We start from the raw sequence: 115343 nt of genomic DNA on the forward strand, positions 1-115343 counted from the left end.
CAACCCGGGGCCCACCCGCCGGGCGGTGTGCGCAAGGCCCACCACCCACCGGGGGGGGCACCCCAGGGGCGCCCCGCCCGGGGGGGGGGGGGGGGTCCCCCCGGGGGGGGGGGGGGCCCCCGCCTCTTCAGCCCAGCCTCTTCAGCCCAGCCTCTTCACCCCAGCCGGTGCACCCCGCCAGGCGTCACCGCCAGGTCCACCGCCCGGTCGTGCTCCTCCGCCGGCACCCGCTCCAGCAGCTCCGAGCCGTACAGCAGCACCGCCAGCACCGGCCGCGCCCCCGCCCGCTCCAGCCGTGCCAGCACCCGGTCGTAGCTGCCCCCGCCGCGCCCCAGCCGCAGCCCCCGCCGGTCCACCGCCAGCCCCGGCAGCAGCACCACCGAGGCCCCCGTCACCGCCTCCGGCCCCAGCCTCGGCCCCGACGGCTCCAACAGCCCCCGCCCGGCCGGCTCCAGCGCCTGCGGGCCCGCGTACTCGGCCCAGTCCAGGTCGTTGTCGGGCAAGAGGACCGGCAGCAGCACCCGCACCCCGCGCGAGCGCAGCGCGTCCAGCAGCGGCCGCGTCCCCGGCTCCGCGCCCACCGAGACGTACGCCGCCACCGTGGCCCCCGGCTCCGCCAGCTCCCCGGCGTGCCCGGCCAGCCCCCGGGCCGCCGCCTCCCGCTCCTCGGCCGACAGCGCACGACGGTCGGCCAGGAGCCGTGTCCTCAGGCCGCTCTTCTCGTTGTGCATCAGATCCTCCACGTCACGCACCCTCCACGTCCGCCGAGCCTGTCACGGGAAAGGCCCCCGCGATTGTCCACGCCGCTGCTGGTCCAGGCCCTGGCCGCCCTGTGCGTCCCCTCCCTGGCCGGCACCACCGTGCTCGGGCTCCGGCTGCGCCGCCGCACCGCCGAGGCGTCCGCCCGGGAGGCCCGGCTGAACGAGCGGACCGCCGAACTGGGGGCCCGCTGCGCCGAACTGGAGCGCACCGCCTCCTGCGACCCGCTCACCGGCGTCTGGAACTACCGCCACCTTCAGCTCACCCTGGACCGCGAGATCGAGCGCGCCCGCCGCGCCGAGCACAGCGAACAGGGCGAGGGCCCGCGCCCGCTGGCCGTCCTGCTGCTGGAGATCGCCGGGTTCGACGCCGTCGTCGCCGAGCACGGCCGCGCCCGGGCCGGCGCCGTGCTGCGCGACCTCGCCCAGCGCCTCGCGATGGAGATCCGCCGCGCCGACACCCTCGGCCGCTACAGCGGCGAGGAGTTCCTGGTCGTCCTGCCGGACACCGGGGCCGAGGGCGCCGCCCAGGTCGCCGAGCGGCTCGTCTGGTCCGTGCGCCGCCATCTGCTGCTCGACTGGTCCTCCGGCCCGCGCGAGCCCCGCCCCGCGCACGGCAACGGACTGACCGCCGCCGTCGGCGTCGCCGTGCTGCCCGAGGACGGCACCCACGCCGCCGTCCTGCTGCGCGCCGCCGACCGGGCCCTCGCCGCGGCCCGCGCCGCCGGGGGCGACTGCTGGAGGAGTACGACCGACCGGGCCGCTCCCGCCGCGGGGGGCGGCCCGACTCCCGAACGTGACCGTTCGGGAAAGGCGGGTAGTCTGTCCGCCTGTGCCGGACGGGAGCCCCTCGCCCCGCCCGTCGCCTCCCATTCGCCTGCCACCGTGGCCGGGCCCCGCGACCTGCTGCCCTAGTGGGGCGACCGCGCCCGGCCGGGTGAAAACATGCCTGAGTAAGGTAAACGCATGACGACGACCAGCTCCCGAATTCCGGTCACCAAGGCCGTGGTCCCCGCGGCCGGCCTGGGCACCCGCTTCCTTCCGGCCACCAAAGCGACGCCGAAGGAGATGCTGCCGGTCGTCGACAAGCCGGCCATCCAGTACGTGGTGGAGGAGGCCTCCGCCGCGGGCCTGTCCGACATACTCATGGTCACCGGCCGCAACAAGCGCGCCCTCGAGGACCACTTCGACCGCGCCTACGAGCTGGAGGAGCTGCTCGTCCGCAAGGGCGACGAGGACCGCCTGCGCCGCGTCCGGGAGTCCGTCGAGCTGGCCAACATGCACTACGTCCGCCAGGGCGACCCGAAGGGCCTCGGCCACGCCGTCTCCGTCGCGGAGCAGCACGTCGCCGGCCAGCCCTTCGCCGTCCTGCTCGGCGACGACCTGATCGACCCGCGCGACCCGCTGCTCGCCCGCATGATCGAGGTCCAGCAGGAGTTCGGCGGCTCCGTCGTCGCCCTCATGGAGGTCGAGCCCTCCCAGATCCACCTCTACGGCTGCGCCGCCGTCAAGGCCAACGGCTTCGGCGAGGACGTCTTCGAGGTCACCGACCTGGTCGAGAAGCCCGAGCCGGGTGAGGCCCCCTCCAACTACGCCGTCATCGGCCGCTACGTCCTCGACCCGCTGGTCTTCGACGTGCTGCGTGAGACCAAGCCCGGCCGCGGCGGCGAGATCCAGCTCACCGACGCCCTGCGCGAGCTCACCACCCGCGACGCGGCCGAGGGCGGCAAGGTCCACGGCGTCCTCTTCAAGGGCCGCCGCTACGACACCGGCGACCGCGCCGACTACCTGCGCGCCATCGTCCGCCTCGCCGCCGAGCGCGAGGACCTCGGCCCGGAGTTCCGCTCCTGGCTGCGCGGCTTCGTCGCCACCGAACTGCAGGACTGACCTTTCGTTAGAGAGTGAGCCGCCGATGACCGGGTCCCCGAAGCACCACACCGCGCCTTCCGCCTGCTGTGACGCCTCCGGGGACCGGGCACCGGCGGCTCCTCGCCTGTGGAGCGTCGACGAGCACCTCACCGACGTCCTCGCCGAGATCGGCCCCCTGCCGCCCATCGAGCTCCAGCTCCTGGACGCCCAGGGCTGCCGCCTGGAGGAGGACGTCCGCGCGGGCGGGGACCTGCCGCCCTTCGACAACAGCTCGATGGACGGCTACGCCCTGCGCACCGCCGACACCGCCGGCGCCACCGACACCTACCCCTCGGTGCTCTCGGTGGTCGGCGACATCGCCGCCGGTGCGGGTGAGCTGCCCAAGGTCGGCCCCGGCCAGGCCGCCCGGATCATGACCGGCGCCCCCCTGCCGCCCGGCGCCCAGGCCGTCGCCCCCGTCGAGTGGACGGACGGCGGCACCGGCACCGGCGCGCCCGCCGCCGCGATGGCCGCCCCCGTCGAGGGCGAGGAGGTCCGGGTCCTGCGCCCGGTCGCCGAGGGCGCGCACATCCGCCGCCGCGGCAGCGACGTCGCCGCCGGCGAGACCGTCCTGACCTCCGGCACCCGGCTCGGCCCCGCCCAGCTCGGCCTGCTCGCCGCGATCGGCCGGGCCACCGTCAAGGTCCGCCCGCGCCCGAGGGTCGTCGTGCTGTCCACCGGCAGCGAGCTGGTCCAGCCCGGCGAGCCCGTCGGCCCCGGCCAGATCGCCGACTCCAACAGCTTCACCCTCACCGCGGCCGCCCAGGAGGCCGGCGCCATCGCCTTCCGCGTCGGCGCCGTCCCCGACGACGCCGAGGTGCTGCGCGCCGTCCTGGAGGACCAGCTCGGCCGCGCCGACCTGATCGTCACCAGCGGCGGGGTCAGCGTCGGCGCGTACGACGTGGTCAAGGAGGTCTTCGAGTCCTACGGAGGGGTGGACTTCCGGCGGCTGCGGATGCAGCCCGGCAAGCCGCAGGGCTTCGGCCGCATCGGCGGGCGCACCGGGGTGCCGCTGCTCGCCCTGCCCGGCAACCCGGTGAGCGCGTACATCTCCTTCGAGTTGTTCGTCCGCCCGGTCATCCGCACCATGCTCGGCGCCTCCGACGTCCACCGCCCGGTGGTCCGCGCCCTGTGCCCCGTGGCCCTGCGCTCCCCGGCCGGCCGCCGCCAGTTCCTGCGCGGCGCCTACTCGCCCGCGGACGGCACCGTCCGCCCGGTCGGCGGCGCCGACTCCCACCTGGTCGGGGCCCTCGCCCGGGCCGACTGCCTGATCACCGTCCCCGAGGCCGTCACCGACCTGCCCGCCGGCAGCGAGGTCGACGTGGTGTTGCTCGACTCCTGAGCGCCCGGAGCCGTGAGGGCGGTCACGGCGCTCGCCCCGAGCCGAAGGGCGCGCCGGTGTCGAAAGGGAGAAGCGAGGGAGCGACGAAGGAGCGAGGGAGCGCCGACCGTCGACACCGGATTTCGAGCGCCCGGAGGCGAGCGGGGCGGTCACGGCGCTGTACGGTAGCGCGGTATTCCGCCCGCGCGCCCCTGGAGTTCCCCGTGACGACACCGCCCCCAGGCGACCGCCTGACCCACGTCGACGAGCAGGGCGCGGCCCGGATGGTCGACGTGTCCGAGAAGGCCACCACCGCGCGCACCGCCGTCGCGGCCGGGCGGGTCAGGGTCTCCCCGAAGGTGGTCGAGCTGCTGCGCGGCGAGGGCGTGCCCAAGGGCGACGCCCTCGAAGTGGCCCGCATCGCCGGGATCATGGGCGCCAAGCGCACGCCCGACCTGATCCCGCTCTGCCACCCGATCGCCGTCTCCGGCGTCAAGGTCGACCTCGCCGTCGCCGACGACGCCGTCGAGATCACCGCCACCGTGAAGACGGCCGACCGCACCGGCGTCGAGATGGAGGCCCTGACCTCGGTGACGGTGGCCGCGCTGACCGTCATCGACATGGTCAAGGCCGTGGACAAGGGCGCCGCCATCGAGTCCGTCCGGGTCCTGAGCAAGACCGGCGGCAAGAGCGGCGACTGGTTCGCCCCGGAGGTCGAGCAGTGAGCGAGGTGGGCGCGAAGGCCCTCGCTGTGACCGTCTCCAACCGCGCCTCGGCCGGGGTGTACGAGGACAGGGGCGGCCCGCTGCTGGTCGCCGGCCTGACCGCGATGGGCTTCGCCACCGACGGCCCCCGCGTCGTCCCGGACGGCGAACCGGTGGAGGCCGTGCTGCGCGAGGCCGTCGCGGCCGGGTACGACGTGGTGCTGACCACCGGTGGCACCGGCATCTCGCCGATGGACCTCACCCCCGAGATGACCGCCCGGGTGATCGACCGCGAGGTCCCCGGCATCGCCGAGTCCGTCCGCGCCTACGGCCGCGACCGGGTGCCCACCTCGGCGCTCTCCCGCGGGCTCGCGGGGCTCGCCGGGCGGACCCTTATCGTCAACCTGCCGGGCTCGACCGGCGGAGTCCGGGACGGCCTGGCCGTCCTGGAGCCGCTGCTCGCCCACGCCGTGGACCAGCTGCGCGGCGGGGACCACCCCCGGCCCGACGCCCCGGCCTCCGGCTCGGGCGCTCACTCCGGCTCCGACTCGGGGAGAGCGCACTGAACGCGGGTGCCGGCTGGCCGGTGGAGCTCCAGGAGGGCGAGGTCGTGCTGCGCCCGATCCGGCGCCGCGACCAGGGCGAGTGGCAGGAGATCAGCCGCCGCAACCGCGACTGGCTGCGCCGCTGGGAGGCCACCGTCCCGCCGGGCCCGGCCGGTCAGGCCGCGGGCCCCCGCCCGACGTACCGGCAGATGGTCCGCTTCCTGCGCAACGAGGCGGCGGCCGGCCGGATGCTGCCCTTCGTCGTGGTCCACAAGGGCCAGATGGTGGGGCAGTTGACGGTCGGCGGGATCACCTGGGGCTCGATGTGCGCGGCGAACGTCGGTTACTGGATCGACGAGGCGGTGGCCGGCCGGGGCATCATGCCGACCGCCGTGGCGCTTTCGGTGGACCACTGTTTCCGCACCATGGGCCTGCACCGGATCGAGGTCTGCATCCGCCCGGAGAACGCCCCGAGCCGCCGGGTGGTGGAAAAGCTCGGCTTCCGCTCGGAGGGAATCCGCCCGCGTTATCTCCACATCGACGGCGACTGGCGTGACCACCTGGTGTACGCACTGACCGCCGAGGAGGTTCCGGAGGGGATGCTGGAGCGCTGGCGGGCGCTCAGTTCCGGCCGCGAGCCGAATAATTGAATATATGTTCGAAAGAAATATCGATATGGCATCGGCGCCGCACCGGACCGGCACAAATACCGGCAAAATAGTCGGAGAATCAGCTTGATCACACGACACGCCGCGCCAAATTGCTGCCGCGCCTTCGCCACCGCCCGTACGGTGTGAATCGTGAGCAGTAGCGGCCTTATCTACGCCGTCATCGTAGGGGCCTGGGCCGCCTATCTGGTGCCGATGTGGCTCCGCAGGCAGGACGAACTCAACGAGGCGCGCCCGACGGAACGCTTCAGCACCGCCATCCGCCTGCTGGCCGGGCGTTCGGCGCTGGAGCGGCGGGCAGCCCGGGCCCTGGGCGACGAATCGCGTGACGAGAAGAACACCGACGGCCCCTCCGCGCAGGAGGAGGCCGCCCCCGGCGACCCCGACGTGCGGGAGCCCGAACCCCCGGCCGGGCGGCCCGCTCCGGTGCCCGCTCCGGCGCCCGTTGCGGCCGCGGTTCCGGCGCCCGCCCCGGTGGTCCCCGGCGGTGCGGAGCGCAGGGCGCGGCTGCTGGCCCGCCGGCGCCGGATGGTCACCGTCCTCTTCTTCGCCTTCGCCCTCGGCGCCGTCTTCGCCGCGGTCTTCGGCCTCGCCTTCCTCTGGGTCCCGGCCGTGCCGGCGGCCCTCCTCACCCTGTACATCGGCCACCTGCGCCGGCTGGAGCGCCAGCGGTTCGAGGTGAAGCTGGACCGCGACCGGGCCGTCCAGGCCGCCGAGCGGCTGCGCAAGCGCGAGCAGCAGCGCGCGGCGAGCACGGAGGCCGTCACCGAGCACCGGCCCGTCGAGGAGCCCGCCGCCCCGGCGGCGCCCGTCGGGGAGCGCGCCGCCCGCCGCCAGCACCTGCGGCTGGCCGCCGACCCGTCGCCCGCGACGCCCACCGCCTCCGCCGTCGCGGAGGTCACCGAGCACGAGGAGTGGGTCGACGGCATGCGCGAGCGCGGCGCCGCGGGCCCGGACTCCTGGGAGCCCGTGCCCGTCCCGCTGCCGACCTACGTCACCGCGCCGGTCGCCCCCCGGGTCTCCCGGGGCCTCGACCTCTCCGCCCCCGGCACCTGGACCTCCGGGCGCCCGGCCGAGCCCCGCAACACCCCGCTGTTCGACCAGTACGCCGAGGCCCCCGCCCCGGAGTCCCGCCCCCGCGCCGCCAACGAATGAGGGGGGTGACCGCCCCCGACCAGGGGGGTGGTCACGGACCCCCTCCGAAAGGTGCTAGAGTTTCTTCTCGTTGGGGCTGTGGCGCAGTCCGGTAGCGCACCTCGTTCGCATCGAGGGGGTCAGGGGTTCGAATCCCCTCAGCTCCACCCAACGAAGTCCCGCCGGGAGGTAACTCCCGGCGGGACTTCGCATTTCCGGGCCTTCGCCTGGCCGGGGCCGCGCGGTTCCCGGGCCCCGCGGTGTGTGCGGGGGTGCTGTGGCGGGCGTCACAGCGGCGTCGGGGGAGTGTTTCTGACGCGGTTTGGGGCTCAGGGGGGTCGGTTATGGTGGTTGGGCCCAGACGCTGACGCCGGAACGATCTGGTCTAACTCAACGGGGTGCCATCGCGGTGCGCGAGTTCGGTTCGAGAGCCTGGACCATCGGGGCGGCCGTCCTCGCGGCGGTGTCGATCGCGGTGTTCGCGTACCAGCGGCACCTGCACGGGGCGAGCATGGTCGACATGCTGGTCTACCGGGCGGAGGGCCAGGCCGTCGTGAACGGCGACGACCTCTACGCGATGCGCCTGCCCGGATGGGACCTGCCGGCCACCTACCCGCCCTTCGCGGCGATGCTGTTCGTGCCGAGCACCTGGTTCGACGTGAGCACCCTGCGCGTCCTGGTGATGCTCGGCAACTACGCGCTGCTGGCCCTGGCCGCCCACCTGTCCTTCCGGCTGGCCGGCTGGCCCGCCAAGCGCAACCGCCCGGCCGCCGTGCTGCTGGCCACGGGCGTCGGGGTCTGGCTGGAGCCGGTCTACACCACCTTCCAGTACGGCCAGGTGAACCTGGCCATCCTCTGCCTGGTCCTGTGGGACCTCACCCGCCCGGACCGCTCCCCGCTCAAGGGCGTGGGCATCGGCCTGGCCACCGCGATCAAGATCACCCCCGGGCTGTTCGCCGTCTACCTGCTGCTGACCGGCCGGGTGCGCGCCGCGATGGTCTCCGGCGCGACCTTCCTGGCGGCCGCGCTGATCGGCTGGGCCGCGCTGCCGGACGCCTCGTACGGCTTCTGGACGAAGTACCTGTGGGACCCGAGCCGGGTCGGGGTGACCGTCCTGGTGGACAACCAGTCGCTGCGCGGGGCGGTCTGCCGGCTGCTCGACGTCAACGACCCCGGCACGGTCGGGCTGATCGCCACGGCGCTCGTCGCCTCCCTGGGGATCGGGGTGGCCGTGCTGGCCGGGCGCTCCGTGCGGGTGCTGCGCCGGGCCGACGCCTGGGGCGGGGTGTGCACCGCGCTCACCGCGCTGCTGGTCTCCCCGATCAGCTGGACCCACCACTGGGTCTGGTGCCTGCCCCTGCTCGCCCTGCTGGCCGCCGAGGCCAGGACGACCGCCCGCCGGGTGCTGCTCGGCGTGACGGCGACGGTGTTCCTCTCGCACATCATGTGGCTGGTGCCGCACCGGTGGGGCCGCGAGGTCGGCTGGAACTGGCAGCTGCCCGGCTCGATCTACCCGCCGATCGGCATCGCGGTCCTGGTGGTCATCGGCCTGCGCCTGTACCGGGTGCGCCGCCGGGCCGCCGGGGAGGACGGCTCCTGGGCGTTGCCCGCCTCCGCACTCGACCACGACGACGCACTGACGAAACAGGGCTGACGTGACCACCGAGACCACCAGGACCACCGAGACCCGATCCGAGGCGACGGAGACGGCGGACGCCGCACCGACCGGACGGGCCCGGCGGCTGGAGGCCGCCCTCACCCCGGGCCGGCGGACCCTGCTGCTCACGGCCCTCTGCTTCGTCACGATGCTCGCGGTCGGCATGCAGGGCTGGGTGTCGGTCGGCCTCGGCGGCTTCGACCTCGGCATCTTCGACCAGGGCGTGCGCGGCTACGCCCACTTCGGGCTGCCGGTCTCCACGCTCAAGAGCTTCCACCACGAGTTCCCGCCCGGGTTCTCGCTGCTGGGCGACCACTTCTCGCCCGTCCTGGCGCTGCTCGCGCCGCTGTACTGGATCTGGGACGACCCGCGCTCGCTGATCCTCGGTCAGTCGCTGCTGTTCGCCGCCGGGGTGCCGCTGATCCGGCGGATCACCGCGCACGGCTTCGCCGCCGCCGAGCCGCGCACCGCCCGTCGCGCCGCCGACCTGGCCGGGCTCGTCTACGCGCTCGGCTGGCCGCTGCTCGTCGCCGCCCGGGTCGGCTTCCACGAGGTGGCCTTCGCCGTCCCGCTGATCCTGCTGATGCTGGAGCGGGGCCTCGCCCGGCGCTACGGCACGGTGGTGCTCGCGGCCCTGCTGCTGTGCTGCACCAAGGAGGACCTCGGCCTGATGGTCGGCGCGTACGGGCTGGTGCTGCTGCTGCGCACCCGCCGTACGCAGGACCGCGCGGGCCGCTTCACCGGGCTGGGGCTGCTGATCGGCGGGCCCCTCGCGGCGGCGGTGGCGATCAAGTGGCTGATCCCCGCGATGGGCGGCGAGCCGGGCTACTACTGGAACTACACGGCGCTCGGCGCGGACGGCGGGGACGCGCTGCGGCACCTGCTGCACAACCCGTTCCTGCTGGTGCAGACCGCCTTCGACCAGCCGCTCAAGCCGCTGCTGCTGCTCTGGCTCTTCGGGTCCATGCTGCTGGTGCCGCTGCGCTCGGCCACCGTGCTGTGCCTGGTGCCGCTGCTGGCCGAGCGCATCCTGTCCAGCAACCCCAACCACTGGTCGGTCGCCCGGCACTACGACTCGATGCTGTGGCCGATCCTGCTGGTGTCGGCCGTCGAGGTGCTGGGCCGCCTCAGCGCCGCCGACCGGCCGGAGCCGCTCGTACGGCGGGCCCGGCTGACGGGCCTGGGCGTGGCCGGGATCGCGCTGGTCGCCGCCGTGCCGATCGGGCTGGCGCAGCTGGCCGTGCCCTCCTCCTGGGCGCCCCGGGCGAGCGAGGCCGCGCTGGTGCGGGCCGCCGCGCTGATCCCGGACGGCGCCTCCGTCGAGGCGGACAACCAGATCGCGCCGCGGCTGACGGCCCGTACGGACGTGGTGCTGGTGGACGGCACGCCGCGCGGGCGCGCCTACGTGCTGACCCGCTCGGACAAGCGGTCCTTCCCGTTCAAGACGGACAAGGAGCAGGCCGCCCGGATCGAGCTGCTGCTGGCGCACGGGTACCGGCAGGTGTGGGCCGAGGACGGGGTGGTGCTGCTGCACCGGGAGGGCTCCGAGCCGATCCCGGGCGAGCACGTGCCCGGGCCGGGCGGCAAGCCGGTGCAGGACGAGGTGCCCTCGGACGTGGGGCACGACCTCTTCCGGGGCTGAGCGCGCTCCCGAATACGCGCGAACACGCGCCGAGGGCCCGGCCGGATGACTCCGGCCGGGCCCTCGTTCGCTCGTTGCGCGGGGCTCAGTGGCGCTCGGCGTGGCCCTCGTGGTGGTGGTGCGTGCCCGACTGCGGCGGCACGGAGCCGTAGCGGCCCGGGCGGTGGCCGCGGGGGTGCCGGGTGAGGTTGTAGCCCAGGACGCCCGCCAGCGCGGCCAGGAAGCCGCCGCCGATCGTCCAGTACCAGCGGCTGTTCCAGCCGGAGAACCAGCCGGTGTACCAGTGCTCCTCCTCGGCCACCGGGGCGGCGGCCTTGGCGGTGGAGGCGCCGCCGCCCACCGGCGGGACGAGCGGGGCCTTCAGCTCCCCGCCCTCCGGCTGGGCGTTGTCGGCGTCGCCCTTGGCGGCGACGTGCAGCTGGACGGAGGCGGCCAGGCCCAGGTCGGGCTGCGGGGCGTCGGTGACCGACAGCCGGACGTAGTACGTGCCGGGCAGCGGGTCGCCGGACCACGGCTCGGCCCAGGTGCGGACCTCGCGCAGGGTGCAGCTGAGCTGGAGGCTGGTCGCCTCCTTCGCGCCCGTGGCGTTCTGGGTGCCGGCGGTGCACGCCTGGCGGCGGCGCAGCCCGTCGAAGACCTCGACCGACCAGGTCTGCGGGCCGTGCCGGTCCGCGGTGGGGGCCAGGTCGACGCCGAGGGTGATCGACGGGGTCTGGCCCTCGGCGGCGCCGAAGGCCCAGTACAGGTAGTCGCCGGTGGAGGCGGCCACCTTGGCGTCCTGGCCGGGGGAGAGGTTCACCGCGGTCAGGAAGGTGGTGCCCGCCTTGGTGGCCGGGGCGGGGGCGCCGCCGGTCGCGCTCGCGGAGGGCGAGGGCGAGTCGGCGGAGGCCGCCGGGGCGCCGAGGGCGAGGGCGGGCAGCAGGGCGAGGGCGGCGAGGGCGCCGCGGAAGGTCCTACGCATGATCAGTTCTCCCGCCAGACGGAGATGCGCCAGCGGGCGATCCAGCCGAAGACCAGGCCGAAGAGCAGGCCGGCCAGGGTGAGGGTGAGCAACAGGATCCAGCCGCGGCCGAGGCCCATCGCGGCGCCCTCGGGGGAGGGCGAGGCGGCGGTCAGGTCGACGGTCAGCTCCAGCGGCATGCCGGGGTCGGCCTGGACGCCGGTCGCCGGGGAGGCCGAGTTGCTGACGACCAGGCAGACGGTGGTGTCCGGCTTGTCCTTGTCCTTGTCCTTGGCCGAGGTGCTCGGGCTCGCGGTGACGTAGCCCTTGGAGTCGTCGGTGGACCAGCGCAGGCCCGTGGAGACGACGTCGGTGCGGCTGCTCCCCGCGTCGGTGCCGCGGACCAGCTCCTGGCCGGCGGCGCTGGTGGCCTGCAGCAGGACGCCGTAGTCGCGGTTCACCGCGCGGTCGAGCGAGACGCTGACGGAGGCGCGCAGCTCCTGGCCGGACTTGACCGGCACCTTGTAGACGCGGTGCTCGGAGAACTTCTCGCGGTCGCTGTAGACGCCCGGGGCGAGCACCGGGGCGTTCTCGCACTTGTCGGTGCCCGCGGTCTTGACCGGGGCCACCGTGTAGGTGTCGTTGGTGCGGTCGACCAGCTGCTTCACCTTGTCGGTGAGCTGCTGCGGGGTGCGGACGTCGGTGTAGCTGCCGCCGGTCGCGTTGGCGATGCACTGGAGCTGCTGGCGGGTCTTGTCGTCGTGCGCCAGGCCCAGGGTGTCGACCACCAGGTGGATGCCCTGGGAGGCGAGCTCGCGGGCCACGTCACAGGGGTCGGGCGGGGTGCAGGTGTCCTCGCCGTCGGTGATCAGCACCACGCGGCGGGTGGTCTCGCCCTTGCCGAGGTCCTGCGCGGCGCCGCGCAGCGCCAGGCCCATCGGGGTCCAGCCGGTGGGGCGCAGGGTGGCGACCGCGGTCTTGGCCTCCACCTTGTTGGTCTTGCCGACCGGGAACAGCTGCTTGGTGTCCTGGCAGCCGAGGTTCTTGTCGTTGCCGGGGTAGGTCGCGCCCAGGGTGCGGATGCCGAACTCGGTCTCGGGGGGCAGGGCGTCGATCACCTCGTTCAGCGACTGCTGGGCCACCGAGATGCGGCTCTTGCCCTGGATGTCGGTGGCGGTCATCGAGCCGCTGACATCCAGGACCAGGTCGACCCTGGGAGCCTCCTTGGGGGCGGCGGGGGTGGCGCCGGCTGTCGGTTCGTCGGCATGCGCGGGCACGCCCAGCAGCAGCGAGGCGCCGGTTATCGCCAGGGCGGCCAGCAGGCTGCCGATCCTGGTCTTCGGTCGTCGTCCGGTATTCACGCGGCGATCCTAGGGATCATCAGTTCGCCAAGGCCAAACGAGCCCGCCGCAGGGCGCCGGGTTCACGCCGCTTTCACAGGGGCCCCGCTAGCCTGCGTACGCCACGGGTGGGGAGGCGGTAGCGGATGGAGCTGACGGCGGTCGGCAAGCGGTACGGGCGGGGCGGCCGGTGGATCCTGCGCGGGGTTCATCTGGTGGTCGGCCCCGGGGAGTTGGTGCGGATCGCGGGGACGAACGGGAGCGGCAAGTCGACGCTGCTGCGGCTGGCGGCCGGGATCGAGCGGCCCAGCACCGGCAGGGTCGCGCGGCCGGGCCCGGTGGCGTACGTGCCCGAACGCTTCCCGCCGGCACTGCCGTTCGACGCGGCCTCGTACCTGCTGAGGGTGGGCCGGGTGCACGGGCTGTCGGCCGGGGAGGCGCGGCGGCGGGCCGGGCTGTGGCTGGACCGGTTCGGCATCGCGGACCGGGCGGGCACGCCGCTGAGCCGGCTGTCGAAGGGCACCTGCCAGAAGGTGGCGGTGGCGCAGGCGTTGATCGCCGAGCCGAGGGTGCTGCTGCTGGACGAAGCCTGGACGGGGCTGGATCCGGAGGCCCGGGCGGTGCTGGACGAGGCGGCCGCCGAGCGGGCGGCGCAGGGCGGCGCCGTCCTGTTCGTGGACCACGACCCGGCCCGGCTGGCCGGGCGCACCGGCGCCGTGTACCGGGTCGGCGCGGACGGCGCGCTGCGTCAGGAGGCGCTGGAGGCACAGGAGGCGCCGTACGAACCGGGCGGCCCGGTGATGGAGATCGAGGTGGACGTGCCGGACGGCTCCCCGCTGCCCGAGCGGCTGCCCGGTGCGCCGGAGCGCTCCGCCCTCGGCGGGACGGTGGTGCGGCTGGCGGTGGCCTCCGCGCACTCGGACGCGCTGCTGCGCAGTCTGCTGGTGGGCCGTCCGGCGGTGCGGGTGCTGGCGGTGCGGCGGCGGGAGGGGGAGGGGTGACGGGAGGGGGAGCGGTGGGCGCCGTCGGGGCGCTGACGCGGTACCACCTGGAGCTGCTGGTGCGCTCGCACGCCTGGCTGCCGCCGTTCCTGGCGTTCGTGCTGCTGATGGTGATCGGGGTGCAGCAGGGCGATCCGCTGCTGGGCGGTCTGGGGTTCGGCGCGGGGGTGCTGGTGCCGGTGAGCGCCTGGTTCGTCCGGGCCGCGCTGAACGCCGAGCCGCCGGCCTCGCGGGCCTGCCTGGTCGCGGCGGCGGGCGCGGCCCGGGTGCACCTGGGGGCACTGCTGGCGGCGCTGACGGCCGGTCTGCTGCTGGCGGCGGCCGGGGTGGCGGCGCTGTGGGCGGTGAGCGGGCCGGTGGCGAACAAGGGCGCCGGGAACGCCCCGGGCGTGGGTGAGGCGCTGACGGCAGGTCTGGCGGCTGCGGTGGTCTGCGTGCTGACGGGGGTGCTGGCCGGGGCGCTGGGCAACCGTCCGGTGCTGCTCCGCTCGCCGTACGGCATCCTGGCGACGCTGGGGCTCTCGGCCGCCGCGCTGGTGGTGCCGGGCTCCCCGGCGAACGGCGCGGTGAGCGGCCTGGTGACGGCGGCCCGGACGGGGCTGGTCGCGGCGCCGTGGCCGGAACTACTGCTCGCCCTCGCCCTGTCGGCCCTGGTGGGAGCGGTGGTGGCGCCACTGGCGGGGCGTCGGCCCGAGTAGTGCGTGTGAGCAGTCGGTCTGAGTGGCGGTCAATGGCGGACACACCGGGTCGAAGAGCCGATAAACATGGATAGCGCTCGTTAGGGTGCGAAACCGGGGCTGCCCGGCCCCGGCCGGCCTGTCCGACACCCGTCCGACGTCCCTGGAGCGACCCGTGGCGACACCCTCCGCCGTGACGAGGTCCGCCGCCGGGCCCGGCCGGCCGGTGCGGCCGGGGCGCACCACCGAGCTCGTGCTGACGGTGGCCGCCGTCCTGGCCGCCGTGTTCGGCTACGTCGAGGTCGGCGTCAACCTGGACGGTGAGGTGCCCGCCGACGCGGCGCAGTACGGCGGGGCGCTCGGGGTGCTGGCGCTGGCGGCGCACGCCGTCGTCCGGTGGCGGGCCCGGTACGCGGACCCGCTGCTGCTGCCGATCGCCGTCCTGCTCAACGGGATCGGGCTGGTGGTGATCTACCGGCTGGACCGGGCCGGCCCCGGCCGGGCCGCGGCCGCCTCCACCCAGCTGCTCTGGTCGAGCCTGGGGGTGGCGCTGTTCATCGCGGTGGTGCTGCTGGTGCGCGACCACCGGCGGCTGCAGCGCTACGCCTACCTCGGGGCGCTGGTGGCGCTGGTCCTGCTGGTGCTGCCGGTCTTCTTCCCGCCGGTGTACGGCTCCCGGATCTGGATCGTGATCGGGCCGCTGTCCTTCCAGCCGGGGGAGTTCGCCAAGATCCTGCTGGCCGTCTTCTTCGCCGCCTACCTGGCGGTGCACCGGGACGCGCTGGCGCTGACCGGCCGCCGGGTGTGGCGCTGGCAGCTGCCGCGCGGGCGGGTGCTGGGGCCGGTGCTGCTGATCTGGGCGGCGTTCGTCGGGGTGCTGGTGCTGGAGACCGACCTCGGCACCTCGCTGCTGTTCTTCGGCCTGTTCGTGGTGATGCTCTACGTCGCCACCGCCCGTACCGGCTGGATCGCGATCGGGCTGGGCCTGGCCGCGGTCGGGGCGGTGACGGTGGGCTGGCTCTCCCCGCACGTGCACAGCCGGGTGACGGACTGGCTGGACCCGCTGGGCTCGATCGCGGCGGGCCGGGGCGCCAACCAGATCGCCCAGTCGCTGTTCGCCTTCGCCTGGGGCGGGGAGCTGGGCACCGGGCTGGGCAACGGCCACTCGGTGCTGATCGGCTTCGCCGCCAAGTCGGACTTCATCCTCGCCACCATCGGCGAGGAGCTGGGCCTGACCGGGCTGTTCGCCGTCTTCCTGCTGTACGCGCTGCTGATCTCCCGGGGCTTCCGGACGGGCATCGCCCTGCGCGACCCGTTCGGGCGGCTGCTCGCGATCGGGCTGGCCGCGATCGTCGGGCTGCAGGTGTTCGTGGTGGCGGGCGGGGTGCTCGCGCTGATCCCGCTGACCGGGATGACCCTGCCGTTCGTCGCCCAGGGCGGGTCCTCGGTGGTCACCAACTGGATCATCGTGGCGCTGCTGGTGCGGATGAGCGACATCGCGCGGAGGCCCGCGTGAGGAAGACGTCGAAGGGCAACGGCCCGCAGGGCCTGCCGGGGATCTCGATCACCGGGCGCCGGGCCGCGACCTTCTGCCTGCTGCTCGTCGCGGCGCTGTGCGTCCAGGCCACCCGGGTGCAGGTGTTCGAGGCCGAGGGGCTCAACGGCAACAGCGCCAACCAGCGGCCCGTCCTGGAGCGGTACGCCCAGCCGCGCGGCGACATCCTGGTCGGCTCCGACCCCGTCACCACCTCGGTGGCCACCCACGGCCGGTACGCCTACAAGCGCGGCTACACGGACGGCCCCACCTTCGCGGCCGTCACCGGCTACTCCTCCCAGGCGTACGGCAACACCCAGCTGGAGGGCACCGAGGACGCCCTGCTGACCGGCACGGACGGCCTGCTCGCCGGCTGGTCGCCGTGGGACGCGGTCACCCGGAAGCAGAACCCCGGCGGGGACGTGTACACCACGCTCGACCGGGCCGCCCAGGAGGCCGCGATGCGGGGCCTGGGCCGCCAGCAGGGCGCGGTGGCGGCGATCGAGCCCGCCACCGGCCGGATCCTGGCGCTGGCCAGCACGCCCTCCTACGACCCGGGGAGCTTCGCGGGCTACGGCTCCTCCGACCAGGAGGCGTGGAACCGGCTGCGGACCGACGCCGACCAGCCCATGCTCAACCGCGCGCTGCGCCAGACCTACCCGCCGGGCTCGACCTTCAAGGTGGTCACGGCCGCCGCCGCGCTGAGCGCCGGGGTGGTCACCGACCCGGACGCGCCGACCGCCGCGCCCTTCCCGTACGTCCTGCCCGGCACCACCACCCCGCTGGTCAACGACGCCGCCGTCTGCGACCAGCCGGGCCGCTCGCTGGCCGCCGCGATGACGGCGAGCTGCAACAGCGTCTTCGGCTACCTGGGGGTGCGCACGGGGCTGGACCGGATGGCGCGGACGGCCGCGGACTTCGGCTTCAACGACCCGAGGCTGGACATTCCGGTGCGCCCGGCCCGCTCGAACTTCGACACCCGGATGGACGAGTCCCAGCTGGCGCTCTCCTCCATCGGCCAGTTCGACACCGCGGCCACGCCGCTGGTGATGGCGATGGTCGCGGCCGGGATCGCCAACGACGGCACGGTGATGCGTCCACAGCTTGTGGACAGACTGACGAAGGCCGACGGCACCGTGGTCCGGCAGATGAGGCCGGCCCCCTACCGGCGGGCGGTGACCCCGGAGGTGGCCGGGCAGTTGCAGCGGCTGATGACCGGCGTGGTGGAGAACGGCACCGGCGGGAACGCCCGGATCGCGGGCGCCGTGGTGGGCGGCAAGACCGGCACCGCCCAGCACGGGGTGGACAACAGCGGGACGCCGTACGCCTGGTTCATCGCCTGGGCCAAGCCCGCGGGATCGACGGCGGTGCCGCCGGTGGCGGTGGCGGTGGTGGTCGCGGACAGTGATGCGACGGACGTGAGCGGTGGGGCCCTGGCCGCGCCGATCGCCCGCTCGGTGATGCGCGCGGTGCTGGGCGGCTGAGCCCGGGGCCGGACTTGGGGGCTAGAAAGCGTACGAAGTGTCCGGTTCGTGGTGTCTCATGCGACGATTCGTCCAATGCGCCGATCGGTATCGTTTGTTGACGACACTGGCGCTTTCGCGGGGTACTGTCCCATGTTTGTTCGGTTGATCCCCGATGACACCCCCCCGGCGTCACGGGTGACCGACCACTAGGACACCCTCCCCCGCCTAGAAGGACCGTGGTTTTGGCTGGCAACACCCTCGGCTCGCGCCTCCTGCGACGCAAGCCCGTCTCGTCCCTGATCGCGGAGAGTGAGGGCCACGGCCTTCCGGCGGGCGCGCCCGCGGAGGGCGGACGCTCCGGCATCCACCTGCGCCGCACCGTCGGCCTCTGGCAGCTGTCCTCGATCGGCATCGGCGCCACCATCGGCACCGGCATCTTCTTCGTGCTCGGCAGTGCGGTGCCGCAGGCGGGCCCGGCCGTCATCCTGTCCTTCGTGATCGCCGCGGTCACCGCCGGACTCACCGCGCTCTGCTACGCCGAGATGGCCTCCGCGATCCCGGTCTCCGGCTCCTCGTACTCCTACGCCTACGCCACCCTCGGCGAGGGCGTGGCCTTCGGCGTGGGCATCTGCCTGCTGATGGAGTACGGCGTCTCGGCCTCCGCGATCGCGGTCAGCTGGGCCGAGTACCTGAACAAGTTCCTCGACCTGGCCTTCGGGGTCAGGATCCCCGAGCAGCTGTCCGGCGCCCCCGGCGGCGGTCACTGGTTCAACCTGCCCGCGCTGCTGCTGGTCGCGATGATCTGCTTCCTGCTGGTGCGCGGCGTCAGCGAGTCGGTGAAGGTCAACGCGGTCATGGTCGCGACCAAGATCGTGATCCTGGTGCTGTTCGTCTGCGTCGCCCTCACCGGATTCCACTCCGGCAACCTGACCCCGTTCATGCCGCTGGGCATCGGCGGGGTGCAGATGGCCGCGTCCAGCATCTTCTTCTCGTTCATCGGCCTGGACGCGGTGTCCACCGCCGGTGAGGAGGTCAAGAACCCGCGCCGCACGATGCCCCTGGCGATCATCATCTCGCTGGTCGTGGTGACCCTGATCTACATCCTGGTCGCGCTGGCCGGCATCGGCGCCCAGCCCTGGGGCGAGTTCAAGGGCCAGGAGGCGGGCCTCGCCCAGATCATGCAGGACATCACCGGGCAGAGCTGGCCCGCGATGATCTTCGCGGTCGGCGCGATCGTCTCGATCTTCAGCGTCACCCTCGTGGTGATCTACGGCCAGACCCGCATCCTGTACTCGATGGGCCGCGACGGCATGCTGCCCAAGCGGTTCGCCGAGGTCTCCCCGCGCACCGGCACGCCGGTCTGGAACACCATCGTGGTCGGGGTCGGCGTGGGCACGCTGGCCGCCTTCGTCCCCCTGAACGTGCTGGCCGACATCACCTCGCTGGGCACCCTCATCGCGTTCTCCGTCGTGGCCGTCGGCGTGATCATCCTGCGCCGCACCCAGCCCGACCTCCCGCGCGGCTTCAAGGTGCCCGGCTACCCCGTCGTCCCGCTGCTCAGCATCGGCTTCTGCGCCTACCTGATCAAGGGCCTGCACGCCGACACCTTCCGGGCCGGCGGCATCGCCCTCGCCGTCGCCGTGGTCGTCTACTTCGGCTACAGCATCAAGCACTCGCGGCTGGAGCAGGGGACGCCGAAGGAGCCGGTCGAGGTCGACGCGCGTTGACCCGGCCGTTACCCGATCGTGAAGGGCCGCCGAACGTCGCCGAACTGGACGACACCGGGCGGCCCTTCGCGTGTCACGGCACGAACTGTGCCCTGCGCAGTGGCGACAGGGCCCGTCCGGCAGCCCTAACCTTCCACCATGGTGAGCACCCGCACGTCCGGCTACTCCCGCACGCGCGGCCGCTTCACCGGCCGCGCCAGAACGCCGGCCACGTCCCTCCCCTCCGAAGCGCCGACCGGGCCCGGACGCCCCGCGCGCGGCTCCACCGGCCGGCCCTTCCCCCGGCAGCGTGGCGAGAGCACCTTTCCGCCCACGCCCGATCGGCTGAATCCCGCGCGCCTGGCCTCCATGCGCTCCGTCCAACTGCTCGGCTGCCTCGTCGCGGCCGGCTGGGCGGCCGCCTTCCCGCTCGTCTCCGACCTCGAGAACCAGCGGCTGTGGGGCCTGATCGCCGCCCCCTCCTACCTCCTCGCCGGGCTCCTCTGCCTCGCCCTGCCGCGCCGCGTCGCCTCCCGGGCGGCCGCCGCCGCGGCCCTCCTCGGCGCCGTCGTCGCCCCGCTCGCACTGCTCGCCCTGACCGGGCGCCACCAGTCCGAGGTGATGGTCGTCGAGCGCTCCGCGCACCTGCTGCTCACCACCGGTGACGCCTACCTGCCGCACACGGCGGTCGTCACCGACTACAACCCGTACCTGCCGGCGATGTCCCTGTTCGGGATGCCGCGCCAACTGCTCGGCAGCTCCAACGCCTTCACCCAGGTCGCGGGGGACGCCCGGATCTGGTTCGCCCTCGCCTTCGTCGTCTGCCTGCTGGCCGCCTGGCGGCTGCTGCGCCCCTCGCGCCGGAACACGACCGACCTGCGGGCGCCGCTGCTGCCGCTGGCCGTCCTCACCGCCTCGCCGCTGATAGCGCTGGCCCTGGTCGTCGGCGGGGTGGACCTGCCGCTGATCGGCGTCTGCTGCCTGGCCATGGCGCTCGCCGACCGGGACCGTCCGGTCGGCGCGGGCCTGGTGCTCGCCCTCGCCTGCACCCTCAAGTGGACGGCCTGGCCCGCCCTGCCCGTCGCCGTCCTGCTGATCTGGCACCTGTACGGCCGCAGGCCCGCCGCCCGGGCCGCCCTGATCTCGGTGGGCGCCAGCCTCGCCGTGATCGTGCCCGTCTGGCTGCGGCAGTCGGACGCGCTGCGCGACCAGGTCGTCCGCTTCCCGCTCGGGCTGACCGCGATCCGCACTCCGGCCGGCAGCCCGCTGCCGGGCAAGGTGCTGGCGGGCTTCGGGCCCACCGGGCACACCATCTCGCTGGCGCTGGTCACCGTGGGCGCCGTCGGGGTGGCCATCTGGCTGCTGGCCCGTCCGCCGGTCTCCGCGATCGGGGCCGCCGACCTGCTCGCCGCCGGGCTCACGATCGCGTTCATCTTCGCCCCCGCCGGGCGCTTCGGGTACCTGGGGCTGCCCGCGGTGCTGCTGATCTGGCCTCGGCTGGCCGCCCGGCGCTGGAACAGCCGCCGCCCGGTGCCGCCGCCCAGGGCGGCCGCGGAGCCCCCGCTGCCCGCCCTGCCGCTCGGCTGACCGGCCCCGGACACGACGGAGCCCGTCCCGCCTCTCGAAGGCGGGACGGGCTCCGTCATCTGTGCTGTCAGCGGTTCGCCTTGAGGAGCGAGGCCACCGCCGGGCCGGCGGCGTCGACGCCGTGGCCGCCGCCCTGGACCTCGGCCGCGACGGCGAGGTTGCCGCGGAAGGCGGTGAACCAGCTGTTGGTGGTGGACGCGCCCTGGACCTCGGCGGAGCCGGTCTTGGCGCCCGCGTTGTCGGTGATCCCGGCCATGACCTGGCTGGCGGTGCCGCTGACGGCGGTGGCGTTCATCATCGCGCGCAGCTTGCCGGCGACCTCCGGCGAGATCGGCCGGGCCGCCGCCTGCTGGGGCAGGCCCGGCACCAGGATCGGCTGCTTGAACGCGCCGCTCTGGACGGTCGCCGTGATCGAGGCGATGGCCAGCGGGTTCATCTGGACCTTGCCCTGGCCGATGTAGTTCATGGCCTGCTCGTCCTTGCTGCCCGGCGTGGCCGGGATCTTGCCGTCGGCGCTCGCCAGGCCCGTCTTCCAGTCCAGGCCGATGCCGTAGACGTCCTTGGCGGTGCCGGAGAGCGACTCGGGCTTGAGGCTGGTCAGGCCCTGGTTGATGAAGGCGGTGTTGCAGGACACCATGAAGTCCTGCTGGAGGGTGTTGTTCGGGAAGGCGCCCGGGAAGTCGTTGGGGATCGCGACCGGGTTGCTGCTCTTCTCCGGGCAGGCCACCACCGTGTCCGGGTTGATCCCGGCCTCCAGCAGGGCCGTCGAGGTGACGATCTTCATCGTGGAGCCGGGGGCGAGCAGGCCCGTGAAGGCCCGGTTCTGGCCGCTGGAGGGGGAGTTGGCGAAGGCCAGCACGTTGCCCGTGCTCGGCTCGATCGCCACGATCGACCCCGGCTTGCCGCCCAGGTCCGCCATCGCCTTCTCGGCCGCGGCCTGGAGGTTGTTGTCGATGGTCGTCTTGAACGGCTTGGCGGGCTTGGGCTCGACGATGGTGAACAGCTTGTCGGTCGCGCCCTTGCCGGCGGTGTCGGTGATCACCACCGCGCTGCCCGCGTCCTGGTCCTTGGCCGGGTCCGGCGGCAGCAGCTTGTGGGCGTTGTCCTGGAGGGCGCCGAGCAGCGCCGGGGTGAGCGAGGAGCCCTGCAGCTGCTTGCCGTTGCGGTCCACCACGGTGCCCGCCGGGGCGAAGACCGGCTGGACGGCGATGGTCTCGGTGGCGTTCAGGTGCGGGTGGAGCACGGTCGGCGCCCAGTGCACGGCCGGGGTGTCGTCGCTCATCTTCACGACGTTCAGGAAGCCGTTGTAGTCCCACACCCGGCTGGTGCCCGCGAACTCGGCGCGCGCCTTGAAGCCCATCAGCACGCCGGTGGGCCCCGGCGTGGCGGCGGCGGACGGCGAGTCGGTGGCGGCGGGCGTCGCCCCCGCGGACGGCGTCGCGGAGGCGCCGGCGGAGGGCTTGGCGGTGGAGGGGGTGCCGGTGGCCGAGGCGAACGCCTGCGGAGTCGCCGGGCCCGCGGGGGAGAGGGTCAGCGCGCTCGGCTTCACCCCGTCCCGGAAGGCCGTCAGCGCCTTCTCGGCGGAGGCCGGGTCGTCCGTCAGCGAGGCCGCCTTGGCGAGGTCCCCGGCCGCCCAGGCCGCCAGGAAGTCCTTGGTGCCGCTGGCCGCCTGCTCGGCCGAGGGCGGCTCGGCGACCACCGTACGGGCCTTCTTGCCGCCGGAGGTGGAGTCCGAGCCGCCCATCAGGCTGTAGGCGCCGTAGCCTCCGCCCGCCAGAACGGCGACGGAAACGCCGGTGATGATGCCGATCTTGGCGCCTTTGCGCATGGTGCAGCTCCCCCAGGGGTCTCGCGGCCGGGCGCCGCCGGCGGCGCCGGAAACGCGGGTGATCCCCCCACCCTAGGCAGCGCCCGTCGGTGCGCCGACGAAATGCCGGGGACTTGTGACGGATCTGGTACGTGTCGTGCACCGCATACGGACGATCCGCGGGTGCGGGATTCCGGTCAGACCCAGCTGTTGAACCACATCCGGGCGCGCCAGTCGTCCAGCGGGATCGTCTGGCCGGTGAAGAGCGGATAGAAATACAGGAAGTTCCAGACGATCAGCAGCACCAGCAGCCCGGCCGCCGCCGAGCCGATGGCCCGCCTGTCCCGGGAGGCCGTCGCCGGGCCGATGAGCGCACCGACCAGCATCGTCACCGCGAGGGCCAGGAAGGGGACGAACACCACCGCGTAGAAGAGGAAGATCGTCCGCTCCTGGTACAGGAACCAGGGCAGGTAGCCGGCGCCCAGGCCGCACAGCAGCGCCCCGGCCCGCCAGTCCCGGCGGAAGATCCAGCGCCACAGGCAGTACACCAGCGCCACCACGGCCGCCCACCACAGCAGCGGGGTGCCGATGCCCAGCACCTCGCGGGCGCAGTTGGCGGCGGTGCAGCCGTCCTCGCCCAGCTTGGGGGAGCTGTAGTAGAAGGACACCGGCCGGCCCAGGACCAGCCAGGACCACGGGTTGGACTGGTAGGTGTGCGGGTCGTGCAGGTTGGTGTGGAACTGGTACACCGTCGTGTGGTAGTTCCACAGGGCCCGCAGGCCCTCGGGTATCCACGGGTAGTCGGTGGAGCGGCCGACCGCCCAGTCCCGGCCCCAGCCGCCCTGGCCGGGGGCGTTGCTGCTGGCGAACCAGCCCCACCACGAGGTGATGTACACGGCCAGCGCGACCAGGACGATCGAGACGAAGGCCGGCAGCACGTCCCGGGTGAGCACGGCCGCGTACGGCCGGGGGGCGCCGGCCAGCCGACGGGCGCCCGCGTCCCAGAGCACCACCATCAGGCCGAGGAACACCGCCACGTACAGGCCGCTCCACTTGGTGGCGCAGGTCAGGCCGATGCAGACGCCGGCGGCGATCCGCCACGGGCGCCAGCCCAGGTTCACCCGCTGCGCCAGGACGGCGTTCTCCACGCCGCCGAGCTTCGCGGCCAGCCTGGCCCGGGTGTGGTCGCGGTCCAGCACCAGGCAGCCGAAGGAGGCCAGCGTCCAGAACATCACCACCAGGTCCAGCAGGGCCGCCCGGCTGAGCACCAGGTGCAGGCCGTCCACCGCGAGCAGCAGGCCCGCCACGCAGCCCAGCAGGGTGGAGCGGAACATCCGGCGGGCGATCCGGGCCAGCATCAGCACCGACAGGGTGCCGAGCAGGGCCACCGAGAAGCGCCAGCCGAACGGGTTCATGCCGAACAGGTGCTCGCCGACGCCGATGATCCACTTGCCCACCGGCGGATGGACCACGTACGAGGCCATCGGGCGGTAGGGCACGGGCTCGCCCGGCGTCATGATCTTGGTGTTGGAGTCCTCGGGCCAGTTGATCTCGTAGCCGCCGTGCCAGAGCGCGTAGGCGTCCTTGGCGTAGTACGTCTCGTCGAAGATGATCGCGTGCGGCTGGCCGAGGTCGGTGAAGCGCAGCAGGGCCGCGAAGAGCGCCACCGCGAGCGGGCCCAGCCAGCCCGCCCAGCGGCACAGGAAGTACCAGAGGCCCTGCGGCAGGCGCAGGCCCAGGCGCAGCAGCAGCGGGGACTGCGCGACGTCGCGCTTGGTGACCCCGGGGCCGTCCGGCATCGGCGGCACCAGGCGCTCGGTCAGGGGCGCCGCCGGGCCCTGCGGTCGGGCCCGGAAGCCGAAGGCGGCCAGCCGTTCGGTCCAGCCCGTACCGGCGCCCGGCGTGGCCTGGAGCGCCGGCCCGCCGTCCGGTGCGCCCTGCGGGGAACGGGGGGCCGGCAGGCCGACGCCGCCCTGCGCGGTGTGGTCTGTACCAGTGGGCGTGCGAGCCGCCGTGTCTCCGTTCATCCGCCACATCGTATGGGCGGGGTTCGCACGTGCGTCCGTTCCCTCGGAAGCTGACCGAATCGTCACCAAAAGCCCCGCCGTCCGGGAACTGGAAGGATGGGGCCCGTGACAGGAGTACTCGTTCTCGCAGGCACCCCCATCGGCGACGTCTCGGACGCCCCGCCCCGGCTGCTCACCGAACTGGCCACGGCCGACGTGATCGCGGCCGAGGACACCCGGCGGCTGCGCCGCCTCACCCAGGCCCTGGGGGTGACCCCGGCCGGGCGGGTGGTCTCCTACTTCGAGGGCAACGAGGTGGGCCGCACCCCGGAACTGGTCGAGGCGCTGCTCGGCGGCGCCCGGGTGCTGCTGGTCACCGACGCCGGGATGCCCTCCGTCTCCGACCCCGGCTACCGGCTGGTCGCGGCCGCCGTCGAGGCCGAGGTCAAGGTCACGGCCGTGCCCGGGCCCTCCGCGGTGCTCACCGCGCTCGCCCTCTCCGGCCTGCCCGTCGACCGCTTCACCTTCGAGGGCTTCCTGCCCCGCAAGACCGGCGACCGGGCCCGGCAGCTCGCCACCGTCGCCGCCGAGCCGCGCACCATGGTCTTCTTCGAGGCCCCGCACCGCATCGCCGAGGCGCTGGCCGCCATGGCCGAAGCCTTCGGGCCCGAGCGCCCCGCCGCCGTCTGCCGGGAACTGACCAAGACCTACGAGGAGGTCAAGCGCGGCCCGATCGGCGAGCTGGCCGCCTGGGCGGCGGACGGCGTCAAGGGCGAGATCACCGTCGTCGTCGCCGGAGCCCCGCCCGCGGCGCCGCAGGAGCACACCCCGGCCGACCTGGCCCGGCTGGTGGCCCTGCGGGAGGAGGCCGGGGAGCGGCGCAAGGAGGCCATCGCGGCCGTCGCGGTGGAGCTGGGGCTGCCCAAGCGGGACGTGTTCGACGCCGTCGTGGCGGCCAAGAAGGACGCCGCGGTAAAGCAGTGAAATCCGGGGGTTGCGTGGCGCGAGGGGAGTCGTACCTTGGAGGGAAGGCCCCGGTAAACGCTCACTGAGTTGAAGTTTCGGTACCGGATTCCGCTTCGGAACGCGCCCTTTGTATAGGGCCTTCCAATCCGCTTCCAAGACTTCACAAGACGGGCGTCCGCCGTGGTGGTCCGGGCATTTCCTGAGAGGGAAAGACCCAGCCGGGCGAGCGTCCGGCGGGCGCTGGGAGACGGCTATGAGCGAGATGGTGGGCAGCCCCCTCGGGGGCAACGCGCTGAGCACCGCCGGCCTGGCCGGCCGACCGCACACCCCCGTCGAGACCGTGCGGGAGGCGTACTCCTTCGCGTGCCTGCGCTGCGGGTACGGGTGGGAGCAGGCGTACGACATCGAGCACCACGTGTCCAAGGAGGGCCACGTCGTGTTCGAGTACCACGCCAACGGCGTCCGGGTGCCGTCCCCGCTGCTCAAGCCGACCTGCCCCGGGTGCGGCGGCCACACCGTCCGCATCATGCGCGAGGGCCGCGTCGCCGTCGCCGACCAGCCCTGGCAGCACGCCCCCGGCTACCCGGCGCACGCCGAGCCGGCCGGGGCGCCCCCGGCGGAGGGGACCGTCAGGCCGACCGGACGCTGGGCCCGGTTCTGGTCGCGGCTGATCGGCTGACGCCGGGGCGCGCGTGCGGGCCGTCCTCCCGTGGGCGAAACGCGGTCGAGGACGGCCCCCGCACGCGACTAAGCTTTCCGACCATGGCGGCCACTGCAGACCACAGCACCACCGGGGCGGACGCCCCGACGTACTACGTTTCCACCCCGATCTACTACGTCAACGATCGCCCGCACCTCGGCCACGCGTACACCACCGTGGCGGGCGACGTCCTCACCCGCTGGCACCGCCAGCGCGGCGAGAAGGTGTGGTACCTGACGGGCACCGACGAGCACGGCCAGAAGATCATGCGTACGGCCGAGGCCAACGGCGTCAGCCCGCAGGAGTGGTGCGACAAGCTGGTCGAGGAGGCGTGGAAGCCGCTCTGGCAGCACCTGGAGATCGCCAACGACGACTTCATCCGCACCACCGAGGAGCGGCACACCGCCCGGGTGCAGGAGTTCGTCCAGGACCTCTTCGACAAGGGCGAGATCTACAAGGGCGGCTACTCCGGCCCGTACTGCGTGGGGTGCGAGGAGTTCAAGCTCCCCTCCGAGCTGCTCGACGGCGCCACCGAGGACGAGAAGCTCTGCTCCGTGCACAAGCGGCCCGTCGAGTGGCTGGAGGAGGAGAACTACTTCTTCCGCCTCTCCGCCTACGCCGAGAAGCTGCTCGAGTTCTACGCGGCCAACCCCGACTTCATCCAGCCCGCCTCGGCCCGCAACGAGGTGCTGCGCTTCGTCGAGCAGGACCTCAAGGACCTCTCGATCTCCCGCTCCACCTTCAACTGGGGCGTCCCGCTGCCCTGGGACGAGAAGCACGTCCTGTACGTGTGGGTCGACGCGCTGCAGAACTACATCACCGCCGCCGGCTACGGCAGCGACCCGGAGCGCTTCGCCGAGCTGTGGCCCGCCTCCGTCCACCTGGTCGGCAAGGACATCCTGCGCTTCCACGCCGTCATCTGGCCCGCCATGCTGATGGCCGCCGGGCTGCCGCTGCCCAAGCGGGTCGTCGCCAACGGCTGGCTGATGGTCGGCGGCGAGAAGATGTCCAAGTCCAACCTGACCGGTATCGCGCCCACCGACCTCACCTCGCACTTCGGCGTGGACGCGTACCGCTACTACTTCCTGCGGGCGATCCCGTTCGGCACCGACGGCTCGTTCTCCTGGGAGGACTTCACCGCCCGGTACACCTCCGAGCTCGCCAACGACTTCGGCAACCTGGCCTCCCGGGTCGCCGCGATGGTCGGCAAGTACTTCGGCGGGAAGCTGCCGGCCGGCGTCTCGGCCGGTGAGGCCGAGCAGGCGATCGCGGACGGGCTGGCGAAGGCCGTCTCGATCGCCGACGTGAAGATCGGCGAGGAGCTGGACTTCGCGGGCGGCATCGCGGCGATCTTCGACTTCGTCAAGCAGGTCAACGGCTACCTCACCGAGCAGGAGCCGTGGAAGGTCGCCAAGGACGAGTCGCCCGAGGGGCAGGCCCGCCTGGCCACCATCCTGTACACCGCCGCCGAGGCGCTGCGCGGCACCGCCGTCCTGCTCAACCCGGTGATGCCCTCCACCGCCGAGAAGCTGTGGGACTCGCTGGGCGCCGCCGAGGGCCTCGGCACGCTCGCCTCGCAGACCATCGCCACCACCGGGGACTGGGGCCGGCTGCCCGCCGGGGCCACCGTCGTCAAGGGCGAGATCCTGTTCCCCCGCCTCGAAGAGAAGCCGGCCGCCTGATCATGGCCAAGAAGGACGACGACCGGTCGACCCCGCCGCCGCTGCCGGAACCCCTGGCCGTGGCGGTGGCCGACTCGCACACCCACCTGGACATGCAGTCCGGCACCCCGGAGGAGGGCCTGGCCCGCGCCGCCTCCGTCGGGGTCACCACCGTCGTCCAGGTGGGGTGCGACGTGCCCGGCTCGCGCTGGGCCGCCGAACTGGCGGCCCGGTTCGAGCAGGTGCACGCGGCCGTCGCCCTCCACCCCAACGAGGCCCCGCGGATCTTCCTCGGGGACCCGGACGGCTGGTCCGGGCAGAAGCGCCCGGGCGGCGGGGCGGCCGCGCTGGACGCCGCCCTCGCCGAGATCGACGCGCTCGCCGCCCTCCCGCACGTCCGCGCCGTGGGCGAGACGGGCCTGGACTACTTCCGCACCGGGCCCGAGGGCGTGGAGATCCAGAAGGAGTCCTTCCGCCGGCACATCGAGATGGCCAAGCGGCACGGCAAGGCCCTGGTCATCCACGACCGCGACGCCCACGAGGACGTCATCGCCCTCCTGCTGGAGGAGGGCGCCCCCGAGCGCACCGTCTTCCACTGCTACTCCGGCGACGCCGAGATGGCCAAGACCTGCGCGGCACACGGCTGGTACCTCTCCTTCGCCGGCCCCGTCACCTTCAAGGCCAACCAGCCCCTGCGCGACGCCCTCACCGCCACCCCTCTCGACCGCGTCCTCGTCGAGACCGACGCCCCCTTCCTCACCCCTCACCCCTACCGGGGGCGGCCGAACGCGCCGTACCTGATCCCGGTGACGGTGCGGTCGATGGCCGCCACCTTGGGGCTGCACGAGGACGAGCTGTCGGCCGCCATCGCCGAGAACACCGCCCGCGCCTTCGACTACTGAATCCGCCTCGGGGGCGAATCGATTCGCCACACATGACCGTCAACTAGGCTTCCTGGTATGTGGCGTGAGTGGATGAGCCCGCCGTCGCGCGGCTGGACGTACGACCAGCTCCAGGACATCGACATTCCGTTCGACTGGGATCTGGTCGATGGGGTGATCACTCCCCGGGTCCGAACCGACTTCTGGCACGACGAGGTGCGCGACTCATTGACGCGTGAGCTTCGTGGCGCCCGGACCGGCCGGTTCACGGCCATCGGCCCGGTCACGGTGTTCCTTGACGATCGCAACGCGATCAGACCGGACGCAGCCGTCTTCGACCGGGTCATCTGCACCCGGACAGCGTCGGAGTTCTTGCCGTTGGAGTCGATCGCGCTGCTGGTAGAGGTCGTTTCGCCTGCAACCGAGGCCAACGACCGGTTTCGCAAGCCGGGCCAGTACGCCGAGAAGGGCATCCCTCACTACTGGCGTGTCGAGCGCGGTCCCGACCACCTGCCGGTCGTCCACGAGTTCCACCGGGACGAGGAGAAGGGCGTCTACCTGCCCGTCGCCCAGCACGAGGGCGTGCTCCGGACCTCGGTGCCGTACCCCGTGGAGATCGACCTCGCCGCGGTCGTCGAACTCTGAGTGCTCTCCGCGCCGATATCCTTGGCGCGTGAGCACCACCGAACCCACCCCTGACAGCCATCTGCTGGGCGCCGCCGACATCCGGGAGCTGGCCGCCGCGTTCGGCGTGAAGCCGACCAAGCAGCGCGGGCAGAACTTCGTCATCGACGGCAACACCGTGCGGCGGATCGTCCGTGCCGCCGGGGTGACGGAACAGGACGCGGTGGTGGAGGTCGGGCCGGGGCTCGGGTCGCTGACGCTGGCGCTGCTGGAGGTCGCGCGGCACGTGACGGCGGTCGAGATCGACCCGGTGCTGGCGCGGCACCTGCCGGACACCGTGGCCGGGCGGATGCCGGGCAAGGTGGACGCCTTCGACCTGGTGTTCAGCGACGCCATGGAGGTCACCGAGCTGCCCGGGCCGGCGCCGACCGCGCTGGTGGCCAACCTGCCGTACAACGTGGCCGTGCCCGTCCTGCTGCACATGCTGGCGACCTTCCCCAGCATCGAGCGGACGCTGGTGATGGTGCAGAGCGAGGTCGCCGACCGGCTCGCCGCCAAGCCGGGCAACAAGGTGTACGGCGTCCCGTCGGTGAAGGCCAACTGGTACGCCGACGTGAAGCGGGCCGGCGCCATCGGGCGCAACGTGTTCTGGCCCGCCCCCAACGTGGACTCCGGGCTGGTCTCGCTGATCCGCCGCGAGCCGCCCAAGACCACCGCCAGCCGTAGGGAGGTGTTCGCGGTGGTCGACGCCGCGTTCGCCCAGCGGCGCAAGACCCTGCGGGCCGCCCTGGCCGGCTGGGCCGGCTCCGCCGCCGGTGCCGAGCAGGCGCTCGCGGCCGCCGGGATCGACCACAAGCTGCGCGGGGAGATGCTGACGGTGGAGCAGTTCGCCGCGATCGCCGAGCACAAGCCCGCTACGTCTGCTGAGGACGCTGAGTGATCACCGTACGGGTGCCCGCCAAGGTCAACGTCCAGCTCGGGGTCGGCGGTCTGCGCGCCGACGGCTTCCACGACCTGGCGAACGTCTTCTTCGCGGTCGCCCTGGGCGACGAGGTCACGGCTCGTGCGGGCGAGGGCGTCACCCTGACCTGCACCGGGCCCGACGCCGCCGCCGTCCCGCTGGACGACAGCAACCTCGCCGCCCGCGCCGCCCGACTGCTCGCCGCCCACCACGGCCTCGCCGACCCCGGCGTGCACCTGCACATCGCCAAGGCCATCCCCGTCGCCGGCGGCATGGCCGGCGGCAGCGCGGACTGCGCCGCCGCGCTCCTCGCCTGCGACGCGCTGTGGCAGCTGGACACCCCCTTCGAGACGCTGCTCGACCTGGCCGCCGAACTCGGCTCCGACGTGCCGTTCGCCCTGCTCGGCGGCGTCGCCCTCGGCCGGGGCCGGGGCGAGATCCTGGAGGCGCTGCCCGTCACCGGCACCTTCCACTGGGTGTTCGCGGTGGCCGAGGGCGGCCTGTCCACCCCCGCCGTCTTCCGCGAGTGCGACCGGCTGCGCGAGGAGGCCGGCACCGGCTCCGGCGAGGCGGACGTCCGCACGCCCGACGCCGACCCGGCGCTGCTCGCCGCCCTCGCCGAGGGCGACGCCGTCGCCCTGGCCGCCGCCCTCACCAACGACCTGCAGCCCGCCGCGCTCTCGCTGCGCCCCTCGCTGGCCGCCACCCTGCGGGCCGGCACCGAGGCCGGTGCGCTGGGCGCGCTGGTCTCCGGCTCCGGGCCGACCTGTGCGTTCCTCGCCAAGGACGCGGACGCGGCCGCCGCCGTCGCCGAGGCGCTGCGGGCCTCCGGCACCTGCCGGACCGCGCACGCCACGTACGGGCCGGTGCCGGGGGCCTCGGTCGTGGCGCGGGGCTGATCGCCGGGCCGACTAGGCTGGGGTGGATCGGGGTGTCCCCGAGACCGGGGAGGGCCGAGCCCGCCCCGGAACGGGGGAGGGCAGAGCCCACCCCACGACCGCCGAACCCAGGAGCGCAGCACACGTGGCCGTCAACCTCGCCACCATCGAGTCCGTCACGAAGGTCTACGGCACCCGCGCCCTGCTGGACGGGGTCAGCCTCGGCGTCAGCGAGGGCGACCGGATCGGCGTGGTCGGGCGCAACGGCGACGGCAAGACCACCCTCATCCGGATGCTCGCCAAGCTGGAGGAGCCGGACGGCGGCCGGATCACCTGGAACGGCGGCCTCGAACCGTCCGTCCTCACCCAGCACGACTCCCTCGACCCGAAGGCCACCATCCGGCACGAGGTCATCGCCGGCCGCGCCGACCACGAGTGGCTCGGCGACGCCCGCATCCGCGACATCATCGAGGGCCTCTTCGGTGGCCTCGACCTGCCCGGTTTCGCGGACGGCCTGGACACCGTCATCGGCCCGCTCTCCGGTGGCGAGCGCCGCCGGATCGCCCTCGCCAAGCTGCTGCTCGGCTCGCCCGAGCTGATCATCCTCGACGAGCCCACCAACCACCTCGACGTCGAGGGCATCAACTGGCTCGCCCAGCACCTCCAGAAGCGCCGCTCCGCGCTCGTCTGCGTCACCCACGACCGCTGGTTCCTCGACCAGGTCTGCACCCGGATGTGGGACGTCCAGCACGGCGAGGTGCACGAGTACGAGGGCGGCTACTCCGACTACGTCTTCGCCCGCGCCGAGCGCTCCCGCATCGAGGCCGTCGAGGAGCAGAAGCGCCAGAACCTGGCCCGCAAGGAGCTCGCCTGGCTGCGGCGCGGCGCCCCCGCCCGTACGTCGAAGCCGCGCTACCGCATCGAGGCCGCCAACGCGCTCATCGCGGACGTGCCGGACCCGCGCGACAAGAGCGAGCTGATGAACTTCGCCAACGCGCGGCTCGGCAAGACGGTCTTCGACCTGGAGAACGTCACCGTCAAGGCCGGGCCGAAGCTGCTGCTGGAGAACCTCACCTGGCAGCTCGGCCCCGGCGACCGGATCGGCCTGCTCGGCGTCAACGGCGCCGGCAAGACCTCGCTGCTGCGGGCGCTGCGGGACGCGTACGCGAGCGAGGGCGACGTCCAGCCGGACTCCGGTGTGGTCAAGGTCGGCAAGACGGTGCGGCTGGCGTACCTGTCCCAGGAGGTCGTGGAGCTGGACCCGGCGACCCGGGTGCTCCAGGCCGTCGAGCAGGTCCGCTCGCGCGTCGACCTCGGCAAGGGCCGGGAGATGAGCGCCGGGCAGCTGTGCGAGCAGTTCGGCTTCGGCAAGGACAAGCAGTGGACGCCCGTCGGCGACCTGTCCGGTGGCGAGCGTCGCCGGCTGCAACTGCTGCGGCTGCTCATGGACGAGCCCAACGTGCTGTTCCTCGACGAGCCGACCAACGACCTGGACATCGAGACGCTCAACCAGCTGGAGGACCTGCTCGACGGGTGGCCCGGCTCGATGATCGTCATCAGCCACGACCGGTTCTTCATCGAGCGGACCACCGACGTGGTGCACGCGCTGCTCGGCGACAAGCGGATGCGGATGCTGCCGGGCGGCGTCGACGAGTACCTGGAGCGCCGGGCGCGGATGGCCGCCGAGGCGGCCTCGGCCGCCGCCGCTGCCGTTCCGGTGCCTGCCGGGGACGCGGCGCCCGAGGCCGGGCTCTCCGGTGGGGACCTGCGGGCGGCGAAGAAGGAGATGCAGAAGCTCGAGCGGCAGATCGCGAAGCTGGACGACAAGGAGTCCAAGCTGCACGCCCAACTCGCCGAGCACGCCGCCGACTTCTCCAAGGTCGCGGAGCTGGACGCCCAGCTGCGGGGCGTGCGGGAGGAGAAGGAGGAGCTCGAGATGAGCTGGCTGGAGCTGGCCGAGCAGGTCTGACGGTCTAGTTGTTCTTGGAGAGGAGCGTTTCGAGCTCCTCGGCGGCCCGGGCCAGCACACTGCGGTCCGGGTCGTGGGGCGCCGTCGGACGGGCCGCGGCGTGCAGCGGCGGGCGGTGCGCGCGGGCGGCCGCCGTCAGCTCGTCCAACGCCCCCCGGACCCGGTCGATCTCGGCCGGGTCCGGCGTACGGCCCCCGTAGCGGACCTGCGCGGTGTACGCCGCCACCGCGCCGCCCAGCCGCTCCAGCGCGGCCGTCGCCGGCAGCCACCGCTCGGCCAGGCGGCCCGTCGGCGGCGGCTCGGACAGGCCCTGGCTCACCTCCTGCCGGGCCTCCGCGAGCGCCCGGTACGCCGTACGGCGCAGCCACACCTGGGCCCCCGCGTCGTCGGTGGCCGCGTCCAGGTAGGCGCGCAGGGCGGTCGCCGCGGCCACCAGTCGGGGCTCGATCCGGTGACGCGGGCGCTCCGGCCACAACAGGTACCCGAAGAGCAGCACGATCGCACTGGCGAGCGCCGTGTCCAGCACCCGGGGCCAGAACTCGGCGGCGCCGCTCTGGCCGCCCAGTTGCAGCAGGACCAGCGCCATCGGGGTCATCACCACGGTGTTCAGCCCGTAGTGCGCGGCCGTCGCGTACGGGAGCAGGGCGACGCACCCGGCGGCGATCACCGTCAGCGCCCACGCGTCGGTGGTGAGGGAGAGCAGCGCGGCCGTCACCGCCACACCGAGCACCGTGCCGATCGAACGGCTCACCGCGCGCAGGAACACCGAACCGAGGTCCGGCTTGAGGACGAAGGCGATCGTCATCGGGACCCAGTAGCTCTTGCTCAACGGGTAGTTGGCCGTCACCGCCTCGCCGACCGCGATGCACAGCGCCACGCGCAGCCCGTACCGGGCGGACACCCCGGACAGCGGGCGCGCCCGCAGCCGCCACGGGTCGGGCGGCGGGACGGGGGCGGTGGACAGGTGCGCCTCGCGGCCGGCCACCGTGTCGGCGGCGGCGCGCAGAGCCGCGTCCAGGGCCTGCCGGGCCGGGGTGTCGGGCTGCCAGTCGGGCACGGCGACGTCGGCGGCGCCTTGGCGTACCGCCTGCGCGAGCCGCGTCGGGACGGCGGCGATCTCGGGCGGGACCGGGCGGGAGGCCCACAGCAGCCCGGTGGCCGCCTCGGTGGCGGCGAGGGCTGCCTCGTACATCCGCTGGAGGCGGCTGTCGCTGTGACTCGGCCGCGGGAGGAGGTCCTGCAACTGGTTCAGACGGGCCGTCAGCACCTGCCGGGAAGCCGCCGCCCGCGGCGTCCCCAGGTCGGAGAGGGTGCGGCCCAGCGCCTCGTACGCCGTGGCCAGTGCGCGCCGCCGCGGATCGGCCTCCGGCCGCTGCCGGGTGCGAGCGGGCAGGCCGAGCACCAGGACCAGGGCGGCGCCCACCGGCATCATCGGCGCCGCCGCCCACCACGGATGCGGCAACGGCATGCCACTGCCCAGCGCCGCCGACACCAGCAGCAGCATCCCCGCCGCGGACCCGCGCGGGCCCGTCGCGCTCAGGGCGCCGGAGACGAAGGCCGTGAGGGTGAGCGCGGCGCCGAGGACGAGAGCGGAGGCGTGGGCGTGCTGGAGCGTGGTGCCGATCAGCATGCCCAGCGCGGAGGCGCCGACGGCCGTGCCGATGCGGGTGATGCGGAGGCGCAGCGGCTCGACCCGGTCGTTCATCGTCGCGTGCATCGCCCCGAGACCCGCGAACACCCCGAGATCCAGCCGGTGGGTCAGTAGACCGACGGCGAGGGGCACCACCATGCCGACGGCCGCCCGCAGCATCAGGGCCAGGGGGAGGGGTGGCCGGGCGGGGCGTGCGGCGCGGGCCCACCAGGGGGAGTGCGGTGGATGCATGGGTCACGTCCGTTCTGCGGCCTCGGGTCGCTGCTGTGCGACATTGCGCGGCAGATGGGGCGTACCCGGCGATTCTAGCCGGGGGCGGGTGGGGCCGGCCGGGGCGGTGTTCGTGTCAAGTTCGTACCGATCGTGCACGGCGGGCCGAGGCCCCTGCCGGGACGACGGGGGTGATGGCTACCATGACGGAGGCGCAATGTGCCTACAGGGCGGGCGGGTTCGGCCGAAGGCGCACGAGCGAGAAGTCGTCGGTGTGAGGTGAGCGGAGCGGTCTCCCGGAGGTCCGGGGGAGCGTCCGTACGGGGGAGGAGTGAACTGCTGTGGCAGATCCGGACAAGGTGCTCGGGGATTGGGAAAGCAAGACGCCGCCCGCACCGGCGGCGCCGTCGGACCCAGGAGGGTCGGCCGAGGACGCGCCATACCTGCTGGACAGTCAGATCGTCATCCCCATGGGCGTGCCCATCTACGGCGGGACCAAGGTCAACGTCGCTCCGGTCGTCAGCACGGGGCAGACGGACACCAGCGCCAAGCAGTTGGTGGACGCCTTCGGGAAGCACGACGTCAAGGTCGAGATCGACACGCTGACGACCTTCGCGAAGAAGATCGAGGCCCTGCTGCTGGCGATGGAGGGATCCGCCGCCGCGCCGTACAAGGTGCAGCAGCAGAAGGTGGAGGGCCCGCACCTCGGAGAGGGCTTCACCGAGGCGACCGTGCTGACCGGGGCGTACGACAAGGTGCACAAGGAACTCGCCAAGCTGCACAAGGACTTCGCCGCACAGATCAAGGCGATGCAGGACTCGGTCTCGAAGTCGGCGAGCAACTACGCGTCCAACGAGGACCACACGACGGCAGCGCAGAAGGCGGTCGCCGCCAATGCGGCTGCGCCGCCCGCGTCGAGCGGTGACAGGAACCAGACGGCTGCCAGCTGACGGCTGGGTGGGTTGAAGAGACACGGGGATACGGGGAGTAGGCAGTGTCGGACGGAACGACGAATTTCGCGGACAAGACCCACCAGCAACTCATCGCGATGGTCACGAGCACCCAGCCTTCGCTCGTGCTGAGCCGGAGTCAGCAGCTACAGGCGGCCGGACGCGTGCTGGGCGAGCTGAGCGCGGCGCTCAAGTCGCATCTCGGCAACGTCAATTGGGAAGGCCAGGCCGGCGAGAACTTCAAGACCTGGGCAGGCAACCTGCAGCAGTCCGCCGAGAAGCTCGGTGCCTATGCGGCGAATGCGGGCACGGCCATGCACCAGGCCGGCGAGATGCTCAGCAGCGTCAAGGCCGGCATGCCGGAGTTTCCGAGGGACGCGCAGCGCCAGGTGCTGAGGCGCGGAACGCAGCAGCCCCTCCCCTCGGTCGTCAACGGCATTCTTCTGTTCAGCACCAACCCGAATGATCCCGGAAATCCGAACACCGCGCAGATCGACGATGCGATGAAGGGCAAGCTGGCGCTCGACGGCAATCCGTGGGTTACCGACGCGATGTTCAAGGCGAGCGAGAGCCAGGTCTACAGGGCGCACCAGGACGCCATCCACCAGATGGAGAAGCTGGGCCAGGCGTACTCGGCGGCGACGACGACGCTGACCGGGCTCGGCGACAATGTGGTGCTGCCGGGGACGCCTGGAGAAGGCAATAAGCAGTACAGCAGCTCTGACTACCCGAACGGTGGCGGCTATGGGGGCGGTTCCGGCGGCTACGTCAGCCGCCCGCGTCGTGGCAGCAGCAGCACCGGAGGGAGCTACCAAGCGTCCACTGCCAACTACGCTGGCAGCTCGGTCTCCTACCGTGAGCCGGGAACGGGTTCCTGGGAATCGACCTCAGGGAGAGCAGGGTCGATCCCTCCGCACGGTGGCGGGCAGGCGCCGCTGCCGCAGGACCCCGGATCGGTGGGATCGCCCTCGTCGCCATCCAGCCCCATCGATCCCACTGGCACAGGCATCGACAGCCTGCCGCCTTCGTCGACCCTGCCGAACCCGACGATTCCCGGAAGTGGGCCGCTGACGCCGGATGGCCCGGGTTCCACTCCTATCTATCAGGGTGGCGGGCTCAATTCCCCTGGCGGCGGGCCGGGGATTCCGGGCGGGTACCCGACGGGTGCTCAGGGCCCGGGCTTCCCTGTCGGGGGCGGGCCCGGGGCCGTCCCGGTGAAGGGCGGTGGTTCGGGCTCCACCCGGCCGGTTCCGTTCGGCGGCGCCAAGGGGCCCGGAAGTCCTGGCGCGCCCGCGCTTCCGGTCGGGAAGGTGTTCGGTCTCAATGAGGCCGGGCCGGCTGGAGGTAATCGAGGTGGAATGCCCATGGGTGGGATGCACCCCATGGGCGGTCACGGTGCCGGAGGCGGCGGCGGTGGATCGAGGGGAAGGGGCTTGACCTCGACCCCGGGCGGTGTGGTCGGCGGCCGTAAGGGGCCTGCCGCCAGTGGTGAGTTCACGCCGGGTGGCACGGGCCTGCGTAACCGTGCGGGAGCTGGAGCTGCCGAGGGCGGTGCACGGGGGCAGAACGGGATGATGGCCCCGGGCATGGCCGGCCACGGCGGTAGGAACGAGCGCGACCGTCGCAAGCGCGCGGACTATCTGCACGAGGACGAGGAGACCTGGACCAGCGGTACTCCGTACAGCAACCCGGACGTGATTGAGTAGGACGGCAATCACTGCCCGGCCGCTGGGCTCGCCCGGCGGCCGGGCAGACCTGTTCAGGGCACGCTTAGTAGGCAAGGGAGTTGTGGTGGGGCGATTGAGCGTGCGACTGCGTTGGCGTGTCGTGACTGCGATGCTTCTGGGGGTCGGAACGGTGGTGTGCCCGGCTGTGGCACCCGCCTTCGCCGGCGATTCGATCCGCGGGGATCAGTGGCACTTGGATTCGATGCATGCCCCCGAGCTGTGGAACACATCGAAGGGGGAGAACATCACTGTCGCGGTCATCGACGGTGGATTCAAACTGGATCACCCGGACCTGGCTGGGCAGTTTCTCCCGGGTAAGGACTTCAGCGGAGGCTCGGGGGGAGTCGGGTCCTATGTCGAGGGGCACGGAACGGGGATCTCGAGCCTCATCGCAGGAACGGGCCGCGCCAATGGGGGAAAGGGGGCCTACGGCCTCGCGCCAGGTGCCAAGATTCTTCCTTTGAAGATTGACACCGGCGCTGGAGGTTCAGTGCCCGATCACGATTTCTTGGACCAGATCGGGCAGGCCGTCACCTACGCAGTCGAGCACGGCGCCAAGGTCATCAATATTTCTCTGGGGACCAGAGCGGCCCCGGTTGATGCCGCCGATGTTGCGAACCTGAACAAGATCTTGGCTTGGGCGCGGGCCAAGGGCTCTCTCGTGGTGGCCAGCGTCGGAAACGATGCTCAGGTGGGGAATCCGGTCGAGTACCCGGGCGCCCTCCCCAATGTGGTCGGGGTCGGCGCCACGGACCGGGAGGGGAAAGCGACCGACGAGTCGGAGTCCGGCCCGCAGGTCACGCTCGTCGCGCCAGGTATGGACATGATTGCGGCGTGCACCGGTTCGACCGGGTACTGCAAGAGCCACGGGACCTCGGATTCGGCTGCCCTGGTCTCGGCGTCGGCAGCGCTGGTGTGGTCGGTGCACCCGGAGTGGACGGCGAATCAGATCCTGCGCGTTCTCATCAATACGGCAGGCAAGCCGAGTGGCGGGTCCGACCGCACGGACTACCTCGGATACGGTGCCGTCCGACCCCGCATCGCCTTGGTGACCCCGGGCGACCCCGGGCCGGCGGACAAGTCCCCGCTGTCAGCCGACTCGGCTCCGCCGACTGCCGTGCCGTCGCCGACCGTCAGTGCATCCGCCACTCCGTCCTCGCGGCCGAGTCCCACCGAGACCGACGTGGCGGTGGGGGCGCCGCCCTCGCAGCCGAAGGCTGACGCGTCGTCGGGTTCGGGCGGGAGCGTGCTGCCGATCGTCGGGGGTGTGGTGGCCGGGCTGGTGGTGGTCGCGGGTGTGGTGTTCGTCGTGGTGCGGCGGCGGAAGGGTGCCGTCTACCCGCCGAACCCGTAGGCCGGGGCGGGGAGTCGTGAAGTGTTGGCGGGCTGCGGTCGGGGCGCTGGTGGTGGCGGCGGTGGTGGTGGCTGGGCCGGTTGCTGCCGCCGACACCATTCGGCAGCAGCAGTGGCATCTGGAGGCGATGCACGCGCAGGAGATGTGGAAGGCGACCAGGGGGCAGGGCATCACCGTCGCCGTGATCGACGGCGGGTTCAACCTGCAACACCCGGACCTGGCAGGCCAGTTCCTCCCCGGCAGGGACTTCAGCGGCAGCTCCGGCGGCGTCGGGTCCGACCCGGACGGGCACGGTACCGGGATGGCCGGTCTCATCGCGGGGACGGGCAAGGGCCTGGGCGGGACGGGAGCCCAGGGTCTGGCGCCCGGCGTGAAGCTGCTTCCCCTCAAGATCAACAATGGGACGGTCGAGTCGCTCGTCCCGTCCGCCTTCACGGGACAGCTCTCGGCGGCCATCACCTACGCGGCCGACCAGGGCGCCGAGGTCGTCAGCATCTCGCAGGCGATGAGTGAGGCGGTGACGTCGCCGGAGGACGTGGCCACCCTGCGAAGCGCCGTCGCCGCCGCGCGGGCGAAGGGCGTTCTCGTGGTCGCGAGTGTCGGCAACGACGCACAGAAGGGCAATCCGGTCGAGATCCCGGCGGCTCTGCCGGGAGTCGTCGGCGTCGGGGCGGCCGATCGGGACGGCACGGCGACGGACGAGTCCGGGTACGGGCCGCAGGTGGCCTTCGTGGCGCCGGGGAAGGATCTGATCGCCGCCTGCACCGCGCCCTCCGGTTACTGCCGGAGTCACGGCACCTCGGACGCGACGGCCCTGGTGTCCGCCTCGGCCGCGCTGGTGTGGTCGGCGCATCCGGAGTGGACGGCGAACCAGGTTCTGCGGGTGCTGATCGACACGGCTGACGGGCCGAAGGGCGGGCCTGCGCGTACGGACCGCCTCGGATACGGCTCCGTACGGCCCTGGATCGCCCTGACGGCTCCGATCGATCCCGGCCCGGCGGATGTTCCGCCGCTTCCGATCGCTCAGGCCACACCCTCCACCACACCCTCCACCACGCCGTCCAGCACGCCGAGTTCGGCGGCGGCGACCCCCAGCGGCATGCCCAAGGTCGATGCGTCGCGAGGCTCCGGCGGGAGTGTCGGCCTGCCGATCGCCGCAGGCGCGGTGGTGACGGCCCTGGCCGTGGCCGCCGGCGTGGTGTTCGCCGTCCGGCGGCGGAGGCGTGGGTCGACCGCCGCGCGGTAGGAGGCGCGGTCGCGCGCGGGGGCGCGAGCCGCACCGGGCGCATCGGGCTCACCCGGCCGGGGGCTGGTGGTGGGCGCGGCGGGGTCGGGAGGGTGGCGGTATGAGTGCGAAGGATGGGCAGGTGCGGCGGGCGGCGGTGGCCGCGTTGGTCGGGACGGCGATCGAGTTCTACGACTTCTTCATCTACGGGACGGCGGCGGCGCTGGTCTTCGGGCCGGTGTTCTTTCCCGGCCTCGGTGCGGTGGGGGCGTTGGTGGCGGCGTTCTCGGTGTACGCGGTGGCGTTCCTGGCGCGGCCGTTGGGGGCGGTGGTGTTCGGGCATTTCGGGGACAGGGTGGGGCGGCGGGCGGTGCTGGTGGTGTCGCTGCTGCTGATGGGGGTGGCGACGGCGCTGGTGGGGGTGTTGCCGGGGTTCGGGGTGTGGGGGTGGTGGGCGCCGGGGGTGCTGGTGGTGTTGCGGGTGTGTCAGGGCGTGGGGTTGGGCGGGGAGTGGGGTGGGGCGGCGCTGTTGGTGGCGGAGAACGCGCCGGCGGGGCGGCGGGGGCGGTACGGGGGGTTCCTGCAGTTGGGGCCGACGCTGGGGTTCGTGTTGGCGAACGGGGTGTTCCTGGCGCTGCAACTCGGGTTGAGCGAGCGGGCGTTCAGGGACTGGGGGTGGCGGGTGCCGTTCGTCGCCTCGCTGGCGCTGGTGGCGGTGGGGCTGTTCGTGCGGCTGCGGCTGGAGGAGTCGCCGGTGTTCCGTGGGGAGGAGTGCGCCCGCAGGGTGCGGTTGCCGCTGGCGGAGGTGCTGCGGGGGCACTGGCGGCGGGTGCTGGCGGGCTGCGGGGTGATCACCGTGGGGTACGCGCTGTTCTACCTGACGACCACCTTCGCCCTGGCGTACGCGTCCACCGGTCTGGGCCTGGGGAGCACGATGGTGCTGTCGGTGCTGCTGGTGGGCGCGCTGGGCATGGGTGGCACGGTGTGGCTGAGCGCCTCGCGCAGTGACGGGTGGGGGCGGCGGCGGACGCTGGGGTGGGCGACGGCGCTGGCGGGGTCGTGGTCGCTGCTGCTGTTCCCGTTGCTGGAGAGCGGGCGCCGGCCGCTGGTGTTCGTGGCGCTGGTCGGGGCGATGCTGGTGCTGGGGGCGATGTTCGGGCCGGTGGCGGCGTTCCTGCCGGAGCTGTTCCCGACGCGGGTGCGCTACACGGGCGCGGCGCTGACGTACAACCTGGGCGGCGTGGTGGGCGGGGCGACGACACCGCTGGTGGCGACCAGGCTGACGGAGGCGTGCGGGACGGCGCAGCCGGTGGGCTGGTACCTGGCGGGGCTGGGCGTGGTGGCGCTCGCCTGTCTGCGGCTGCTGCCGGAGACGGGCGGTACGGAGCTGGCGGCGGCGGGCCGCCGGGCGCCCGCGCTGAACGCGGACCCGGCGGCCTGAAGCACGGATCAGACGGAGAGGGCGGCCCGGCCGGCGAGGAGGACGGCGGTGTGCCGGGCGACGCGCTCGCCGAGGTGCTCGGCGGTGGCGATGTCGGCCTTGTGGACGGCCTCCGGGCCGGCGTCGGTGGGGGAGGAGGCGGCGGCGCCGTTGGAGAAGCCGAGGCGGTTGAGGTCGTCCTCGCTGGCGGTGGTGGCGTTCCAGCCGGGCTTGAGGCCGAGGTTGACCCAGCTCATGCCGTGCTGGGCGGCGAGGGTCTGGAAGTAGCCGAGGGTGCCGGCCTTGTCGCCGCTCTTGGAGGCGGAGTTGGTGAAGCCGGCGGCGACCTTGTCCTTCCAGGCGTCGGTGAACCAGCGCTTGCTGGTGGCCTCGGCGAAGACGTGGAAGGCGCCGGAGGCGGTGCCCATGTAGGTGGGGGAGCCGAAGACGATCGCGTCGGCGGCGTCGAGCTGGGCCCACTGCTCCTCGGTGATGGTGTCGACGGCGATCGACACGACCTCGGCTCCGCCGGCGGCGGCACCGCGGGCGACGGCCTCGGCGAGGACGGCGGTGTGGCCGTAGCCGGAGTGGTAGGCGAGGGCGACGGTCGGACGGACGGCGGTCATGTGGGCACTCCCGGGCGATGAGGAACGGCGGAGGAACGGCGGAGGACGGACGCGGGGAGCGGGCCCCGCCTCGATGGTCTCCAATATAGACCAGGTCTCCATCAGTAACCAAGGGTGGATTGGAGACCGAAGGACTACTCTGGACGGCATGACGACGGCGCAAGCCGCCCGGGTCGCGACGACCGGGCGAGGAGAGACGAGGGAGACCGAGGAGCCGGTGCTCGAACACGACGTGTTCGCCCAGCTCTGCCCCAGCCGCGCGGTGTTCGCCGAGCTGGCCGACAAGTGGTCGATGCTGATCCTGATGAGCCTGGTCACCTGCGGCCCGCAGCGGTTCTCCGAACTGCAGCGCGGGGTCGGCGGGGTCAGCCGCAAGATGCTCACCCAGTCGCTGCGCACCCTGGAGCGCAGTGGCCTGGTGCTGCGCACGGTCTTCCCGGAGACGCCCCCGCGGGTGGTCTACGACCTGCTGCCGCTCGGCCGCGAGCTGGCCGGACTGCTCGAGCCGCTGGGCCGCTGGACGGAGCTGCGCACCGGGCAGATGCTCGCCGCCCGCGAGGAGTTCGACGCGGCGCACGCCCCCGACGGGCCGTAGGGCCGGGATCGATTTCCCTTCCGCCCCGGCGGCCGTGTAATGTCTTCCTTGTTCGACCGGCCCGGCGGAAACGCCCGGCAAGCCCCTATAGCTCAGTCGGTAGAGCGTCTCCATGGTAAGGAGAAGGTCTGCGGTTCGATTCCGCATGGGGGCTCCACATGAAGACCCCCGCCTCACGGCGGGGGTCTTTCGCGTTCCGCCGTGGTGCAGAGGTCTGGCAGGTCGGGTACGGAATGCGCTGTGATGGTGCGTCATCGGCCGCCCGCCCGCCCGAGGGGCGCGGGCTCGGGCCGGGCCCCGACCTGGAGGCGTCATGGGCGTTCGACTCGTGGTGGTCGACGACCACCGGCTGTTGGCGGAGGCGTTGGCGACCGCGCTGCAACTGCGCGGCCACCGGGTGCTGGCGGTCGGCACCCCGGCCGCGACCGCGGCCGACCTGGTGGCGGGGCGCCGGCCCGAGGTGTGCCTGCTGGGCGTGGCGGCGCCGGGGGAGCCGGGGGCCTTCGACGGGCTGCGCCGGATCCGCCGCGAGCGCCCCGAGGTGGCGGTGATCGTGCTCGGCCCGGTGGGTGAACTGCGCGGCGTGGCAGGGGCGTTCGCGGCCGGCGCGGCGGGCTACGTGCCCAGCGACGAGCGGATCGAGGTGGTCGAGCGGGCGATCGGACGGGCCCGCGCGGGCGAGGCCGCCGTCGCCGTGGACGTGCTGCGCGGGGCCTTCGACCAGTTGCTGCGCCCGGTCGTCGAGCCGGACGACGAGGCCGTGCGGCTGCTGCGGCTGCTGACCCGCCGTGAGGTGCAGGTGCTGGGCCGGATCGCGGACGGCGAGGACACCGCGGCGATCGCCGCCGGGATGCGGATCGCCGCGAGCACCGCCCGTACCCATGTGCAGCGGGTGCTGATGAAGCTCGGCGCGCGTACGAGGCTGGAGGCGGCCGCGGTGGCGGCGCGCACCGGCCTGCTGGAGCGGATGTCCGGGAGCTGAGCGGCGGACGGGGCCGGGAGACCCGGAGCCGCACCGGGCCCGCGGATGTGGTCCGGAGCACTCCGACGGACAGGGAGAATGGCCCCAGTCGTTCGCACTTCGTCGACGGCGCCGCCGAAGGGGCGGGTCGTCGTCGCGCGCTGGAGGTCTTGACATGAGTAAGTACCTGGTCACGGGTGGCGCCGGCTACGTCGGCAGTGTGGTGGCCGCCCACCTGCTGGAGGCGGGTCACCAGGTGACCGTCCTGGACGACCTCTCCACCGGGTTCCGCGAGGGCGTCCCGGCGGGTGCCGAGTTCGTCGAGGGGCGCATCCAGGAGGCCGGCAAGGTGCTGGACGGCTCCTTCGACGGCGTGCTGCACTTCGCCGCCTCCTCCCAGGTCGGCGAGTCGGTCGTGGACCCGGAGAAGTACTGGCGCAACAACGTGGCCGGCTCCCTGGAGCTGATCAGCGCGATGCGCGAGGCCGGCGTGCGCAGGCTGGTGTTCTCCTCCACCGCCGCGACCTACGGCGAGCCGGAGGCCGTGCCGATCGCCGAGACGGCCCGCACCGCCCCGACCAACACCTACGGCGCCACCAAGCTGGCCGTCGACCACCTGATCACCGGCGAGGCCGTCGCCCACGGCCTGGCCGCCGTCTCCCTGCGCTACTTCAACGTGGCCGGCGCGTACGGCGCCTACGGCGAGCGGCACGACCCCGAGTCGCACCTGATCCCGCTGGTCTTCCAGGCCGCGCTGGGTCAGCGCCCGCACATCGCGGTCTACGGCGACGACTACCCGACCCCGGACGGCACCTGCATCCGCGACTACATCCACGTCGCCGACCTCGCCGACGCCCACCTGCTGGCGCTGGACGCGGCCAAGCCGGGCGAGCACCTGATCTGCAACCTGGGCAACGGCAGCGGCTTCTCGGTGCGCGAGGTGATCGAGTCGGTCAAGCGCGTCACCGGCCGCGAGATCCCGGTGCAGGTCGCCGCCCGCCGCGCCGGCGACCCGGCCGTGCTGGTCGCCTCCGCCGCCCGCGCCCACGAGGCCCTCGGCTGGACGCCGCGCCGCCCGAACCTGGACGACATCGTGGCCGACGCCTGGAAGTTCACCCTGGAGAAGAACGGCAGCTGATCCGGCCGCCGAGGGCGCCGCTCCCCACCCGGGGGCGGCGCCCTCGGTCTTTCCCGAAACGGTCAACACCGTTCACTTGGGTACCTCCTGACGAAACTTCACCAAACCGCCACGAGCGCCCTTCCCGGCCCGTACGCTGTTGGCGGCACCGGTGGGGGCGGGTGCCCTTCGGCCGGGACGGCCGGCTCGGACGGTCTGAGCAGGGGGGAACTGAGGATGGGGCGGATTCGGGTCCTGGTGGTGGACGACCACCGGATCTTCGCCGAGGCACTGGCCGCGTCACTGGCCGCCGAACCCGACGTGGAGGTGGGCGCGGCCGGCAGTGCCGCCGCCGCCGAGCGGGCCCTGGAGCGGGCCGCCGGTGAGGGGCGGGCCTACGACGTGGTGCTGATCGACGCCGATCTCGGTTCCCAGGGCGCAGCTCCGGCGCTGCCGCCCTCCTCCGGCCCGGCCGTCGCACCGGGCCAGCCCGGCCCGCCGGGCGTACGGCGGCGCCCGGCACCGGCGGTGCCGCAGCCGCGCCGCCCGGCCGCCCCGCCCGGATGCGCCCCGCCGGCCGGCGGACACCCAGGGGACGCGCTGCGCGCCCAGACCTCCCGCCTCGAGACCCATCGGGCCGACCAGCTCAGGCCGGCGCCCCCGGCCTCGGACGGCATCACCCTGCTGGGCCGGCTGCGCCGCGCCCACCCGGGGCTGCGCGCCGTCGTGCTGGCCGCCGCCGACGACCCGCACCGGGCCGCCCGCGCCCTGCACGCCGGGGCCACCGGCTGGGTGGCGAAGGAGAGTTCGCTGGCCCGGCTGCTCGCCGTGGTCCGGGGCGTGCTGCGGGACGAGACGCACCTGCCGCCGGCCCTGCTGACCGGGGTGATCCGCGAGCTGACCACCGCCCGGCGCGACCGCACCGAGAGCGAGCGGCTGGTGGACACCCTGACCCCGCGCGAGAAGCAGATCCTGCGCTGCATGGTCGCGGGCCTGGGCCGCCAGGCCGTCGCCGAGCGGCTCTACCTGTCCCCGCACACCGTCCGCACCCACATGCAGAACGTGCTGGGCAAGCTGGGCGTGCACTCCACGCTGGCCGCCGTCGCGGTCGCCCGCCGGGCCGGGGTCAGTCCGGCCGAGCCGGCCGCGCCCGCGCCGACGCAGCCGGTGGCGAGCAGCTCCGAGCGCGGCTGAGCACGGAAGAGCACGGCTGAGCACGGCTGAACACGGAAGAGCCCGAGGAGGCCGAGGAAGCCGAACGGCCGGGTCAGCCCGGGAAGTTGTCGAACGGCGCGACCAGCAGCCGCAGCAGGGCCGCGAGTTCGCCCTGCTGGCCCGCGGTGAGCTGGGCGAGCAGTTCGCGCTCGTGGACGAGCAGTCCGGCGAGGGCCTGGTCGGCGCGGTCTCGGCCGTCGTCGGTGAGGCGGACGAGGACGCCGCGCCGGTCGTCCGGGTCGGGCAGCCGCTTGACGAGGCCCTTGCCGGTGAGGCGGTCGATCCGGTTGGTCATGGTGCCGGAGGTGACCAGGGTCTGGGTGAGCAGCTGGCCGGGGGAGAGCTGGTACGGGGAGCCGGCCCGCCGCAGGGCGGTCAGGACGTCGAACTCCCAGGGCTCCAGGCCGTGCTCGGCGAAGGCGGTGCGGCGGGCACGGTCGAGGTGCCGGGCGAGCCGGCTGACCCGGCTGAGTACCTCTAGCGGCTCCACGTCGAGGTCGGGGCGCTCCCGGCGCCACGCTGCGACCAGCCTGTCGACCTCGTCCTCCATGACGATCAGTGTATCGGTGGATGTGTCGATGTGAAGTCTCTTGACATCGAGAAATGTGCCAGCAAGGCTACATGTGGATATCTTGATATCGAGATACATGAGAGGTGCGCCATGGCCACCCCCGTCTGGGACCCGGCTCAGTACCTGCGCTTCGCCGACGAACGCAACCGTCCGCTGCGCGACCTGCTCGCTCGCGTCCCCGCTCTTCCGCACCCCGGCGCCGAGGTGCTCCTCGACATCGGCTGCGGCCCCGGCAACTCCACCGCCGCCCTGCGCGAGCGCTGGCCCGACGCCCACCTCACCGGCGTCGACTCCTCCGCCCCCATGCTGGCCACCGCCCGCGCCGAGGGCGAGCCCCGCGCCGAGTACCTGCTCGCCGACGCCCGTGACTACGACCCGGCCCCCGCCGCTCCCGACCTGGTCTTCTCCAACGCCCTCCTCCAGTGGGTGGACGGGCACCTGGCCGTGCTCACGCGCTGGGCCGACGCCCTGCGCCCCGGCGGGGTCGTCGCCTTCCAGGTGCCGGGCAACTTCGACGCCCCCAGCCACACCCTGCTCGCCGACCTGCGCCGCAGCGCCCGCTGGCGCGACGCGCTCGGGGTGGAGGCCGTACGCGCCGGGGTCCACCGGCCCGAGCGCTACCTCGAGGCCCTGGCCGGCGCCGGCTGCCAGGCCGACGTCTGGGAGACCACCTACTGCACCCTGCTCCCGGGGGAGGACCCCGTCCTGGAGTGGGTCAAGGGCACCGCACTGCGCCCCGTCCTCACCCGGCTCGCCGACCCGGCCGACCGGGCCGACTTCCTCGCCGAGTACGGGCGGCTGCTGCGCGATGCGTACCCGGCCGGGGAGTACGGCACGGTGTTCCCGTTCCGGCGGATCTTCGCCGTGGGGACCAAGGGCTGACGCGGGCGGGACCGAGGGCCGACGCCGGCGAGACCGGTAGGGATCGAGGGCCGACGCCGTGGGGGCCGAGGGCCGACGCGGCCCCGGGCTCAGGCCTTGCGGTCGCCGACCAGGTTCGGGTGCCGCTCCAGGCCCTCCAGCCCGTGCCAGGCCAGGTTCACCAGGTGGGCCGCCACCGTCGCCTTGTCCGGCTTGCGGACCTCCAGCCACCACTGGCCGGTCAGGGCGACCATCCCGACGAGCATCTGCGAGTACATCGGGGCCAGCCGCGCGTCGAAGCCCCGGGACTTGAACTCCAGGCCGAGGATGTCCTCGACCTGGGTGGCGATGTCGCTGATCAGCGAGGCGAAGGTGCCGGTCGACTGGGCCACCGGCGAGTCCCGGACGAGGATGCGGAAGCCGTCCGTCGAGGTGTCGATGTAGTCCATCAGCGCGAAGGCCGCCTGCTCCAGCAGCTCCCGGGAGTGCCCGCCGGTCAGCGCCCCGGTGACCATGTCCAGCAGCAGCTGCATCTCGCGGTCCACGACGACGGCGTACAGCCCCTCCTTGCCGCCGAAGTGCTCGTACACCACCGGCTTGGACACCCCGGCGCGCTCGGCGATCTCCTCCACCGAGGTGCCGTCGTAGCCGCGCTCCGCGAAGACCGTCCGGCCGATCTCCAGCAGCTGCTCGCGCCGCTGCTTGCCCGTCATCCGGACCCGCCCGCCGCGCCGGCGCGGGGCCGCGGCCCCGCCCCGCTCCGTACCCCCGTCGACGGCCCCCGTCGGTGCAGCGGCGCGCGGACGGGCGGGCGCCGCATCGGGCGCCGCGTCCGTCCGCGTGCTGTGGTGACCGCCTGTGCTGTCTGCGCTGCTCCCGTTCACCCCTACATCATGCTGGAAGCGCCGCCTCATGCGGCGCGGCGGGCGGCGATCCGCTGCGCGTCCGGCCAGCGGACGTCCCGGACCCAGCCGGCCAGCTCGAACCAGCGGATCAGCCGGGCCGAGGAGTCGATCTGCCCGCGCAGCACCCCGTGCCGGGCGGCGGTCGGGTCGGCGTGGTGCAGGTTGTGCCAGGACTCGCCGCAGGACAGGACCGCGAGCCACCAGACGTTGCCGGAGCGGTCCCGGGAGCGGAAGGGGCGCCGGCCGATGGCGTGGCAGATCGAGTTGATGGACCAGGTGACGTGGTGCAGCAGCGCCACGCGCACCAGCGAGCCCCAGAAGAAGGAGGACAGCGCGCCCTGCCAGGAGAGCGTCACCAGGCCGCCGACCAGCGCGGGCAGCAGCAGGGAGATGAGGGTCCAGAGCCAGAACGTCCGGGAGATCCGCCGCATGGCCGGGTCCTCGACGAGGTCGGGGGCGTACTTGGCCTGAGAGGTCTGCTCCTCGTCGAACATCCAGCCCATGTGGGCCCACCACAGGCCCTTCATCAGGGCCGGGACGGTCTCGCCGTAGCGCCAGGGCGAGTGCGGGTCGCCGTCCTTGTCGCTGAAGCGGTGGTGGCGGCGGTGGTCGGCGACCCAGCGCACCAGCGGGCCCTCGACGGCCAGGCTGCCGGCGATGGCCAGGGCCAGGCGCATCGGGCGGTTCGCCTTGAAGGCGCCGTGGGTGAAGTAGCGGTGGTAGCCGACGGTGACGCCGTGGCAGGTGAGGAAGTACATGACGACGGCGATCGTGACGTCCGTCCAGCCGAGCCCCCAGCCCCAGGCCACCGGGGCGGCGGCCAGCAGGGCGGCGAAGGGCACGAGGATGAACAGCACCAGCGCGAGCCGCTCGGCGAAGCCCTGGCGCTCCCCGCCGCGGGTGGCGGACAGCTGGGCGGCGTCGGCGGCCTCGTCGCTGGAGGGATCGAGGGAGGGGTCGAGGGAGGGGTCGGGGGAGGGGGTGGGGAGCGCGGGGGACCCCGCGCGCGCCTCGCCGGCCTGGATGGTCATGGGCGTCCCTTTGCGGCGTCCCGGAACGGGAGAGGAGCGGAGGCTACGTTCGCGTAACCTACGGCATCGTAGGTTGCGCTCCGTGGTCGTGGGAACACACCGCCGCGCGGCGCTTGAGTGAATTCACCCGACTGGATGGATGAACCGTCGTGTCGGTTCGACGCCGTGAGGTTCGCTCCGGATCGGGCGGGACGGTTGGCGGCGGGTGGTAGATGTGAGGCCCGTCAAGCCGTAGTCTTGGGCGAGCGCGCCGCCGGGAGTGACTGTGGGCGGCTGTGCGGTCCCGGATCGTCTAAGGGCAGGACAGCTGGTTTTGGTCCAGCTTATGGGGGTTCGAATCCTCCTCCGGGAGCACTCCGAACGGCCACGGGCGGGAATCCGCACGTCGAGGGCCCGGCGTTCGAGCCGGCCGCCTCGCACTATCCTCGAATGGCCAGGGCATCTGTGCGGATTCGCACCCCAGGCCGATCCGCCCTCGCTGTGAACCGATTGAGGAGCCTCCCCGCATGGCCAAGTCGCTTGCCGCCGTTGTCGTGCTCGCCGCCGGTGGCGGGACCCGGATGAAGTCCAACAAGCTGCCCAAGGTCCTGCACGAGGTGTGTGGGCGCTCGTTGGTGGGTCATGCCGTCTCGGCCGCCGGAGAGCTGAGCCCCGGTCAGCTGGTCGTCGTCGTCGGGCACCAGCGCGAGCAGGTCGAGGAGCACCTGGCCGCCCATCACCCGCAGGCGCGCGCGGTGGTGCAGGAGGAGCAGAAGGGCACCGGCCACGCCGTCCGTACGGCGCTGGAGGCGCTCGCCGGGGACGGCGTCGTGCTGGACGGCACCGTGATCGTCACCGCCGGGGACTCCCCGCTGCTCACCGTCGACACCCTGCGCCGGCTGGCCCGGGCGCACGAGGCGCAGGACAACGGCGTGACCGTGCTGACCGCCGTCGTCCCCGACCCCTTCGGGTACGGGCGCATCCTGCGGGACGAGGACGGCACGGTCGCCGCGATCGTCGAGGAGCGGGACGCCAGCGACACCCAGCGGGCGATCACCGAGATCAACTCCGGCGTCTTCGCCTTCGACGCCAAGCTGCTCGCCGAGGCGCTGGCCGAGCTCACCACCGACAACTCCCAGGGCGAGGAGTACCTGACCGACACCCTGGAGATCCTGCGCAAGGCCGGCCACCGGGTCGGTGCCGTCGTCGCCGAGGACCACCGGGACATCCTGGGCATCAACGACCGGGTCCAGCTCGCCCAGGCCCGCCGGCTGCTGAACGACCGGCTGCTGGAGCAGGCGATGCGCGCGGGCGTCACCGTCGTGGACCCGGCGAGCACCTGGCTGGACGTGCAGGTGACGTACGAGCCCGACGCCGTCGTCCTGCCCAACACCCAGCTGCAGGGCGCGACCCACCTGGGCGAGGGCTGCGAGGTGGGCCCGAACTCCACCCTGACCGACACCCTCGTCGGCGCCGGTGCCCGTGTGAGCAACACCACGGCGGTGAGCGCCGAGATCGGCGAGCTGGCCGTCACCGGCCCGTACGCCTATCTGCGGCCGGGCGCGAAGCTGGCCCGCAAGGCGAAGGTCGGCACCTACGTCGAGGTGAAGAACTCCGAGCTGGGCGAGGGTTCCAAGGTCCCGCACCTCTCCTACATCGGCGACGCCACCATCGGCGAGGGCACCAACGTCGGCGCGGCCTCGGTGACCGTCAACTACGACGGCATCAACAAGCACCGCACGGTCATCGGCGCTCACTGCCGTACGGGTTCGGACAACATGTTCATCGCCCCGGTCACGATCGGTGACGGCGCCTACACCGCGGCCGGCTCGGTCATCACCAACGACGTGCAGCCGGGCGCACTGGGCGTGAGCCGGGCGCAGCAGCGCAACATCGAGGGCTGGGTGGAGCGCAAGCGCCCCGGGACCGCATCGGCGCAGGCCGCGAAGGCTGCGAAGGACGGGGCGGAGGAAGCCTGACGGGGCGGTCGGTTCGCCGAGGGAAGGTCCCGGGGCGGACGGTTTCCGCACGGGCGCGTAACCTTGGGGACATACGTGCGCCACTGGGCCTCACGGCCCGTGTCCAGGCGTACGAGAATTCCCCCGATCCCCTGTTGCGCGCGGGCCCTCGCCTGCCCGGAGCGGGCTGAGGGGTTCAGCGTCCGCAACGCGAGGAGACGGTGCAGTGAGCGGGATCACGACGTCGGGTGAGAAGAAGCTGAAGCTCTTCTCCGGCCGTGCCCACCCGGAACTGGCGACGGAGGTGGCTGCGGCGCTGGGAACCGAACTGGTCCCGACCAAGGCCCTGGACTTCGCCAACGGCGAGATCTACGTCCGCTTCCTGGAGTCGGCGCGCGGTGCGGACTGCTTCGTGATGCAGAGCCACACGGCTCCCATCAACCAGTGGATCATGGAACAGCTGATCATGATCGATGCTCTGAAGCGGGCCTCCGCCCGGAGCATCACCGCGATCCTGCCGTTCTACGGGTACGCCCGCCAGGACAAGAAGCACCTGGGCCGCGAGCCCATCTCCGCCCGGCTCGTCGCCGACCTGCTGCGCCAGGCCGGCGCCGACCGCCTGATGGCCGTCGACCTGCACACCGCGCAGATCCAGGGCTTCTTCGACGGCCCGGTGGACCACCTGTTCGCGCTGCCGCTGCTGGCCGACTACATCGGCGGGAAGGTCGACCGCGACAAGCTCACCGTCGTCTCCCCGGACGCCGGCCGGGTCAAGGTGGCCGACCAGTGGTGCGACCGCCTGGACGCGCCGCTGGCGATCATCCACAAGCGCCGCGACATGACGCAGGCCAACACCATCCTGTCGGCCGACGTGGTCGGTGACGTCAAGGACCGCGTCTGCGTCCTGGTCGACGACATGATCGACACCGCCGGCACGATCTGCGCCGCGGCCGACGCCCTGTTCGAGAACGGCGCGGCCGACGTCCTCGTGGCGGCCACCCACGGCGTGCTCTCCGGCCCGGCCGCGGACCGTCTGAAGAACTCGCGGGTGAGCGAGTTCGTGTTCACCAACACGCTGCCCACCCCGGCCTCGCTGCAGCTGGACAAGATCACCACCCTCTCCATCGCCCCGTCGATCGCGGCCGCGATCCGCGAGGTGTTCGAGGAGGGCTCGGTCACGAGCCTCTTCGAGGGCGTGCACTGACGAAGCTCCGCCGTGGCGGCCCCGGTCCCCTCGCGGGCCGGGGCCGCCGCCGATTTCGCGTCAGCGCACCGGTGAGGTTAGACTCGTGAAACTGCTCGGCGAGGGATGCCGTGTGCCCGCTCTACGGGCGCCCGCTCCGTGATCGACGCGCTGCCGGTGCCGGATTCCCGTCCGCCGGCAGAGGTCGTTGCCGCCGAGTGACCCCCGAACGTACTGAGGGTGTGGTCCCGGCGGTTTTTCGTTGCCTGCACCCCCGCGCCATTTCACGAGGAGTGCAGTCGTGTCCGAGATCCGCATCGCCGCCGAGACCCGTACCGAGTTCGGCAAGGGTGCCGCCCGTCGCGCCCGTCGCGCCGGCTTCGTCCCCGGTGTCGTCTACGGCCACGGCCACGCCCCGGTTCACCTGAACCTGCCCGGCCACGACCTGATGATGGCGCTGAAGACCCCGAACGCCCTGCTGGTCGTCCCGATCGAGGGCAAGGACGAGTACGTCCTGCCGAAGGCCGTCCAGCGCGAGGCCATCAAGCGCACCATCGAGCACGTCGACCTGCTGCTGGTCAAGCGTGGCGAGAAGGTCACCGTCGAGATCCCGGTCCACACCGAGGGCGAGCTGGCCCCCGGCGGCAACCTGCTGGAGCACGTCCTGCAGGCCCTGCCGGTCGAGGCCGAGGCCACCCACCTGCCCGAGGCCGTCACCGTGTCCGTCGAGGGCCTGGAGGCCGGCGCCTCGGTGCTCGCCAAGGACATCGTCCTGCCGGTCGGCACCACCCTGGCCGTCGAGGCCGACACCGTCGTGCTGCAGGTCATCGCCGCCCAGGCCGCCCCGGCCGAGGAGGCCGCCGAGGCCGAGGGCACCGAGGCCTGAGCTTCGCCCCGTAGCTGAGAACCACAGCTGAGATCCACAGCTGAGATCCACGCTGAGATCCACGCTGAGATCCACAGCTGAGACCGCTGCCCCGGTCGCTCCCGCTGGAGCGGCCGGGGCAGCGGTGCGTCCGGGATGATGGCGACGAGTTCGAAGGAGAGGACCGCAGGCATGGCGGACGAGTACGAGGGCCCCTGGCTGGTGGTGGGGCTGGGCAACCCGGGCGAGCAGTACGCCCGGAACCGGCACAACATCGGCTTCATGGTGGTCGACCTGCTGGCGCAGCGCATGGGCGCGAAGTTCAAGGCGCACAAGAGCCGGGCGCAGGTGGCCGAAGGACGGCTGTCGGGCCGGCGGGTGGTGCTGGCCAAGCCCCTGTCGTTCATGAACCTGTCCGGCGGGCCGGTGACGGCGCTGCGGGACTTCTACAAGGCGCCCGCCTCGGCGCTGATCGCCGTCCACGACGAGCTGGACATCGACTACGCGGCGCTGCGGCTCAAGCTCGGCGGCGGGGACAACGGGCACAACGGGCTCAAGTCGATCACCAAGTCGCTGGGCCCGGACTACTACCGGGTGCGCTGCGGGATCGGCCGCCCGCCGGGGCGGATGGACGTCGCGGACTTCGTGCTCAAGGACTTCTCCTCGACGGAGCGCAAGGAACTGGACTGGTTCGTGGACCGCTCGGCCGACGCCGTGGAGGCGCTGCTGTCCGAGGGCCTGGAGCGGGCTCAGGGGACGTACAACTCCTGACCGAACGGGTGCCTGACGTGTCGTCATGTGCACGGTGTGGCGGGTACGCAACAGTCGTACAACGCTTGCCGGTCCAAACCTGAATCCGTGTGAGAACCCTGTGCGGGATCGGATAGCGTCGCCCTGGTACGCGAACGAGTCCTGGGGAGTTCTCGATGCGGAGATTGCGTCCGGTGCGTCTGCTTCGGCGGCGCCGGGTGGTCCGGCTGGTGAAGCTCGGACGGCGGGTCGGCACGGTCGGCGCGCTGGGGGCGGCGGGGGTGCTGCTGTCGAGCGGTGCGTTGGCGCACGCCGACGCGGCCGCCGAGCCCGAGCCCGCGGCCACCCCCGAGCCGGCGGCGGCGCAGTTCGCCCCGCTCCTGGGCGACTCGGTGGGCCCCGACGCGGGCCTGTTCGCGGTCGGCGGGGGCCTGCTGGTCTCGGCCGGCGGCGCGGCCCTGTGGCTCAAGCGCCGCCGCGCGGGCGAGGTCGGCGAGTAGGCGTACGCGGGTTCTTCGGGGCCGGTGTCCACGGGAAACGTGGGCGCCGGCCCTTTTTTCCTCTTCCATGTCATCCGTTTCCCACGGGCGGGGCGTCCTGGGGTCATGAAGCGCGAATCGGTGCGTCCGGGGGGCGGCGACGGCGGCGACGGAGGCGACCCCTTCGACGAGTTCGTCGCGGCGCGGTACCAGGCCCTGCTGCGCGGGGCCTACCTGATCACGGGCGACGTCCACGACGCCCGCGACCTGCTGCACGACGCCCTCGCCCGGGTGTACCCGAAGCGGTCCACCATCAGGGACCCGCAGGCGGCGGAGGGGTACGTACGGACGACGATGGTCCGCACGCACGTCTCCCGCTGGCGGCGGACCAGGCGGGAGGTGCTGACCTCCGAACCGCCGGACGGCCCGGGTGAGAGCGCGGGCGTCGAGGACGAGCGGCTGGCCGCGGCGTTGCGGGCCCTGCCCAGGCGTCAGCGGGCCGCGGTGGTGCTGCGGTACTACCTGGACCTCCCCGTCATCAAGGTGGCCGAGGAGCTGGGCTGTTCCCTGCCCACGGCCAAGACCCACCTCGCCCGGGCGATGAAGGCGCTTCGCCAGGAACTGTCCGGTGAGAGGGAGTTGATGGGCCATGTCGGCTGAGCGGCCGGACGGGTTCGAGGAGCAGCTGGCCGTCAGGCTCGGTGCGAGGGCGGCCTCGGTGGGCGGCAGCCCGCCGCTGGCGGCGCTGCGGGAGGCCGGGCGGCGGCGGGCGCGGCGGCAGAACGTGGTGCGCGGGGTGGCCTCGGTGGCGCTGCTGGCGGCCGGGGTGGGGGTGCTGGGGCAGATCGGCGGCAGGGGCGGGGAGCCGCCGCCGACGGCGACGCCGACCGCCACGGCGCCCTGGTGGTCGGCCGGCCCGGTCAACGGCTGCCAGGGAGGGCCGAGTTCGATGCGGACCCCGGGGTGGTACCCGCCGACGGACCCCAGGACCGTCCCGTCGGACGCGCCCTTGCTGGGGCAGGAGCGCATGCCGGGCATGGCCCCGCAGCGGCTGATGACGGTCTCGCCGACCGGCAAGTGGCTCCCGTTCGACGAGGCGGTCTCCCGGGCCGGCGCAGCCGTCGCCGAACTGGGGGTCGGCCCGTACCGGGACCAGTTCTTCGGGATGTGCGTCGGGGGGGACGCCCGCCCCGGCACGCTCTACGTCATGCGCACGCCCGGGGCGGCGGACTTCGAGCGGGCCGTGCGGGAGCGGGTGGGCTCCTCGGAGGTCGGGATCGAGTTCCGGGACGCCGCCGCGAGCAGGGTCGCCCTGGACGCGCTGGCCGCCCGGATCGCCGGGGAGGCCGAGACGTACTGGAAGCCCCGGAACGTGACGCTCGTCGGGGTCGCGGTCTGCGCCGACGGCGCCGGGGTGCGGGTGGACGTGGCCCAGCAGGCGGAGGCCGTGCGGGCGGAGATCCTGGCCCGCTACGGCCCCCTGGTCGTCGAGGTCGTCCACCGCGGCGGGTGACCCCGACGGCGAAGGGCCGGTGTCCCACGGGGGTGGACACCGGCCCTTCGTCATGTCGTCATGTCGTCATGTCTTCGGGCGGGCCGTCAGCCGGTGTTGCGCAGGCCGGCGGCGATGCCGTTGACGGTGAGCAGCAGCGCGCGGGCGCGCAGCGGGTCCTCGTGGCGGCCGGTGGCCACCTCCTCGCGCTGGCGGCGCAGGAGGGCGACCTGGAGGTAGGAGATCGGGTCGAGGTAGGCGTCGCGGACGGTGAAGGTCTGCTTCAGCACCGGGTTGTGCTCCAGCAGTTCGCTCTCCCCGGTGAGGCGCAGGACCTCGCGCAGGGTGCGGTCGTGCTCGGCGACGATCTGGTCGAAGACGTGGTGCAGCTCGGCGGGCACCAGCTGCTCGACGTAGTGGCGGGCGATCCGCAGATCGGTCTTGGCCAGCGTCATGGCGACGTTGGACAGGAAGTTCCGGAAGAAGTGCCACTGGCCGTACATCTCGTCCAGCACGGCGCCCAGGCCCGCCTCGCGGGCGGCGGCGAGGCCGGAGCCGACGCCGTACCAGCCGGGGACGATCTGGCGGGACTGCGTCCAGCCGAAGACCCACGGGATGGCCCGCAGGCCGTCCAGCCCGGCGCCGGAGTCGGGGCGGCGGGAGGGGCGCGAGCCCAGGTGCAGGGAGGCGAGCTGGTCGACCGGGGTGGCGGCGAAGAAGTACTTCGGCAGGTCGTCCTGCTCGACGAGGGCGCGGTAGGAGGTGTGGGCGGCCTCGGAGACCTGGTCCATCGCCGCGTCCCAGCGGGCCAGTTCCTCGGGGGCCTGGCGCGGGGCGGTGTGCAGCGCGGAGGCGGAGAGGGTGGCGGAGATGGTCAGCTCCAGGTTCTCCCGGGCGAGGGAGGGGAGCAGGTACTTGTCGGAGATGACCTCGCCCTGCTCGGTGACCTTGATCTCGCCCTCCAAGGTGCCCCAGGGCTGGGCGAGGATCGCCTCGTGCGAGGGGCCTCCGCCGCGGCCGACGGTGCCGCCGCGGCCGTGGAAGAGGCGCAGGCGGATGCCGTAGCGGTGGGCGACGTCGCGCAGGCGGCGCTGGGCGCGGTGGATCTCCCACTGGGAGGTGGTGATGCCGCCGAACTTGGAGGAGTCGGAGTAGCCGAGCATGACCTCCTGGACGTCGCCGCGCAGCGAGACGAGCAGCCGGTAGGAGGGGTCGGAGAGCATCTCGTCGAGGATGCGGTCGGCCTGCTGGAGCTCGTCGGTGGTCTCCAGCAGCGGCACGATGCCGATCTTGGCGATCCCGGCGTGCAGGTCGATCAGGCCGGCCTCGCGGGCCAGGACGGTGGCGGCGAAGACGTCGTCGGCGCCCTGGCACATCGAGATGATGTAGCTCTCGACGATCTCGTCGCCGAAGCGCTCGAAGCCCTCGCGGATGGTGTTGAAGACGCCGAGGGTCTTGGTGCCGGCCTCGTCGAGCGGGGCCGGGGTGGGGGCGAGCGGGCGGCGCGAGCGCAGCTCCTTGGCGAGCAGCCGCTGGCGGTACTCGCGGGGCATGTCGGCGTAGCGCCACGCCTCCTCGCCGAGGCGGTCGAAGAGCTGGCCGAGGGCGTGGTGGTGGGCCTCGGCGTGCTCGCGCACGTCCATGGTGGCGAGCTGGAGGCCGAACGCCTCGATGGTGCGGATGGTGCGGGCCAGGCGGCCGTCGGCGATGAGCTCGCCGCGGTGGGAGCGCAGGGAGTCCTGGACGAGGCGCAGGTCGGTGATCAGCTCGCGGGTGCCGAGGTAGTCGCGGCCCTCGACGTGCGGGGTGCCGCCGGCCAGGCGCTCGCGGGTGTTCTCCAGCTTCAGGCGCACGCAGGTGGCCTTGAGGCGGTAGGGCTCCTCGGCGTTCATCCGCTTGTAGCGGGGGCTGAGTTCGGGGAGCCGGTGCAGGTCGTTGTTGAGCGAGGCGAGCAGTTCGACGGAGGCGCCGGCGAGCCGCTCGGAGGTGGAGAGGGTGTTGCGCAGGTCGTCGATCGCGGCGAGGGCGTCCTTGATGCCGTACTCGTGCTGGAGGTTGAGGACGTCCCAGGTGACCTGCGGGGTGACGTTGGGGTTGCCGTCGCGGTCGCCGCCGATCCAGGTGCCGAAGGTGAGCGGGCGCACGCCGTCGGGCAGGTTCAGGCCGACGCGGGCGAGCTCCTCGTGCAGTTCCTCCAGCACCTCGGGGACGGCCTCGCGGTAGAGCTCGTCCAGGTAGTAGACGGCGTTGCGGGCCTCGTCGGTGGGCTCGGGGCGGGCGATGCGCAGCTCGTCGGTCTGCCAGAGCAGGTCGATGACCTCGGCGAGCCGGCGGTCGGCGGAGCGGCGGGCGCTGCTGACGCGGGCCGGGTCGGCGGCGGCCAGGCCGGAGGAGATCTCCTGACGGTGGATGCGGTCGAGGAGTTCGCCGATCCTGCGCAGCTTGTTGAGGACGCTGCGGCGGGCGGCCTCGGTGGGGTGGGCGGTGAAGACCGGACGGACCGCGAGGTGGGCCAGGGTGTCCTCGAGGTGCTTGGGGTCGGCCTCGGCGAGCTGGTCGGCGGTCTGGGCGAGCAGCGAGCCCTCGCGGGCGCGGCGGGTGGCGAGTTCGCGGCCGCGGTGCACCTGCTCGGTGACGTTGGCGAGGTGGAAGTAGGTGGAGAAGGCGCGCACCAGCTTGGCGGCGGTCTCCAGGTCGATGTCGGAGAGCAGTTCGGCGGTGGCCTCGCCGTCGGTGCGGCTGAGCAGGCGGACCTGTTCGACCAGGCCCAGCAGCTGGGGGCCCTCCTGACGGACCAGGGTCTCGCCGAGGAGGTCGCCGAGGCGGCGGATGTCCGCGCGCAGGGCTGAGTTATCGGCTTCCGGGCCGGGGGCGACGACCGGAGTCGGGCTGTCCGCCGGGCTGGGGACCGGAGCGGTCACGGCTGGCTCCCTGTGGTGGTGGGGTTCGGCAACGGCTCATCGTCACAGGTCCACGCGCAGTGTGGTGGGTGTGACGCGTGCGGACCGCGCTGTCCGACGCGACCAGCATAGGTGTCGGGACGTGTGGTGTCCGAGAGGTGGCCGGATGGCGGACAGAGCTGCCGAAAACCAGCTGTGGTCTGGACCACTTGGCAGTCGGTCGAGGTGTGCCGGGCGAACCGGGTGGGGAGGGGGGAAGGTTGCGCCTTAGGCTGTGAGGCATGAGCAAGTCGCCTGGGGAGCGCGCGCCGGTCATGTCGTTCTTGTGGTGGAAGCGGCCGCGCAGCGCCTTCCTGGACATCGGGCTGGCGGTGCTCGCCGCGCTCGAGTGCGTGGTGAACGGCGTCAACTTCTTCGACAGCCGGATGCACGTGTCCGGCGCGGCCTCGGTCGGGATCGGGCTGGTGGGCGTGCTGGCCGGCGGCACGCTGGTGCTGCGGCGGCGCTGGCCGGCCGTACCGGTGCTGGTGACGCTGCTGCTGATGCCCGTGATGCTGAGCGTGACGCTGCTGGTGGTGGCGCTCTACACGCTGGCGGAGACCTGGGAGTGGCCCTCGACCCGGCGGCGGGTGGTGGGGCTGTCCGCGCTGGCCTTCGCCGAGTGCGTCCTCGTCATGCTGGTCTCGATGCTCAACCCCGGCGACACGCAGGTGGAGCAGCCCCCGCTGTGGGGCCAGGTACTGCTCTCGGTGATGGTGTCGGTCGGGCTGACCGTCCCGCCGGTGGTCACGGGCCTGTACGTGGGGGCGCGGCGGCGCCTGATCGAGTCGCTCCAGGACCGCGCGCACGGCCTGGAGACCGAGCTGGACCTGCTGGCCGAGCAGGCGCGCGAACGCGCCCGCCGGGCCCGGCTGGAGGAGCGCACCCGGATCGCCCGGGAGATGCACGACGTGGTGGCCCACCGGGTGTCGCTGATGGTGGTGCACGCCGGGGCGCTGGAGCGGATCGTGGCCAAGGACCCGGAGAAGGCCGCGCAGAGCGCCAAGTTGATGGGCGAGGTCGGCCGGCAGGCGCTCAACGAGCTGCGCGAGATCCTCGGCGTGCTGCGGATGGACGACGAGCGGGGCCAGCCCGAGCAGGACTCGCTGGCCGGACTGCCGAGGCTGGTGGACCAGTCGCGGGCGGCGGGGATGGCGGTGACGCTGACCGTCAGCGGCAGTCGCCAGGAGTTCACCGGCGAGGCGGAGCAGACCGCGTACCGGGTCGTCCAGGAGGGACTGACCAACGCGCACAAGCACGCGGGCGGCGCCCAGGTGTCCGTGCTGCTCGCGTACGCGCCGAACGGGGTGCGGGTGAGCGTGGTCAACGCCTGCCCGGGCGGGGAGAAGAGCGCGGCGCAGCTGCCCAGCGGCGGCAACGGGCTGGTCGGGATGCGGGAGCGGGTGATCGCACTGGGCGGCACCTTCTCGTCCGGGCCGGAGGCGGACGGCGGGTTCCGGGTGGAGGCGGTGCTGCCGTCCCGGCTGGCCGTGCGGACGGACCGGCTCGGCAGGTGAGAGGCCTCAGTACTCCTCGGCGGTGAGCAGCCGCTGCGGGGCGGTGCCCTGGACCAGGGCGGTGATCGCCTGGTCGATGCCGTGGCCGAGGAACCACTCGCCGGTGTGGTCCAGGCTGTAGACGCGGCCCTCCTCGTCGACGGCCAGCAGCGCCTGCCCGTACGCCTCCTCGCCGAGCGGGGAGAGCTGGGTGCCCAGGGCCCGGCCGAGGTCGAACAGGGTGCGCGGCTGGTGCAGGCCGCACATCGGATCGAGCAGGAACGGGGTGCGGGCGACCTGGCGGCCGGGGCCGCCCAGGTCGAAGGCGAGGCCCCCGAACTCGGCCCAGACCTCCACCGCCGCCGGGAACACCGCGTGCTGCGCGCCCGTCGGGGCTCCGTGCCCCACCAGGGCGTCGGCCCACTCCTCGGCCTGCCGGATCTCCCAGCGCCCGGGGTGCCAGCCGGCCGTCTTCAGCTCGGCGGCGACCTCGGCGGGGAAGCGCGGGCGGGTCCGCCCGAGGGTGTCGGGGGCGAGGGTGGCCGGCGGTGGTGGCGGGCTGGGCGGGTTCAGGACGGGCTCCGGGGCTCGGGGACGGGGGCGCCGTGCGTGATGCTCTGGGCGGGGCGCGGGCGGCGGTCAGTGCGTGGGTGGGCCGACCGCGACGCTCCGTACGGTGAAGTGCTCCAGCATCGGTGTGCAGGAGCGGCAGGGCGGGGCGTGGGTGCCGTGCGCCGGGTCGCCCTCCTCGCGGATGCGCACGGTCGTCATCCGCGCGCCCCTGAGCGCCTTGCGCGCCTCGTGCAGCGTCATCGGCTTGCGGGCGGCGCGCTTGGAGCGCTTCCCGTCGACCGCGGTCAGGTACCGGGAGAGCAGGACGGCCTCCGGGCAGCGGCCGGTGAACCGCTCGCGCGCGTCGACCGGCAGGGCGTCCAGGAACTCGCCGACCAGCGGGTGCAGGGCCGGGCCGCGGGCGTCCTTGTCGCCCGCGAGGGTGTGCACCTCGCCGTCCTTGAGGGAGAGCGCGGCGGCGACGGCGGGCAGCAGGCTGTCGCGGTGGTGGCGCAGCACGGGCACGCCGTCCGGCTCACCGGTGGTCATCCGTCCTCCCCCTCCTCGCTCCTGCTCGTCCCTCGGCGGCCCGGCCCCTTCGGCCCGGCTCCGGCTCTTCCGGTGCAAGCCTGTCAAACGGCACCGACAACCGCACAACCGGGGTTGCGGGGCGCGCGCCGGCCCACCGCGCGCTCACCCGATGCTGCCCGAATCCCCACATTCCCGTCATGACTTGTCCGCTGATTTCCGGAAACCGATCCGGGCCGGGGCACCGGCCGGTAACGTTCCGGCACCGCGCCGGGCGGCGGCCGGCGCCATAGCTGAGGGGGGCTAAACAATGACGTCGCGGCAGTGGGCGGCCGAGGCCGCCAACCAGGCGCCCGGAGGCCATGTGCCCACCCCGGGCGCGCCGCCGGAACCCGTGCCCGAGCGGCCCGTCGGGCTGGCCGTGGTCGGGGCCGGCTACTGGGGGCCCAAGCTGGTGCGCAACGCGCAGCACACCCCGGCGCTGCGGCTGCACTGGCTCTGCGACCTGGACGGAGCCAAGGCCCGCACCGTGCTGGGGGAGTACAGCACCGTCGGCGCGACCGACGACTACCGGCGGGTGCTCGCCGACGAGCGGGTCGACGCCGTCGCGGTGGCCACCCCGGCCGCCGGGCACTACCGGCTGGTGCGGGCCGCGCTGGAGGCCGGCAAGCACGTGCTGGTCGAGAAGCCGATCACCACCTCCGCCGCCGAGGCCTCCGAACTCGTCGAACTGGCCGCGCGTTCGGGGCTGGTGCTGATGTGCGACCACACCTTCTGCTACACCCCGGTGGTGCGCCGCATCCGCGAACTCGTGCACGGCGGCGAGATCGGCGACGTGCAGTTCTTCGACTCGGTGCGGATCAACCTGGGCCTCGTCCAGCCGGACGTGGACGTGCTCTGGGACCTCGCCCCGCACGACCTGTCCATCCTCGACTTCGTGCTGCCGCCCGGCGTCGAGCCCGTCGCCGTCTCCGCCCAGGGCGCCGACCCCATCGGCGCGGGCCGCGCCTGCGTGGCGTACCTGACGCTTCGCCTCAGCAACGGCGCGCTCGCCCACTGCCACGTCAACTGGCTCTCCCCGACGAAGGTGCGCACCACGCTGATCGGCGGCTCCCGGCGCACCCTCGTCTGGGACGACCTCAACCCGCAGGCCCGCCTCGCCGTGCACGACCGGGGCGTGGACCTCACCCCTCCCGAGGAGCTGACCGATGCCATCCGGCACCGGGCGCTGATCTCCTACCGGGTCGGCGACATGGTCGCCCCCGCGCTGGTCGAGCAGGAGGCGCTGCGCAACGTCATGGCCGAGTTCGCCGCCGCCATCCTCGAGGGCCGGCCCCCGCTGACGGACGGCCGGGCGGGGCTGCGGGTGCTGCGGCTGCTGGAGGCCGCCTCGCTCAGCCTCGAACTGGGCGGCGCCACCGTGCCGGTGGGCTCCGGCGAGCGGGAGGCGGTGCGGTGACCGGCCCCGTCCCGCTGGTCGACCTGGCCGCCGCGCACGCCGAGGTCGAGGCCGAGGTCCGGGCCGGTTTCGACCGGGTGCTCGCCAGCGGCGCCTACGTCAAGGGCCCCGAAGTGGCCGCCTTCGAGCGGGAGTTCGCCGCCTTCACCGGCGTACGGCACTGCGTGGGCGCCGCCAACGGCACCGACGCCCTCGAACTCGCCCTGCGCGCCCTCGACCTGCCGCCCGGCGGCGGGGTGGTGCTGCCCGCCAACACCTTCGTCGCCACCGCCGAGGCCGTGCTGCGCGCCGGGCTGCGGCCCGTCCTCGTCGACGCCGACCCCGAGCACCTGCTGATCGACCCCGGGCGGGCCGCCGAGGCCCTGCCCGGAGCGGTGGCGCTGCTGCCCGTCCACCTGTACGGGCAACTCGCGCCGATGGGGGCGCTGCTGGAGATCGCGGACGGCCGGCCGGTGATCGAGGACGCGGCGCAGTCCCAGGGCGCCCGCCAGCACGGGCGCGGCGCGTACGGGCGGATCGCGGCCACCAGCTTCTACCCCGGCAAGAACCTCGGCGCCTACGGCGACGCCGGCGCGGTGCTCACCGACGAGCCCGAACTGGCCGACGCCGTCCGCCGGATCGGCGACCACGGCACCCGCGGCAAGTACGACCACGAGCGGTTCGGCTTCAACTCCCGGATGGACGCCCTGCAGGCCGTCGTCCTGCGGGCCAAACTGCGCCGGCTGCCCGCCTGGAACGCCGCCCGCCGCGCCGCCGCCGACCGCTACCGCGCCCTGCTGGGCCCGCTCGCCCGGTCCGGCGCGCTCACCCTGCCGGGCACCGCCCCCGGCAACGAGCACGTCCGCCACCTCTACCCGGTGCGGATCGCCCCCGGCCGCGACCGGGACACCGTGCTCGCCGCCCTGCACGCCGCGGGCATCGGCGCCGGGGTGCACTACCCCGCCCCCGTCCACCTCCAGCCCGCGCTGCGACACCTCGGCCACCGCGCCGGGGCGTTCCCCGTCGCCGAACGGGCCGCCCGCGAACTGCTCAGCCTGCCCCTGCACCCCCACCTCACCGAGGCCCAGCAGGCACGGGTCGTGGAGGTCTTGAGCCGGGCCCTGGGTGCGAAGGGTGCGCCAGGCGGGTGACCCCCCCAGGGCCTGTCCGCAAGCGCCCGCCTGCCGAGCGACGCCGGGGCACGCACCTCGCCGCGTTGTCGTCGGTCGCCAATACTCCGCAGTGGCTCCCTCCTCCGCCTTGCGATGCACGCACCCCAACGCCGCTCGGCCCGCCCTACGGGCGGACGACGGGCGCTTGCGGACAGGCCCTAGGCTGGTGCCCGGCAAGCGCACCAGAGGACGCAGCAGCAGTGGGGGCTCCCAGATGACGACAGGTCGGCCCGGCGTCGCCGTCGCACCGAACGCGGCGTACGCAGGTCAGGTGGTGCAGTTCCCGGACCCGGTCCGTGCGGAGCGGCACCCTGCCGGGGTCCAGGTGGACGAGTACGGCTACCCGGACTTCGGCCCGTACGCCGCCGCCGCAGCCGAGGTCGCCGACCCGCCGGCGGGCTTCGGCGTGGACGAGCTGCGGCTGACCGACTACGTCTCGGCCAACGCCGCGCTGTTCACCCAGGGCCACCCGCTCTGGGCCGACCAGGAGACCGCCGTCGCCACCCCGGCCGGCTGGACCTGGCACCACGTGGCCGGCCACTCCGCCCCCGGCTGGCGGCGGATGGAGCTAATCCCCGTCGAGGTGAAGGCCCTGCTGCGCCACCACGGCGGCCTGGCCACCTCCGGAGCCGACCACAACCGGCGCGGCACCCGCCCGCTCCAGGAGCGCCGGCCCGTCCACTTCTCGCTGGCCAAGGACGGCGGGGACCCGATCGGCGTCCCCGAGGACCTGGTGCAGCGCGCTGAGGAGCGCCTCGGCTACCGGCTGCCCGGCGCCTACCGCACCTTCCTCAAGGTCGGCGGCGGCCGCACCCCGGTCGGGGTGGCGCTGGACACCGAACTGGGCCTGCTGCTCGACCAGCCGTTCCTCACCCTCACCGAGGAGTACGGCACCGAGGACGTCGTGTACGCCAACAAGTGCCTGCGCGACCACCTCACCAAGGACTTCCTGGGCATCGCCTACGCGCAGGGCGGCCTCGTCGCCCTCAAGGTGCGCGGCGAGGGGGCCGGCTCCGTCTGGTTCCACCTCTACGACGACGCCCGCGACTCCGGCGCGCCGGAGAGCCCGGAGGAGCGCTGCGCCCGGCTGCTGCTGCCCTGCGGGGACGACTTCGACGCGTTCCTGCTGCGGCTGGCCGGCAGCCCGCCGGAGCTGGAGACGGTCGCGGAGCTGATGGTGGACGGCGGGTTCGCCCGGGCCGTCCCGCTGGGCTGAGCGGGATCTGACGGGGACTGACGGGGACTGACGAGGATGCGGACGACAGGGGTGAACCGGGCGTGGTGACGTACGCGCAGGCGCATGAGCTCGCCGAGGAGTGGATCAACGGCGGGGTGCCGCTCCCGCGGCAGCGCGAGGTACGGGTGCGGGAGTTCGACCTGGGCTTCGTCTGCTGGGCCGTGCAGCCCGCGGACGCCGGGCCGGACGCCGACACGGGCGAGGCGCGGCTGGTGATCGCCCGGGACTCGGGCGCCAGCACGCTGTGGCCGGCGCTGCCGGTCAACGAGGTCGTCCGGCAGTACGAGGAGGCGTACGGGCGGCCGGTCGCGGCCAACCCGGCGGGGTCGGCGAAGCCCGCGCCCGGGCCGGTGGAGGCGACCTCCTTCCTGCTCAGCCCGCCGCAGTGGCTGCAGGAGGCGGGGGCCGCGGCGATCGCGGCGGAGGCGGAGAAGCTGGGGGCCCCGGCGGCGGCCACGCCTGCCGTGCCCGTCGCGCCTGCCGCGCCTGCCGCGCCCGCTTCGCCTGCCGAGCCTGCCGCGCCCGCCGTGCTGACCACGCCGCCGGTCTCGGACCGGCCCGCCGGGGACGCGCCGACCATGCTCGCCCCGCCGCCCGGGGCCGACGAACCGCTCTGGGCGCCGCCCGCGCCGCCGAGGGCCGAGGAGTGGGAACCGCCCGCGCCGCCCCGGGCCGAGGACTGGGCGCCGCCCGCACCGCCGAGGGCCGAGGAGTGGGCGCCGCCCGCGCCGCCCGCGCCCGTCCCGCCCGTGCTGATGCCCGAGGGCCTGCGCACCAGCGGCTCCGACCTGCCCGACACGCCCCCGCCGCCCGGCGCCGAGGCCGCGACCGTGCTGATGCCGCCGCCGGCCCCGGCGCCCGCGCCCCAGGCACCGGCTCCCGTGCCCGCCCCGGCCGCCGAGCCGGCGCCGACGCTGCTCGCGCCGCCGGAGGCCATGGCGGGCCTGATGGGCCTGCCCGGTGCACCCGGTGCGCCCGGCACCCCTGCGACCCCCGGCACCCCGCCGGCGGGGACGCCCGCGGCCCCGGTGGAGCAGGCGCCCACCATGCTGGCCACCCCCGGATCCGTGCCCGGTCTGATGGGTCTGCCCGGCGCCCCCGGCACCCCGCCCTCGGGCATCCCGGCCGGCCCGCCGCCGCCTCCGGCGCCCACCGCGCCCTCCCCGCAGGGCGGCCGGGGCCGCGCCGCGGCCTCGGCCCCGCCTCCGCCCCCGCCGGCCGCTCTGCGCGGCGGCTCCTCCGGTCCGGCCGCCTCGGGCGGAGGGATCGGCCGTGCCGCCGCCTCGGCCCCGCCGCCGCCCCCGCCCGCCGAACTGCGGCACACCCCGGGCTCCGGCACGCCCGCCGCCGCTCCGCAGGCGCCCGCCCCGGCGCCCGCGCCGGCGCCGGGTGCGGGCCAGGCGTACGAGGCGACCCAGCTGGCCGGTGCCCTCGACCCGGCTCTGCTCGGCGCCCCGGCCGACCCGGGCACCCCGCCCTCGGGCGGCCCCGCCGTCCCGCCGCCGCCCGGCGGCCCGGCGGTCCCCGCCGCGCCCGTCGCCGGGTACGGCTACCCGGCCGCGGGAGGCACCCAGGGCGTCGTCCCGCCCGCGCCGGTCGCCGGCCAGCCGCCGGCCCCGGTGCCGCCGGGCGTGCCCGCGGTCGGGCCCGGCTACTTCGCCGCGCTCAGCTACCGGGGCCCGGACGGCTCGGAGCAGAAGCTGCTGCACCGCAGTGAGCCCGGCACCCCGCACCCGGAGTGGAAGATCCTCCAGGACCTGCGGCGGCTGAACGTGCCGCCGGAGCAGGTGCTGGAGCTGTACACCGAGCTGGAGTCCTGCGATCTGCCCGGTGGCTACTGCAACCGCATGATCGCCGCGTCCTGGCCGAACGTGCGGCTCACCCACACCGCCCCGTACGGCCAGGACCACGCCTCCCGCCAGGCCGGGATGGCCGAGCTGCTCGACCACCTGGACGAGCTGCACCAGCAGGCCGCCGGCGCCCAGCGGGTCCGCCCGTTCCGGGTGCCGCCGCCCGCGCCCGGCACCGTCCAGGCCCTGCCGCCGCTGCCCCCGCAGCAGCTGGCGCAGGAGGTCGGCGCGGCCTTCGGGCAGAACCTGTTCCGCTACGAGCAGCGCGCCGTCTCCCGCCAGGGCGTGCCGGAGCCGGTCTCGCAGAGCCTGATGTGGGCCGGGCTGCCGCGCGACTTCGGCCCGTTCTTCTGGGCCCAGGCGCAGGAGGGCCGCCCGATCCCGACGCTGGCCGAGCTGGCCGCCGAGCGGGGCCTGCCCGTCGCCCCGGACTTCGGCGGCTACCTGGTGCTCGGCAACGACTACGGACGGCAGCTGTGCGTGCAGTACGGCACCGCGAACGTCGTCGCCGTGGACGTCGACGGAACCGGCCGGCCGCCCCGCTTCGTCAACAGCGGTGTGCCGGAGTTCGTCCGCGCGCTGGCCCTGCTGGGCCGGATGTGGCGGCTGCGGTACGGGCTGACGCCCGACCAGGCCGGTCGCTGGACGACCGACTTCCAGGCGCAGCTCGCCGCGATCGACCCGGCGGCCCTGCAGAACACGGACACGTGGTGGGCCGTGCTGCTGGAGCAGTTCTGGGACGGCCTGCTGTAGCGGGCCGTCGCAGGTCCTCGCAGGTGGGGAGGGGTCGTTCCGGTGTCCGGAGCGGCCCCTCCGGCGTACCGCAGCGGCGGTGCCTCGTTGGGGTTTCGTCCGGATCTGCGCAAAATAGGTCAAGAGGATGGGTCTACTCGTCCATCCTTGTACGCATTCCGGTCCGCGCGACGACCGGATCCGGCCCCGGCGACGGAACCGGTTCCGGATCCGTCCGCTCCGCACGATCATGGGCTCCGCAGCCCGCGAAACGAGGGGAAGAGCCCATGAGCGACGCCGTCCCCCAGTACGGCTTCACACAGGCCCGGCGCGGTTACGCGCCCGATCAGGTCGAGCGCGCCCTGACGGCGCTGACCGCGCAGCGCGACGAGGCGTGGGAACGGCTGAGCGTCCTCGGCGCCGGCATCCGGCAGATGGAGGGCCGGCTGGCCGACATCCGCCGGGCCGCCGAGGACGCGCCCGAGCCCGACTACGAGGTGCTCAGCGAGCAGGCCGCCGGCCTCGCCGCGATGGCGCACAACGAGGCCCGGGCCGTCCGGGAGAAGGCCGAGCGCTTCTCCGAGGACCTGCGCGACGAGACGTACGACGCCGGGCAGGCCCTCGACAAGGCCGCCAAGGAGTACGCCGAGACCACGCGCAAGGAGGCCGACGCGGCCGCCCGCCGCACCGAGGAGCGCACCCGCTCCGAGGCCGAGGGCCTGCGCTCCGCTGCCGACCGGGACGCCCGCACCGCCCGGGACGCCGCCACCGCCTACGCCGCCAAGGTGCGGGTGGCCGCCGCCGAGGCCAGCGAGAGCGCCGAGGCCGAGCTGGCCGCGCGCCGCCGCAAGGCCGACGAGACCTTCGCCGCGGCCCAGGCCAAGGCCGACGGCGAGGACGCCCAGGTGTCCGCCACCGCCGAGCGCCGGGTCAAGGAGGCCGAGCAGCAGCGGGAGACCGTGCTCTCGCAGATCAAGCAGCAGGAGGCCGACGCCCAGGCCAAGGCCGACCAGCTGGTCGAGCAGGCCCGCCGGGAGGCGGAGGGGATCAACGCGCGGATCGAGCGGGAGCAGCGCGAGTTCGACACCCGGCTGGAGACGGTGCAGAAGCACCTCGACCACATCAAGGCCACCCTGGCCTCGCTGACGGGCGCGGCGGTCGGGCAGATCGAGCCCGAGCTGCTCGCGGAGGTCGCCGCTGCCGCTGGTTCCGTGGCCGCTGCCGCTGGTCCCGCCGACGCGGCGCCTGCGGACGCTGGTGCGGCGGACGGTGCGGTGGACGCGGCCGTGGACTCGGAGGCGGACACCGGCGAGATCCCCCGGCCGAGCCTGCGCAAGGTGCCGGTGGGGGAGGCGACGGCGGTGCTCCGGGCACCGGTGCTCGGCGGTACGGGAGCGAAGCCCGCAGCCGAGAAGCCGGTCGCCGAGAAGCCCGTCGCCGACAAGCCGGTCATCGCGAAGCCCGTCGCCGACAAGCCCGTCGCTGACAAGCCCGCCGACAGCGCTCCGGCGGACCGGAAGCCCGCCGCCGAGGGCGAGCCCGGGGTGGTGACCGGCCCGGTCGCGCCGTCCGTGCTGCCGCCCAAGCCCGCGACCCCGCCCGGCGCCCCGCCCGCCGCCCCGCCCGCGCAGCCCGTCGCTCCGCCGACGGCGCAGTCGACGCAGTCGGCGGAGGACGAGACCAAGATCGTCCCGAAGATCATCATCGTCGACGACGGCAGCGACTACGCGACCCCGAACACGGTCTCCTACCGCAAGCGTTAGCTCTGGCTCTTCCCCTCACCGGCGATCAGCTCGGTGAGCTTCTCGCCCTGGGCCCTGACCGCCTCCTTCACGGCGGTCAGGGCCTGGCTGTTGTGGTCGATCAGCTGCCGCTGGTAGCCCTCCACGGCGGCGAACCAGATCCCGGCGAGCCCGCTGGAGTCGGTGCAGTCGGCGTCGGCCCGGGCGGCGGCCAGTTCGGCCTGGGTGATCTCGGGCCCGGTCCCGTACGTCTTCGGCAGGTCCTCCGGGGCCGAGGCCGGGAACCCGGCCTTCTCCATGCAGGAGGCCCACGTCCGGCGCGCCTCGACCACCCGGGAGTCCCGGGCGGCGGCCTTCGTCGACTCGTCGAACAGCCGGCTCACCAGGTCGGCGCCGGAGGCGGGCGGGGAGCCGATCCTCTCCGCGACCTGCCGGTCGCAGTCCACCCGGGCCGCGTCGTAGGCTTCGCCGCCGTACCCGGCCTCGGCGTCGGGGCGGCGCGGGTCCGGCCGCCTGGGCGGGTGGAAGCCCAGTTCGAGCGCGGTCGGGCCGCCGAGGTAGCCCCAGGCCCCGGCGGGCATCGCGGTCGCGTCGTCCGGCGGGTGCGGCGGCTGCAGAGCGTCCCCGGTGAAGGCCGCGTACCCGGCCCTGTGCATGCACGAGACGGTCAGGGAATTGCGCGCCTGAATCTCTTTGACCGATGTCCTGTCGTCCGCGCGATAAGCGGAAAGGGGGAGTCCGGTCAATCCGCTGCGTCCGAAGGCCGGGGCCTTCGGGGAGGAGAAACTCGGAGGTGACATGGAGAAATCCCCCGGCGCCTTTGCGGGTTCCCCCGAGCAACTCGCGGAGAGGGTGGCCAGAACGGCCGTCAGGGCGGCGGTGGAGAATCGCCCGAATTGAGTGGGACGTGGCAAAGCGTCTGCCCCTATCCTCTTGTGCGGCAAGTGTGTTGGGACCCTAGCGCATTCGCCCGTGATGCGTTCCCGGGCAATGGTCTTGGCCGGAAAACAGCTGTCCGCCCACGGTGCGTCATGCGAATCTCGGGAGTCTCGCACGCTACCGATGGAGGGGTTTCAATGATTCGCCGCGCCAATCCCCGAACTCGCCTTCGGAAGGGAAATGGAACGGGTCGCAGGATGGCCGTGCTCGCGGCCCTGACGGCCGCCGCCTCGACCCTGCTGCCGGCCGCCGGCGCGAATGCCGTGAACCGCGTCGACTGCGGAAACCGGGATGATTTCGCGAAGGTGTACAACTACGGCTACGGCGGACAGCTGTGCTTCGCGAACGACGGCTGGATGTCCGTGCGCGTCTACAACGTCGACCGGATCGACGCGGGCAACAACAAGGTCGTCACCTACCTGGGCGGCGGCCTGGGCTCCTGGACGGTCTTCACCTGGGAGCGTTACGACTTCAACGCCAACCAGGGGCACCAGGTGATGATGTACGACATCAACCTGTCGCGCTGGTAAGCCCGTGGTCCCGACCAGCCGGGCCGGTGCGGCGGCCCGGAGCGAGGACCGCGTGAAAGCGAAGAGGCCGAGACCCGTGGCGCCCTCCAGGAAAGGGCGCCACGGTTCCCGGCGCTTGGGCGGGCGCCCCCACCCAGGGTCGCCCGGCCTCGCACCCCCGACCCCCATCGGTGGTGCGACAGGTGCCCTCCGCAGCCATCCCCCACGGTTGGGTGCGGCGGGCACATTCACCATGGTGCAGGAACTCCATGGACGGGCAGTGACAGGAGTATGTCCAGTTCGTGGCACCTGGTCGAGCCGGCCTTTAGGTCGCCTCCGGGCTGGTTCGTCCACCGGCGGCTCGGTGTTCCGTCCAGTCGTTCGTCCCCGGTCGTGTCCCTGACAGCGCGGGCGCGTCCGGGACGCGTCGGGGGGTGTGTACGGGAGCGGAGCATCTCGCGCCTCGCTCGACCCCCGGCCCCGCCACGGCCGTACACCGCGTGGGCGTCCGTGGCGCGGCGTAGGCTGGAACCCCCCGGCCGCTCGGCGTGCCGGGCCGTTCGCGTTGCCCCGGCGGGCCTTCGCCGCCCGGAGGCAGCACCAGCCACGGGACGAAGAAGAGACCCCAGATGAGTCTGACCGGACTGCTCGACGTCGTCGCCCGGGACGCGGCGCTCGCCGAGGCGATCGAAGCGGCCACCGCCACCGGGGCCGCGGGCGGCGGCCGCCGCCACCTGGACCTGGTCGGACCGCCCGCCGCCCGGCCCTTCGCCATCGCCGCGCTGGCCCGCGCCCTCGCCGGACAGGCCGCCGGTGACCGGGGCCGGCCGGTGCTCGCCGTCACCGCCACCGGCCGGGAGGCCGAGGACCTCGCCGCCTCGCTGCGCTCGCTGCTGCCGCCGGACGCCGTCGCCGAGTTCCCCGCCTGGGAGACCCTGCCGCACGAGCGGCTCTCGCCCCGCTCCGACACCGTGGGCCGCCGCCTCGCCGTGCTGCGCCGGATCGTGCACCCGCGGGCCGACGACCCGGCGGCCGGGCCGGTACAGGTGGTCGTCGCCCCCGTCCGCTCGGTGCTCCAGCCGCAGGTCAAGGGGCTGGCCGAGCTGGAGCCCGTGGCCCTCCGGCGGAGCGAGTCGCACGACCTGGAGGAGGTCGCCCGCAGACTCGCGGCCGCCGCCTACGCCAGGGTCGAACTGGTCGAGAAGCGCGGCGAGTTCGCCGTCCGCGGCGGCATCCTGGACGTCTTCCCGCCGACGGAGGAACACCCGCTGCGGGTGGAGTTCTGGGGCGACGAGGTCGAGGAGATCCGCTACTTCAAGGTCGCCGACCAGCGCTCGCTGGAGATCGCCGAGCACGGCCTCTGGGCCCCGCCCTGCCGCGAACTGCTGCTCACCGACGAGGTGCGCGCCCGCGCCGCCGAACTCGCCGCCGAGCACCCGGGGCTGGCCGAGATCCTGGACAAGATCGCCGAGGGCATCGCGGTCGAGGGCATGGAGTCGCTGGCGCCCGTCCTGGTCGACGACATGGAACTGCTGGTCGACGTGCTGCCCCTCGGCTCCGTCGCCGTGGTCTGCGACCCCGAGCGGGTCCGCACCCGGGCCGCCGACCTGGTGGCGACCAGCCAGGAGTTCCTGCACGCCTCCTGGGTCGCCGCCGCGGCCGGCGGGGACCGGCCGATCGACCTGGAGGCGATCGACGTCTCCGCCGCCTCGCTGCGCTCCCTCGCCGACGTGCGCGAGCACGCCGCCGAGATCGGACTGCCCTGGTGGTCCGTCAGCCCGTTCGCGACCAGCGAGTCGACGGTGAACGGGATCCTGGAGTTCGACGCCAACACGCTGACGCTGGGCATGCACGCCGTCGAGGCGTACCGCGGCGACACCGCCCGCGCCATCGCCGACGCCAAGGAGCGGCTGGCCGCCGACTGGCGGGTCGTCATGGTCACCGAGGGCCACGGCCCCGCCTCCCGCCTCGCCGAGGTGCTCGGCAACGAGGGCATCCCCGCCCGCCTGGTCGCCGACCTCGCCGAGGCGCCCACCCGGGACGTCGTCTACGTCTCCTGCGGCTCCATCGAACACGGCTTCGTGGACGAGGGGTTGAAGCTCACCGTCATCACCGAGACCGACCTCTCCGGCCAGAAGTCCTCCACCAAGGACATGCGCCGGATGCCCTCCCGGCGTCGCAACGCCATCGACCCGCTGGCGCTCGCGGCCGGGGACTACGTGGTGCACGAGGCCCACGGCGTCGGCCGGTACGTCGAGATGGTGCAGCGCACCGTCCAGGGCGCCACCCGCGAGTACCTGGTGCTGGAGTACGCCCCCGCCAAGCGCGGCCACCCCGGCGACCGGCTCTTCGTGCCCACCGACCAGCTCGACCAGGTCACCAAGTACGTCGGCGGCGAGGCCCCCACCCTGCACCGCCTCGGCGGCGCGGACTGGGCGAAGACCAAGCAGCGCGCCAAGAAGGCCGTCAAGGAGATCGCCGCCGACCTGATCAAGCTCTACTCGGCCCGCATGGCCGCCCCCGGCCACACCTTCGGGCCGGACACCCCGTGGCAGCGCGAACTCGAGGACGCCTTCCCGTACGCGGAGACCCCGGACCAGCTGACCACCATCGCCGAGGTCAAGTCCGACATGGAGAAGTCCGTCCCGATGGACCGGCTGATCTGCGGCGACGTCGGCTACGGCAAGACCGAGATCGCCGTGCGCGCCGCCTTCAAGGCCGTGCAGGACGGCAAGCAGGTGGCGGTGCTGGTGCCCACCACGCTGCTGGTGCAGCAGCACTTCTCCACCTTCGCCGAGCGCTACGCCAACTTCCCGGTCACCGTGAAGGCGCTCTCCCGCTTCCAGACCGACAGCGAGGCCAAGGCCGTCCTGGAGGGCCTGTTCGAGGGGTCGGTGGACGTCGTCATCGGCACGCACCGGCTGTTCTCCTCCGAGACCAGGTTCAAGGACCTCGGCCTGGTCATCGTCGACGAGGAGCAGCGCTTCGGCGTCGAGCACAAGGAGCAGCTGAAGAAGCTGCGCGCCAACGTGGACGTCCTCACCATGTCCGCGACGCCGATCCCGCGCACCCTGGAGATGGCCGTCACCGGCATCCGCGAGATGTCCACCATCACCACCCCGCCGGAGGAGCGGCACCCGGTGCTGACCTTCGTCGGACCGTACGACGAGAAGCAGATCTCGGCCGCGATCCGGCGCGAACTCCTGCGCGAGGGCCAGGTGTTCTACATCCACAACCGGGTCGAGTCGATCGACAAGGCGGCGGCCCGGCTCAAGGACCTGGTGCCCGAGGCCCGGATCGCCACCGCGCACGGGCAGATGGGGGAGACCCAGCTGGAGAAGGTCGTAGTCGACTTCTGGGAGAAGGAGTTCGACGTCCTGGTGTCGACCACCATCGTCGAGTCCGGCATCGACATCTCCAACGCCAACACCCTCATCGTCGAGCGCGGCGACACCTTCGGCCTCTCCCAGCTCCACCAGCTGCGCGGCCGCGTCGGCCGTGGCCGCGAGCGCGGCTACGCCTACATGCTCTACCCGCCGGAGAAGCCCCTCACCGAGACCGCCCACGAGCGCCTCGCCACCATCGCCCAGCACACCGAGATGGGCGCCGGCATGTACGTCGCCATGAAGGACCTGGAGATCCGCGGCGCCGGCAACCTCCTCGGCGGCGAGCAGTCCGGGCACATCGCGGGAGTCGGCTTCGACCTCTACATGCGGATGGTCGGCGAGGCCGTCGCCGAGTTCCGCGAGTCGCTGGCCGGTGGCGGCGAGCCGGAGGAGGAGCCGCTGGAGGTGAAGATCGAGCTGCCCGTGGACGCCCACGTGCCGCACGACTACGCCCCCGGCGAGCGGCTGCGCCTCCAGGCGTACCGCTCCATCGCGGCCGTCAACTCCGAGGAGGACATCCAGCAGGTCCGCGACGAGCTCGTCGACCGCTACGGCAAGCTGCCCGAGCCGGTCGAGAACCTCCTGATGGTCGCCGCGCTGCGCCTGTACGCCCGCCGCTGCGGCATCGCGGACATCACTCTCCAGGGCAACTTCGTCCGCTTCGGCCCGGTGGACCTGCGCGAGTCCCAGGAACTGCGCCTCAACCGCCTCTACCCGCGCAGCCAGGTCAAGGCCGCCTCCCAGCAACTGCTGGTCCCGCGCCCCAGCACCGGCCGCATCGGCGGCAAGCCGCTCGTCGGGCGCGAACTGCTGAGCTGGTGCAGCGAGTTCCTGTCGGCCATGTTCGACGACCTGGCGGGGTCGAAGAAGTAGGTTCCGTGAAGTGACCTCCGCGCCGCTCGCCGGTGCTCACGGCGGTCCCGGGCTCTGCCCGGGGCCGCCTTTTGCACGGGTGCGGGCGGCGGCTGTGAACAGGGCCGTCAGCCGATCTTCCACTGGCCGGTCTGCGGGGCGAAGCCGCTGTCGAGGCCGAACTGGGCCTTGTCGAGCTTGGCGTCCTTGGGCACCTCGAAGGTGACGAAGCCGAGGGCGCTCTCGCCGGGGGCGATGTTGGCGGGCACCTGGAAGCTCGGGCCGGCCTTGGTGTCCGCGATCGTCGAGCCGTACGCCTGGCCCTGGGCGTCCAGCACCTTGGCGCCGTTGCCCGGGGCGTCGCTGTACGCCTTCTTGCCGCTCGCCTTGATCCGGAACTGGATCGCGACGAAGCGCTTTCCGTCCCCCGGGTGGGTGAACTCGTTGTCGGGCTCGGCGCTGTCGACGACCTTCACCAGCGTCACGTCGGCGGTGTCGGCCGGGTCGTTGCCCTTGAGCGAGATGGTGTCGCCGAGCTTCGCCACCTTGGGGGCGTCGGCCGGCTTGCTCTCGGCCGGCTTGCCGGCGGTGTTGCTGGGGGCGCTCGCGGCGGCGCTCTGCTTGGGCTCGGTGGAGACGGAGGAGCCGCCGGTGGAGTTGCAGGCCGTCGCGGAGAGCGTGACCAGGGCGGCGCCCAGCAGCAGGGCGGCGGTGCGGCGGGTGGTCGCGGACATGAGGTTCTCCCGGTGATCGGTGAGGCGTGCCGGGCGGCCTCCGCCTTCCCGGCGCCGCCCCCGTTCGGTGGCGACGGAGAGATCACACCACTCGGCTGTGAATACTGTCAATGCTGATTCACAAAAGCTCTCTGTTCACAGCGTGAACAGGATCGGAGAGGGCGTCGCTATGCTGTGTGGCCACACGCCCCTAAGGAGTCCCCGTGCCGGACCGCCCCGAAGTGACCGCCACCGAGATCGCCCGGCTGGCCGGGGTCGGCCGGGCCGCGGTCAGCAACTGGCGCCGCCGCCACCCCGACTTCCCGCTCCCCGCGGGCGGCACCGACACCAGCCCGACCTTCGCCCTCGACGAGGTCGAGACCTGGCTGCGCGCCCAGGGCAAGATCGGCGAACTGCCCCTGCTGGAACGGGTCTGGCAACTGGTCGACACCCTCCGCGACCCGGCCGGCCACCCCGCCGCCCCGCTGGTCGAGGCCGGCGCGCTGCTGCTCCTGCTGCACCGCACGCCCGCGCGCTGGGCCGAGCTCGCCGACCAGCCCGACACCCGGCTCGCCACCGCCCTGCCCAGGGCCGTCGCCGACACCGCTGTTCACACCCTCGGCCCGGACGCCCCGCGTACCCTCCGGCTGTCCCACCTGCTCGGCAGCACCCAGCTCGACCTCGCCCGCGGGCTCGCCGACCTCGGCGCCCGCTCCGGCGGCCCCGCCGACGCGTACGAGCAACTGCTCACCCGTCACGCCGAGGCCAACGCCCGCCAGCTCAGCCCCACCCCGCCGGAGGCGGCCCGGCTGCTCGCGGCCGTCGCCGGAGTCCCCGCCACGGTGCTCGACCCGGCGGCCGGGCTGGGCGCCGTCCTGCTCGCCCACCCCCCGACCACCGGCCGCTACGGCCAGGACACCGACCCGGTCGCCGCCGCCCTCGCCGGCCTGCGGCTCGCCCTGCACACCCCCGCCGAGGAACCCGGCCCGCTCCCGCTCGACCTGCGCCCCGGCGACGCCCTGCGCGCGGACGCCTACCCCGGCGACACCTTCGAGGCGGTGCTCTGCCAGCCCCCGTACAACGAACGGGACTGGGGCCACGACGAGTTGCAGTTCGACGCCCGCTGGCCCGGCGGCCTCGTCCCACCGCGCGGCGAGTCCGAACTCGCCTGGGTCCTGCACTGCCTCGCCCACACCCGCCCCGGCGGCCTCGCCGCCCTCCTCCTCCCGCCGACCGTCGCCACCCGCCGGGCCGGCCGCCGCATCCGCGCCGAACTGCTCCGCTCCGGCGCCCTGCGGGCCGTCGTCGCCCTGCCCGCGGGCGCCGCCCCGCCGTACGGTGTCCCGCTGCACCTCTGGGTGCTCCGCGCGCCCCGGCCGGGCGACGACTTCCGCCAGGTCCTGCTGGTCGACGCGGCGGCGGGTGCGGCCGGCTCCCCGGGCGCCGCCGCGACGGGCGCCCCCTCTTCAGTGGCCCCCTCGACGGCGGAGGGCGGCCGGGACAAGGTCGACTGGCCCGGGCTGCACCGCACCGTCCTGGACGCCTGGAGCGGCTTCGACCTCGCCGCCCGCGAGGGCCTGCCCGTCCCGGCCGACCGGCCCGGCGTCCACCGCGCCATGGCCGCCATCGACCTGCTGGACGACGAGACCGACCTCTCCCCGGCGCGGCACGTCCCCTCCGCCGCCCCGCTCGGCGGCGCGGCCGAACTCTCGCACCTGGGCGGCCGGTTGGCCGAACTGCTGGCAGGGCTGGCCGACCCGGCCACGCTGCTCCCGCAGGACGGTCCCGGGGCCGTCGCCGCCGCGGGCGTGGTGACCGTCGGGGAACTGGTCCGCAGCGGCGCGCTGGAGGTGTTCTCCTCCGGTACCGGCGCCGCCGTCCGCCCGGCCGGCACCGCCCTTGGCGGCACCCGCGTGGTCACCGACCAGGACCTCGCCGCCGACACCCCGCCCACGGCCGTGCTGGCCGAAGCCGCCGAAGGCACCGGCGCGACCGGCCCCGCCGCTGAGGTCCGCACCCGACCCGGCGACGTCCTCGTCCCCGCCCTCGGAAGCGGCCCCGCGCGCGTCGTCCCCGCCGAAGGCCCGCTGGTCGGCGCCGCCCTGGGCCGCCAGCTCCACCTGCTGCGGCCCGACCCGGCCGTCCTCGACCCGGAGTTCCTGGCCGGCCAGTTCCGCTCCACCGCCGGCACCCGGCGCGCCGCCAGCCACGCCACCACCACCGCCCGCCTGGACATCCGCCGGGTCGAACTGCCCCGCCTCCCGCTCCCCGCCCAGCAGCACCTCGGCGCGGCCTTCGCCCGCCTGGCCGCCTTCGACTCCGCCCTCACCCGGGCCGCCGCCCTCGCCCGCGTCCTCACCCAGGCCGCGACGGACGCCCTGGCGACCGGCGCCCTGACCCCGCCGGAGCACTGATCCGGCGTCGGCTGACGGCCGCTCAGCAGCACCGCGCCACCGGCGAGGTACCGGCCGGACGGAAGCCCTCCGCGGTGGCCCGGCCGGACGGTACCGTGGGCCGGACCGGGCCGTCCCCGGCCGGCATCGGTTCCCACCAGCTCAGGAGCGCACATGTCAGGGCAGTACCCCGGGCCGTTCGGACCACCGCCCGGCGGCACGCCGTACGTTCCGGGGCCGCCCCCGGCGCCGGCCGCGATACCGGGCCGCCTCGGCACGACCGCGCGGGTGCTGTTCGCCCTCGCCCCCGTCCTGACCTTCGGCCTGCTCGGCGCCGTCCCGTCGCTGGTCCTGGCCGTCCGGCGCCGACGGGCCTACGACATCGCCGGTGCCGTCGTGTTCTGCGGGTTGCTGTTCGCACTGATCGTCTCCGCCGGGATCGCGGGCCGCCTGCAGAACCCCACGGCCGACGTCACCGGCCAGATCACCCTGTTCCTGCTGTGGTTCGCCCCGACGCCCCACTTCCTGCTGATGGACCGCCGCGAGGTCTGGGAGGCGGGCCGCCCCGCACCGCAGCCCTCCCCGCCGGCCCCGTCGTACGCGGCGCCGCAGGCCCAGCCCTACACCTCGCCCTACGCCTCGCCGTACGCCCGGACCACGCCCGGGTACGGCACCCCGGCGGCCCCCTACGCCCCGGCCCCGTCGCAGGCCCCCACGACCCCCGCCACTCCCGTCGCCCCCGTCACCGGGGCCACCGACGATCTCAAAGAACTCGGCGAACTGCTGCGCCGCCAGTCCCGCGAGGGCCGGCCGTGACGGCTCCCCGGCTGATCGCCGGCCGCTACCGGCTCACCGAGAAGATCGGCCACGGTGGGATGGGCCAGGTCTGGGCCGGCCGGGACGAACGCCTGCACCGCGCGGTCGCGGTCAAACTGCTGCGCCCCGAGCACCTGCTGCCCGGCACCGGCACGGGCACCGACCCCCGCATCAGCGGCAGCGGCATCGGCACCGGCACGTCCACCGAACGCCGCCGCCACGGCGACGAGTTGCGCCGCCGCTTCCTGCGCGAGTGCCGGGTCACGGCCGCGCTCGACCACCCCGGGCTGGTCACCGTCTTCGACGCCGGGGAGGACGGGGGCGAGCTGTACCTGGTCATGCAGCGCGTCCCCGGCGTCAGCCTCGCCGACCTCATCGCCGAGGACGCGCCGTTCCCGATCGAGCGGGCGGTGGCCGTCGCCGCCCAGTTGTGCGCGGCGCTGGCCGCCGTCCACGCCGTCCCGGTCGTCCACCGCGACCTCAAGCCGAGCAACGTGATGGTCCGGGAGGACGGCCGCACCGTCCTGCTCGACCTCGGCATCGCCACCGCCCTGGACACCGAGACCACCCGCCTGACCCTCACCGGGGTGCCGATCGGCAGCCCCGCGTACATGGCCCCCGAGCAGGCCCTCGCCTCCACCACCGATCCGCGCAGCGACCTGTACGCGCTGGGCTGCCTGCTGCACGAGATGCTCGCGGGCGAGGAGCCGTTCAGGGCGCCCACCGCCCTCGGCATCCTGCGCCGGCACGTCGACGAACCGCCCGTCCCGCTGCGCGACCTGCGCCCGGACGTGCCGCCGGTGCTCGAACGGCTCGTCCTCGACCTGCTCGCCAAGCAGCCCGCCGACCGCCCGGCCGACGCCCAGGCCGTGTACGGGCGGCTGCTCCCGCTGCTGCCCCCGGCCGCCGCGGCCCCGCAGCCCCGCTACACGCCCCTGCCCGACCCCGTACGGCCGTTCCGGTACCCGCACCAGCCGCCGCCCGCCGCCGTGGTGGCCGCCCCGCCGGAACCGCGCCCCTTCCTGATGCCGCCCGCCCCCGCAGTCCCCCCGGCGCCACCCGCCGTCCCGGCCGCCGGCTTCGACCTGGCGGTCCAGTGCGCGCGCCTCTCCGACCTGGTCGACGCCGGGCGCCACGAGGAGGTCCTCGACCTCGCGGCCCGCCTGCTGCCCCACGCCGAGGCCGAGCAGGGCGGACACGCCCCGCTCGTCCGCACCATCCGCACCATCTACGCCCGCACCCTCCTCCACCAGGGGCACCCCGAGCAGGCGCTCCCCGAGTACCAGCGCCTGGCCGTCACCGCCGAGGGCGGACCCCACGGACCCCAGGGCCTCGACCACCGCTACCGCGCCGCCGTCTGCCTCGACCGCCTCGGCCGCGGCCCCGAGGCCCTCGCCGAGTACCGGGCCCTGCTCGACGCCCACGCGGAGGACCCCGACCCCGAGCGCGCCTTCGACCTGCGCGAGCGCATCGGCCTCCACCTCGCGGCCGCCGGCGACCCCCAACAGGCGTGGCAGTGGCTGCTCCAGCTCCTGCTCGAACGCGAACGCCGCGACGGCCCCCACCACCCGTCCGTCCGTCGCCTCCGCCAGTCCCTCGACACCCTCCACCCCCACCAGCCGACCCACTAGGCCCTCTCTTTCGGATCTTGCCGGGCGGTCGCCGCCGGGGCACGCACCTCGACGGCTTTTCGTCAGTCGCCGATGTCCCCCAGCCTTCGGCCGGGAGGTGCCCCCACCGCATGGACTCCCTCCTCGGCGCCGCCGATGCACGCACCCCAACGCCGCCCGCTCACCCGACAACATCCGAAAGAGAGGGCCTGGCCTTCGGTCTCCGGCTGAACCCACGGCGAACCGGCGACCGGTAGGTTCGGAGGGTGACGACGAATGGTGCGGACGCCAAGCTGATCCTGCTCACGACGACCCACCGGGTGGCCCCCGGCCTGCTGTCCTGGCCCGCGTGGGAGGCGCTGCGCTCGGCCGGGAGGGTGCTGGCGGCCGATGCCGGGCACCCGCAGCTGCCCGCGCTGCGCGGGGCCGGGGTGGAGGCGGAGATCGTGGCGGAGCGGTCCGCGCCGGCGCTGGCGCGGCTGCTGACCGGGCAGCCGGCGGGCGGGGGCCCGGTGGTGTGGCTGGGGAGCCCGGACGGGGACCCGGGGCTGACGGACGCGCTGGCCCGCCTCGCCGTCGAGCACGCCGGGGAGGTGCCCGAGATCGAGGTGCTGCCCGGCTCGTACGACCTGCCGGGGGCCCGGCTGCTGGACCTGGTGTCGGTGATGGACCGGCTGCGCTCGCCCGGCGGCTGCCCCTGGGACGCCGAGCAGACGCACGAGAGCCTCGTGAAGTACCTGGTCGAGGAGGCGTACGAGCTGGTCGAGGCCATCGAGGAGGGGGACCGCGACACCCTGCGCGAGGAGCTTGGCGACGTCCTGCTCCAGGTGTTCTTCCACTCCCGCATCGCCGAGGAGGACGAGGGGGAGCCGTTCTCGATCGACGACGTGGCCGGGGACATCGTCGACAAGCTGATGTACCGGCACCCGCACGTGTTCGGGGACGCGAAGGCCGAGGGCGCCGCCGAGGTGGAGGCGAACTGGGAGCAGCTGAAGGCGGCCGAGAAGTCGGACCGCGAGTCCGTCCTGGACGGCGTCCCGGCGGGGCTGCCGGCGCTGGCGTACGCGGCGAAGCTGGTCTCCCGGGTGCGGCGGGCGGGCTTCGGCGGGGTGGCGGACGAGCCGTACGAGCTGCCGGCGGAGCTGACCGCCGAGTCGGCGGGCCGGCTGCTGCTGGCGGTGGCGCAGCGGGCGCACGACGCCGGGGTGGACGTGGACGCGGCGCTGCGCTCGGCCGCGCGGGGCTACCGGGACGCGGTGCGCGCGGCCGAGGGGCTCAAGCCGTAAGAGGGGCCGGAGCCGTAGAGGTTCAGGCCGCGGCCTGGCGGGGCAGCGGGAGGACGACCTCGGCGATGGCGTCGCCGACGAGGGCGACCAGTTCGGCCAGCCGCTCCAGGTCGAGGTGGTCGGGCAGGTCGGCGAGGGAGACGATCCGCTCGCCGTCCGGCCCGGCGACGCAGAAGAGGTCGATCGGGCCGAGGTGCTTCTCGGCGGTGTCGACGACGGCGGCCACGTCGCTGGGGCGGCGCACGTCCCCGTGGACGCCGACGACGGGGCAGCCCGGGCGGTCGAGTTCGGAGGCGAGGTCCTCCGCGACGCCGACGTGCTGGTCGGCGATGAGCATCCCGGCGGCGCCGGCGGCGGTGAACCGGCGGGCGAGGTCGGCCCCCGACCCGCCGTCCAGTACCGCGATGACGACGACTGCCCCGGCGACCCGCATGGCCTGCTCCTCCCTGTGGGCGACACCGCACCGGCGCCCACGCGTACTGCGGAGGATCGTAGGCTCGTCCTGACCCTCCGCAACAGGAATTACCCCGCAGGTGACCAGGCTCACGCCGGGCGCCGGGCCAAGAGCTGTCCAAGAACCGTTCACGGACCGGGCACGAAGCGTCGACACGCGGGCAAGGAGTCGTTCGCGGACCGTTCGCACGCCGTCGACGGGCCGGGCGCGCCGCGTCCACCGGATACCGTCGACCCATGCCAGCTCAGCCCGACGCCACCGCCCCGCAGCTCTTCACCTGGGAGTTCGCCGCCGACCCGTACCCGGCCTACGCCTGGCTGCGCGAGCACTCCCCGGTGCACCGCACCACCCTGCCGAGCGGCGTCGAGGCGTGGCTGGTGACCAGGTACGCGGACGCCCGCCAGGCGCTCGCGGACGGACGGCTGTCGAAGAACCCGGCGCACCACAGCGAACAGGCGCACCGCACCGGCCGGGTGGGCATCCCGGGGGAGCGGCAGGCGGACCTGATGACGCACCTGCTGAACATCGACCCGCCGGACCACACCCGGCTGCGCCGCCTGGTGTCGAAGGCGTTCACCCCGCGCCGGGTGGCCGAGTTCGAGCCGAGGGTGCAGCAGCTCACCGACCGGCTGATCGACGGCTTCGCGCAGCGCGGATCGGCCGACCTCATCCACGAGTTCGCCTTCCCCCTCCCCATCTACGCGATCTGCGACCTGCTGGGCGTCCCGTCCGAGGACCAGGACGACTTCCGCGACTGGGCGGGCATGATGATCCGGCACGGAGGCGGCCGACGCGGCGGCGTGGGACGGGCCGTGAAGCGGATGCGGGCCTACCTGCTGGAGCTGATCCACCGCAAGCGCGCCGACCTCGGGGACGACCTCATCTCCGGCCTGATCCGCGCCAGTGACCACGGTGAGCACCTGACGGAGAACGAGGCCGCCGCGATGGCCTTCATCCTCCTGTTCGCGGGCTTCGAGACGACCGTCAACCTGATCGGCAACGGCACCTACGCGCTGCTGCGCAACCCGGAGCAGCGCCGGCTGCTCCAGGAGTCGGTGGCCCGCGGCGAGAGCGGGCTGCTGGAGACGGGCATCGAGGAACTCCTGCGCTACGACGGGCCGGTGGAGCTGGCGACCTGGCGGTTCGCGACGAAGCCGCTGTCGATCGGCGGGGCGGACATCCCGGTGGGCGATCCGGTGCTGGTGGTGCTGGCGGCGGCGGACCGCGACCCGGCCCGGTTCTCGGACGAGAACACCCTCGACCTGGCCCGGACGGACAACCCCCACCTGGGTTTCGGGCACGGAATCCACTACTGCATCGGCGCCCCGCTGGCCCGGCTGGAGGGCCGCGCCGCGCTGGCCACGCTGCTCGCGCGGCTGCCCGATCTGCGGCTGGCGGAGGAGCCGGAGAACCTGCGCTGGCGCGGCGGTCTGATCATGCGTGGACTGCGGGAACTTCCGGTCGAGTTCAGTCCGGAAATGCACTCTCCGCACGCACTTCCGGCCGACCGGTGAATCCACATGACGTCCACGTGACACCCCGACACGCTGACGCGCCGTCGCCGATAGCCTGCCAATTGGGGTGTGAACACGCATCAAACCGGACAAACCGGCGCCGTGCGTAGGCGAGCGACCACGCGCCGTAATTTCTGTGTGATGTCGGCGAGATGAGCTTGTGATCGAGCTGATGATCTGTCTAGTCTCCGTGGAGTTCGCAGCTGCGGACCCCGTGCGCGGAACGCCGAGTCCTGCCCGTCGCGCCACGGGAAACCGACCAGACCCTGGGCAGGGGCGGGGGACCCAGGTTTGTTGCCGTCCCCACGGCTTGGGGTGAAGCCGCCCGCGCGGAGCCGATTCCGCGTCACGGCGGCCGGGCCACCTCCCGGTCCGAACCCGACAGCTCACCTCGCAGGCGTGCGGAGAGGGACCTCTTCATGCTGCTCGTTGGATCTGGCCGTCACCGTCGTCGCACCCAGACCGAGAAGGTCATCGCCGTCGCCGGCGTGGCCGGCGTCGGACTCGCACTGCCGCTCCTCACCGCCACCGGCGCCTCCGCGGCCCCCGCCTCCACCTGGGACGCCGTCGCCCAGTGCGAGAGCGGCGGCAACTGGAGCATCAACACCGGCAACGGCTTCTACGGGGGCCTGCAGTTCACCCCCAGCACCTGGAAGGCGTACGGCGGCACCGCCTTCGCCGCGCAGGCCAACCAGGCCAGCAAGGGCCAGCAGATCGCCATCGCCGAGAAGGTGCTGGCCTCCCAGGGCCCGGGCGCCTGGCCCGTCTGCTCCCAGAAGGCCGGCCTGTCCAAGGGCGGCCCGGCGGCCTCCGTCGACACCTCCTCGGACACCAAGGCCCAGGCGGCGCCCAAGAAGCAGGCCCCGAAGGCCGAGAAGCCCGCGCAGAAGCCGGTGCAGCAGTACGCGCCCAAGCACGCCGCGCCCAAGGCCGAGACGCCCGAGCAGCCGGCGCAGCCGTACGCGCCGAAGCACGCCGCCCCGCAGAGCGCCGCGCCGCAGAGTGCCGCGCCGAAGGCCGGGGACTACACCGTGCGCTCCGGCGACACCCTGTCGACCATCGCCTCGGCCCAGGGCGTCTCCGGCGGCTGGCACTCGCTGTACGACCACAACCGCTCCACCGTCGGCGGCGACCCGGACCTCATCCTCCCGGGCCAGGTGCTGCACCTCGGCTGAGCCGTAAGGCCCGACGAGGGCCCGACGAGGGCCTGACGAGGGGGCCGGCCGCGGGGCCGGTCCCCTTCGTCCGCATTCGCCCCGGCCCGTGCGGACGTTCCGGGGCGGGAAGGTGAACTACCGGTGGGTAGCCGGGCCACACGCTGAGACGGGACCGAGGCCGACGTGGCCCCGGAGGTCCGGGCGGTTAGGCTCTGGTCGTAACGACTCCGCAATCGCCCCGCCGCTGATCACCACCCCTGTCGGCGGGACCTGCTTCCGCAAGGAGATGCCTCGTGCCGTCCATCGATGTCGTCGTAGCCCGTGAGATCCTCGACAGCCGCGGCAACCCCACGGTCGAGGTCGAGGTCGGCCTCGACGACGGCAGCACCGGCCGTGCCGCCGTTCCGTCCGGTGCCTCCACCGGCGCCTTCGAGGCGCTCGAGCTGCGCGACGGTGACAAGAACCGCTACTTCGGCAAGGGCGTGGAGAAGGCCGTCCTGGCCGTCATCGAGCAGATCGGCCCGGAGCTGGTCGGCTACGACGCCACCGAGCAGCGCCTGATCGACCAGGCCATGCTCGACCTGGACGCCACCCCGGACAAGTCCTCGCTCGGCGCCAACGCCATCCTCGGCGTCTCCCTGGCCGTCGCCCACGCCGCCTCCGAGGCCAGCGACCTGCCGCTGTTCCGCTACCTGGGCGGTCCGAACGCGCACGTCCTGCCCGTCCCGATGATGAACATCCTCAACGGCGGCTCGCACGCGGACTCCAACGTCGACATCCAGGAGTTCATGATCGCCCCGATCGGCGCGGAGTCCTTCTCCGAGGCCGTCCGCTGGGGCGTCGAGGTCTACCACACCCTCAAGGGCGTCCTGAAGGAGCGCGGCCTGTCCACGGGCCTCGGCGACGAGGGCGGCTTCGCCCCCGACCTGGACAGCAACCGCGAGGCCCTGGACCTCATCGTCGAGGCCATCCAGAAGGCCGGCTACGAGCCCGGCCGCGACGTGGCCCTGGCCCTGGACGTCGCCGCCTCCGAGTTCTTCGAGGACGGCGCCTACCAGTTCGAGGGCAAGGCCCTCACCTCGGCCGAGCTCATCGAGTACTACGCCGAGCTGGTCGACGCCTACCCGCTGGTCTCCATCGAGGACCCGCTGGACGAGTCGGATTGGGACGGCTGGAAGGCCATGACCGTCAAGCTGGGCGACAAGGTCCAGCTGGTCGGCGACGACCTGTTCGTCACCAACCCGCAGCGCCTGGCCCGCGGCATCGAGACCGGCACCGCCAACGCCCTGCTGGTCAAGGTCAACCAGATCGGCTCGCTGACCGAGACCCTGGACGCCGTCGAGCTGGCCCAGCGCAACGGCTACCGCTGCATGATGTCGCACCGCTCCGGCGAGACCGAGGACGTCACCATCGCCGACCTCGCCGTCGCCACCAACTGCGGCCAGATCAAGACCGGCGCCCCGGCCCGCTCCGAGCGCGTGGCCAAGTACAACCAGCTGCTGCGCATCGAGGAGATCCTCGACGACGCCGCCGAGTACGCCGGCCGCGGCGCGTTCCCGCGGTTCCGCTCTGCGGAGTAGTGAGCACAGCCGCTCTGCGGAGTAGTGCGCACAGCCGCTCCGCGGACCAGTGAGCACAGCCGCTCGGAGCGCTGAGCCGCACGCCTGACCGGTGCCCCGCCGTTCACCCCGTAGGGTGGTCGGCGGGGCACCGTCGCGACCAGGAGGGGACACCGCAGATGGCAGGCTGGAGGATTCCGGGCTTGGCGGCCCGTCCTCGGTTCACGAGCCGGGCGACCGTCCTCGTCCTGGTGCTCTGCTCACTGGTGGCGATCCTCGCGTACCCGACACGGCAGTTCATCTCCCAGCGGGCCGAGATCTCCGCCCAGCGGGCGAAGGCCGACCACGCCCGCCAGCAGGTCGAGCAGCTGCGCCGGGACAAGGCCCGCTGGCAGGACCCGGAGTACGTGAAGGCGCAGGCCCGCGCCCGACTGCACTACGCGGTGCCGGGGGAGACCCCGTACATCGCCGTGGACCCGGCCGGCCGTGACGCCGCCCGGGCCTCCGCGCCCGCCTCGCCCTCGGGGGGCACGGCGGCCGGCCCGGTGAAGGCGGCCAAGCCCTGGTACGCCGGCATCTGGGACTCGGTGGACGCGGCCGACACCGCCGCTGCCGCCCCCGCCGCTCCTGCCGCCCCCCGTCCGACCCCACCGCCATCCGCTGGAGACACCTCCCCCCATGACCACTGAGAACCACCCCGCCGTCTCCGACGCCGACGTCGCGGCCATCGCCGCCCAGCTCGGCCGGGTGCCGCGCGGCCTGCGCGGTGTGGCGCACCGCTGCCCCTGCGGCAACCCGGACGTCGTCGAGACGGCCCCGCGCCTGCCGGACGGCACGCCGTTCCCCACGCTGTACTACCTGACCTGCCCCAAGGCCGCCTCGCTGATCGGCACCCTGGAGGCCGAGGGCGTGATGAAGGACCAGACCGCGCGCCTCGCCGAGGACCCGGAGCTGGCCGCCGCCTACCAGAAGGCGCACGAGGACTACATCGCCCGGCGCGACGCGATCGAGGTGCTGGAGGGCTTCCCGAGCGCCGGCGGCATGCCGGACCGGGTGAAGTGCCTGCACGTGCTGGTCGGCCACTCGCTGGCGGCCGGAGAGGGCGTCAACCCGCTCGGCGACGAGGCGATCGGCATGCTGGAGGACTGGTGGGCCAAGGGCCCCTGCGTCTCCCCGGCCGAGGTCGAGGCCGCCGGCGGGCGCGTCCTGCGCAACCGCGCCAAGGCGCAGGACCACGAGGCCGTCATCGCGGCCAAGCAGCAGAAGACCGCCGAGCGGGCCGCGAAGAAGGCCGCCGAGGAAGCCTCGCAGGAGCAGGAGTCCGAGTGAGCACGACCCGCGTGGCCGCGATCGACTGCGGCACCAACTCCATCCGCCTGCTGGTCGCCGACCTCGACGCGGAGACGGGCGGGATCACCGACCTGGACCGCCGGATGATCATCAACCGGCTGGGCCAGGGCGTGGACCGCACCGGCCGGCTGCACCCGGACGCGCTGGAGCGCACCTTCGCGGCCTGCCGCGAGTACCTGGAGATCATCCGGGGCTTCGGCGTCGGCCCGGAGCGCACCCGCTTCGTCGCCACCAGCGCCTCGCGGGACGCCGAGAACAGCGACGAGTACGTCAAGGGCGTGCGGGAGATCCTGGGCGTCGAGCCCGAGGTGGTGAGCGGCGAGGAGGAGGCGCACCTGTCCTTCGTCGGCGCCACCAAGGAGCTGACCGGCGGTCGGTTCCCGGCCCCCTACCTGGTCTTCGACCTCGGCGGCGGCTCCACCGAGTTCGTCCTCGGCGGGGCGGACGTGCAGGCGGCGCGCTCGGTGGACATCGGCTGCGTCCGGCTGACCGAGCGGCACTTCGAGGGCGCCGAACTGCCCTCCGAGGAGCAGATCGCGGCCGCCAGGGCGCACGTGCGGGCCGAGCTGGACAAGGCCGAGGAGGTCGTCCCGCTGACCGGCGCCGCCACCCTGGTGGGCCTGGCGGGGACGGTCACCACGGTCTCCGCGATCGCCCAGGACCTGCCGGCCTACGACTCGGAGCGCATCCACCACTCCCGGATCGGCCGCGAGCGCGTCGCGGAGATCGCCCGCGAGCTGCTGGCCGCCACCCACGCCGAGCGCGCGGCCATCCCGTCGATGCACCCGGGCCGGGTGGACGTGATCGCCGCCGGGGCGCTGGAGCTGCTGGAGATCATGGAGCGGACGGGCGCGGCCGAGGTGGTCGTCAGCGAGCACGACATCCTGGACGGCATCGCCTGGAGCATGGCCGGCTGACCGGCCGGCACCGCCCAGCAGGACGCCTGTAGACCGGCCCCGGTACCCCCGTGAGGGGGCCGGGGCCGGGGCGCGCGCGGGCCCGTGCGGGAAAGTTCGTGAATTTCTTCACATGGCGATCCAGTCATTCGTCGCACTCCGTCGCCCGAGACGTCCGAATTGTGGGACCGAAGGTCCGATGACGGTGAAGCCCACTGGTTCGCAGGCCAGCGCTCGACTGAGGTTTGAAAATCGAAATCGCGCGCGGGAACGCAGGCCCGGTGCGGATCGTTGCTGCTCAACGGGGTGGTGCTCCGGCGCGTGTTCTCACGCGCCTGCGCGGGGTGGTGGACCCTCGCGCCGGGCCCGGTTTTGCGGCCGCGCAGTGTATCACAGGGTGTCCAGCAACTTGTGACCGGGCTCACGAAGGCTGCTCCGGACGGTGCTGGATACTTTCCGATATGAGCACCACGGAGCGTCCTCGCATCCTCATTGTCGGCGGTGGTTACGTCGGCCTGTATGCCGCGATGCGCATCCTCAAGAAGATGCGCTACGGCGAAGCGACCGTCACGGTCGTCGACCCGCGGTCGTACATGACGTACCTGCCCTTCCTTCCCGAGGCGGCCGGCGGCAGCGTCGCGCCTCGCAACCTCGTCGCCCCGCTGCGCGGCGTCCTCAAGCAGGCGGAGGTGCTGACCGGGTCCGTCACCGGCATCGACCACGCCCGTAAGGTCGCCACCGTCCAGCCCGCGGCCGGCGACAGCTACGAGCTGCCGTTCGAGTACCTGGTCGTCGCGACCGGCTCGGTCTCCCGCACCTTCCCGATCCCGGGTCTGGCGGAGAACGGCATCGGCATGAAGACGGTCGAGGAGGCCATCGGCCTCCGCAACCACGTCATGGCGCAGCTGGACAAGGCCGAGTCCACCACGGACCCGGAGATCCGGCGCAAGGCCCTGACCTTCGTCTGCATCGGCGGCGGCTTCGCCGGCGTCGAGACGCTGGCCGAGATCGAAGACATGGCCCGCGACGCGGCCAAGCTGTACAAGACCTTCACCCGTGACGACATGCGCTTCGTCATGGTCGAGGCCGCCAACCGCATCCTCCCCGAGGTCGGCCCGGAGCTGGGCCTGTGGACCAAGGAGAAGCTCGAGGAGCGGAAGATCGAGGTCTACATCGAGACCTCGATGGACTCCTGCATCGACGGCCACGTCATGCTGAAGAACGGCATGGAGATGGACGCCGCCACCATCGTGTGGACGGCCGGCGTGAAGCCGAACCCGGTCCTCGCCAACTTCGGCCTGCCGCTGGGCCCGCGCGGCCACGTGGACACCGCCCCGACCCTCCAGGTCCAGGGCTTCGAGTACGTGTGGTCCGCCGGCGACAACGCCCAGGTGCCCGACCTCGCCGCCGGCGAGGGCGCCTGGTGCCCGCCGAACGCCCAGCACGCCTGCCGCCAGGCCGTCGTCCTCGGCGACAACGTGATCTCCGGCATGCGGGGCTTCCCGCAGAAGGAGTACAAGCACAAGAACCTCGGCGCCGTCGCGGGCCTCGGCCTGCACAAGGGCGTCGCGATCCTCTTCGGCAAGGTCAAGCTCAAGGGCCGCCCCGCCTGGTGGTTCCACCGCCTGTACCACGGCGCGATGGTGCCGACCTTCAACCGCAAGGTCCGCGTCTTCATGGACTGGACGCTCGCGATGTTCTTCAAGCGCGAGATGGTCGGCCTCTCCCAGATGGAGCAGCCGCAGCTGCCCATCCAGGAGGTCACGCCGCCCACCAAGCCGGTCGAGGCCGCCAAGCCCGCCGCCGAGAAGGAACTCGCCGCCAAGTAAGCGACTGAGACCCCGGTGTGGGAGCGCCGGGGTATGAGTCGGAGGCCCTCCGCCCGGCAGTGTCGCCGGACCACGACCTCCGTGGTGCTCAGCCGGCCTTGCGACCGGGCGGAGTACAGCAGTAGAGAGCCCCTGCCGAAACCCTCCGGCAGGGGCTCTTCTGTGTGCCGGCCCCGCCCGCACCTTCCGGTGCGGGCGGGGCCGTCGCTCCGTCGGTCGGTCAGTCCGTCTTGATGCTCTCCAGGATGTCCAGCCTGGAGGCCCGGCGGGCGGGCCAGAGGGCGGCCACCAGGCCGACCAGACCGGCCAGGCCCAGGAAGAGCGCCAGCTGGCCCCACGGCAGGACGGTGGTCAGCCCGGACAGGCTGTTCTTGAGGGTGCCGTTGATCGCCCAGGCGATGAAGCAGCCGAGCACCAGGCCGATGCCCGCGCCGAACACCGAGATCACCACGGACTCCAGACGGACCATCCGCTTGATGCCCCGGCGGTCCAGGCCGATCGCGCGCAGCATCCCGATCTCGCGCTTGCGCTCGAAGACCGACATCGCCAGCGTGTTGATCACGCCCAGGATCGCGACCAGCACGGACATCGCCAGCAGGCCGTACATCATGTTCAGCGCGAAGGTGATCGCCTGGCTGAAGTTCTTGCGCACGTCCTCCATGGACTTGACCTCGATCACCGGGTTGGCGCCGGTGGCGTCCGTCAGGGACTGCTTGAGCGCCTCGGTGGCCCCGTTCTGGCCCTTGACCAGGACGGCGGAGGCGTGCGCCTTGGGCTCGTGCTTGACGAGCTCGGCGTTGGCCATGACGGCCGAGCCGAGCACGCCGCCCTTCTCGTACACGCCGCCGACGGTGACCGGGGCGGAGGTGCGGTCGGGGAAGGCGGAGGTCACCGTGGAGCCGGCGGTGACGTTCAGCTTCTTCGCGAGGTCCGAGTCGACGAGGAGCTGGCCCTTGCCGAGGGCGTCCGCCGAACCGCTGGTCAGCTTCATCCGGACGAGCTGCTCGTAGGACTTCGGGTCCAGGCCCGTGATCTTCACGGAGGTGTCGGCCAGCGACCAGCGGGACTCCACCAGCGGCGAGGAGGCGGCGACCCCGGGGGCCTTGGCGATCTGCTCGGTCAGCGAGCCGGTCAGCGGCATCCCGTTGGCGGCGTCGACCAGGTAGTCGGCCTTCACCGAGCTGGTCAGCGTGCGGTCCAGGGCGTCGGTGACCGAGGAGCCGATCACGGTGAGGCCGCTGACCAGGGTCAGGCCGATGGTGAGCGCGGCGGCCGTGGCGGCGGTGCGGCGCGGGTTGCGCACCGCGTTCTGCTGGGCGAGCTTGCCGGGCGTGCCGCCGAGGCCGCGCAGCAGCGGGCCGACCAGCGCGACCACCGGGCGGGACAGCAGCGGCAGCAGGACGAAGACGCCGATCAGCGAGAGGAAGGCGCCGATGCCGACCGGCATCCGGCCGGAGTCGTCGCCGGTGGAGGCGCCGTAGGCGATCAGGGCCAGGCCCGAGGCGGCCAGCAGCGCGCCGATGGTGTTGCGGATGAGCAGGCTCTTCTGGGTGGCGGGCTGGTCCCCGCCGCTCATCGCGGCCACGGGGGCGATCCGGGCGGCGCGGCGGGCCGGCAGCAGGGCCGACAGGACGGTGACCAGGACGCCGACCACGATGGTCACCAGGATCGTCACCGGCTTGATGACCAGCGAGCCGCTGGGCATGTTCTCGTCCAGGCTGCCCATCAGCGACTGCAGCCCGGCGCCGATCCCGACCCCGGCGGCCAGACCGGCCACGGCGGAGATCGTGCCGATCAGGAGCGCCTCGACGAGCACCGAGCGGGTCACCTGCTTGCGGCTGGCGCCGATGGCGCGCAGCAGGGCCAGCTCCTTGGTGCGCTGGGCGACGAGCATGGTGAAGGTGTTGGCGATGATGAAGATGCCGACGAACAGCGAGATGCCCGCGAAGACCAGCAGCATGGTGCGCAGGCTGTCGGTGCCCTGGGTGATCATGGCCTCGTCGTCGGCCTTGAGCTGGGCGCCGGTCTGGATGTCGAACTGCTTGTCGGTGCCGATCTTGCCCCGGACGTCGCCGAGCAGCGCGTCCTGGCTGGTGCCGGGCTTGGCGGTCAGCACGATGCTGCTGTAGCGGCCGGGCTCCAGGAGCACCTGCTGGGCGGTGGCGCGGTCGAACAGGGTGAGGGTGCCGCCGGTGTTGACCACCGGGTCGTCGGTGGTGAAGACACCGGTGAGCTTGGCCGAGACGACCGGCCCGGTGGAGGCGACGCGGACGGTGTCGCCGACCTTGTAGCCCGCCTTGTCGGCGGTCTTACGGTCGAGGGCGACCTCGGTGGCGTCCTTCGGGCCCCGGCCCTCGGCCATCGGGTAGCGCGGGTCGGCGCCGTCCGGGCCCGGGGCGAAGTTGGCGCCCTTGGCGGACCAGGTCTGGCCGATCAGGTTGCCCTTCTTGTCGGCCACCCCGGTGAAGCCGCTGACCACGCCCCGGGCGTTGGCCGTGCCCGGGAGGGCGGCCAGCGTCTTCACGGAGGAGTCGTCGAGCGTGCCGGTGCCGCTCTCGCTCTTGTGCCGGCCGGAGGACCCGGAGTCGGCCGCGCGGTCCACGACCTGGACGGAGACGTCCGAGTAGCTCTTGGAGTTGCTGTCCCGCATGGCCTTGCCGAAGGTGTCGGAGAAGACCATGGTGCCCGCGACGAAGGCGGTGCCGAGCATGACGGCGAGCGCCGTCATCAGCAGCCGGCCCTTGTGGGCCAGCACGTTGCGCAAAGCGGTGCGATACATGAGGTGTCCTGGATGTCGGTGAAGCGGTCGGCCGGGCTGCCGGGCTGTCAGCTGGTGCGGCCCTTGGCGTCGAAGCGGCGCATGCGGTCCAGGACGGTGTCGGCGGTGGGCTGGTGGAGTTCGTCGACGATGCGGCCGTCGGCGAGGAAGACGACGCGGTCGGCGTAGGCGGCGGCGACGGGGTCGTGGGTGACCATGACGACGGTCTGGCCGAGTTCGCGCACGGAGTTGCGCAGGAAGGAGAGGATCTCGGCGCCGGAGCGGGAGTCGAGGTTGCCGGTGGGCTCGTCGGCGAAGATGATGTCGGGCTTGCTCGCGAGGGCGCGGGCGCAGGCGACGCGCTGCTGCTGGCCGCCGGAGAGCTGGGAGGGGCGGTGGCTCAGGCGCCCGGACAGGCCGACGGTGTCGACGACGCGGTCGAGCCAGGCCTTGTCGGCCTTGCGGCCGGCGATGTCCATGGGGAGGGTGATGTTCTCCAGGGCGGTGAGGGTGGGCAGGAGGTTGAACGCCTGGAAGATGAAGCCGATGTGGTCGCGGCGCAGCTGGGTCAGCTGCTTGTCCTTGAGGCCGACGAGTTCGGTGTCGCCGATGGTGGTGGAGCCGGAGGAGACGGTGTCGAGGCCGGCCATGCAGTGCATGAGGGTGGACTTGCCGGAGCCGGAGGGGCCCATGATGGCGGTGTACTCGCCCTGGGGGAAGGTGACGCTGACGTCGTCGAGCGCGACCACGCGGGTCTCCCCCTCCCCGTAGACCTTGTTCAGGCCGGTCGCGCGGGCGGCCGCCCGACCGGTGAGGACGGCGGTTGCGGTCGACGTGGTCACGGGGTGCTCCTCGATGGCTCGCGGTTATTGCTTCCATCCTCCGTGGACGATCATGGAATCTCGTCGCTCCGCCGAACGGTTGGAGCGACCACCGCTGGGCGTAGACCGGCTCGGAGGTCTCCTCCTGCGGTATGACCTCACCCCTGAGGCGGCGGTCGTGGCCGGAATGGACACTCTCGGTGGCCGAATCGCCGGACAGTTCGTCAGATGGCAAGGAAACATGACAACTTCCCTGGCTGGGAACATGCGAAAGGGCGATCCGGGCGACTAGGCTCTGGGGGTGGTTCGCAGGACGCCCGGATGGTGGAACGCAGACACGGGCAGCTTAAAACTGCTTGGCCGCGAGGCCGTGCCGGTTCGAGTCCGGCTCCGGGCACCACCCGCGCCACGGCCGTTGACCAGGGGAAACGGCCTGAGGTGCGCGAAAGAGCGATCCCGTCGTGGGAACACGACGGGATCGTCGGCGTATGCGGGCCCCGCACGGGCCCTACGCACGGGCCCTACGCGCGGCCGGCTGCGCGCTGGGTGCGGCGGGCGAGGGAGTCGACGACGACGGCGGCGAGCAGCACCGCGCCGGTGATCATGAACTGGATCGCGTTGCTCAGGCCCTCGATGTTCATCCCGGACTGGATCGAGCCGATCACCAGCGCGCCGAGCAGTGCCGACCAGGTCTTGCCGCGCCCGCCGAACAGGCTGGTTCCGCCGATGACGGCGGCCGCGATGGAGTTCATCAGCAGGTTGCCGCCGCCGGAGGTCTGGCTGGCGGACTGGATCTGCGCGGCCAGGAAGAGGCCGCCCACCGCCGCCATGGTGGAGCAGATGCTGAAGACGCTGATCCTGATCCAGGCCACGTCGATGCCGGCCCGGCGGGCGCCCTCGATGTTGCCGCCGAGCGCGAACACCTTGCGGCCGTAGGCGGTGCGGCGCAGCACGAAGTCCAGCACCACGATGAAGATCAGGAAGATCAGCAGCGCCAGCGGCAGCCCCTTGTACTGGTTGAGCGTGTAGGCGGCGAGGAAGGCGATGACCGCCAGGACGACCGTGCGCACCACGAGGTCGGTCATCGGCCGGTACGGAACGCCGGCGGCCCGGCGCCGGCGGGCGTCGACGAGCGAGGCGAGCACGAACAGCGCGACGCCGATCAGCGCCGCGCCGTAGGCGGCGATCTGCTGGCCGTAGATGGTGGTGTAGAGCCTGGAGACGATGTCCTTGCCGGAGAGGTTGACGGTTCCGGTGGCGCCGAGCACCTGCAGCATCAGGCCGTTCCAGCCGAGGTTGCCGGCGAGGGTGACGACGAAGGCCGGGACGCCGACCTTGGCGAAGAACAGGCCGTGGATCACGCCGACGGCGGCGCCGCTCGCCAGGGCGACGAGGAGCGCGACCCACTGGTCGACCCCGTTGTTGACGTTCAGGACGGCGAACAGGGCCGCGCACAGGCCGCTGACGTAGGCGACGGACAGGTCGATCTCGCCGAGCAGCAGCACGAACACGACGCCGAGCGCGATCATGCCGGTGCCGACGATCTGCTGCGAGAGGTTGGACAGGTTCTGGGCGGACAGGAAGCTGCTGTTGAGGCTGCCGAACACCACCCAGATGACGATCAGGGCCACCACCACCGGCAGCGAGCCGAGTTCACCGCTGCCGACGCGGCGGCGGAACTCGGCCAGGTAGCCCTTGATGCCCTCCTGGCGGACGATCAGCCGGGGGTCGACCGCGGGGGTGGCCTCGGGGGCGACCGGGACGGGGGCGTTGACGCCGCCGGTGGGCATGGAGTCCTCGGGCAGCGGGATGTGGTGGCGCTCGGGTTCGCCGCCGGGGGCGCTCCCCGGGATGTGGTCGCTCACTGGGAACCCTCCTGGCCCCTGGCCCTGCGGCGGGTCACGGCGTTGTCCGTGGCGCCGGTGATGGCGGAGATGATCTCTTCCTGGCTGGTGTGGCGCTTGTCGAAGACCCCGTTGTTGCGGCCGAGCCGCAGCACCGCGACGGTGTCGGCGACGGCCATCACGTCCGCCATGTTGTGGCTGATGAGGATCACGCCGTGGTCCTGCTCGCGCAGCCGCTCGACCAGGTCGAGCACCTGGGCGGTCTGCTCGACGCCGAGGGCGGCGGTCGGCTCGTCCAGCATCACGACCCGGGGCGAGCCGATGAGCGCGCGGGCGATCGCGACCACCTGGCGCTGGCCGCCGGAGAGCGAGGCGACCGGGATCCGTACGCTGGGGATGCGGATGGATAGGGTGTCCAGCAGCCCCCGGGAGCGCTTCTCCATGGCGACCTCGTCGAGGATGCCCAGGCGGCGGATCTCGCGGCCGAGGAAGAGGTTCCCGACCACGTCGAGGTTGTCGCAGAGCGCGAGGTCCTGGTAGACGGTGGCGATGCCCAACTGCTGGGCGTCCTGCGGGCGGTGGATGGCCACCGGCCTGCCCTGCCACTCGATGACGCCGTCGTCGGGCTGGTGCACTCCGGCGATCGCCTTGACGAGGGTGGACTTTCCGGCGCCGTTGTCGCCGACCAGGGCCACCACCTCGCCGGCGCGCACCTCCAGTTCGATGTCGGTGAGCGCCTGGACGGCGCCGAACCGTTTGGAGACCCCGCGCAGGGCGAGTACGGTCTCACCTGCCACAGTGACCAACTCCCTTGCCCCGCCTCCCTCGTGGGGGCGGGGCGTGTTCGGCTTCGGAGGTACCGCCTGCTACTGGAGGCCGGCGGTCTTGCAGGCGTCGGCGTAGTCCGCCGTGCAGATCTGCGCGACGGTGTAGAAGCCGTCGGCGACCACGGTGTCCTTGACCTTGTCCTTGGTGACGACGATCGGGGTGAGCAGGTTGGCGGGCACCGTGTTGCCGCTGCCGTTGGTCACCGTGGTCGGCACGAGGGCGGAGTCCAGCGCCTTCCCGGAGGCGAGGCCGACCGCGATCTGGGCGGCCGCGTCGGTCTCCGGCTTGAGCGGCTTGTAGACGGTCATGGTCTGGGTGCCCGCGACGATCCGCTGGATCCCGTCGAGCTGGGCGTCCTGGCCGGTGAGCGGGACGCCGAGGCCGGCCGCCTTCAGCGCCGTCGCGACACCGGCGGCCATGCCGTCGTTGGCCGAGTAGGCGCCGACCACGTTGGCCGCACCGATCGCGGTGATCGCGGCGGCGGCCTCCTGGTTGGCCGTGTTCGGGTCCCACTGAGGGGTGTCGAACTCCTTGCCGATCTTCAGCTTGCCGTCGATCGCGCTGTGCGCGCCGGCCTTGAAGTCCGCCGCGTTGGGGTCGGTGGGCGAGCCGTTGATCATGAAGATCTCGCCCGCGCCCGCCTTGTCCCCGACCGCCGCCACCAGGGCCTGGCCCTGCAACTCGCCGACCTTGTGGTTGTCGAAGGACACGTACGCGTCCACCGGGCCCTGGGCGAGCCGGTCGTAGGCGAGCACCTTGACGCCGGCGTCGTGGGCCTTCTGGACGGAGGACTGGATCGCCTTGGAGTCCACCGCGTCCAGGACCAGCACCTTGTCGCCCTTGGTCAGCGCGGTGTCCACCTGGGTCTGCTGCAGCGTCGCGTCCTGGTTGGCGTTGTAGTAGTCGATCTGCGCCTGCGGCGCCAGCTCCTTGATCTTCTTCTCGATCAGCGGGCGGTCGAACTGCTCGTAGCGGGTGGTCTTGGTCTCCGGCAGCAGCAGGCCGATCCGGACGGCACCCACCGCGGCACCGCCGCTCGCGTTCGCGCTGCCGGAGGAACCGCCGCCGGAGGACTGCTTGGCGCTGCCGCAGGACGCTGCGCCCAGGCCGAGGGACACGACGGCGGTGACCGCGAGGACGCGGCGGAGCCCGATGCTCATGGAAGATGCCTCTCCGGTTGAGTCCGCCCCCTCGCCTCCGAGTCTGGGAAGCTCCGGCCGCCGCGACGATCCCGGTGCGCCGAACGGGTTGCGGATTCGCTCGGGCGTCACCCGGCCGGTCCCGCGCAACGCGGCGCCCGGGGAGCCGGGTGACATCCGCCGGGAGCCGTTCACCGAATCCTCCTCGCGGAGTATCCCGGTATTTTTGCCAAGCCATTACCCTGATACACGGGCGGTGCAGTGCCGCCACGGAGGGAATGAGCAATGAGAAGCAGTAACCCGGTCTTCTCGCGGGAGGGGTCCTTCACCCGCGACTCCGGCTACGCGGGGTTCGGTGCGAACCAGCAGGCCGGGGCGCCGTACGGCCAGAACCCCTACGCGGGCACGCAGTACGCCCAGCCGGCGCCGGGCCAGGGCCCGATGACGGACGAGCAGCTCTACCAGATGTACAACGGCCCGGCGGCCGGCCCGGGTGCCACCGGGCGGATGACGATCGACGACGTGGTCGCCCGGACCACGATGTCGCTGCTGGTCCTCGTCGCCAGCGGCGCGGCGGCCTGGCTGCTGCTGCCGTACAAGAACTTCGGCTTCGCGGTCGGCGCCTCGCTGGTCGCGTTCATCGTCGGCCTGGTCCTCCAGTTCAAGTCGAAGATCAGCCCCACCCTGGTGCTGGTCTACGCGGCGCTGGAGGGCGTGTTCCTCGGGGCCCTGACGCACTTCCTGAACACGCTGTACCCGGGCATCGCCGTCCAGGCGGTGCTGGGCACGGCGCTGGTGTTCGGCTCGATGCTGGCCGCCTTCAAGAGCGGCAGGTTCCGGGTCAGTGCGAAGGCCGCCCGGATCGGCGTGGCCATCGGCCTCGCCTTCTCCGTGCTGCTGCTGATCAACTGCTTCGCCTGGGCGTTCGGCGGCGGCCTCAACACCTGGGGCGGCCCGCTGGGCGTCGGCATCGGCCTGGTCGGCATCGGCCTCGGCGCGTTCTTCCTCGCGATGGACTTCACCGAGATCGAGCACGCCATCGCCCGGGGCGTCCCGCAGGAGGAGTCCTGGCGCGCGGCCTTCGGGCTCACCGTCTCGCTGGTCTGGATCTACTTCGAGATGCTGCGCCTGATCGCCTCCCTGCGCGGCGACGACTAGTCGCACCCGCACCTCGCACTGCCGCCGGGCCCCGGAGCACACCGCTCCGGGGCCCGGCGGCGTTCCGGGCTCCGGTTAGGCTCTCGGCATGCATGACGTACAGCCGTTGGTCGAAGCCGTCGAGGCGCTGTCGGACCGTTTCCGCTCGCTGCCGCAGAGCAAGCTGCTGGGCGCGGTGCCCGGGTACGCCTCGCGGGCGGCGGCCGGGCTGGCGCTGGCACGGGAGTTGGCCGGGGCGGCGCTGGCGGCGGAGGGGGAGCCGGCGCGGGAGGTGCCGGACGTCGGGGTGTTCGCGGTGGGGGACCAACTGGCCGTCGCCGGGCACGATCTGGCGGCCGCGCTGGCGGCCCTGCCCGAAGGGCCGGAAGCCGCCGGGGTGTTGGAGGGGGCGCTGGCCTCCGTGCGCGCGACGGCGGCGCTCTGCGGCTGAGCGGGCCCGGGAACGCCGAAGGCCGGTCGAGTCGGTAACCCCGAGGACTCGGCCGGCCTTCGTTCGTCGGTTGCCGTCAGATGCTGGCGACCACCCGGTCCGCCAGGACGTAGACGGCCTCCTCGTCGGTGGAGAAGGTCAGCGAGTACGAGCCGGAGAAGCGCGAGCCGCCGAGCAGCCGGACGTGCTCACCGGCGCGGACGGCGTCGATCAGCCGGTACGCGGCCTCGCGGTCGCCGGGGGCGACGCACAGGGTGGTGCCGTCCGCGAAGGCGTAGACGTCGAGGGTGCCGAGCGGGCCCGGGCGGACGTCGACCAGGGCGACGGCCTCCTCGGCGAGGGTGGCGAGGCGGGTGTCGGTCCACTCGCGCGAGGGCGCCTGGCTCGGGACGAAGTCGGGGTGCGAGGGGTGGCGGCGCGGGTCGGGAGCGGCGACCGGGGCCTCCTCGACGACCGGGTCGGTGTCCAGCAGCCCGGCCTCCAGGCCCGTGGCCAGCAGGTCGGCCTCGCGGCGGGCGCGGGCGTCCTTGGCGCTCTCCGCGGCCGGGGGGCCGGGGCGCAGCGGCACGCCGCCCTCGGGGCCGGGGTCGACGGGGCCGGTGACGCCGTCGCTGATCAGGTCCTCCAGCGCGGAGCGCAGGGCCTCGCCGAACTCCGGGTCCATCGTCCCGGCGTTGTCGGCGGCCTCCTGCGGGCCGGTGGGGCGGGGGAAGAAGAGGGGCCACTCGTCGGTGCCGGTGAAGGCGCCGCCGGTGTAGGGGGAGTCGAACAGCGGGGCGTCCTCGGCCGCGCGGGCCTCCTGCTCGGCCCAGAAAGCCCGGGCCTCGGTGATCTCCCGCTCACGGTCGGCGGCGAGCGCCTCGGCGACGGCCCGGCGTATCGCGGTCTCGTCGACGGGTGAGGGCGCGGCGGGGGCCGCGGCGTGCGCGTCCAGCCGGCGGGAGAGGCCCCGGAGGTGGAGCAGCACGGCGGTCGACACGGCGATCAGGATCAGCAGGAGGATGGCGTAGACGGCGCTCACGGAACGTACTCCTAGCGAGGAGTGGATCGGGGTTACGTCTCCACACTGCCGCATGTGGGGCTGTTACCGCAGTGGCGAATGTCTACTTTGTCCGTGACTTTCGCTCTTGTCCCCAAATTGTTAGGTACTGCCGTTCTACGCAGTGCAGTTGATCCGCTCCGCAGTGTCGATTTCCGGGCCCGTTTCGAGCGGAAAGAGGGCCGGATCGACCTCTCGGTGTGATCCGGCCCTCAATTACGCTGCGTCACTCCAAACGGGTGGTCCAGACCTCCTGGAGTTGCGGAACGCCCGCATGTGTGGTGTCAGCTCAGGCGCTCGATGACCATCGCCATGCCCTGGCCGCCGCCGACGCACATGGTCTCCAGGCCGAACTGCTTGTCATGCCACTGCAGGGAGTTGATCAGCGTGGTGGTGATGCGGGCACCGGTCATGCCGAAGGGGTGGCCGACGGCGATGCCGCCGCCGTTCACGTTCAGGCGGTCCAGGTCGATGCCGAGGTCGCGGTAGGAGGGGATCACCTGGGCGGCGAACGCCTCGTTGATCTCGACCAGGTCGATGTCGCCGATGGACAGGCCGGCCCGACGCAGCGCCTGCTTGGACGCCTCGACCGGGCCGTAGCCCATGATCTCGGGGGAGAGGGCGCTGACACCGGTGGAGACCACCCGGGCGAGCGGGGTGATGCCCAGCTCGCGGGCCTTGGTGTCGGACATGACGACCAGCGCCGCGGCGCCGTCGTTCAGCGGGCAGCAGTTACCGGCGGTCACGGTGCCGTCGGGGCGGAAGACCGGCTTGAGGCCCGAGACGCCCTCCAGGGTGACGCCCGCGCGCGGCCCGTCGTCCGTGCTGACGACGGTGCCGTCCGGGGTCGTGACCGGGGTGATCTCGCGCTCCCAGAAGCCCGCCTTGATGGCCGCCTCGGCGAGGTTCTGCGAGCGCACGCCGAACTCGTCCTGCTCGGCGCGGGTGATGCCCTTGAGCGCGGCCAGGTTCTCGGCGGTCTGGCCCATCGCGATGTAGGCGTCCGGCAGCAGGCCGTCCTCGCGCGGGTCGTGCCATTCCCCGCCGCCCTCCTCGGCGCGCTTCTTCGTACGGGCCTGGGCCTCGTCGAAGAGCGGGTTCATGGTGCCCGGCATGCCGTCCGAGGTGCCGTGGATGCTGCGCGAGACGGTCTCGACGCCGGCCGAGATGAAGACGTCGCCCTCGCCGGCCTTGATCGCGTGCATCGCCATGCGCGTGGTCTGCAGCGAGGAGGAGCAGTAGCGGGTGACGGTGGCGCCGGGCAGGTAGTCCATGCCCATCTGGACGGCCACGATGCGGGCCAGGTTGTGGCCCTGCTCGCCGCCGGGAAGGCCGCAGCCGAGCATCAGGTCGTCGATCTCGCGCGGGTCCAGCTGCGGGACCTTGGCGAGGGCGGCCTGGATGATGTGGGCGGTCAGGTCGTCGGGGCGGACGTCCTTGAGCGAGCCCTTGAAGGCCCGGCCGATCGGCGAACGGGTGGCGCTGACGATGACGGCTTCGGGCATGGCGGGCTCCTCGCTGGGTGACGGCGGACCTGACGTCCGGGAGGAAAGTTACCGCCTGGTAGATCAGGCGTCACCCGTACCGGCGTGTGAGCTGGCCGACGTGTTGCCGGGCAGGTCCGGAACCCCCTGCGGGGCGGCCCCGGGCGCCGGTGCGCCGATCCGCAGCCGGTGGCGCAGCAGGGCCCAGCGCCGGCCCGCGCCCTCCGCCTCCACGCCGGCGACCTCTGTGCCCGAGCGCCCCGCGGCCGCCGCGGCCGCCACCTCCACCGGCAGCACCGCCCCGACCGGGGCGGGCGCGGCCGGGGGCTCCTCCTCCGGCCACAGGCCCAGGGCCGCGCAGACCGAGGGCAGCACGGCCATCGCGGCGGTCGCGTAGCCCTGGGCGGAGGGGTGGTAGCGGTCGGCCGCGAACATCTCCGGCCGGGCGGCGAACTCCGGGCCGAGCAGCGAGCCGAGCGAGACGGTCCGCCCGCCCGCCTCGACCACGGCGATGGTCTGGGCGGCGGCCAGCTGCCGGCTCAGCCGCCGGGCCACCCAGCGCAGCGGCGGGTGCACCGGCTTGATCGTCCCGAGGTCCGGGCAGGTGCCGACCACCACCTGGCAGCCGTTGGCGCGCAGCGCCGCGACGGCCTCGCCGAGGTGGCGCACGGCCAGCTGCGCCGGGCTGTGCCGGGTGACGTCGTTGGCGCCGATCATGATCACCGCGACGTCCGGGTGGTGCGGCAGGGCCTGCTCCAGCTGGCCGGACAGGTCGGCGGAGCGGCCGCCGGAGCGGGCCACGTTGACCAGCCGTACGGGCCGCTCGGCCACCGAGGCCAGGCCCGCGGCCAGCAGGGCGCCCGGGGTCTCGCGGCCGCGCAGGACGCCCAGGCCCGCGCCGGTGGAGTCCCCGAGGACGGCCAGGACGAGCGGCCCGTCCTGTCCCCGGGCCGGGCCGTCGGCGAACGCCTCGCCGTAGACGCCGTCGGCCTTGGGCGGGGTCGTCTCCAGGACGCCGATGGCCTGGACGGCGAGCCTGCTCTCGGTCAGCAGCACGCCGACCAGGCCCACGCCCAGCAGGCCGAGCCCGCCGCCGCCGTACGCGGCCGCGGTGGCGATCCGGCGGGCCACCCGGGCCCGCGAGTCCTGTGCGCCTGGCATCCGCTGCCCCCTTCACGTCCTCGTGGAGCCCCTCGGGGCCACGGCAGTACCTGTAACAGCGCTCTTACCCGCCCGGGGGTCAGGAGTACCGGTGGGCGTCGGCCATTGGGTGGAGCGACAGTGGAGTGAGGGAGTCGGGCCATAGGCTTTGCCGTACCGAATGCACTCGCATGCCCACACAACGGGAGGACCCTCCGTGCGGTACCACAACTCGATCATCGACCTGGTCGGCAACACGCCGCTGGTCAAGCTGAACAAGGTCACCGAGGGCATCAGCGCGACAGTGCTGGCGAAGGTCGAGTACTTCAACCCCGGCGGCTCGGTGAAGGACCGCATCGCGATGCGCATGATCGAGGCCGCCGAAGCCTCGGGCGCCCTCAAGCCCGGCGGCACGATCGTGGAGCCGACCTCGGGCAACACCGGCGTCGGCCTGGCGATCGTGGCCCAGCAGAAGGGCTACAAGTGCATCTTCGTGTGTCCTGACAAGGTCTCCACCGACAAGATCAACACCCTGCGCGCGTACGGCGCCGAGGTGGTCGTCTGTCCGACCGCCGTCGCCCCGGAGCACCCGGACTCGTACTACAACGTCTCCGACCGGCTCGTCCGGGAGACCCCGAACGCCTGGAAGCCGGACCAGTACTCCAACCCGGACAACCCGGCCTCGCACTACCACTCCACCGGCCCGGAGCTGTGGGAGCAGACCGAGGGGAAGATCACCCACTTCGTCGCGGGCGTGGGCACCGGCGGGACCATCTCCGGCACCGGCAACTACCTGAAGGAGGTGTCCGGCGGCAAGGTCAAGGTCGTCGGCGCCGACCCGGAGGGCTCGGTGTACTCGGGCGGCACCGGCCGTCCGTACCTGGTCGAGGGCGTCGGTGAGGACTTCTGGCCGACCGCCTACGACCGCAGCGTCGCGGACGAGATCGTCGCCGTCTCCGACAAGGACTCCTTCCAGATGACCCGCCGCCTGGCCAAGGAGGAGGGCCTGCTGGTCGGCGGTTCCTGCGGCATGGCCGTGGTGGCCGCGCTGGAGGTCGCCAAGAAGCTCGGGCCGGACGACGTCGTCGTGGTGCTGCTGCCGGACGGCGGCCGCGGCTACCTGTCGAAGATCTTCAACGACGACTGGATGGCCGACTACGGCTTCCTGCCCTCCTCCACCGACGAGGCGCACATCGGCGAGGTGCTGGCCCGCAAGGAGAGCATCGAGCAGGGCGGCGTGCCGCAGTTCGTCCACATGCACCCGGGCGAGACGGTCGCCGAGGCCGTGCGCGTGCTGCGCGAGTACGGCGTCTCGCAGATGCCGGTGGTCTCGCCGGGCGCCGGGCACCCGGACATCATGGCCGGTGAGGTGATCGGCTCGGTGGTGGAGAAGCTGCTGCTGGAGGGCATCTTCGCCAAGGAGATCGAGCTCACCGACACGCTGGACAAGGTGATGTCCAAGCCGCTGCCGGTGGTCGGCTCGGGCGAGACCGTCACCAACCTGATGACGGTGCTGGAGAAGGCCGACGCGGCCGTCGTCCTCGTCGAGGGCAAGCCGCAGGGCATCGTCACCCGCCAGGACCTGCTGGGCTTCCTGACCGGGCGCTCCGCGCACTGAACCCCGCGCTGATCCCCGCCCTGATCCCGGCCCGATCCCCGCGCTGATCCCGCGCTGATGCGGCGTCACCGGGAGGGCCGGCAGCAGGTGGTACACCGGTGTCACGTGTCCGCATCACCGGGTTAACACGGCTGGGGCATCGTGGTGCAGGTCGGCGGCGAGTTCGCCGAGCGAGACGGTGGCGACCGTCCGGGAGCGGCTCCCCGGCGGACGTGCACCGGCTCCGGACACGGCGGGCGGTCCTGACCCGGCCGCCGGGTCCGATGCTGTGGGAGGCGCCGTCGTCCCGCCCCTGTCCGGCCCGTCCGGATCGACAGGGTGCGGTGGCTCCCGCGGCCACCAGCGCGCCGTACGGCGCGTCTCCGCGGCTCCCGGGTGGGGGAGCCCGAGCGGAGAGACGGCAGGGCCGGTCCCTCACCGGGGGGCCGGCCCTTCCCGTACGCTCGCACGCATGACCAGCACTGAAACGACCGACCAGGAAGCCCCGCGCTACGTCCGGGTCAAGATCGAACTCATCGCGGAGATCACCGACGAGGGCGCGCTCAAGGCGGCGGCCCTCCAGCAGGTGGCCGGGGACGAGTACCTCGACGACGAGGAGCGGGAGCAGTCCGTCGAGGCCATCGAGGTGGACCCGTCCGGCTCGCTCGCCCACTTCATCGACCCGGTCGCCCTGCTCGGCGACGTCCCCGGCGTCGAACTCGCCTCGGCGACGTGGGAGTCGGCCCGGACCGAGTTCGACCCGGACGACGAGCAGTGGGACGAGTACCAGGTGGACGAGTCCGCCGAGTAGCGGCGACGCCGTCGTCACCGCCCGTGAACGCCCGGTCTGTTCGTCACAGACCGGGCGTTTTGTCCCTGTTAGGGAGGAAGTTGGGTCATCTCATACGATCGCTTACGCTTCGGTCATGGAACCGTGACCGGACGAATCGCGTTTCTGTATCCGTAAAGGGTCCGATGATCGACAGGAGCGCGACGTGACGGCACGGGACGGCCAGCAGCGGACGGCCGGAGGCAACTGGAGCCGGCGCGGCGTGCTCGCCGGGCTGATCGGTGCCCCCGTCCTGCTCCTCGCGGCCTGCAACGACAACAGCGACTCCGGCAGCGGCTCGGGCGGCGCCAACGGCACCCCCGGGACGGGCGGCGGCGCGAGCGCCACCCCCAGGACCTCGACCGCCGTGATCACCGTCACCCCCGCCGACGGCGCCTCGGCCGCGAGCTTCAGCGAGCCCGTCAAGGTCGCCGTGACCAACGGCACCCTGGGCACCGTCAAGGTCGTCGACACCACCGGCAAGGAACTCGCGGGCCAGCTCTCCGCCGACGGCACCTCCTGGACCTCCGCCACCGCCCCGGCCAGCGGTACCAAGTACACCGTCTCGGCGACGGCCCAGGACAAGGACAAGCTGGAGGCGGACGCCAACGCCGTCTTCACCACGGCCACCCCCGCCAACACCTTCGTCGGCTACTTCACGCCCGAGGACGGCTCGGTCGTCGGCGTCGGCATGCCGGTCTCGATCAACTTCAGCAAGCCGGTCACGGACAAGAAGGCCGTGCAGGAGGCGATCACCGTGACCGCCGAGCCGGGCGTCGAGATCGTCGGGCACTGGTTCTCCAGCACCCGGCTCGACTTCCGCCCGCAGCAGTACTGGGCCAAGGGCACCAAGGTCACCCTCAAGCTGCGGCTCAAGGACGTCCAGGGGGCCAAGGGCGTCTTCGGCACCCAGTCCAAGGATGTGACCTTCACCATCGGCCGTGCCCAGACCAGCGTCGCCGACCTCGCCACCAAGAAGCTCACCGTCACCACGGACGGGGCGGTCAGCGCCGTCTACAAGATCTCCGGCGGGTCCCCCGAGCACACCACCTGGGGCGGCAAGATGGTCATCTCCGAGCAGTACACCCAGACCCGGATGAACTCGCAGACCGTCAACCTCGGCAGCGAGTACGACATCGCCGACGTGCCGCACGCCCAGCGCCTGACCACCTCGGGCACCTTCATCCACGGCAACTACTGGGGCTCGCCGTCGATCTTCGGCGGCCAGAACACCAGCCACGGCTGCGTCGGGCTGCAGGACGCCAAGGGCGCGCAGGACAGCGGCACGGACGGCTACAGGTTCTACAAGTCCTCGATGATCGGGGACGTGGTCGAGGTCGTGAACTCCGGGGACAAGACCGTCGCCCCCGACAACGGCCTGAACGGCTGGAACCTCGGCTGGGCCGACTGGAAGGCCGGCAGCGCGGTCTGAGTCCGCTCAGGCCGTGGTTTCGGGCGCGGCTTCAGGCCTGGCTTCGCGGCTCCCTCGCTCACCGCTTGGCGTAGTCGGCGAAGCCCTGCCAGTCGACGATCACGCAGGCGTCGTCGCCCAGGACCCAGGCGTCGTGCCCGGGCGGGCAGATCATGAAGTCGCCGGGGCCGTAGTCGGCCTGCTGGCCGTCGTCCATGACGACCTTGATCCGGCCGGACACCACGTACCCGGTGTGGGCGGCCTGGCAGCTGTCGGTCTTGGCGATCGGCTTGACGTGCTTGGACCACTGCCAGCCCGGTTCGAACACGGCCCGGCCCACCGGGCCCGCGTCCAGGTTGACCAGGCGCAGCTCCCCCTTGCCGTCCTCGAAGGGACGGACCTCCTCCGGATCGTCGAAGTTCCGCTGGTAGAGACCGGACATGGCGCACTCCTCTCCGCGATCTCCCGTGTTCTCCGGCGAGGACGGCCCGGCCGCCGGGCGGGGCGGACGGGCCGACCTGCAGGCCCTTCCAGTCTGCGCCCGCGGCCGGGGGCCGTCACGTGGAGTGGCGGGAACGGGAGACTCGGGAGGGAGGGAGGGAGGGCCGGGCGGAGGGGGCTCAGCCCTCGGTGCGGGCCACGCCGATCGGGCAGGAGGCACCCGTACCGCCCAGACCGCAGTAGCCGCCCGGGTTCTTGGCGTCCGAGAGGTACTGCTGGTGGTACGGCTCCGCCGGGTAGAACGGGCCGGCCGGGGCGATCTCGGTGGTGATCGCCCCGTGACCGAGCGCGGTCAGGGCGGGCTGGAAGGCATCGCGGGTGGCCTCGGCGGCGGCCGCCTGGGCGGGGGAGTGGGTGTAGACGGCCGAGCGGTACTGGGTGCCGACGTCGTTGCCCTGGCGGTTGCCCTGCGTCGGGTCGTGGGCCTCCCAGAACGTCTTCAGCAGCCGCTCGTACGGGATCACGGCCGGGTCGAAGACCACCCGGACCGCCTCGGTGTGCCCGGTCAGCCCGCTGCACACCTCCTCGTACGTCGGGTTCGGCGTGTGGCCGCCCTGGTAGCCGACCAGCGTCGTCCAGACGCCGGGCAGCCGCCAGAACGTGCGCTCGGCGCCCCAGAAGCAGCCCAGCCCGAAGTCGGCCACCTCCAGGCCCTGCGGGTAGGGGCCGCTCAGCGGGTGGCCCAGGACGGTGTGCGGCTCGGTGAGGGCGAAGGCGGGCGCCTCCCGGCCGGGCAGCGCCTGGTCGGCGGGGACGAGCGAGGTCTTGTGGCGGTTGAACAGCACGGCCTGCTCCAGCGGGTCGGGAAAGGTGGCTCAGGGTGCAACGCGCACGGCCGCCCCCGGATTCCGGGAGCGGCCGCATCCCGCCCGCCGCGGCCTGCGGGTTCACCCCGGTCACCGGTTCGTGCGGGGTTGACGGGATTCGCCCACTAGGCTCGTGTCCATGACCGAGCACCAGCTTCCTCAGGGCTTCGAGACCCTCGCCATCCACGCGGGTCAGGAAGCAGACCCCCAGACCGGGGCCGTCGTCACGCCGATCTACCAGGTGTCCACCTACAAGCAGGACGGGGTGGGCGGACTGCGCGGCGGATACGAGTACAGCCGCAGCGCCAACCCCACCCGCACCGCGCTCGAGGAGTGCCTCGCGGCACTGGAGGGCGGCGCCCGCGGCCTCGCCTTCGCCTCCGGCCTGGCCGCCGAGGACACCCTGCTGCGGACCATCCTCAAGCCGGGCGACCACATCGTGATCCCCAACGACGCCTACGGCGGCACCTTCCGGCTCTTCGCCAAGGTACTGACCCGCTGGGGCGTCGAGTTCTCCGTCGCGAACACCCAGGACCTGGACGACGTCCGCGCCAAGCTGCGCCCCAACACCCGCGCGGTGTGGGTCGAGACCCCGTCCAACCCGCTGCTGGGCATCACCGACCTGACCGCCCTCGCCGAGGTCGCGCACGGGGCCGGCGCGCTGCTGGTCGTCGACAACACCTTCGCCAGCCCGTACCTGCAGCAGCCGATCGCGCTCGGCGCGGACGCCGTCGTGCACTCCACCACCAAGTACATGGGCGGCCACTCGGACGTGGTCGGCGGTGCGCTGGTGCTGGCCGAGGCGGGCCTGGGCGAGGAGGTGGCGTACCACCAGAACGCGATGGGCGCCGTCTCCGGGCCGTTCGACGCCTGGCTGGTGCTGCGCGGCATCAAGACGCTGGGCGTGCGCATGGACCGGCACAGCTCCAACGCCGAGAAGGTCGCCGAGCTGCTGGCGGGCCACCCCAAGGTGAGCCAGGTGCTCTACCCGGGCCTGCCCACGCACCCCGGGCACGACATCGCCGCCAAGCAGATGAAGGCGTTCGGCGGCATGGTGTCCTTCCGCGTCGCCGGCGGCGAGGAGGCGGCCGTCGAGGTCTGCAACCGCGCGCAGCTGTTCACCCTGGGCGAGTCCCTGGGCGGCGTCGAGTCGCTGATCGAGCACCCGGGCCGGATGACGCACGCCTCGGTGGCCGGTTCCGCCCTGGAGGTCCCGGCGGACCTGGTGCGCGTCTCGGTCGGCATCGAGTCGATCGACGACCTGCTCGCCGACCTCACCCAGGCGCTGGGCTGAGCGTCTCGGCTGAAGGTTCCGGCTGAAGGTTCCGGCTACGGGTTCTGACTACGGGTTCTGACCACGGGATCTGACTACGGGTTCTGACCGCCCTGCTGGTCCGCGCTGTACGACTCCATCGCGAGGTTGAAGCGGGCCAGCAGGGAGCAGAACGCGTGCTGCTCCTCGGGCGGCCAGTCCGCCACCAGACGGCGGGCCAACTCGGCCCGGCCGTCGCGGACTTCGGCCAGTCGGCCGCAGCCGCGGGGGGTCAGCGCCAGCCGTACGGCACGGCGGTCGGCCGGGTCCTGCACCCGGCCGACCAGCTCGGAGGCGACCAGCGGGGCCACCTGGCGGGTCACCGTGGAGGAGTCCACGCCGAGGGCGTCCGCCAGGGCTTTGACGTTCGCCGGGCCGTGCCGGTCGAGGCGGTCGAGCAGCAGGTAGGCGGCCCGGTCCAGCGCGGCGACGCCGCCGCCTGAGGTGCGGACCTGTTCCATCCGGCGGGCGAACAGTGCCAGCTGGTACTGGAGTTGGGTGTGCACGGGTTCGGTGCGGTCGGTGGCCTGGGGCGAGGTCGTCGTCATCGCGGCTCACGATCGTCGTGCGGTGAGGGAGGCTCAGGACCAGCAGCGTACGCGGGCCGGGCGGGCCCGGGAACAGGCCCGGCAGCACCGGTCGCGTTCCAGAGCGGCTCCGCGGGCGCGTCCTACGCTTGCGCCATGCACACCTGGCCGATCACCCTCGACGACGTCCGCGGCGCCCAGAAGATGCTCGCCGGGGTCGCCCGGCAGACCCCGATGGAGGGCAGCCGGTACCTGTCCCGGCTGGTCGGCGCGCCCGTCCACCTCAAGTGCGAGAACCTCCAGCGCACCGGCTCCTTCAAGCTGCGCGGCGCCTACGTGCGGATCGCGGGCCTCAGCCCCGTGCAGCGGGCCGGCGGGGTGGTGGCCGCGAGCGCGGGCAACCACGCGCAGGGCGTGGCGCTGGCGGCCTCGCTGCTGGGGGTGCGCTCGACGGTGTTCATGCCCGTCGCGGCCCCGCTGCCCAAGGTCGCGGCCACCCGGGAGTACGGCGCGGAGGTGCGGCTGCACGGCGCCAACGTCGACGAGGCGCTGCAGGCCGCGCGGAGCTACGCGGACGCGACGGGCGCGGTGTTCATCCACCCCTTCGACCACTGGGACGTGGTGACCGGCCAGGCGACGGTGGGCCTGGAGATCCTGGAGCAGTGCCCCGAGGTGCGCACGATCCTGGTCGGGGTGGGCGGCGGCGGGCTGCTCGCCGGGATCGCGGCGGCCGTCAAGCCGCTGCGGCCGGACGTACGGGTGATCGGGGTGCAGGCGGCGGGCGCGGCCGCGTACCCGCCCTCGCTGGCGGCCGGGCGGCCGGTGTCGCTGGAGTCCTTCGCCACGATGGCGGACGGGATCATGGTCGGGCGGCCCGGTGACATCCCGTTCGAGGTGGTCAACACCCTCGCCGACGGCATCCGCACCGTCTCCGAGGACGCACTCTCCCGGGCCCTGCTGCTCGGCCTGGAGCGGCTCAAGCTGGTGGTCGAGCCGGCGGGCGCGGCGCCGATCGCGGCGCTGCTGGAGCAGCCGGAGTCCTTCGAGGGCCCGGTGGTGGCGGTGCTCTCCGGCGGCAACATCGACCCGCAGCTGATGCAGCGGGTGCTGCGGCACGGGCTGGCCGCGGCCGGGCGCTACCTGTCGCTGCGGGTGCGCCTGGCGGACAAGCCCGGCGCCCTGGCGGACCTGCTGGGGGTGCTGACCAGGGTGGACGCCAACGTGCTGGACGTGGCGCACGTGCGGATCGACCCGCGGCTGGGACTGACCGAGGTCGAGGTGGACCTGCACCTGGAGACGAAGGGGCCCGAGCACTGCGCGGCGGTGACCGGGGAGCTGCGGGAGGCCGGGTACGTGGTCTCGAGCTGAGACCCGATCTTATATTCCCTTGACGCGATGTATCGCGAGTTGCCACACTCGCGATACATCGCGTTCTGCGTCCGGCGGGTGAGAACCGAGTCGCCCGCGTGCCCGAAAACGGGGCAGAGTGGGACAGATCGCTCCATATGTCCGATGAGATGAGGCAGGTCATGGCGCCAGCCATCCAAGCCGAGAATCTGGTGAAGACCTTCGGCGACGTACGAGCCCTGGACGGCGTCAGCCTGGACGTCCCCGAGGGCACGGTGCTCGGGCTGCTCGGCCCGAACGGAGCCGGGAAGACCACCACCGTGCGCGTCCTCACCACGCTGCTGCGCCCCGACTCCGGCCGCGCCGTGGTCGCCGGGGTCGACGTCCTCAAGCACCCCAACCAGGTCCGCAGCCTGATCGGCCTCTCCGGCCAGTACGCGGCCGTCGACGAGTACCTGACGGGCTTCGAGAACCTCACCATGGTCGGCGAGCTCTACCAGATGAGCACCCGGGCGGCGAAGGCCCGCGCACTGGAACTGCTGGAGTGGTTCAACCTCACCGAGGCCAAGGACCGCACCGCCAAGACGTACTCCGGCGGCATGCGCCGGCGCCTCGACCTCGCCGCCGCGCTGGTCGTCCGCCCGCCCGTGATGTTCCTCGACGAGCCGACCACGGGCCTCGACCCGCGCAACCGGCTGGCGCTGTGGGAGGTCATCGAGACCCTCGTCGAGCAGGGCACCACGCTGCTGCTCACCACCCAGTACCTGGAGGAGGCCGACCGGCTCGCCCACGACATCGTCGTGGTCGACCACGGCAAGGTGATCGCCCGGGGCACCGCCGACCACCTCAAGGCGCAGATCGGCGGCGAGCGGATCGAGGTCGTGGTGCACGAGCCCGGCATGATCGCCGACGCGGTCGCCGCCCTCGGCGGGTACGCGCTGGGCGAGCCCGCCGTCGAGAAGAACACCCGCCGCATCACCGTCCCGGTCAGCGGCGGCGCCCGGGTGCTGGCCGCCGCCATCCGCGAACTGGACGCGCGCGGCGTCGAGATCGACGACATCGGGCTGCGCCGGCCGACCCTGGACGACGTCTTCCTCACCCTCACCGGCCACCTCGCCGAGACGGCCGAGGAGGAGAACGGCGCCGGGAGCGCCGGGGGCGGCGGCAAGGACGGCAAGGACGGCAAGGACGGCAAGGACGGCAAGGGCCGCCGGGGTCGGCAGGCCCCCGGCGGGGACGGCGTCGGCGGCGACGGCGGACCGGACGAGCAGCAGGCCGTCACGGCCGGAAAGGAGCGCTGAGATGAGCACCGGGACCAGCGCCTCCACCTCGCACGCCATCGGCGAGGCCATGCCCGCCCCGCGCCAGGGCGCGGCCGCCATGGCGCACGACTCCTGGGTCGTGGCGAAGCGCAACCTGCGCCGGATGACCCGCATCCCCGAGATCGTGATCTTCGGGCTGATGCAGCCGGTCATGTTCGTGCTGCTGTTCTCGTACGTGATGGGTGGGGCGATCCGGATTCCCGGGGCGAGCTCCAGCTCCCACACCTACATCCAGTTCCTGATGGCCGGCATCTTCGCCCAGACCGTCACCTTCGCCGTCGCGGGCGCCTCGGCCGGCATCGCCGAGGACATGACCAAGGGCCTGGTCGACCGCTTCCGCTCGCTGCCGATGGCGCGCTCGGCGGTGCTGGCCGGGCGCACCCTGGCCGACCTGTGCCAGACGGCGTTCACCCTCGTCGTGCTGGCGCTGGTGGCCCTGCTGGTCGGCTGGCGCATCCACGACGGGGTGCCCAAGGCGCTCGGCGCCTTCGGGCTGCTGCTCCTGCTCGGCTACGCCTTCTCCTGGATCGGCGCGCTGATCGGGCTGTCGGTGCGCAGCCCCGAGGCGGCCACCTCGGCGGGGCTGATCTGGCTGTTCCCGCTGACCTTCGTGTCCAACGCGTTCGTGCCGGTCAGTTCGATGCCGGGCTGGCTGCAGGCCGTGGCGTACTGGAACCCGTTCAGCGCCACCGTCCAGGCGTGCCGGGAGCTGTTCGGCAACCAGGTCGGGCCGGTGGACAGCGCCTGGCCGATGCAGCACGCGGCGCTGGTGTCGGTGCTGTGGTCGCTGGTGATCACGGCGGTGTTCTCCTGGCTGTCGGTGCGCAAGTACCGCTCGGCCGCGGGCTGAACCGCCGGAGGACGTATGCGTGAGGGCGGCCGCCGAGTCATCGTGACTCGGCGGCCGCCCTCGTGCGTCCTTGGGGGCCGGATCAGCCGGCGTGCGGTACGACCTTGACGATCTTCACCATGGCGGGCTTGCCGTTCGGCAGGTCGTAGGTGGCCTCGTCACCGATCTTCTTGCCGTCGATCGCGCGGCCCAGCGGGGACTGCGGCGAGTAGACGTCGAGCGTGTCGGAGCCGGCGACCTCGCGGGAGGCGAGCAGGAACTCCATCAGGTCGTCCTCGTCACCGTCGAAGGCGACCGTGACGACCATGCCCGGGGCGACGACACCCGAGTCGGCCGGGGCCTCGCCGACCTTCGCGCGCTCCAGGAGCTGGGTCAGCTGGCGGATGCGCAGCTCGGTCTTGCCCTGCTCCTCCTTCGCCGCGTGGTAGCCCGCGTTCTCCTTGAGGTCGCCCTCCTCGCGAGCCGCCTCGATCTTCGCGGCGATCTCGATGCGCCAGGGCCCGGTCAGATGGTCCAGCTCGGCCTTGAGCTGGTCGTAGCCGGCCTGAGTGAGCCAGGTCACGTTCTCACTGGTCTGGGTCACAGGTGCTCCTCGTAGGTGCTGGGGCTGTGCTGAGGGTGTGAGTCGTCAGCAAGGGTCGACGATCGAATTCGGTCGTAACTACAAAGCAACGCCCGCTCCCGTACCATCCGGTGCGGAAGGGGCGAAACCACGAGCCTAACAAGTCCTGCCGACAAGCGGGAGAGCCGTTGGCGCCGCGTTGACGGCGGCGTTACGCCACGGTGTACGGGAGCCGGGTGCGGGACGAAGTACGGATGCCCGCTCCCCGGATCGAATATGCGCCTTACTCGGCGGGCGTGCAGCCCAGCAGCTCGGCCGTGGTGCCCCGGGCGGTGGTGCGCAGGGTCACCGTCGCCTCGTACGTCTTCCCGGCCGCCGGGACGGGGAAGTCGGCCACCCCGACCACCGCGTGGTCGTCGCCCTGGGAGCGCACCGTGCAACTGCCGGCCTGGCCCTCGCCCTTGCGCACGGTCAGGTGCAGCTGCACCTCGGAGTCGGAGAGCACCTGGAACGTCGGCACCGA

General features: G+C 73.1%; 97 protein-coding genes, 4 tRNA genes and 1 riboswitch (1 of these 102 cut by a window edge). Of the genes, 72 read left to right on the top strand and 29 right to left on the bottom strand.

Annotated features, from left to right (window positions below):
- Positions 1–155: 155 nt before the first annotated feature.
- Positions 156–731, bottom strand: a complete 576-nt coding sequence (locus ACIBCA_RS04905) for a 5-formyltetrahydrofolate cyclo-ligase (protein WP_396281400.1) — start codon at positions 729–731, stop codon at positions 156–158.
- A gap of 63 nt (positions 732–794) precedes the next feature.
- On the opposite strand from ACIBCA_RS04905, the gene ACIBCA_RS04910 reads away from it, so the two are divergent.
- From ACIBCA_RS04910 to ACIBCA_RS04955, 10 genes are all read left to right on the top strand, one after another.
- A complete protein-coding gene (locus ACIBCA_RS04910; protein WP_396281401.1) occupies positions 795–1673 on the top strand; it encodes a GGDEF domain-containing protein in 879 nt (292 codons plus the stop codon).
- Between the two features lie 51 nt (positions 1674–1724).
- Complete coding sequence (galU, locus tag ACIBCA_RS04915; protein WP_396281402.1) at positions 1725–2645, top strand: UTP--glucose-1-phosphate uridylyltransferase GalU; 921 nt, start codon at positions 1725–1727, stop codon at positions 2643–2645.
- Positions 2646–2670: 25 nt separating this feature from the next.
- Positions 2671–4008, top strand: a complete 1338-nt coding sequence (gene glp / locus ACIBCA_RS04920) for a gephyrin-like molybdotransferase Glp (protein ID WP_396281403.1) — start codon at positions 2671–2673, stop codon at positions 4006–4008.
- 263 nt (positions 4009–4271) lie between these two features.
- Positions 4272–4712 carry a cyclic pyranopterin monophosphate synthase MoaC gene (moaC, locus tag ACIBCA_RS04925; protein WP_396281799.1) on the top strand — a complete coding sequence of 147 codons (441 nt, stop codon included), beginning with the start codon at positions 4272–4274 and terminating at the stop codon, positions 4710–4712.
- Positions 4709–5257 (top strand): molybdenum cofactor biosynthesis protein B, encoded by a 549-nt coding sequence (locus ACIBCA_RS04930; RefSeq protein WP_396281404.1) that lies wholly within the window; start codon positions 4709–4711, stop codon positions 5255–5257. Before moaC ends, ACIBCA_RS04930 begins: the two co-directional genes overlap by 4 nt.
- Positions 5258–5277: 20 nt before the next feature.
- A complete protein-coding gene (locus ACIBCA_RS04935) occupies positions 5278–5886 on the top strand; it encodes a GNAT family N-acetyltransferase (RefSeq protein WP_396281405.1) in 609 nt (202 codons plus the stop codon).
- Between the two features lie 150 nt (positions 5887–6036).
- A complete protein-coding gene (gene glpR, locus ACIBCA_RS04940) occupies positions 6037–7059 on the top strand; it encodes a gephyrin-like molybdotransferase receptor GlpR (protein WP_396281406.1) in 1023 nt (340 codons plus the stop codon).
- A 72-nt stretch (positions 7060–7131) separates the two neighbouring features.
- A tRNA-Ala gene (locus ACIBCA_RS04945) sits at positions 7132–7205 on the top strand.
- 242 nt (positions 7206–7447) lie between these two features.
- Positions 7448–8692 (top strand): glycosyltransferase 87 family protein, encoded by a 1245-nt coding sequence (locus tag ACIBCA_RS04950; protein WP_396281407.1) that lies wholly within the window; start codon positions 7448–7450, stop codon positions 8690–8692.
- A 1-nt stretch (position 8693) separates the two neighbouring features.
- Entirely contained in the window at positions 8694–10337 is a 1644-nt protein-coding gene (locus ACIBCA_RS04955; protein ID WP_396281408.1) for a DUF2079 domain-containing protein, read from the top strand.
- Between the two features lie 85 nt (positions 10338–10422).
- Here the strand turns inward: ACIBCA_RS04955 and ACIBCA_RS04960 are convergent, their stop codons facing one another.
- A complete protein-coding gene (locus tag ACIBCA_RS04960) occupies positions 10423–11298 on the bottom strand; it encodes a peptidase (protein WP_396281409.1) in 876 nt (291 codons plus the stop codon).
- 2 nt (positions 11299–11300) lie between these two features.
- A complete protein-coding gene (locus ACIBCA_RS04965) occupies positions 11301–12638 on the bottom strand; it encodes a VWA domain-containing protein (protein ID WP_396281410.1) in 1338 nt (445 codons plus the stop codon).
- Positions 12639–12763: 125 nt separating this feature from the next.
- Here ACIBCA_RS04965 and ACIBCA_RS04970 point away from each other — a divergent pair, with 125 nt between their 5' ends.
- The 6 genes from ACIBCA_RS04970 to ACIBCA_RS04995 all read left to right on the top strand — a co-directional run bounded on the left by ACIBCA_RS04970 (position 12764) and on the right by ACIBCA_RS04995 (position 20588).
- On the top strand, positions 12764–13618 hold the full coding sequence (locus ACIBCA_RS04970; protein WP_396281411.1) for an ATP-binding cassette domain-containing protein: 855 nt from the start codon (positions 12764–12766) through the stop codon (positions 13616–13618).
- A complete protein-coding gene (locus tag ACIBCA_RS04975; RefSeq protein WP_396281412.1) occupies positions 13615–14316 on the top strand; it encodes an ABC transporter in 702 nt (233 codons plus the stop codon). Before ACIBCA_RS04970 ends, ACIBCA_RS04975 begins: the two co-directional genes overlap by 4 nt.
- 172 nt (positions 14317–14488) lie before the next feature.
- Positions 14489–15811: an FtsW/RodA/SpoVE family cell cycle protein gene (locus ACIBCA_RS04980; protein WP_396281800.1), complete on the top strand. Its 1323-nt coding sequence runs from the start codon at positions 14489–14491 to the stop codon at positions 15809–15811.
- Positions 15808–17313 carry a penicillin-binding transpeptidase domain-containing protein gene (locus ACIBCA_RS04985; RefSeq protein ID WP_396281413.1) on the top strand — a complete coding sequence of 502 codons (1506 nt, stop codon included), beginning with the start codon at positions 15808–15810 and terminating at the stop codon, positions 17311–17313. Before ACIBCA_RS04980 ends, ACIBCA_RS04985 begins: the two co-directional genes overlap by 4 nt.
- Positions 17314–17531: 218 nt before the next feature.
- Positions 17532–19022, top strand: a complete 1491-nt coding sequence (locus tag ACIBCA_RS04990) for an amino acid permease (RefSeq protein ID WP_396281414.1) — start codon at positions 17532–17534, stop codon at positions 19020–19022.
- 348 nt (positions 19023–19370) lie between these two features.
- Entirely contained in the window at positions 19371–20588 is a 1218-nt protein-coding gene (locus ACIBCA_RS04995; RefSeq protein WP_396281415.1) for a glycosyltransferase 87 family protein, read from the top strand.
- A 67-nt stretch (positions 20589–20655) separates the two neighbouring features.
- On the opposite strand, the gene ACIBCA_RS05000 is transcribed toward ACIBCA_RS04995, so the two are convergent.
- Positions 20656–22416, bottom strand: coding sequence for a penicillin-binding transpeptidase domain-containing protein (locus ACIBCA_RS05000; protein ID WP_396281416.1), 1761 nt, complete (start codon positions 22414–22416; stop codon positions 20656–20658).
- A 176-nt stretch (positions 22417–22592) separates the two neighbouring features.
- Positions 22593–24431: a dolichyl-phosphate-mannose--protein mannosyltransferase gene (locus tag ACIBCA_RS05005; RefSeq protein ID WP_396281417.1), complete on the bottom strand. Its 1839-nt coding sequence runs from the start codon at positions 24429–24431 to the stop codon at positions 22593–22595.
- Positions 24432–24527: 96 nt separating this feature from the next.
- Between ACIBCA_RS05005 and rsmI the strand changes: the two genes are divergently transcribed.
- The 8 genes from rsmI (at position 24528) to ACIBCA_RS05045 (ending at position 33041) form a co-directional block, all read left to right on the top strand.
- A complete protein-coding gene (gene rsmI, locus ACIBCA_RS05010; protein ID WP_396281418.1) occupies positions 24528–25385 on the top strand; it encodes a 16S rRNA (cytidine(1402)-2'-O)-methyltransferase in 858 nt (285 codons plus the stop codon).
- A 235-nt stretch (positions 25386–25620) separates the two neighbouring features.
- A complete protein-coding gene (locus tag ACIBCA_RS05015; RefSeq protein WP_396281419.1) occupies positions 25621–26046 on the top strand; it encodes a hypothetical protein in 426 nt (141 codons plus the stop codon).
- Positions 26047–26129: 83 nt separating this feature from the next.
- A complete protein-coding gene (gene metG, locus ACIBCA_RS05020; protein ID WP_396281420.1) occupies positions 26130–27749 on the top strand; it encodes a methionine--tRNA ligase in 1620 nt (539 codons plus the stop codon).
- A gap of 2 nt (positions 27750–27751) precedes the next feature.
- A complete protein-coding gene (locus ACIBCA_RS05025) occupies positions 27752–28630 on the top strand; it encodes a TatD family hydrolase (RefSeq protein ID WP_396281421.1) in 879 nt (292 codons plus the stop codon).
- Between the two features lie 57 nt (positions 28631–28687).
- The gene (locus ACIBCA_RS05030; protein WP_396281422.1) at positions 28688–29254 is read left to right on the top strand and encodes a Uma2 family endonuclease; all 567 of its coding nucleotides are present in this window, start codon (positions 28688–28690) and stop codon (positions 29252–29254) included.
- A 28-nt stretch (positions 29255–29282) separates the two neighbouring features.
- Complete coding sequence (gene rsmA / locus ACIBCA_RS05035; protein WP_396281423.1) at positions 29283–30173, top strand: 16S rRNA (adenine(1518)-N(6)/adenine(1519)-N(6))-dimethyltransferase RsmA; 891 nt, start codon at positions 29283–29285, stop codon at positions 30171–30173.
- The gene (locus tag ACIBCA_RS05040; protein WP_396281424.1) at positions 30170–31093 is read left to right on the top strand and encodes a 4-(cytidine 5'-diphospho)-2-C-methyl-D-erythritol kinase; all 924 of its coding nucleotides are present in this window, start codon (positions 30170–30172) and stop codon (positions 31091–31093) included. The genes rsmA and ACIBCA_RS05040 overlap by 4 nt, the downstream gene beginning before the upstream one ends.
- Before the next feature lie 124 nt (positions 31094–31217).
- Positions 31218–33041: an ABC-F family ATP-binding cassette domain-containing protein gene (locus ACIBCA_RS05045; RefSeq protein WP_396281425.1), complete on the top strand. Its 1824-nt coding sequence runs from the start codon at positions 31218–31220 to the stop codon at positions 33039–33041.
- Between the two features lie 4 nt (positions 33042–33045).
- On the opposite strand, the gene ACIBCA_RS05050 is transcribed toward ACIBCA_RS05045, so the two are convergent.
- On the bottom strand, positions 33046–34923 hold the full coding sequence (locus ACIBCA_RS05050; protein ID WP_396281426.1) for an FUSC family protein: 1878 nt from the start codon (positions 34921–34923) through the stop codon (positions 33046–33048).
- Between the two features lie 320 nt (positions 34924–35243).
- Here ACIBCA_RS05050 and ACIBCA_RS05055 point away from each other — a divergent pair, with 320 nt between their 5' ends.
- From ACIBCA_RS05055 to ACIBCA_RS05075, 5 genes are all read left to right on the top strand, one after another.
- Complete coding sequence (locus tag ACIBCA_RS05055; protein WP_396281427.1) at positions 35244–35852, top strand: hypothetical protein; 609 nt, start codon at positions 35244–35246, stop codon at positions 35850–35852.
- Positions 35853–35896: 44 nt separating this feature from the next.
- Positions 35897–37558, top strand: coding sequence for a WXG100 family type VII secretion target (locus tag ACIBCA_RS05060; protein WP_396281428.1), 1662 nt, complete (start codon positions 35897–35899; stop codon positions 37556–37558).
- A gap of 130 nt (positions 37559–37688) precedes the next feature.
- On the top strand, positions 37689–38933 hold the full coding sequence (locus ACIBCA_RS05065) for a S8 family serine peptidase (RefSeq protein ID WP_396281429.1): 1245 nt from the start codon (positions 37689–37691) through the stop codon (positions 38931–38933).
- A 16-nt stretch (positions 38934–38949) separates the two neighbouring features.
- The gene (gene mycP / locus ACIBCA_RS05070) at positions 38950–40179 is read left to right on the top strand and encodes a type VII secretion-associated serine protease mycosin (RefSeq protein WP_396281430.1); all 1230 of its coding nucleotides are present in this window, start codon (positions 38950–38952) and stop codon (positions 40177–40179) included.
- A gap of 100 nt (positions 40180–40279) precedes the next feature.
- Positions 40280–41599 carry an MFS transporter gene (locus ACIBCA_RS05075; RefSeq protein WP_396281431.1) on the top strand — a complete coding sequence of 440 codons (1320 nt, stop codon included), beginning with the start codon at positions 40280–40282 and terminating at the stop codon, positions 41597–41599.
- Between the two features lie 8 nt (positions 41600–41607).
- Here the strand turns inward: ACIBCA_RS05075 and ACIBCA_RS05080 are convergent, their stop codons facing one another.
- Positions 41608–42204, bottom strand: a complete 597-nt coding sequence (locus ACIBCA_RS05080) for a flavodoxin family protein (RefSeq protein ID WP_396281432.1) — start codon at positions 42202–42204, stop codon at positions 41608–41610.
- Positions 42205–42352: 148 nt separating this feature from the next.
- Here ACIBCA_RS05080 and ACIBCA_RS05085 point away from each other — a divergent pair, with 148 nt between their 5' ends.
- The 5 genes from ACIBCA_RS05085 to ACIBCA_RS05105 all read left to right on the top strand — a co-directional run bounded on the left by ACIBCA_RS05085 (position 42353) and on the right by ACIBCA_RS05105 (position 46071).
- Positions 42353–42799 carry a winged helix-turn-helix transcriptional regulator gene (locus ACIBCA_RS05085; protein WP_396281433.1) on the top strand — a complete coding sequence of 149 codons (447 nt, stop codon included), beginning with the start codon at positions 42353–42355 and terminating at the stop codon, positions 42797–42799.
- 81 nt (positions 42800–42880) lie between these two features.
- Positions 42881–42956: transfer RNA gene (locus ACIBCA_RS05090), tRNA-Thr, on the top strand.
- 156 nt (positions 42957–43112) lie between these two features.
- Entirely contained in the window at positions 43113–43781 is a 669-nt protein-coding gene (locus ACIBCA_RS05095) for a LuxR C-terminal-related transcriptional regulator (protein WP_396281434.1), read from the top strand.
- A 154-nt stretch (positions 43782–43935) separates the two neighbouring features.
- Positions 43936–44898: a UDP-glucose 4-epimerase GalE gene (galE, locus tag ACIBCA_RS05100; RefSeq protein WP_396281435.1), complete on the top strand. Its 963-nt coding sequence runs from the start codon at positions 43936–43938 to the stop codon at positions 44896–44898.
- A gap of 216 nt (positions 44899–45114) precedes the next feature.
- A complete protein-coding gene (locus ACIBCA_RS05105) occupies positions 45115–46071 on the top strand; it encodes a LuxR C-terminal-related transcriptional regulator (RefSeq protein WP_396281436.1) in 957 nt (318 codons plus the stop codon).
- A 73-nt stretch (positions 46072–46144) separates the two neighbouring features.
- Here the strand turns inward: ACIBCA_RS05105 and ACIBCA_RS05110 are convergent, their stop codons facing one another.
- Positions 46145–46642, bottom strand: a complete 498-nt coding sequence (locus ACIBCA_RS05110) for a MarR family winged helix-turn-helix transcriptional regulator (protein ID WP_396281437.1) — start codon at positions 46640–46642, stop codon at positions 46145–46147.
- Positions 46643–46753: 111 nt separating this feature from the next.
- Here ACIBCA_RS05110 and ACIBCA_RS05115 point away from each other — a divergent pair, with 111 nt between their 5' ends.
- Positions 46754–47545 carry a methyltransferase domain-containing protein gene (locus tag ACIBCA_RS05115; protein WP_396281438.1) on the top strand — a complete coding sequence of 264 codons (792 nt, stop codon included), beginning with the start codon at positions 46754–46756 and terminating at the stop codon, positions 47543–47545.
- 89 nt (positions 47546–47634) lie between these two features.
- Here ACIBCA_RS05115 and ACIBCA_RS05120 read toward each other — a convergent pair whose 3' ends face one another.
- A complete protein-coding gene (locus ACIBCA_RS05120; protein ID WP_396281439.1) occupies positions 47635–48237 on the bottom strand; it encodes a TetR/AcrR family transcriptional regulator in 603 nt (200 codons plus the stop codon).
- A 197-nt stretch (positions 48238–48434) separates the two neighbouring features.
- On the bottom strand, positions 48435–49460 hold the full coding sequence (locus tag ACIBCA_RS05125) for an acyl-CoA desaturase (protein WP_396281440.1): 1026 nt from the start codon (positions 49458–49460) through the stop codon (positions 48435–48437).
- Positions 49461–49741: 281 nt separating this feature from the next.
- Here ACIBCA_RS05125 and ACIBCA_RS05130 point away from each other — a divergent pair.
- The 8 genes from ACIBCA_RS05130 to ACIBCA_RS05165 all read left to right on the top strand — a co-directional run bounded on the left by ACIBCA_RS05130 (position 49742) and on the right by ACIBCA_RS05165 (position 56187).
- Positions 49742–49812, top strand: a tRNA-Gln gene (locus tag ACIBCA_RS05130).
- 154 nt (positions 49813–49966) lie between these two features.
- On the top strand, positions 49967–51418 hold the full coding sequence (glmU, locus tag ACIBCA_RS05135; RefSeq protein ID WP_396281441.1) for a bifunctional UDP-N-acetylglucosamine diphosphorylase/glucosamine-1-phosphate N-acetyltransferase GlmU: 1452 nt from the start codon (positions 49967–49969) through the stop codon (positions 51416–51418).
- A 205-nt stretch (positions 51419–51623) separates the two neighbouring features.
- Entirely contained in the window at positions 51624–52601 is a 978-nt protein-coding gene (locus ACIBCA_RS05140) for a ribose-phosphate diphosphokinase (protein ID WP_396281442.1), read from the top strand.
- Positions 52602–52881: 280 nt separating this feature from the next.
- A complete protein-coding gene (locus tag ACIBCA_RS05145; protein WP_396281443.1) occupies positions 52882–53466 on the top strand; it encodes a 50S ribosomal protein L25/general stress protein Ctc in 585 nt (194 codons plus the stop codon).
- A 171-nt stretch (positions 53467–53637) separates the two neighbouring features.
- Complete coding sequence (gene pth, locus ACIBCA_RS05150; RefSeq protein ID WP_396281444.1) at positions 53638–54216, top strand: aminoacyl-tRNA hydrolase; 579 nt, start codon at positions 53638–53640, stop codon at positions 54214–54216.
- A 173-nt stretch (positions 54217–54389) separates the two neighbouring features.
- On the top strand, positions 54390–54695 hold the full coding sequence (locus tag ACIBCA_RS05155; protein ID WP_396281445.1) for a hypothetical protein: 306 nt from the start codon (positions 54390–54392) through the stop codon (positions 54693–54695).
- 105 nt (positions 54696–54800) lie between these two features.
- Positions 54801–55334: a SigE family RNA polymerase sigma factor gene (locus tag ACIBCA_RS05160; RefSeq protein ID WP_396281446.1), complete on the top strand. Its 534-nt coding sequence runs from the start codon at positions 54801–54803 to the stop codon at positions 55332–55334.
- Positions 55324–56187 carry a hypothetical protein gene (locus ACIBCA_RS05165; protein WP_396281447.1) on the top strand — a complete coding sequence of 288 codons (864 nt, stop codon included), beginning with the start codon at positions 55324–55326 and terminating at the stop codon, positions 56185–56187. The genes ACIBCA_RS05160 and ACIBCA_RS05165 overlap by 11 nt, the downstream gene beginning before the upstream one ends.
- Before the next feature lie 86 nt (positions 56188–56273).
- On the opposite strand, the gene ppc is transcribed toward ACIBCA_RS05165, so the two are convergent.
- Positions 56274–59009, bottom strand: coding sequence for a phosphoenolpyruvate carboxylase (gene ppc, locus ACIBCA_RS05170; protein ID WP_396281801.1), 2736 nt, complete (start codon positions 59007–59009; stop codon positions 56274–56276).
- A 338-nt stretch (positions 59010–59347) separates the two neighbouring features.
- On the opposite strand from ppc, the gene ACIBCA_RS05175 reads away from it, so the two are divergent.
- A complete protein-coding gene (locus tag ACIBCA_RS05175; RefSeq protein ID WP_396281448.1) occupies positions 59348–60622 on the top strand; it encodes a sensor histidine kinase in 1275 nt (424 codons plus the stop codon).
- Between the two features lie 6 nt (positions 60623–60628).
- On the opposite strand, the gene ACIBCA_RS05180 is transcribed toward ACIBCA_RS05175, so the two are convergent.
- Complete coding sequence (locus ACIBCA_RS05180; protein ID WP_396281802.1) at positions 60629–61174, bottom strand: SUKH-3 domain-containing protein; 546 nt, start codon at positions 61172–61174, stop codon at positions 60629–60631.
- 66 nt (positions 61175–61240) lie between these two features.
- Complete coding sequence (locus ACIBCA_RS05185) at positions 61241–61702, bottom strand: YwqJ-related putative deaminase (protein ID WP_396281449.1); 462 nt, start codon at positions 61700–61702, stop codon at positions 61241–61243.
- A gap of 289 nt (positions 61703–61991) precedes the next feature.
- Here ACIBCA_RS05185 and ACIBCA_RS05190 point away from each other — a divergent pair, with 289 nt between their 5' ends.
- From ACIBCA_RS05190 to ACIBCA_RS05210, 5 genes are all read left to right on the top strand, one after another.
- Positions 61992–63140 (top strand): Gfo/Idh/MocA family protein, encoded by a 1149-nt coding sequence (locus tag ACIBCA_RS05190; RefSeq protein ID WP_396281450.1) that lies wholly within the window; start codon positions 61992–61994, stop codon positions 63138–63140.
- Positions 63137–64270, top strand: a complete 1134-nt coding sequence (locus tag ACIBCA_RS05195; RefSeq protein ID WP_396281451.1) for a DegT/DnrJ/EryC1/StrS family aminotransferase — start codon at positions 63137–63139, stop codon at positions 64268–64270. Before ACIBCA_RS05190 ends, ACIBCA_RS05195 begins: the two co-directional genes overlap by 4 nt.
- 235 nt (positions 64271–64505) lie before the next feature.
- Positions 64506–65507 (top strand): SMI1/KNR4 family protein, encoded by a 1002-nt coding sequence (locus tag ACIBCA_RS05200; RefSeq protein WP_396281452.1) that lies wholly within the window; start codon positions 64506–64508, stop codon positions 65505–65507.
- A 62-nt stretch (positions 65508–65569) separates the two neighbouring features.
- Positions 65570–68131, top strand: a complete 2562-nt coding sequence (locus ACIBCA_RS05205) for an SUKH-4 family immunity protein (protein ID WP_396281453.1) — start codon at positions 65570–65572, stop codon at positions 68129–68131.
- A gap of 266 nt (positions 68132–68397) precedes the next feature.
- Positions 68398–69873, top strand: coding sequence for a hypothetical protein (locus ACIBCA_RS05210; protein WP_396281454.1), 1476 nt, complete (start codon positions 68398–68400; stop codon positions 69871–69873).
- On the opposite strand, the gene ACIBCA_RS05215 is transcribed toward ACIBCA_RS05210, so the two are convergent.
- Entirely contained in the window at positions 69870–70508 is a 639-nt protein-coding gene (locus tag ACIBCA_RS05215) for a hypothetical protein (protein WP_396281455.1), read from the bottom strand. The genes ACIBCA_RS05210 and ACIBCA_RS05215 overlap by 4 nt on opposite strands.
- 480 nt (positions 70509–70988) lie before the next feature.
- Between ACIBCA_RS05215 and ACIBCA_RS05220 the strand changes: the two genes are divergently transcribed.
- Together ACIBCA_RS05220 and mfd are read left to right on the top strand one after the other, a co-directional pair.
- Positions 70989–71321: a beta/gamma crystallin domain-containing protein gene (locus ACIBCA_RS05220; RefSeq protein ID WP_396281456.1), complete on the top strand. Its 333-nt coding sequence runs from the start codon at positions 70989–70991 to the stop codon at positions 71319–71321.
- Between the two features lie 608 nt (positions 71322–71929).
- Entirely contained in the window at positions 71930–75559 is a 3630-nt protein-coding gene (mfd, locus tag ACIBCA_RS05225; protein WP_396281457.1) for a transcription-repair coupling factor, read from the top strand.
- Between the two features lie 107 nt (positions 75560–75666).
- Here mfd and ACIBCA_RS05230 read toward each other — a convergent pair whose 3' ends face one another.
- A complete protein-coding gene (locus ACIBCA_RS05230; protein WP_396281458.1) occupies positions 75667–76272 on the bottom strand; it encodes a DUF4352 domain-containing protein in 606 nt (201 codons plus the stop codon).
- Between the two features lie 203 nt (positions 76273–76475).
- On the opposite strand from ACIBCA_RS05230, the gene ACIBCA_RS05235 reads away from it, so the two are divergent.
- From ACIBCA_RS05235 to ACIBCA_RS05250, 4 genes are all read left to right on the top strand, one after another.
- Positions 76476–78665 carry an N-6 DNA methylase gene (locus ACIBCA_RS05235; RefSeq protein ID WP_396281459.1) on the top strand — a complete coding sequence of 730 codons (2190 nt, stop codon included), beginning with the start codon at positions 76476–76478 and terminating at the stop codon, positions 78663–78665.
- 153 nt (positions 78666–78818) lie between these two features.
- Positions 78819–79460 (top strand): hypothetical protein, encoded by a 642-nt coding sequence (locus ACIBCA_RS05240; RefSeq protein ID WP_396281460.1) that lies wholly within the window; start codon positions 78819–78821, stop codon positions 79458–79460.
- Positions 79457–81091 carry a protein kinase gene (locus ACIBCA_RS05245; protein WP_396281461.1) on the top strand — a complete coding sequence of 545 codons (1635 nt, stop codon included), beginning with the start codon at positions 79457–79459 and terminating at the stop codon, positions 81089–81091. The genes ACIBCA_RS05240 and ACIBCA_RS05245 overlap by 4 nt, the downstream gene beginning before the upstream one ends.
- 245 nt (positions 81092–81336) lie before the next feature.
- On the top strand, positions 81337–82356 hold the full coding sequence (locus tag ACIBCA_RS05250; RefSeq protein WP_396281462.1) for a MazG family protein: 1020 nt from the start codon (positions 81337–81339) through the stop codon (positions 82354–82356).
- A 22-nt stretch (positions 82357–82378) separates the two neighbouring features.
- On the opposite strand, the gene ACIBCA_RS05255 is transcribed toward ACIBCA_RS05250, so the two are convergent.
- A complete protein-coding gene (locus ACIBCA_RS05255) occupies positions 82379–82789 on the bottom strand; it encodes an SDR family NAD(P)-dependent oxidoreductase (RefSeq protein WP_396281463.1) in 411 nt (136 codons plus the stop codon).
- 257 nt (positions 82790–83046) lie between these two features.
- Here ACIBCA_RS05255 and ACIBCA_RS05260 point away from each other — a divergent pair, with 257 nt between their 5' ends.
- From ACIBCA_RS05260 to ACIBCA_RS05290, 7 genes are all read left to right on the top strand, one after another.
- Complete coding sequence (locus ACIBCA_RS05260) at positions 83047–84324, top strand: cytochrome P450 (protein WP_396281464.1); 1278 nt, start codon at positions 83047–83049, stop codon at positions 84322–84324.
- A 247-nt stretch (positions 84325–84571) separates the two neighbouring features.
- A riboswitch (cyclic di-AMP (ydaO/yuaA leader) is annotated at positions 84572–84738 on the top strand.
- A gap of 5 nt (positions 84739–84743) precedes the next feature.
- Entirely contained in the window at positions 84744–85499 is a 756-nt protein-coding gene (locus ACIBCA_RS05265) for a transglycosylase family protein (RefSeq protein WP_396281465.1), read from the top strand.
- A gap of 275 nt (positions 85500–85774) precedes the next feature.
- Positions 85775–87061, top strand: coding sequence for a phosphopyruvate hydratase (gene eno / locus ACIBCA_RS05270; RefSeq protein WP_396281466.1), 1287 nt, complete (start codon positions 85775–85777; stop codon positions 87059–87061).
- Between the two features lie 182 nt (positions 87062–87243).
- Positions 87244–87729 carry a septum formation initiator family protein gene (locus ACIBCA_RS05275; RefSeq protein ID WP_396281467.1) on the top strand — a complete coding sequence of 162 codons (486 nt, stop codon included), beginning with the start codon at positions 87244–87246 and terminating at the stop codon, positions 87727–87729.
- Entirely contained in the window at positions 87701–88369 is a 669-nt protein-coding gene (locus tag ACIBCA_RS05280) for a DUF501 domain-containing protein (protein ID WP_396281803.1), read from the top strand. The genes ACIBCA_RS05275 and ACIBCA_RS05280 overlap by 29 nt, the downstream gene beginning before the upstream one ends.
- A complete protein-coding gene (locus ACIBCA_RS05285) occupies positions 88366–89307 on the top strand; it encodes an exopolyphosphatase (RefSeq protein WP_396281469.1) in 942 nt (313 codons plus the stop codon). The genes ACIBCA_RS05280 and ACIBCA_RS05285 overlap by 4 nt, the downstream gene beginning before the upstream one ends.
- Before the next feature lie 440 nt (positions 89308–89747).
- On the top strand, positions 89748–91115 hold the full coding sequence (locus ACIBCA_RS05290) for an NAD(P)/FAD-dependent oxidoreductase (protein WP_396281470.1): 1368 nt from the start codon (positions 89748–89750) through the stop codon (positions 91113–91115).
- A gap of 220 nt (positions 91116–91335) precedes the next feature.
- On the opposite strand, the gene ACIBCA_RS05295 is transcribed toward ACIBCA_RS05290, so the two are convergent.
- Positions 91336–93894 (bottom strand): ABC transporter permease, encoded by a 2559-nt coding sequence (locus tag ACIBCA_RS05295; RefSeq protein WP_396281471.1) that lies wholly within the window; start codon positions 93892–93894, stop codon positions 91336–91338.
- A 47-nt stretch (positions 93895–93941) separates the two neighbouring features.
- The gene (locus tag ACIBCA_RS05300) at positions 93942–94715 is read right to left on the bottom strand and encodes an ABC transporter ATP-binding protein (protein WP_396281472.1); all 774 of its coding nucleotides are present in this window, start codon (positions 94713–94715) and stop codon (positions 93942–93944) included.
- A gap of 294 nt (positions 94716–95009) precedes the next feature.
- On the opposite strand from ACIBCA_RS05300, the gene ACIBCA_RS05305 reads away from it, so the two are divergent.
- Positions 95010–95094: transfer RNA gene (locus ACIBCA_RS05305), tRNA-Leu, on the top strand.
- Between the two features lie 121 nt (positions 95095–95215).
- Here the strand turns inward: ACIBCA_RS05305 and ACIBCA_RS05310 are convergent.
- The 3 genes from ACIBCA_RS05310 to ACIBCA_RS05320 all read right to left on the bottom strand — a co-directional run bounded on the left by ACIBCA_RS05310 (position 95216) and on the right by ACIBCA_RS05320 (position 98526).
- Complete coding sequence (locus ACIBCA_RS05310) at positions 95216–96484, bottom strand: sugar ABC transporter permease (protein WP_396281804.1); 1269 nt, start codon at positions 96482–96484, stop codon at positions 95216–95218.
- 71 nt (positions 96485–96555) lie between these two features.
- A complete protein-coding gene (locus ACIBCA_RS05315) occupies positions 96556–97335 on the bottom strand; it encodes an ATP-binding cassette domain-containing protein (RefSeq protein ID WP_396281473.1) in 780 nt (259 codons plus the stop codon).
- 69 nt (positions 97336–97404) lie between these two features.
- Positions 97405–98526, bottom strand: coding sequence for a sugar ABC transporter substrate-binding protein (locus ACIBCA_RS05320; RefSeq protein WP_396281474.1), 1122 nt, complete (start codon positions 98524–98526; stop codon positions 97405–97407).
- A 264-nt stretch (positions 98527–98790) separates the two neighbouring features.
- Here ACIBCA_RS05320 and ACIBCA_RS05325 point away from each other — a divergent pair, with 264 nt between their 5' ends.
- Positions 98791–99663, top strand: a complete 873-nt coding sequence (locus ACIBCA_RS05325) for a Bax inhibitor-1/YccA family protein (protein ID WP_396281475.1) — start codon at positions 98791–98793, stop codon at positions 99661–99663.
- An 88-nt stretch (positions 99664–99751) separates the two neighbouring features.
- Positions 99752–100093: a hypothetical protein gene (locus ACIBCA_RS05330; RefSeq protein WP_396281476.1), complete on the top strand. Its 342-nt coding sequence runs from the start codon at positions 99752–99754 to the stop codon at positions 100091–100093.
- Positions 100094–100169: 76 nt separating this feature from the next.
- Here the strand turns inward: ACIBCA_RS05330 and ACIBCA_RS05335 are convergent, their stop codons facing one another.
- The 3 genes from ACIBCA_RS05335 to ACIBCA_RS05345 form a co-directional block, all read right to left on the bottom strand.
- A complete protein-coding gene (locus tag ACIBCA_RS05335) occupies positions 100170–101114 on the bottom strand; it encodes a hypothetical protein (RefSeq protein WP_396281477.1) in 945 nt (314 codons plus the stop codon).
- A 302-nt stretch (positions 101115–101416) separates the two neighbouring features.
- Entirely contained in the window at positions 101417–102637 is a 1221-nt protein-coding gene (locus ACIBCA_RS05340; protein WP_396281478.1) for an acetyl-CoA C-acetyltransferase, read from the bottom strand.
- A gap of 63 nt (positions 102638–102700) precedes the next feature.
- The gene (locus ACIBCA_RS05345) at positions 102701–103777 is read right to left on the bottom strand and encodes an SGNH/GDSL hydrolase family protein (RefSeq protein ID WP_396281479.1); all 1077 of its coding nucleotides are present in this window, start codon (positions 103775–103777) and stop codon (positions 102701–102703) included.
- Positions 103778–103937: 160 nt separating this feature from the next.
- Here ACIBCA_RS05345 and ACIBCA_RS05350 point away from each other — a divergent pair, with 160 nt between their 5' ends.
- The 3 genes from ACIBCA_RS05350 to ACIBCA_RS05360 all read left to right on the top strand — a co-directional run bounded on the left by ACIBCA_RS05350 (position 103938) and on the right by ACIBCA_RS05360 (position 107614).
- Positions 103938–105374, top strand: coding sequence for a cystathionine beta-synthase (locus ACIBCA_RS05350; RefSeq protein ID WP_396281480.1), 1437 nt, complete (start codon positions 103938–103940; stop codon positions 105372–105374).
- A 451-nt stretch (positions 105375–105825) separates the two neighbouring features.
- On the top strand, positions 105826–106164 hold the full coding sequence (locus ACIBCA_RS05355) for a hypothetical protein (protein WP_396281481.1): 339 nt from the start codon (positions 105826–105828) through the stop codon (positions 106162–106164).
- Between the two features lie 184 nt (positions 106165–106348).
- The gene (locus ACIBCA_RS05360; protein ID WP_396281482.1) at positions 106349–107614 is read left to right on the top strand and encodes an Ig-like domain-containing protein; all 1266 of its coding nucleotides are present in this window, start codon (positions 106349–106351) and stop codon (positions 107612–107614) included.
- 58 nt (positions 107615–107672) lie between these two features.
- Here ACIBCA_RS05360 and ACIBCA_RS05365 read toward each other — a convergent pair whose 3' ends face one another.
- Both ACIBCA_RS05365 and msrA read right to left on the bottom strand, forming a co-directional pair.
- Complete coding sequence (locus ACIBCA_RS05365) at positions 107673–108035, bottom strand: cupin domain-containing protein (protein WP_396281483.1); 363 nt, start codon at positions 108033–108035, stop codon at positions 107673–107675.
- 178 nt (positions 108036–108213) lie between these two features.
- The gene (msrA, locus tag ACIBCA_RS05370) at positions 108214–108879 is read right to left on the bottom strand and encodes a peptide-methionine (S)-S-oxide reductase MsrA (protein ID WP_396281484.1); all 666 of its coding nucleotides are present in this window, start codon (positions 108877–108879) and stop codon (positions 108214–108216) included.
- Between the two features lie 160 nt (positions 108880–109039).
- Between msrA and ACIBCA_RS05375 the strand changes: the two genes are divergently transcribed.
- Positions 109040–110194: a cystathionine gamma-synthase gene (locus ACIBCA_RS05375; RefSeq protein WP_396281485.1), complete on the top strand. Its 1155-nt coding sequence runs from the start codon at positions 109040–109042 to the stop codon at positions 110192–110194.
- Positions 110195–110268: 74 nt separating this feature from the next.
- On the opposite strand, the gene ACIBCA_RS05380 is transcribed toward ACIBCA_RS05375, so the two are convergent.
- A complete protein-coding gene (locus ACIBCA_RS05380; protein WP_396281486.1) occupies positions 110269–110760 on the bottom strand; it encodes a MarR family winged helix-turn-helix transcriptional regulator in 492 nt (163 codons plus the stop codon).
- A gap of 135 nt (positions 110761–110895) precedes the next feature.
- On the opposite strand from ACIBCA_RS05380, the gene ilvA reads away from it, so the two are divergent.
- The 3 genes from ilvA to ACIBCA_RS05395 all read left to right on the top strand — a co-directional run bounded on the left by ilvA (position 110896) and on the right by ACIBCA_RS05395 (position 114258).
- A complete protein-coding gene (gene ilvA, locus ACIBCA_RS05385) occupies positions 110896–112107 on the top strand; it encodes a threonine ammonia-lyase (protein WP_396281487.1) in 1212 nt (403 codons plus the stop codon).
- A 161-nt stretch (positions 112108–112268) separates the two neighbouring features.
- On the top strand, positions 112269–113387 hold the full coding sequence (locus ACIBCA_RS05390) for an ATP-binding cassette domain-containing protein (protein ID WP_396281488.1): 1119 nt from the start codon (positions 112269–112271) through the stop codon (positions 113385–113387).
- A gap of 1 nt (position 113388) precedes the next feature.
- Positions 113389–114258: an ABC transporter permease gene (locus ACIBCA_RS05395; RefSeq protein WP_396281489.1), complete on the top strand. Its 870-nt coding sequence runs from the start codon at positions 113389–113391 to the stop codon at positions 114256–114258.
- An 82-nt stretch (positions 114259–114340) separates the two neighbouring features.
- Here ACIBCA_RS05395 and greA read toward each other — a convergent pair whose 3' ends face one another.
- Together greA and ACIBCA_RS05405 are read right to left on the bottom strand one after the other, a co-directional pair.
- The gene (greA, locus tag ACIBCA_RS05400) at positions 114341–114841 is read right to left on the bottom strand and encodes a transcription elongation factor GreA (protein WP_396281490.1); all 501 of its coding nucleotides are present in this window, start codon (positions 114839–114841) and stop codon (positions 114341–114343) included.
- Positions 114842–115103: 262 nt separating this feature from the next.
- A protein-coding gene (locus tag ACIBCA_RS05405; RefSeq protein WP_396281491.1) for a DUF4307 domain-containing protein crosses the window boundary here: on the bottom strand, positions 115104–115343 show its 3' portion. It continues 174 nt past the right edge of the window; the window shows 240 of its 414 coding nt (coding positions 175–414); the start codon falls outside the window, past its right edge; the stop codon is at positions 115104–115106.

The organism is Kitasatospora sp. NPDC051170, assembly GCF_044455705.1.
GTDB lineage: Bacteria > Actinomycetota > Actinomycetes > Streptomycetales > Streptomycetaceae > Kitasatospora.

Excerpts from the sequence above, each read along its gene's own strand:
- ACIBCA_RS05260 (WP_396281464.1), top strand. The coding sequence starts at position 83,047 with ATGCCAGCTCAGCCCGACGCCACCGCCCCGCAGCTCTTCACCTGGGAG.
- mfd (WP_396281457.1), top strand. The coding sequence starts at position 71,930 with ATGAGTCTGACCGGACTGCTCGACGTCGTCGCCCGGGACGCGGCGCTC.
- ilvA (WP_396281487.1), top strand. The coding sequence starts at position 110,896 with ATGCACACCTGGCCGATCACCCTCGACGACGTCCGCGGCGCCCAGAAG.
- ACIBCA_RS05185 (WP_396281449.1), bottom strand. The coding sequence starts at position 61,702 with ATGACCACCGGTGAGCCGGACGGCGTGCCCGTGCTGCGCCACCACCGC.
- ACIBCA_RS05240 (WP_396281460.1), top strand. The coding sequence starts at position 78,819 with ATGTCAGGGCAGTACCCCGGGCCGTTCGGACCACCGCCCGGCGGCACG.
- ACIBCA_RS05330 (WP_396281476.1), top strand. The coding sequence starts at position 99,752 with ATGCATGACGTACAGCCGTTGGTCGAAGCCGTCGAGGCGCTGTCGGAC.
- ACIBCA_RS05350 (WP_396281480.1), top strand. The coding sequence starts at position 103,938 with ATGCACTCGCATGCCCACACAACGGGAGGACCCTCCGTGCGGTACCAC.
- ACIBCA_RS05030 (WP_396281422.1), top strand. The coding sequence starts at position 28,688 with ATGTGGCGTGAGTGGATGAGCCCGCCGTCGCGCGGCTGGACGTACGAC.
- ACIBCA_RS05375 (WP_396281485.1), top strand. The coding sequence starts at position 109,040 with ATGACCGAGCACCAGCTTCCTCAGGGCTTCGAGACCCTCGCCATCCAC.
- ACIBCA_RS05120 (WP_396281439.1), bottom strand. The coding sequence starts at position 48,237 with ATGACGGGCAAGCAGCGGCGCGAGCAGCTGCTGGAGATCGGCCGGACG.
- galE (WP_396281435.1), top strand. The coding sequence starts at position 43,936 with ATGAGTAAGTACCTGGTCACGGGTGGCGCCGGCTACGTCGGCAGTGTG.
- ACIBCA_RS05115 (WP_396281438.1), top strand. The coding sequence starts at position 46,754 with ATGGCCACCCCCGTCTGGGACCCGGCTCAGTACCTGCGCTTCGCCGAC.
- ACIBCA_RS05095 (WP_396281434.1), top strand. The coding sequence starts at position 43,113 with ATGGGCGTTCGACTCGTGGTGGTCGACGACCACCGGCTGTTGGCGGAG.
- ACIBCA_RS05065 (WP_396281429.1), top strand. The coding sequence starts at position 37,689 with ATGCTTCTGGGGGTCGGAACGGTGGTGTGCCCGGCTGTGGCACCCGCC.
- ACIBCA_RS05000 (WP_396281416.1), bottom strand. The coding sequence starts at position 22,416 with ATGCGCAAAGGCGCCAAGATCGGCATCATCACCGGCGTTTCCGTCGCC.
- ACIBCA_RS05345 (WP_396281479.1), bottom strand. The coding sequence starts at position 103,777 with ATGCCAGGCGCACAGGACTCGCGGGCCCGGGTGGCCCGCCGGATCGCC.
- ACIBCA_RS04960 (WP_396281409.1), bottom strand. The coding sequence starts at position 11,298 with ATGCGTAGGACCTTCCGCGGCGCCCTCGCCGCCCTCGCCCTGCTGCCC.
- ACIBCA_RS05190 (WP_396281450.1), top strand. The coding sequence starts at position 61,992 with ATGACGTCGCGGCAGTGGGCGGCCGAGGCCGCCAACCAGGCGCCCGGA.
- ACIBCA_RS05125 (WP_396281440.1), bottom strand. The coding sequence starts at position 49,460 with ATGACCATCCAGGCCGGCGAGGCGCGCGCGGGGTCCCCCGCGCTCCCC.
- ACIBCA_RS05210 (WP_396281454.1), top strand. The coding sequence starts at position 68,398 with ATGAGCGACGCCGTCCCCCAGTACGGCTTCACACAGGCCCGGCGCGGT.
- ACIBCA_RS05395 (WP_396281489.1), top strand. The coding sequence starts at position 113,389 with ATGAGCACCGGGACCAGCGCCTCCACCTCGCACGCCATCGGCGAGGCC.
- glp (WP_396281403.1), top strand. The coding sequence starts at position 2,671 with ATGACCGGGTCCCCGAAGCACCACACCGCGCCTTCCGCCTGCTGTGAC.
- ACIBCA_RS05025 (WP_396281421.1), top strand. The coding sequence starts at position 27,752 with ATGGCCAAGAAGGACGACGACCGGTCGACCCCGCCGCCGCTGCCGGAA.
- ACIBCA_RS05340 (WP_396281478.1), bottom strand. The coding sequence starts at position 102,637 with ATGCCCGAAGCCGTCATCGTCAGCGCCACCCGTTCGCCGATCGGCCGG.
- ACIBCA_RS05215 (WP_396281455.1), bottom strand. The coding sequence starts at position 70,508 with ATGCACAGGGCCGGGTACGCGGCCTTCACCGGGGACGCTCTGCAGCCG.
- ACIBCA_RS05015 (WP_396281419.1), top strand. The coding sequence starts at position 25,621 with ATGAGCGAGATGGTGGGCAGCCCCCTCGGGGGCAACGCGCTGAGCACC.
- ACIBCA_RS05320 (WP_396281474.1), bottom strand. The coding sequence starts at position 98,526 with ATGAGCATCGGGCTCCGCCGCGTCCTCGCGGTCACCGCCGTCGTGTCC.
- ACIBCA_RS04970 (WP_396281411.1), top strand. The coding sequence starts at position 12,764 with ATGGAGCTGACGGCGGTCGGCAAGCGGTACGGGCGGGGCGGCCGGTGG.
- pth (WP_396281444.1), top strand. The coding sequence starts at position 53,638 with ATGGCGGACGAGTACGAGGGCCCCTGGCTGGTGGTGGGGCTGGGCAAC.
- ACIBCA_RS05050 (WP_396281426.1), bottom strand. The coding sequence starts at position 34,923 with ATGCATCCACCGCACTCCCCCTGGTGGGCCCGCGCCGCACGCCCCGCC.
- ACIBCA_RS05310 (WP_396281804.1), bottom strand. The coding sequence starts at position 96,484 with ATGCCCACCGGCGGCGTCAACGCCCCCGTCCCGGTCGCCCCCGAGGCC.
- ACIBCA_RS05390 (WP_396281488.1), top strand. The coding sequence starts at position 112,269 with ATGGCGCCAGCCATCCAAGCCGAGAATCTGGTGAAGACCTTCGGCGAC.
- ACIBCA_RS05110 (WP_396281437.1), bottom strand. The coding sequence starts at position 46,642 with ATGGAGGACGAGGTCGACAGGCTGGTCGCAGCGTGGCGCCGGGAGCGC.
- ACIBCA_RS05365 (WP_396281483.1), bottom strand. The coding sequence starts at position 108,035 with ATGTCCGGTCTCTACCAGCGGAACTTCGACGATCCGGAGGAGGTCCGT.
- ACIBCA_RS05265 (WP_396281465.1), top strand. The coding sequence starts at position 84,744 with ATGCTGCTCGTTGGATCTGGCCGTCACCGTCGTCGCACCCAGACCGAG.
- ACIBCA_RS05230 (WP_396281458.1), bottom strand. The coding sequence starts at position 76,272 with ATGTCCGCGACCACCCGCCGCACCGCCGCCCTGCTGCTGGGCGCCGCC.
- ACIBCA_RS04905 (WP_396281400.1), bottom strand. The coding sequence starts at position 731 with ATGCACAACGAGAAGAGCGGCCTGAGGACACGGCTCCTGGCCGACCGT.
- ACIBCA_RS05290 (WP_396281470.1), top strand. The coding sequence starts at position 89,748 with ATGAGCACCACGGAGCGTCCTCGCATCCTCATTGTCGGCGGTGGTTAC.
- ACIBCA_RS05355 (WP_396281481.1), top strand. The coding sequence starts at position 105,826 with ATGACCAGCACTGAAACGACCGACCAGGAAGCCCCGCGCTACGTCCGG.
- ACIBCA_RS05295 (WP_396281471.1), bottom strand. The coding sequence starts at position 93,894 with ATGTATCGCACCGCTTTGCGCAACGTGCTGGCCCACAAGGGCCGGCTG.
- ACIBCA_RS05200 (WP_396281452.1), top strand. The coding sequence starts at position 64,506 with ATGACGACAGGTCGGCCCGGCGTCGCCGTCGCACCGAACGCGGCGTAC.
- ACIBCA_RS04995 (WP_396281415.1), top strand. The coding sequence starts at position 19,371 with ATGCGCTCCGTCCAACTGCTCGGCTGCCTCGTCGCGGCCGGCTGGGCG.
- ACIBCA_RS05380 (WP_396281486.1), bottom strand. The coding sequence starts at position 110,760 with ATGACGACGACCTCGCCCCAGGCCACCGACCGCACCGAACCCGTGCAC.
- ACIBCA_RS05160 (WP_396281446.1), top strand. The coding sequence starts at position 54,801 with ATGAAGCGCGAATCGGTGCGTCCGGGGGGCGGCGACGGCGGCGACGGA.
- galU (WP_396281402.1), top strand. The coding sequence starts at position 1,725 with ATGACGACGACCAGCTCCCGAATTCCGGTCACCAAGGCCGTGGTCCCC.
- ACIBCA_RS05005 (WP_396281417.1), bottom strand. The coding sequence starts at position 24,431 with ATGTGGCGGATGAACGGAGACACGGCGGCTCGCACGCCCACTGGTACA.
- ACIBCA_RS05080 (WP_396281432.1), bottom strand. The coding sequence starts at position 42,204 with ATGACCGCCGTCCGTCCGACCGTCGCCCTCGCCTACCACTCCGGCTAC.
- ACIBCA_RS05075 (WP_396281431.1), top strand. The coding sequence starts at position 40,280 with ATGAGTGCGAAGGATGGGCAGGTGCGGCGGGCGGCGGTGGCCGCGTTG.
- ACIBCA_RS05220 (WP_396281456.1), top strand. The coding sequence starts at position 70,989 with ATGGCCGTGCTCGCGGCCCTGACGGCCGCCGCCTCGACCCTGCTGCCG.
- ACIBCA_RS05255 (WP_396281463.1), bottom strand. The coding sequence starts at position 82,789 with ATGCGGGTCGCCGGGGCAGTCGTCGTCATCGCGGTACTGGACGGCGGG.
- ACIBCA_RS05325 (WP_396281475.1), top strand. The coding sequence starts at position 98,791 with ATGAGAAGCAGTAACCCGGTCTTCTCGCGGGAGGGGTCCTTCACCCGC.
- ACIBCA_RS05085 (WP_396281433.1), top strand. The coding sequence starts at position 42,353 with ATGACGACGGCGCAAGCCGCCCGGGTCGCGACGACCGGGCGAGGAGAG.
- glmU (WP_396281441.1), top strand. The coding sequence starts at position 49,967 with ATGGCCAAGTCGCTTGCCGCCGTTGTCGTGCTCGCCGCCGGTGGCGGG.
- moaC (WP_396281799.1), top strand. The coding sequence starts at position 4,272 with ATGGTCGACGTGTCCGAGAAGGCCACCACCGCGCGCACCGCCGTCGCG.
- metG (WP_396281420.1), top strand. The coding sequence starts at position 26,130 with ATGGCGGCCACTGCAGACCACAGCACCACCGGGGCGGACGCCCCGACG.
- ACIBCA_RS05165 (WP_396281447.1), top strand. The coding sequence starts at position 55,324 with ATGTCGGCTGAGCGGCCGGACGGGTTCGAGGAGCAGCTGGCCGTCAGG.
- ACIBCA_RS05175 (WP_396281448.1), top strand. The coding sequence starts at position 59,348 with ATGAGCAAGTCGCCTGGGGAGCGCGCGCCGGTCATGTCGTTCTTGTGG.
- ACIBCA_RS05105 (WP_396281436.1), top strand. The coding sequence starts at position 45,115 with ATGGGGCGGATTCGGGTCCTGGTGGTGGACGACCACCGGATCTTCGCC.